The following is a 113714-nucleotide window of genomic DNA, read 5'->3' as shown; positions in this document are numbered from 1 at the left end:
CGGGTTCACTTCCAGCACTTCGCCGTCCAGCGGCATGTACACGCCGCTGGCGGCCTTTACCGATTCCACGGTGGCGGCTTCGGCGCCTTTGTCGTAGGACTGCAGCTCAGGCAATTGAACGAAAACCACGTCGCCCAGGGCGTTCTGGGCGAAAGCGGTAATGCCGACCGTGACGCTGCCGTCAGCTTCGGTGCGCAGCCATTCGTGATCTTCAGTAAAACGCAACTCGCTCATGGAAACTCCTAAGGGGCCAGACTCGTCTGGTGGACGCGATTGAATGCTTGGGCGATGCCCTGGTTATGGAGGACTACATAGCAAGAACGCGGCCAACGTTGTTTTTGTCGTTCTTAATCAATGATTTAGCGGGTTTTGACGCAGGCTGAAATTCAATCGCTGTAGCGAAATCGATACGGCGTATGTCAAGGATAAAAGCCGAGGTGGATCAAAGCCTTGCACAGCCGTGATCGGAGAGGGGTGTAGCGATATCGTTCCGCTGTAGCGCTTTCAGTACAGGTGGAGGTCGTTTTTGGCGCGGTTTTCAGATTGGCCGCTAACCCTGTGGGAGCGAGCCTGCTCGCGAAGGCGTAGTGTCAGGCAATATTGAAGTGACTGACCCACCGTATTCGCGAGCAGGCTCGCTCCCACAGTTGTTCGGGGTTAGGGCTCAAGCCTTGCCCGGAATCCCGTACTTGCGCAACCGATGGGCAATCGCCGTATGGGAGGTTTGCAGGCGGGTCGCGAGTTGCCGGGTCGAGGGATAGCTGACGTAGAGCTTTTCCAGCAGGGTTTTCTCGAATTCGTCCATGGCCTGCTCCAGGCTGTCGACGTCATGGTCGCTCTGACGGGCCACCGAGGTACCGGCGATGTCGAGGTCGCCAATGTCCACCAGGCTGCTTTCGCAGATCGCCGCGGCACGGAAGATCACGTTCTGCAATTGCCGCACGTTGCCCGGCCAGCGATTGCCCAGCAGCGCCGGGTAAGTGCCCGGCGCCAGGCGACAGATCGGGCGCTGGATCTGCGCGCAAGCCTGCTGCATGAAGTAGCGGGCCAGCAGCAGAATGTCCTGGCCGCGTTCGCGTAACGGCGGCACTTCAACGTTGAGGACGTTGAGGCGATAGAACAGGTCTTCGCGGAACAGGCCTTCGCTGACCATTTTTTCCAGGTCGCGGTGGGTCGCGCTGAGAATCCGTACGTTGACCTTGACCTCGCGATCACCGCCGACCCGGCGGAAACTGCCGTCGTTGAGGAAACGCAGCAATTTGGCCTGCAGATACGGCGACATCTCGCCGATCTCATCGAGAAACACCGTGCCCTGGTTGGCCAGTTCCATCAGCCCGGGCTTGCCACCTCGTTGCGCGCCGGTGAATGCGCCGGGGGCGTAGCCGAACAGTTCACTTTCGGCGAGGTTCTCCGGTAATGCCGCGCAGTTCAATGCCAGAAACGGTGCGCTGTGCCGGGCGCTGATGGCGTGGCAGGCACGGGCCACCAGCTCCTTGCCGGTGCCGGTTTCGCCCTGGATCAGCAGCGGCGCATCAAGGGCCGCCACCCGCTGGGCGCGCGCCTTGAGGGTGCGGATCACCGGGGACTCGCCGAGCAATGCATCGAAACCTTCGGCATGGTCATGGTGCAGCGCGGACAGACGCTCGCCGATGCGGTTCGGTTGGTACAGGGTCAGCAGGGCGCCGGCATCGGTGATCGGTGTGGCGTCGAGCAACAAGGTCTGGCCGTTGACGGTGATTTCCCGCAGCGGCAGGCGAAAGCCGTGTTCGAGCAGGGCGTCGAGCAAGGCCGGGTCGGCAAACAGCTCGGCCACGCTTTCGCCGTCGGGTTCGCGGCCGTACAGGGCGATCAAGGCCGGGTTGGCCAGCAGCACCTTGCCGTCGCTGTCCAGCGCCAGCACCGGATCGGTCATGGCGGCAAGCAATGCGTCGAGCTGCAAGTGCCGGCGCTGGCCGGGCAGGATGTCGACCACCGTCACCGCTTGCACGCCGCGCACGCTGAACAGGGCATCACGCAGTTCCTCGAGGACTTGCGGGCTCAGGGTCGGGGCGTCGATGTAGACATTGGGCGGGACCATTTCCACCGCATCCAGGTTCAGATTGCGCCCGCCGAGCAGGGCCAGGACTTCCTGGGTGATACCGACGCGGTCGATGAAGCTGACGTGGATACGCATGGGGCGGTTTCGGGTTCTGCAGTGCGGAGGGTGGCAAGTATGCCTTGGGGCGGGCTAATGGTGAAATCCTGCGCGGATTTCGGGGACTGCATCAATCCAATGTAGGAGCGAGCTTGCTCGCGATGGTCGTCAACGATAACGCGGGAAGTCTGGCTCCCCGCGGCGTTCTCGGGCTCATCGCGAGCATGCTCGCTCCTGCAGTTGGGGGGATTACTCGAAGTTCTCGAGATCTATCGGGTCGCCGGATTTCATGTTCAGCTGTTTGCGTATGTCTTCGAACATCAGGTCGTAGTGCTTGTGTGTCGAGCCGATCTGACTATGGGTCTTCGGAATACCGTACTTCTCGGCGATTTTCGTCACGTTGCTGGCGAAGTTGTAGGCCTCCTCCTTGGGCAGAAAGAAGGGCTCTGACATGACCTTGCCCTGAATGCTGCCATGCATGGTGAACTGGATGCCTTTTTCACCTTTGGCATTCTTGCTGACTTCATAGTCGAGGTGCACGTTGTAGCTGACATCGTCCGGTGTCAGCGCATGACGCTCGATGTGCAAGTGACCTGGCTCAAACTGTGCCATGGGCGTCTCTCCTTACAAGTAGGTAATGCCAGGTGTTGCCGTGCTGATGCGCGTGCCGGCCGTGCCCTGGACGATCGCTTCGATATCCGCGAGTGAGCCGATCACCGCGACCTTTCCAGTATGGCGTGCGAATTCGCAGGCTGCCTGCACCTTCGGTCCCATGGAGCCGGCGGCGAAGCCAAGTTTTTCCATTTCGTCGGGATGCGCCTGGGCGATGGCTTTCTGCGTGGGTTTGCCAAAGTCGATGAAAGCGCCGTTGACGTCAGTGGCGATCACCAGCAGATCGGCTTCAAGCTGTTCGGCCAGCAGCGCCGAGCACAGGTCCTTGTCGATGACCGCTTCGACGCCTTCGAGTTTGCCGGGCGAGGTATACATGGTCGGAATACCGCCACCACCGGCACAGATCACGATGCTGCTTTTTTCCAGCAGCCATTTGATCGGACGGATTTCGAAGATGCGCTTGGGTTTCGGGCTGGCGACCACGCGGCGGTATTTGTCGCCGTCCGGGGCAATGGCCCAGCCTTTTTCGGCGGCGAGTTTTTCCGCATCGGCCTTGCTGTAGACCGGGCCGATGGGTTTGGTCGGGTTTTTGAAGGCCGGGTCGTTGGCGTCGACTTCGACCTGGGTCAACAGGGTCGCGAAGGGGACCTCGAAGTCCAGCAGGTTGCCCAGTTCCTGTTCGATGATGTAGCCGATCATGCCTTCGGTTTCGGCGCCGAGCACGTCCAGCGGGTAAGGGGTGACAGAGGTATAGGCCGCCGCTTGCAAAGACAGCAGGCCGACCTGGGGGCCATTGCCGTGGGCGATGACCAGTTGATTGCCGGGATGAATCTTGGCGATCTGTTCGGTGGCGATCCGGATGTTGGCGCGCTGGTTGTCAGCGGTCATGGGTTCGCCCCGGCGGAGCAGGGCATTACCGCCCAGAGCAACGACGATACGCATGGTGCAGTCCTTCTAAAAGAGAAGTCACAATCAACCCGGTCCTTTGTGGGAGCGAGCCTGCTCGCGAAGGCGTCGTGTCAGTCAACATCAATGCTGAATGTCAGACCGCATTCGCGAGCAGGCTCGCTCCCACAGTGACCGGCGTTGGTCTTACAAGTCAGCCAGCGTCGACACCAGAATCGCCTTGATGGTGTGCATGCGGTTTTCCGCTTGCTCGAAGGCGATGCAGGCCGGCGACTCGAACACGTCATCGGTCACTTCGATGCCGTTCTTCAAGTGCGGGTACTGCTCGGCAATCTGCTTGCCGATCTTGGTGTCGCTGTTGTGGAACGCCGGCAGGCAGTGCATGAACTTGGTGCGCGGGTTGCCGGTGGCTTTCATCAGCTCGGCATTGACCTGATACGGCAGCAGTTGCTGGATGCGTTCGGCCCAGGCTTCAACCGGCTCGCCCATCGACACCCAGACGTCGGTGTGGATGAAGTCCACGCCCTTGACGGCGGCTTTCGGGTCTTCGGTGAGGGTGATGCGCGCGCCGCTTTCTTCCCCGTATTGTTTGCAGCGAGCCACCAGGTCGTCCGCCGGCCACAGGGCTTTTGGCGCGCAGATGCGCACGTCCATGCCCAGCTTGGCGCCGATCAGCAGCAGCGAGTTGCCCATGTTGTTGCGCGCATCGCCGAGGTAGGCGTAGCTGATCTCGTGGACGGGCTTGTCGGCGTGCTCACGCATGGTCAGCACGTCGGCGATCATTTGCGTCGGGTGATACTCGTCGGTGAGGCCGTTGAACACCGGCACACCGGCGTATTTGGCGAGCTCCTCGACGATTTCCTGCTTGAAGCCACGGTACTCGATGGCGTCGTACATGCGCCCGAGCACTCGGGCGGTGTCCTTCATGCTTTCCTTGTGACCGATCTGCGAGGAGTTCGGGTCGATGTAGGTGACATTGGCGCCCTGGTCATAGGCAGCGACTTCGAACGCACAGCGGGTGCGGGTCGAGGTCTTTTCGAAGATCAGCGCGATGTTGTTGCCCTTGAGATGCTGCTGTTCGGTGCCGGTGTACTTGGCACGCTTGAGGTCGCGGGACAGGTCGAGCAGGTAGCGCAATTCGCGAGGGGTATGGTGTTCCAGGCTCAGCAGATTGCGGTTATGGATATTGAACGCCATTTTGGATCTCCTAAGGTGAACAGGTTAGTAGTCAATCGGATCGCGGATGATCGGGCAGGTCATGCAATGGCCGCCGCCCCGTCCCCGGCCGAGTTCGCCGGCGCTGATGGTGATCACTTCCACGCCGGCCTTGCGCAGCAGGGTATTGGTGTAGGTATTGCGGTCGTAGCCGATGACCACGCCGGGCTCCACGGCCACCACGTTGTTGCCGTCGTCCCATTGCTCGCGTTCGGCGGCGAAGCTGTTGCCGCCGGTCTCCACCACACGCAGGGCCTTGAGGTTGAGGGCCTGGGCCACGGTGTCGAGGAAGTTGGTTTCTTCACGGCGGATGTCGATGCCGCCCGCTTTGCTTTCATCGGGACGCAGGGTGAAGGCGACGATCTGGTTCACCACTTCCGGGAAGATCGTGACGAGGTCGCGATCGCAGAAGCTGAACACCGTGTCCAGGTGCATCGCCGCGCGGGATTTCGGCAGGCCGGCGACGATCACTTTCTCGACGGCCTTGTTCTTGAACAGGTTCACCGCCAGTTGGGCAATGGCCTGGCGCGACGAGCGTTCGCCCATGCCGATCAACACCACGCCATTACCAATTGGCATCACATCACCGCCCTCAAGGGTGGAGTTGCCATGGTCCTTGTCCGGGTCGCCGTACCAGATCTGGAAGTCGGCGTTGGTGAACTCGGGGTGGAATTTGTAGATGGCGGTGGCCAGCAAGGTTTCCTGGCGGCGCGCCGGCCAATACATCGGGTTGAGGGTCACGCCTCCGTAGATCCAGCAGGTGGTGTCGCGGGTGAACTGGGTGTTGGGCAGCGGCGGCAGGATGAAGCTGGAGTTGCCGAGGAAGTCGCGGAACATCTCGATGGCCTTGCCACCGAAACTGGTGGGCAAGTCATCGCCTGAAACGCCGCCGATCAGGAACTCGGCGATCTTGCGCGGCTCAAGGCTACGCAACCACGAGCTGGTTTCGTTGATCAGGCCCAGGCCCACCGAGTTGGCGGTGATCTTGCGTTCCAGGATCCAGTCCAGGGCTTCGGGAATGGCGACGATGTCGGTCAGCAGGTTGTGCATTTCCAGCACATCAATGTTGCGTTCGCGCATCTTGGTGACGAAGTCGAAGTGGTCGCGCTTGGCCTGGGCCACCCACAGCACATCATCGAACAGCAGTTCATCGCAGTTGTTCGGGGTCAGCCGCTGATGGGCAAGTCCCGGGGAGCAAACCATGACTTTGCGCAGTTTTCCGGCTTCGGAATGGACGCCGTACTTAACTTTTTCCTTGGTCATTACAGTGATCCTCCAGATGACAAAACAGGGTTGTGCTTCCAACAGCGGAAGCTAAAGGGTCAGGAAGCCGTCGTAGAGTCCGTAGGCCGCTACCACGGCGCCCACGACCACCGCAGCGAAAATCAGCTTCTCGACGTTGGTGAAAACCGGTTTGTTGATTTCCAGCTTGGCCTTGGCGAACAGGATCACGCCGGGGGCGTAGAGCAAGGCGGACAGCAGCAGGTATTTGATGCCGCCGGCGTACAGCAACCAGATCGCGTAGATCAGGGCCACCGCGCCGATGACCAGATCCTTCTGCCGTTCGCCCGGCGCGCCTTCGTAGCTTTCGCCACGCACCGCCAACAGCAAGGCATAGGCCGCCGACCACAGGTAGGGCACCAGAATCATCGAGGTGGCGAGGTAGATCAGCGACAGGTAGGTGCTGGCCGAGAACAGTGTGATGATCAGGAAAATCTGCACCATGGCGTTGGTCAGCCACAGGGCGTTGACCGGTACATGGTTGGCGTTTTCCTTGCGCAAGAACTCCGGCATGGTGTGGTCTTTGGCGGCGGCGAACATGATCTCCGCGCACAGCAGTACCCACGACAGCAACGCCCCCAGCAACGAGATGATCAAACCGACGCTGATCAGCACCGCGCCCCAGTGACCGACCACGTGTTCCAGTACGGCGGCCATTGACGGGTTCTGCAGTTTGGCCAGTTCCGGCTGGGTCATGATCCCCAGCGACAGCACGTTGACCAGGACCAAAAACAGCAGCACGGTGACGAAGCCGATCACGGTGGCTTTACCCACATCGCTGCGTTTTTCCGCCCGGGCCGAGAAGATGCTCGCGCCTTCGATGCCGATGAACACCCACACGGTGACCAGCATCATTTTGCGCACCTGGTCCATCACGCTGCCCAGGTCCGGGTTCTTCAGGCCCCAGATGTCGGCGGTGAAGATGTCCAGCTTGAAGGCGAACAGCGCAATCAGCATGAACAGCAGCAGCGGCACTATCTTGGCGACGGTGGTCACCAGGTTGATGAACGCGGCTTCCTTGATGCCTCGCAGGACCAGGAAGTGTACGGCCCAGAGCAGCACCGAGGCGCCGATCACGGCAGCGGGGGTATTCCCCTCCCCAAATAGCGGAAAGAAGTAGCCGAGGGTGCTGAACAGCAACACGAAATAACCGACGTTGCCCAGCCAGGCACTGATCCAGTACCCCCAGGCGGACGAGAAGCCCATGTAGTCGCCGAAACCGGCCTTGGCGTAGGCGTAGACCCCACCGTCCAGGTCGGGTTTGCGGTTGGCCAGGGTCTGGAACACGAACGCCAGGGTGAGCATGCCGACGGCGGTGATCGCCCAACCGATCAGAATGGCGCCGACATCCGCACTGGCAGCCATGTTTTGTGGCAAGGAAAATATACCGCCACCAATCATTGAACCTACGACTAACGCAACCAGCGCGCCGAGTTTCAGTTTTCCGGGTGCTTCAGACATTGCATGACTCCAATGCAGGAGAAGAGAGGCAGCAGACTAATTCCGTTGCCTGTTCAATCAGCTGACTTAGATCATTAAATGAGAGCGTTCCCAGATTCTTGGCGGAGTGCCATCATCTTTAGTGTTCCTGCCTGTAATGCTTGTCCTAGAGCCTTTATCTGATTATCAAAAGCATATTTAGAATTTGTTTCGAATTATGACGCTAGTTGGTTTTTCAGGAACTGCAAGTTTTATTCGTGCATTTTTTGTACAGAATTGATTTATTAAAAAATCGTATAAAACAAATGATTATATCGACGCCAAAACAGCCGATTTGTGCAAGTAAAAATCCGTTTGTTGGCGTTATTCAATAAACGTTATTACTCTTCAGCAGTTTGGTTGAAGCCCGTTATGTGACGATCCCGCGGCAGGTGTCGCCCCCCCCCCCAAAGAAATGGAGATGCAATGATGTCGCAATCACCGAACAAGCTTCGCCTGAGCGCGTTGATCGCGTTGGTGGTGGGTTCGATGATCGGTGGCGGGATTTTTTCCCTGCCGCAAAACATGGCCGCCAAGGCCGATGCGGGAGCGATCCTGATCGGTTGGGCAATCACCGCCGTCGGCATGCTCACCCTGGCGTTCGTGTTCCAGACCCTGGCCAATCGCAAGCCGGATCTGGACTCCGGGGTCTACGCCTATGCCAAGGCCGGCTTCGGCGACTACATGGGCTTTTCTTCGGCGTGGGGGTACTGGATCAGCGCCTGGCTGGGCAACGTCGGCTACTTCGTATTGCTGTTCAGCACCCTGGGGTATTTCTTTCCGGTCTTTGGCGAAGGCAACACACCGATTGCGATCGCCTGCGCTTCGCTGCTGCTCTGGACCGTGCACTTTGTAGTGATGCGCGGGATCAAGGAGGCCGCGTTCATCAATCAGGTGACCACCGTGGCCAAGATCGTGCCGCTGATCATGTTCATCGTGATCGCCGCCGTGGCCTTCAAGGCGGACATCTTTACCCTCGATATCTGGGGCCGCAACAATCCGGAGTTTGGCAGCGTGATGGACCAGGTCCGGCACATGATGCTGGTCACCGTGTTCGTGTTTATCGGGATCGAGGGGGCCAGTGTCTATTCGGCCCGGGCGGAGAAACGTACCGATGTCGGTCGCGCAACGGTGATCGGCTTCATTGGCGTGTTGGCGCTACTGGTGCTGGTGAACGTGCTGTCGCTGGGGATCATGACCCAGCCTGAGCTGGCGAAACTGCAGAACCCCTCGTTGGCGGCGGTGCTGGAACACATCGTCGGTCCCTGGGGTGCGTTGCTGATCAGCGTCGGCCTGGCGATCTCGTTGTTGGGTGCCTTGTTGTCCTGGGCACTGTTGTGCGCCGAAATCCTGTTCGCCACGGCGAAAGACAAGACCATGCCGGCATTCCTGACCAGGGAAAACGCCAACCATGTGCCGGTCAATGCGATGTGGATGACCAACGTGATGATCCAGCTGTTTCTGCTGATTACGCTGTTTTCCGCCGGTACCTACACCAGCCTGATTTATCTGGCGTCTTCCATGATTCTGGTGCCGTACCTGTGGTCGGCGGCCTATGCGGTGTTGTTGTGCGTGCGCGGTGAGACCTACCAGCAGGCATCGGGTGAGCGGAGCAAGGACCTGCTCATTGGCGTCATCGCCTTGAGTTACGCGGTGTGGTTGCTGTACGCCGGTGGCCTGAAGTATTTGCTGCTGTCGGCGTTACTGTATGCGCCGGGCGTGATCCTGTTTGCCAAGGCACGGCGTGAGCAGGGCATGCCATTGTTCACGGTCATCGAGAAAGGCATTTTCACCGCTGTCATCGGGGGCGCCGGGCTGGCGGCTTATGGGTTGTATAGCGGGGTGCTGAGTCTTTGAAGGTGTTGCTGGCGTATCAACCACCCTATGACTGGCCGGCAATGCTGGGTTTTTTTTCGGCGCGGGCGATTGCGGGGCTGGAAACGGTTGCCGACGGTGTTTACTCGCGCGGCATCGAACTGAACGGTACGCACGGTACCTTTTCCATCCGGCCTGTTACGCATGATGCCCTTGAGCTGACGCTGGATTTTCCCGACCCGAACGCCGTGCCCGACATCGTCGCAAGCGTGCGCCGGATGTTCGATCTCGACGCGGATCTCGCCACGATCCATCGGCATTTGACAACGGTTGATCCACTGATGGCCCGGTTGATTGCCCAGCGCCCCGGGCTGCGTGTGCCGGGGGCGTGGGACGGGCTGGAGCTGGCGATCCGCGCAGTGCTGGGGCAGCAGATTACGGTGACGGCGGCGATCCGCCTGGCGGGGAAACTGGTGGCGCAATATGGCGCAGCGCTGAGTGAACCGTTGCCAGGATTGAGCCACGTGTTCCCCACGGCTGATGTGTTGGCGGGGGCCGATCTGGCTGCGTTGGGCATGCCGAAAAGCCGGGGCCGGACGTTGTCGGGTGTGGCTCAGGCACTACTCGATGATCCGCGACTGTTCGAGCCAGGTCGCGAGGGGGGCGTAGCGCGGTTGCTGGCGTTGCACGGGATTGGTGACTGGACGGCGCAATACATTGCCCTGCGGCAGTTGCGGGAGATGGATGGGTTTCCCAATGGCGACGTGGGGTTGATCAATGCGTTGGCGGCGCTGGAGGGGGGGGCGGTGACGGCCAGGCAGTTGCTATTGCGGGCTGAAGCATGGCGGCCTTATCGAGGGTATGCGGCGCAGCTGCTGTGGACTTCGTTGAGTCGCCCTGATTGATCGGGAGCTGGTTTGGTGTTGTCCCCACTGGCGCCATCGCGAGCAGGCTCGCTCCTACAGGGTACCGCGTTCAAATGCAGGAGCGAGCCTGCTCGCGATGGCTATCTGAAAGTCACCACCACTGTGCGCGATGCGAACCCAGTTTCGTTGCCGGTAGTGCCCACTGCAACGGCGTCCCGGTTATCTTCAATGGTGCGTGTAACCGATGTGCCGGCCCCCACGGCGTCTGCTCCACCCTCAACCCCTGATCCTGCTCATCTTCCGCACGTAACGCTTCACTGCTCCCAGGTCCATGCTCGATCAACAACTTCGCCGTACGCGCCAACGACAACCGCGCCGAGCCCCCCGTACCGTCGCTCAATCGCTGCGCCAACAACCTGATCGCACTGGCCGCCATCAAGTACCCGGTGGCGTGATCGAGGGCCTGCACCGGCAATGGCGTCGGCTTGTCCGCCTGCTTCCAGCGCATGCCCGCTTCGGCAATGCCACTGCTCATCTGCACCAGGCTGTCGAAGCCCCGGCGGTTTTGCCAGGGGCCACTCCAGCCATAGGCGTTCAGGCAAACATCAATCAGGTCCGGGTTCAGTTGCCGGCGCTGATTCGTGCCAAAGCCAAGTCGCTGCAGCGCATCGGCACGATAGCCATGGAGCAGAATGTCAGTGTCCTTGAGCAGGCATTCGAATACGCCGCGGTCGGACCTGTCGTTCAGATCAAGACGTGCGCAACGTTTTCCCAAAGTGACTTCCGGCACCACCCCCGGCTCGTTCCAGGTGGGCGGATCGATGCGCAAGACATCGGCGCCAAGGCCTGCCAGGAAGCGACTGGCGATGGGACCGGCCAGTACCCGGGTCAAGTCCAGCACCTTGATGCCGGCCAGTGGTCGAGCGTCGGAACCTGTCCACGGTTTGCGGCTCTGGCCTGGGTTGTTGGCAAATAGAATCAAGGGCTCGGCATTGACTGCCTGTCCCTGAGGATGGGACTGCCATTGATCCCGGGTGCACATTTGGGCGGCACAACCACCGGCATCGACCACCGCCTGTTCCAGATCGCTTTTCGCCCATTGCACCACTTTGCCGGCCATCGCTGCACGGTCGGCACAGGCACCGAGCACGCTTTCGGCAGCGGCGCGGTGATGCGGCGCGTTGGTGTGCAGGCGAATCCAGCCATCGCGGGTGGCGTAGTCACCGGCCACCGGGTCCCACAGCGGTGGAACGCTCCAGCCGATCGGACGAATCGAGGTGGCGAACCAGAAGGACGCCAGGCGTCGGTCAACTTCAAGGTCTGGCAGGCGTCCGGTTTCCTGGTGCAGCAGTTCGCTGGTGGCCTGGCCGGCGGCAGCAATGCTGGAGCAGGCCAGATCAGTGATGGCAAACGCCGAGAGCAGGGCACCGCTGGATGTGAATGGAATCGGGGTGTGGGGCAAACCGAGTGCGGCTTGAATGGACGTGAGCAGATCAGTCATCGAAGGGCCTCCGGAGCGAGAGACCGAGCATAGATCAAAAAACTCGCAGGCCGAATGAAATCCTTGTGGGAGCGAGCCTGCTCGCGAAGGCGGTGTATGGGCTGCCGTCTTCGCGAGCAGGCTCGCTCCCACAGGGGGGATGTGGCGATTGTTTAAACGCGGAACTGATCCATCAACTTCATCTGGTGGGTGGTCAGGGTGTTGAGCTGGCTGCTGATCTGCGCCGATTCGGTGGCCTGGCCGGTCAGGGTTTCGGTGACGGTGCGGATCGCCGAGACGTTGCGGTTGACCTCTTCGGCCACGGCGCTTTGCTGTTCGGCGGCGCTGGCGATTTGCAGGTTCATGTCGCTGATCACGGTGACCGCGTCGCTGATCTTGCTCAAGGCCTGGACCGCCTGCTGGATCTGCCCGGCATTGCTGTGGGCCTGGGTCTGGCTTGAATGCATGGTGGCGACCACGCCGCGAGTGCCGGACTGGATGCGTTCGATCACCAGGCGAATTTCTTCCACCGAATCCTGGGTACGTTTGGCCAGGTTGCGCACTTCATCGGCCACCACCGCAAAGCCGCGCCCGCTCTCGCCAGCGCGGGCGGCTTCAATCGCCGCATTGAGGGCCAGCAGGTTGGTTTGCTCGGCGATGCTGCGAATCACCTCCAGCACCGAACCGATCTGTTCGCTGTTGACCGCGAGGGCTTCGACTTCGGTCACGGCCTTGCTGACTTCGTCGGCCAGCTGATTGATATCGCGGGTGCTGCGCTCGATGATCGACATGCCATCGCGGGCCGACTGGTCGGCACCCTTGGCGGCATTGGCCGCGTTCGAGGCGCTGTTGGCGACATCGTGGGCGGTGGCACTCATCTCGTTGGACGCCGTGGCGACCTGGTCGATTTCGCGGAACTGCACCTGCATGCCTTCGCTGGTCTGGCGGGCAATCTCCGACGACTGATCGGCCGTGCCGCGGGCGTCGGTGATGCTTTGCTTGATCTGCGCGATGGTCGGTTGCAGCTTGTCGAGGAAGCGATTGAACCAGCTCACCAGTTCGCCCAGTTCGTCCTGCTTGCTGTAGTGCAGGCGCTGAGTCAGGTCGCCATCGCCGCTGGCAATCGCCTTGAGCATCTTGGCCACGCTATCGATCGGCCGGGTCACGCCGGATGCGGTGAGCCACATCAGCAACAGGCCGAGCACACCGGTGATCACCGCCACCGACAAGGCCTTGATCGTGCCGCTTTGCTGGGCATCGTCGAGTACTGCCTGCAGCTTCACCGAGTCGGCCAGCAGCACTTGTCTGGGCAGGTCGATCACCACGGCCCAGGCCTTGGCATCGGCAATCGGGCTGACCGGATACACCGCACGGATCAGGTCACCCTGCTGGATAATCTTCGGTGCACCGCTGCCGAGCAATTGCAGGATGTCCTTGCCATCCGCCCCCAGGGCGTCGCCGATGCTCTTGCCGACTTTTGTCGCGTCGACGCTGTAGGCCGCCATCACGCCGGTGCCCGAGACGATCAGCATGTGCCCGGCGTTGTTGAACAGTTCGCGCTGGGAATCGACCGCTGCCGCTTGCAGGGCGTCCAGGGCGATATCGACACCGACCACGCCGATGGACTTGCCATCCACCAGCAGCGGTACGGAAATGGTGGTCATCAACACTTCCTTGCCGCCGACCGTATCGGCGTACGGATCGAGCAGGCAGGTGCGCTTGCTGTCCCGCGGGCAGGTGTACCAGACGTTGTACGGTGTGCCACTGAGGTTCAGGGTGGTTTTGGTCATGTCCTCTTCGACCATGATCGTGTTCAGCGACTCACCCCCGGCGCGGCTCCAGTACGTGGCGAAACGCCCGGTTTCGTTGGATTGACGGACGGCGTCGCCGATGAACTCGCTGTCCTTGCCGTCCAGGCCGTTGGGTTCGAACGCCAGCCAGATGCCCAGCACTTTGCCGTTGCGCTCGAAGGCGGTTTTCAGGCTCTGGTTCAACTCTTCACGCAGGGCGCCGGGCTCAAGCGAACGCTTGGCGGCCAGATTGCGCATGTCCTTGATCTGATCCGCCAGGGCCGTGACCACCGTCAGGGTTTCACCGAATGTCTTCTGCATCCGCACCGCTTGCTCAGCGGCTTTGGCCTGGAGCAGGTCCTGCACGCTGGCGGTGAGCATTCTGCTGCTGGAATCATTGACCAGGTCATCGTTCTGATTGGTCTGGTAAATGTTCATGCCCACTATCAAGGCGACTACACCCAGCAGGCACAGACCGGACAGCAGGACAATTTTCAGGCGGATGGACACTGAGTCGAACATAGGGCGAACTCGCGAATGGATGAAGTGTTGGCTGTGGGCCGTTGCGGCTCACTCGCTAAGTCCTTTTAGCGCCGATCAATGCACATCGGCGTGGTGAAGAGGTTACATGAGGGGCAACCCGACGAACGGTATTGGTTGAACGTTTGCGCAGAAAAATGTGCCGAAAAGCGCTTTAAAACGAGGAAAAATCGCGGAATTGTTCAGCAGGGTTCTGGCACTGATTCCGGCCGTGACCAGATCCACAGATTGCCCAGCCCCATCCCGGCAATCGCCAGGTAGACCGGCCAGCCGTGATCGAGCATCACCAGCATCAGGCCGGCACATAACAGCATGCTGACAGTGGCGCTGATTTTTGCCCGGCGCGCGATGATCTTGCCGTTGCGCCAGTTCTGGAGGATGGGGCCGAACAGCCGGTGGTTTTCCAGCCAGGCACTCAGGCGCGGCGAACTGCGGGTCGCGGCCCAGGCGGCGAGCAGGATGAACTCGGTGGTGGGCAGGCCGGGAATGACGATGGCGATCAGGCCAATACCCAGGCTGACATAGGCCAGCAGGCCGAAGAGGAGGCGGGAGAGTCTGGAGGAGGCAGGCATGGGCTCAAGGCAACATGTGGGGCTGATCGAAATCTTACAGGCTTGCTTCGTTCCTTGTGGGAGCGAGCCTGCTCGCGATAGCGGAGTATCAGTCGACATTATTGCTGTCTGGAATACCGTCATCGCGAGCAGGCTCGCTCCCACAGGGTCGGAGGTGTGTCAGGCGATTTCCGGAGCGGTAGCGTAAGCCCGCTCCAGCAACACCGTAAAACGGTTGAACGCGTCGATGGCGCCTTTTTCCACTTCGGCTTCTTCCCGGGCGCTGAATTCCAGGCCGTCCAGGGTCTTGACGAAGCTCTTCCAGCCTTCAGCGCGGCCGCCGGCCGGTTCGCCGAGGTGGCGGGCGCCGAAGGATTCGCTCAGGCCAAGGCCCACGGCGCGCTTGATCAGGAAGGCTGCGCCGAGCTTCGAGCCTTCGGAGACGAAAATCCAGCCCAGGGCTTGGGCTTTGGTCGGGTTCTTCAGGGCGCCGGCAACAGGCGCCGGCACGTCGGTGTCCAGGTCCGCCAGGTCCGCCCTGGCCGCATCGGCACGGCAGCGGGCCGGCAGGTCCGGGACGATGGCGGTCAGTTCGGCATCGTTGTACAGCGACACCAGTTCCGACTGGAACAGGTACTGCGCCACCACGAAGCGGGCGAAACTGGCCTGGGTTTCAAACGGGGAGTGGGCCTTGACCAGGGCATCGAGCTTGCTGTGCGGCTCGTTGGTGATCTGGTTCAAGCGCTGGGAACGCAGGCTGGCGCGTTGCTCGGTGTCTTGGGTAGTCATGGCAATTCCTTGGGGAAAAAGTGGCGCTTGGTAACGAGACGAACAGGCAGGCGCCTGACAGTAAAAAATCTTCGCCAGACGGCCCGATCAACCGTCCGGCGGGATGACCGGATCAGATATCCCAGATCAAATTGACTGCGAAGTTGCGACCCGGCTGGGTCAGGCGGTCGAGGTTGGCCGGCTGGGTTACCGACGCTTCGCCGACGCTGTCAAAACCGCGCACGTCATCCCACAGCCAGTATTTCTTGTCGGTCAGGTTGTAGACGCCGCCACTGACGGTCACGTCGTCGGTCACCTTGTAGAACGCGCTCAGGTCCAGAATGCCGAAGCCCGGGGTCTTGAACTGGGTGCTGGTGCCGTCCGGGGTCTTGAAGCTGGCGCTGTCGACGCGGTCTTTTTTCTTCACCAGGGTCCAGCTGAGCAAGCCGCCGTAGGTATCCTGGTCGTAACCGAGGCCGAATACGCCGGTCAGCGGGTTGACGCTGTTGAGCGGCTCGCCGCTGTCGTCGTTGCGACCGTAGGCATAAGCCACCGAGCCACGGGTGTAGAGGCCTTGCGGTGCGCCGAAAGCGTCGAGGTTCAGGCGGCCCTTGACCTCGGCGCCCTTGATGGTGGCGTGCTTGATGTTGTTGCTCTGGAAGGTGGTCTCGGTATAGCCCGGAGTGATGGCGTTTTCGTCAATGAAGTCACGGTATTTGTTGTAGAACACGGTCACGTCAAACGAGCCTTGCTCGAAGTTGCCGCGCAAACCCGTCTCGTAGCCTTTGCTCTTTTCCGGTTCGAGGTTCGGATTAGGCGCGACCTGATAGCCGCCGGCGAGGTTTTCGAAACGACCATACAAGGCCTTGGCGGTCGGGGTACGGAAGCCTTCGGCATATTGGCCATACCAGGTGTAGTGGTCGTTGAAGCTGTAGGTGGTGCCGAATTTTGGCGACAGGCGATGCCAGGTCTTGGTCTCGTCGCTCACCGTGCCGTTGCCGCTCTGGTCAGCGGTGGCCAGGAACTCTTCGGTGATGTGCGGCTTGAGCTCGGTGTAGTCATAGCGCGCACCGGGCAGGAAGGTCCAGTTACCCCAGCTGATCAGGTCCTGGGCGAACAGGCTGTAGCTGGTGACGGTCGGGTCCGGGAAGTCACTGGCGGGTGTCAGCGTGTCGGCGGCACTGGGGGCGCCGATGACCCGGCAGGATCCGGCCACGGTCAGGCAGGTGCCGGTACCGGTACGCAGGCCGGTGATTTTGTCCTGCTTGATGGTGGTGCCATAGGTGACGAGGTGGTCGGTGTCGGCGACGGCAAACGACTTGTCAGCCTGGGCATCGAATACCCATTGGCGGTCCTTGTAGGTGGTATCGCGGTTACGCAGTACTGTTCGTGACGGTGCGTAGATTTCCTCGGTGCTCTGGTCGGTCTTGGCAATCTGGTAGTTCAGCGTCCACTTGATGTTGTCGGCCAGTGCGCTGTCCAGACCGAAGTTGTGTTCCAGGCCAAAGCGTTCGCGGGTGATCGTGTCGTTGCCGGTACGGGACTTGTAGAAGCCGAAACCGCGCCCGGCATTGAACGGGCCGCCCACTGCGCTCAATTGATTGGTATCGCGGTCGTCCTTGTAGTGCTCGTAGGTCAGGCCAAAACGCGCGTCGTCTGCGTAATCCCAGCCCAGTTTGGCCAGCACGTTGGTGGTGCGCACATCCTCGGGGTTGGCTGCAGTGCGATTCAGGCCAGTGCCGCCGGTTTCTCCAAAGGACTCTGTCTCATGACCGTTGCGCTGACTGAGATGCAGCAGGCCATCGAACTCACCGGTTCGGCCGGCGACGGTGCCGGAAGTCAGCCAGCTGTCGTCGGCGGAGCTATAGCCGGTTTTCAGGCGTGCACCGACATCCTTGCCCGGTTTGATGATGTCGTCCGGGTCCAGCGTGTAGTAGCTGACCGCACCGCCAATGGCGTTGCTGCCGTACAGGACAGAGGCCGGGCCCCGGAGGATTTCCACTCGCTTGACGATTTCCGGGTCGACATAGTTGCGGTTGGTCTGGGCGTAAGGGCCGTTGAAGAAACCGTCGGGCACCTGCACGCCATCGATCTGGGTCAGCACGCGGTCGCCATCGATGCCGCGAATGTTGTAGCCCGTGATGCCGGCGCGTTGGCCCGAGCCACCGACCGAAACACCGGGTTCGTAGCGCACCAGTTCCTTGATGGTATTGACGTTGTTACGGTCAAGATCTTCGCGGGTGTAGACAGAGACCGTGCTCGGAACGCTGTTCACATCCTGTTCGTTTCGGGTGGCGCTGATGGTCACCTGATCCAGATTCAGGGCGCTTGTATTGCTGCGCTTTTCCAGGACGATGCTGTTGTTGCCCAGTTTGCGATAGCTCAGGTTGGTCCCCACCAACAGGCGATCCAGGGCTTTCTCCGGCGACAGCGAACCTCGGACGCCCGGCGAGGCCACACCTTGCGCCAGCTCCGACGACACGCCGACCTGCCAGCCCGTCACGGCGGTAAAGGCATTGAGTGCCGATACCAGGGACTGCTGGGGAATGGCGAACGCGTAGTCGCCCATTTTGCGGGTCGACTGCTCGGTGGCGGTGGCAGCCATGAGCGGTGCAGCACCGGCCATCAGGATGGCCGCAGTCAGCAGCGACAGCACGCGGGAGGGTGAAGAGGCTGGGCGGGTAAGGCGAGAGGACATCGATAGCGCTCCGAGTCGCACGAATCGTTATAGGTGCTGATTGGCATGGTTAGATGCGAATCAATTGCATTGGCTATAACGAGACGTACGGGGTTTGGCTATCGAGTAAAAATAATTCTCATTCAGTTCAGAATGACCAGCGTCGGGAATTCCTGCAGCCGTGCCGAGGTGATGTGGGCCAGGGAGCGAACCACGTCCAGCGGCTGGTCGAGACGGTAATTGCCGGTTACCGCAACGTCAGCCAGTTGTTCGTTGGTGTTGATGATCCATCCAGGATAGTAGCGACGCAGTTCCGCCAGCACTTGGCTCAGCGGACAGTTTTCGAACACCAGCCGGCCCTGGACCCACGCCAGGTCGGTGGCGGCGTCGAGTTTGAGCGGTCGGTCGAAACCATTGGGCCCGATGCGGATGCTCTCGCCAGCCGACAGCCGAACCCGCGCATCGTCGCGGGTGGCCTGCAGGTCGACGTCGCCACGTTGCACCCGAACCTGTGCCACGCCATCGAGGTAACGCACCGCAAACGCGGTATCGCGCACACTGGCCTTGACCGGGCCGGCGTCGATTACCAGCGGTTGAACGCGATTGGCCGGCACCTCGAAGAACGCCTCCCCCTGATACAGGCGTGCCACGCGTTGTTGATCGTTGATCGTGCTGGAAAACGCCGAGTTGGTATTGAGCAGGACTTTCGAACCGTCCTCCAGTTGCAGACGCTGACGTTCACCGACCACGGTCAAGTGATCAGCCTGCAGGCGCATCGGCAGATTGCTGAAACTGAAGAGGCCGAGGATCAGCACAGCGGCGGTGGCCAACGGTTTCCAGTGCGGGCGCAGGCGCGACAGGACGGTCACGGTCGGCGGCCGGGCGGCCAGGCTTTGTGCGCATTGCGTCACCAGCGGGCCGTCCCAGATCGCCTGTGCCCTGGCGAACGCTTCGGCATGCAGCGGATCGGCAGCGAGCCAGTACTTGAACTGTCGTGTCTGCTCCTCGTTCGGACTGCCCAATATGATCAGCCAGTCCAGCGCCTGGTCCATCGCGCTTGCGGGGTCCTGCGTCAGGGAGGGCGGAGGGGAGCGGTGGGTGTCCGTCACGGTGTTTCCTCGGCAATGTCTGGGCACTGCTGTTTTTTATAGTGAGGCTTGAAAGAGGCGCCAGGGTAGCAAAGCCCTGTGGATTCAGTCGCCGTTTGACCGCTCGGCGACACCGATGCAGATTGCCATGATCAGCTTCAGCTCCTTTTGCACAGTGCTCAACGACACATCGAGCTGCTCGGCGATTTCCTGGTAGCTGTGCCCGTGCAGGCGGCTGAGGATGAAAATCCGCTGTTGGCGGGCGCTGAGTTCACTGAGGCTCACATTCAGGCGCTCCAGCAATTGTTCGGCATGGGCGGCGTCTTCGGCGCTGCTGGTGGGGGCGGCGACGCTGTGCATCACCTCCTGCGGCACGTCGTCGACCATGGTGCGCGAATGGATGCGCCGCGCACGCAAATGGTCCAGCGCCAGATTGCGCGCCGTCTGGAAGACAAAGGGCTCAAGATGATCGATGGCCCGTTCGCTCAAGGCATGGGTCACCCGCAGGTAGGTTTCCTGCAGGAGGTCTTCAGCGGTGCTGTGATTGCTGACCATCCGCTCCAGCGTGCGCAGCAGGGAGGTGCGCTGGGTGAGGAAAACGTAGTTGAAGCGCGACTGACTCACGGGAGGACCTGATCCATTTCGAGTGAATGATAATGCTTATCATCTACTAGAATGGTCAAGTACTGATTTGTTCAGGTTCAAGTGCGACCCTGCAAATAGCTCGCGTAATCGGGTATTCGATGGGTGTGTGCCTGATCCATCAGCGGGCTGCTGATCAGGTAGTCGGCGCTGCATTCGTTGCAGGCCACCGGGATATTCCATACTGCCGCGACCCGCAGCAACGCCTTGATATCCGGGTCGTGGGGCTGGGGTTCGAACGGGTCCCAGAAAAACACCAGCATATCGACCCGCTGCTCGGCGATTTGCGCACCGAGCTGTTGGTCGCCACCCAGTGGCCCGCTGATCATGCTTTGCACCGGCAGGTCGAGGCGTTGCTGCAACAGCAACCCCGTGGTGCCGGTGGCAACCAGATCATGCCGGGCCAGCTTGTCCTTTTGCCGTTCGGCCCAGTCCAGCAAGAACACCTTGCAGTGGTCATGGGCGACCAGGGCAATGCGCTTGCGCGCCGCCAGGGTCTTTTGCGTAAAGCTGATGCCGATCATCGATGGCTACTCCAGAAATGACACACAACCTGTAGGAGCGAGCTTGCTCGCGATGGACTGTAGAGCACCGCGGGGCAACAGGTTCCCCGCGTTATCGTTCACGACCATCGCGAGCAGGCTCGCTCCTACAAGAACGGGGGGGCTACCTATTCGGCGTTGCACAGCGCCAGGCAGTTATCGAGCATGCGGTTGGAGAAACCCCACTCGTTGTCATACCACGCCAGTACCTTGAGCAACTTGCCGCTGGATTTGGTGTGGTTGGCGTCGAAGATCGACGACAGCGGGTTGTGGTTGAAGTCGCTGGAGACCAGCGGCAGGGTGTTGTAGCCAAGGATCTTCGAGTGCTGGCTGGCTTCTTTCATCAGCGCATTGACTTCATCGGCCGATGCTTCGCGCTTGAGTTGCACCGTCAGGTCAACCAGCGACACATTGATCACCGGTACACGCACCGACATGCCGGTCAGTTTGCCCGCCAGTTCCGGCAGCACCAGGCCGACGGCTTCGGCGGCACCGGTCTTGCTCGGGATCATGTTCTGGGTGGCCGAACGGGCGCGGTACGGATCGACGTGATAGACGTCGGTCAGGTGCTGGTCGTTGGTATAGGCGTGAATGGTGGTCATCAAGCCACTTTCGATACCCAGTTCGCGATGCAGCACCTGGGCCACCGGTGCCAGGCAGTTGGTGGTGCACGACGCGTTGGAAATGATCTGGTGCGATTGACGCAGAATGTCGTGGTTCACCCCGTAGACCACAGTGGCGTCGGCGCCTTTGGCCGGTGCAGAGATAATGACTTTGCGCGCGCCCGCCGTAATATGCGCGGCGGCTTTGGCCCGGTCGGTGAACAGACCGGTGCATTCGAACACCACATCAATCTTTTCCGCGGCCCAGGGCAGGTCGGCCGGGTTGCGGATGGCGCTGACCGAAATGCGGTCGCCGTTGACCGTCAGGCTCTCCTGGTCGTGCTGAACATCGGCATCGAATGTGCCGTGAACGGTGTCGTACTTGAGTAGATGAGCATTGATCGCGCTGTCGCCCAAATCGTTGATGGCGACAATCTGCAGATCCTGACGGTAGCCCTGGGTATAGAGTGCGCGCAGGACATTACGGCCGATGCGGCCAAAACCATTGATTGCGATTCGAAGAGTCATATTGCGGCGCTACCGTCGTTTTGTTGTTGGAATTACAAGATTATTCGCAAAAAAATAGAAAACAAGCCTTTTTAATGGCAATATTTTGTTCAATCTACAACGAGTGACCTGAATCAACTGGTCCGAATGGTCAAATAAACCGTCTGTCATCCCATCGACACCGGCCTTTGATCAGCATAGACAATCAGGTCGCCACATCCGTTAGCCTGGAGTTCTACACATGCATCCCCGCGTCCTTGAGGTCACTGAACGGCTTATCGCCCGCAGCCGCGCCACGCGTGAGGCCTACCTTGCATTGATCCGCGGTGCGGCCAGCGACGGTCCGATGCGCGGCAAGCTGCAATGCGCCAACTTCGCCCATGGCGTGGCCGGTTGCGGCAGCGAAGACAAGAACAGCCTGCGGATGATGAACTCCGCGAATATCGCGATAGTTTCGTCATATAACGACATGCTCTCGGCGCACCAGCCGTACGAAGTCTTCCCGGAGATGATCAAAAAGGCCCTGCGCGAAATCGGCTCCGTCGGCCAGTTCGCCGGTGGCACGCCGGCCATGTGCGATGGCGTGACCCAGGGCGAGCCGGGCATGGAGTTGAGCCTGCCGAGTCGCGAAGTGATCGCGTTGTCCACGGCCGTAGCGCTGTCCCACAACATGTTCGACGGCGCGCTGCTGCTGGGCATCTGCGACAAGATCGTGCCGGGCCTGATGATGGGCGCGCTGCGCTTCGGCCATCTGCCGATGATCTTCGTGCCGGGCGGGCCGATGGTGTCGGGCATTTCCAACAAGCAGAAAGCCGATGTGCGGCAGAAGTACGCCGAGGGCAAGGCCACCCGCGAAGAGCTGCTGGAATCGGAAATGAAGTCCTACCACAGCCCTGGCACCTGCACTTTTTACGGCACTGCCAACACTAACCAGTTGCTGATGGAAGTCATGGGCCTGCACCTGCCGGGCGCGTCCTTCGTCAACCCGAACACGCCGTTGCGCGATGCCTTGACCCGCGAGGCCGCGCACCAGGTCACGCGCCTGACCAAGCAGAACGGCGACTTCATGCCGATCGGCGAAATCGTCGACGAGCGTTCGCTGGTCAACTCCATCGTGGCGCTGCACGCCACGGGCGGCTCGACCAACCACACCTTGCACATGCCGGCCATCGCCATGGCGGCGGGCATTCAATTGACCTGGCAGGACATGGCCGACCTCTCCGAAGTCGTGCCGACCCTGAGCCACGTCTACCCGAACGGCAAAGCCGACATCAACCACTTCCAGGCCGCGGGCGGCATGTCGTTCCTGATCCGTGAACTGCTGGAAGCCGGGTTGCTCCACGAAAACGTCAACACCGTGCTGGGCCACGGCCTGAGCCGCTACACCCAGGAGCCGTTCCTCGACAACGGCAAGCTGGTGTGGCGCGAAGGCGTGACCGACAGCCTCGATGAAAGCATCCTGCGTCCGGTTGCCCGCGCATTTTCGCCGGAAGGTGGCCTGCGGGTGATGGAAGGCAACCTGGGTCGCGGTGTGATGAAAGTCTCGGCCGTCGCCGTGGAAAACCAGATCGTCGAAGCGCCAGCCATGGTGTTCCAGGATCAGCAGGACCTGGCCGATGCCTTCAAGGCCGGTTTGCTGGAGAAGGATTTTGTCGCGGTGATGCGCTTCCAGGGCCCGCGCTCCAATGGCATGCCGGAGCTGCACAAGATGACCCCGTTCCTCGGTGTATTGCAGGACCGCGGCTTCAAGGTGGCGCTGGTGACCGACGGGCGCATGTCCGGCGCGTCGGGGAAAATTCCGGCGGCTATTCATGTCAGCCCCGAAGCCTATGTGGGCGGCGCTTTGGCGCGGGTGCAAGAGGGCGATATCATCCGCGTCGATGGCGTCAAAGGCACCCTGGAGCTTAAGGTGGACGCCGAAGAATTCGCAGCGCGCACGCCGGCCAAGGGCCTGTTGGGCAACAACATCGGCACCGGTCGCGAACTGTTTGGTTTCATGCGCATGGCCTTCAGCTCGGCGGAGCAGGGCGCCAGCGCCTTCACTTCTGCCCTGGAGACGCTTAATTGAAACTGGCTTTGGTCGGTGACATCGGTGGGACCAACGCACGTTTCGCGTTGTGGAAAAACCAGCAACTGGAATCGGTCCAGGTGCTGGCAACGGCAGATTTCCCAAGCCCCGAAGAGGCCATCAGCCTCTACCTCAATGGCCTGGGGCTGGCTCCGGGGGCGATCGGTTCGGTGTGCCTGTCGGTGGCGGGTCCCGTCAGCGGCGACGAATTCAAGTTCACCAACAATCACTGGCGCCTGAGCCGCAAGGGTTTTTGCCAGACCTTGCAGGTCGAGCAACTGTTGCTGGTCAACGACTTCTCGGCCATGGCCCTGGGCATGACCCGTTTGCAGCCCGGCGAATTTCGCGTGGTCTGCGAAGGCACGCCGGAGCCGTTGCGCCCGGCGGTGGTGATTGGCCCGGGCACTGGCCTGGGCGTCGGCACCTTGCTCGATTTGGGTGAGGGCCGGTTCGCCGCGTTGCCGGGGGAGGGTGGTCACGTCGACCTGCCACTGAGCAGCCCGCGTGAAACCCAGCTCTGGCAGCACATCTTCAACGAGATCGGCCACGTCAGCGCTGAAACCGCGTTGAGCGGCGGCGGCTTGCCGCGCGTCTACCGGGCGATCTGCGCGGTGGACGGGCACACGCCGGTGCTCGACACGCCGGAAGCCATCACTGCTGCCGGGCTGGCGGGCGACCCGATCGCCGTGGAAGTGCTGGAACAGTTCTGCTGCTGGCTCGGTCGCGTGGCCGGCAACAACGTGCTGACCACTGGTGGACGGGCTGGCGTGTACATCGTTGGTGGGGTGATTCCACGCTTTGCCGACTTCTTCCTCCAGAGCGGTTTCGCCCGGTGTTTCGCCGACAAGGGGTGCATGAGCGACTACTTCAAGGGGATTCCGGTGTGGCTGGTGACGGCGCCGTATTCGGGGTTGGTTGGCGCGGGTGTGGCGCTGGAACAATCCATTCCAGCCTGAATGCAATCACCTGTAGGAGCGAGCCTGCTCGCGATGGACGTCAACGATAACGCGTGCTTTCCGAATGCACGCGGTGCTCTGAAGTCCATCGCGAGCAAGCTCGCTCCTACAGTTGTTTCTGTGGTGTTTGTAAGTTGAGTGCTTAAGGCATAATCCGCCCAATTCCAACAACAAGGACGCCTTCCCGTGAGCTCAGTCAACAAGTCGATTTTGTTGGTCGATGACGATCAAGAGATACGCGAGTTGCTGGACACCTACCTGACCCGTGCCGGTTTCCAGGTGCGTACCACGCCCGATGGCGCCGGTTTTCGCCAGGCGCTGAACGAGGCGCCGAGCGATCTGGTGATCCTTGATGTGATGCTGCCCGACGAAGACGGCTTCAGCCTGTGCCGCTGGATTCGCCAGCATCCACGCCAGGCGCAGGTGCCGATCATCATGCTCACCGCCAGCTCCGACGAGGCCGACCGCGTCATCGGCCTGGAACTGGGCGCCGACGATTATCTGGGCAAGCCGTTCAGCCCGCGGGAATTGCAGGCGCGGATCAAGGCGTTGCTGCGCCGCGCGCAGTTCGGTCAGGAACGTAACGGCGGCGAGGTACTGGCCTTCGATGACTGGCGTCTGGACATGGTCAGCCATCGCTTGTTTCACATCGATGGCGAAGAGGTGATTCTCTCGGGCGCCGACTTCGCACTGCTCAAACTGTTCCTCGATCACCCGCAGGAAATCCTCGACCGCGACACCATCGGCAATGCCACCCGTGGACGCGACCTGATGCCCCTCGACCGCATTGTCGACATGGCGGTCAGCCGCTTGCGCCAGCGTCTGCGCGACACCGAAAAACCACCACGGCTGATCCGTACCGTGCGCGGCAGTGGCTACCAATTGGCAGCCACTGTGGTTGCCAGCAATGGCCACTGAGCTGTTTCGCAAGCTCGCGGCCAAGGTCCCGATGCCGCGTTCGCTGCTCGGGCGGATGTTGCTGCTGACCTTGCTGGCCGTGTTGTTCGCCCAGACGTTATCGAGCGTGATCTGGGTGTCGCAACTGCGCGCCACTCAGCTCGAAGGCCTGATCACCAGCGCCCGCAGCCTGGCCCATTCGATGACGGCCAGTGTCAGTTATTTCCGTTCGTTGCCGGTGGCGTTTCGGCCCCTGGTGCTCGATCAGTTGCGCAGCATGGGTGGCACCCGGTTCGTGGTGACGCTCAACGACAAGCCTCTGGGCATGGAAGTGCTGCCCATCACCCCGCGTAAAGAGGCGGTGCTCAAAGCCGTGGACGAGGTGCTGCGCCAGTCCCTCGGCCAGGACACCGACATCTCGGTGACCTTCGTCAGCCCGGAAGACCTGCGCATTTTCAATGGCGGCCTGAAACTCGATGAGTTGCCGCGTTCCTGGGCGCACTATGCGCTGACGCTGGAACCGGTGAATCCGCCGGTGCTGGTCACGCAGATCCAGATGGCACCGGGCGAATGGCTGTACATCGCCTCGCTGTTGCCCGAGCCCTACACCAGCCTTGAAGAACAGGGCCTGCCGGCGCAGCAGGTGTGGTTCATTGTCCTGACCAGCGGCTTTTTGCTGTTGTTCATCGGCTTGCTGGTGCACTGGCAGAGTCGGCCGCTCAAGCGCCTGGCGCGGGCGGCGCGGGACTTGTCACTGGGCGCCGATGTCGAGCCGGTGGCCGAGGGTGGCGGCAGTGAAGTGGTGGAAGTCGGCCGTGCCTTCAACACCATGCGCGAGCGCATCAGCCGTTACCTGACCGAGCGCAGCCAGTTGTTCAGCGCGATTTCCCACGACCTTCGCACACCGATCACCCGCCTGCGACTGCGGGTCGAATTGCTCGAAGACGAAACACTGCAAACCAAGTTCGGTCGTGACCTGGATGAGCTGGAGCTGCTGGTCAAAGGTGCGCTGCAATGTGTGAAAGACACCGACATCCACGAAAATATCGAGCCGGTGGACCTCAATCACGTGCTCGACTGTCTGGTTGAACCGTACCTGGCGCCCAATGGCAACGGCCGCGTGACCCAGCAGGGGCGGGCGCTGGCGGCGTATCCGGGTAAGCCGCTGGCGCTCAAGCGCTGCATCGGCAACCTGATCGACAATGCGTTGAAGTACGGGCAGAACGCGCACTTGCACATCGATGACGATGACAGTGCGTTCATCCTGCATGTCGATGATGAAGGGCCGGGCGTACCGGAGCAGCGGCTGGAGCAGGTGTTCGAGCCGCACTTCCGCCTGGCCGGGCAGCAGCAGGGTTATGGGTTGGGGCTGGGGATTGCCCGCAACATTGCCCATAGTCATGGTGGTGAGGTCAGCTTGCAGAATTTACGTGAAGGCGGGTTGCGGGTGACTTTGCAGCTGCCGCGCAGTGCTGATTAGTTAAACCGCGTTATCGTTCTTCGCGAGCAGGCTCGCTCCCACAAAGATTCAGGTGATCCTGTGGGAGCGAGCCTGCTCGCGAAGGCGGCAGAACATTCAACATTGTCCTCAAGGCAATTGTCACAAACCGGTGACATAACCCACCCCCTTCGTTACAAGCCTGCCTTCGTCCGTTGTTTATGCTGCCCAGCAGTCATAACAACAAAAAAGGTACGTCATGAACACCTTCCAACCTGCCTTCAGCAGTTGGCTGAATGCACCTGCCCATCAGCATTGGCTCACCGCCGAAGGCTTGCGTTTGCTGGCATTTGCCAAGGCTTCGAGGCTTCCTGAAGGCTTCGGCAACCTCGATGAAAAAGGTCGGCTCCCGGCCGATGCACAAGCCTGGACCATGAACACTGCGCGCATGACCCACAGCTTCGCCATGGCCCATATCCAGGGGCTGCCCGGCTTTGCCGAGCTGGTCGATCACGGTGTCGCGGCACTGCGCGGGCCACTGCGGGATGCGCTTCACGGCGGCTGGTTCGCGGCTGCCGAACATCGCGACGGCAACACCGGCAAGAATGCCTATCTGCATGCTTTCGTCGCGCTGGCCGCCAGTTCCGCAGTGGTCGCACAGCGTCCCGGTGCGCAGGCCTTGCTCGATGATGCCATCGACATCATCGACACGTACTTCTGGAGTGAAGAGGAGGGCGCCATGCGCGAATCCTTCAATCGCGACTGGAGCGAGGAGGAAGCCTATCGCGGCGCCAACAGCAACATGCACGCCACCGAGGCCTTCCTCGCTCTGGCCGATGTCACTGATGGCAACCGTTGGCTGAGCCGTGCCCAACGGATTGTCGAGCGGGTGATCCATGGTCATGCCGCTGCCAATAATTATCTGGTGATCGAACATTTCGATCGCACCTGGCAGCCATTGCGCGACTACAACCGCGACAATCCGGCCGACGGTTTCCGCCCCTACGGCACCACCCCGGGCCACGGTTTCGAGTGGGCGCGGCTGTTGCTGCACCTCGAAGCTTCGCGGGTCAGAGCGGGGATGCTCACACCGGGCTGGCTGCTCACCGACGCGCAAAAACTCTTCGAGCACAACTGCCGTCATGGCTGGGACGTCGATGGTGCGCCGGGGATCGTCTACACCCTGGACTGGGACAACAAAGCGGTGGTCCGCCATCGCCTGCACTGGACCCATTGCGAAGCCAGTGCCGCCGCCAGTGCGCTACTCAAGCGCACCTTTGAAGCGCAATACGAACGCTGGTACCGACTGTTCTGGGAATTCTGTGACAGTCATTTCATCGACCGCGAAGGCGGCAGCTGGCATCACGAACTCGACCCGCAAAACCGCCCGAGTGCCGATATCTGGCCCGGCAAGCCGGACCTTTACCACGCCTGGCAAGCCGTGCTGATTCCGCGCCTGGCGCTGGCGCCAAGCATGGCCACGGCGCTGGCGCAGTTGTCCCAGAGCGGTTCTATGTAACCATGCGGTGACATTCGCGCATCCCTTCGTTACCTGCGAGGGGATATCCCCTGTTTAGAATCTTATGCAGCGCAAGCAACAGACTTGCATGCATAACAACAAGAAAGGTGCTCCTAGATGAATGCGATTTCTCGCCTCGCTACTGTCATTTCTCTCGCTTCCCTGTCTGCGCTCCCCCTCAGTGTCCTCGCTGCCGAATCCAAAGGTTCCGTTGAAGTCGTTCACTGGTGGACTTCCGGTGGTGAAAAGGCAGCGGTCGATGTCCTGAAGGCTCAAGTCGAAAAAGACGGCTTCACCTGGAAGGACGGCGCAGTCGCCGGTGGCGGCGGTTCCACGGCCATGACCGTGCTCAAGAGTCGTGCCGTAGCCGGCAACCCGCCGGGCGTTGCCCAGATCAAAGGCCCGGATATCCAGGAATGGGGCAGCACTGGCCTGCTCAGCACCGACGCGTTGAAAGACGTTTCCAAGTCGGAAAACTGGGATGGCCTGTTGTCGAAGAAAGTCTCCGACACCGTGAAGTTCGAAGGTGACTACGTCGCCGTGCCGGTGAACATCCACCGCGTCAACTGGCTGTGGATCAATCCGGAAGTGTTCAAGAAAGCCGGGATCGAAAAAGCCCCGACTACCCTCGAAGAATTCTATGCCGCCGGCGACAAGCTCAAGGCCGCCGGCTTCATCGCGCTCGCCCACGGCGGTCAACCTTGGCAGGACAGCACCGTGTTTGAAGACGTGGTGCTCTCGGTCATGGGGGCCGACGGTTACAAGAAAGCCCTGGTGGATCTCGATCAGAAAACCCTGTCGGGCGCTGATATGACCAAGGCCTTCACCGAGTTGAAAAAAGTCACCACCTACATGGACCCGAACCGCGCCGGTCGTGACTGGAACATCGCGGCCGCCGACGTCATCAATGGCAAGGCCGGCATGCAGATGATGGGTGACTGGGCGAAAAGCGAGTGGACCGCCGCGAAGAAAATCGCCGGCAAGGACTACCAGTGCGTAGCGTTCCCGGGCACCGAAAAAGCCTTCACCTACAACATCGACTCCCTGGCGGTGTTCAAGCTCAAGGCCGATCGCAAGGGTGACATCGCTGCCCAGCAAGACCTGGCCAAGGTCGCATTGGGTACCGACTTCCAGAAAGTCTTCAGCATGAACAAGGGTTCGATCCCGGTGCGTAACGACATGCTGAACGAAATGGACAAGCTCGGCTTCGACGAGTGTGCCCAGAAATCGGCGAAGGACTTCATTGCGGACGACAAGACCGGCGGCCTGCAACCGAGCATGGCGCACAACATGGCCACCTCCCTGGCCGTGCAGGGCGCGATCTTCGACGTGGTCACCAACTTCATGAACGACAAGGACGCTGACCCGGCCAAGGCCAGCGCCCAACTGGCTTCTGCTGTCAAAGCGGCCCAGTAATTCGCAATCGCCGCAGGAGAATCCTGCGGCAAACCCCTGAGAGAGCTCCGCCCCATTGTAGGAGCGAGCTTGCTCGCGATGGACTACCAGACACCGCGCTAATCCAGACAGGACTCGGTGTTCTTGATTCTATCGCGAGCAAGCTCGCTCCTACAGGGGGGAACTCTGTCCGGATTTCACTTCTCCACCTGGATTATCCCGATGAGCTCTGTGGCGGTTTTCAGCAAAGCCTCACCGTTCGATGCGCTGCAGCGCTGGTTACCCAAGTTGGTACTCGCGCCGAGCATGCTGATCGTGCTGGTTGGCTTCTACGGTTACATCATCTGGACGTTCATTCTGTCCTTCACCAACTCCAGCTTCATGCCGAGCTACAAGTGGGTCGGCCTGCAGCAATACATGCGTCTGATGGACAATGACCGCTGGTGGGTCGCGAGCAAGAACCTCGCGGTGTTCGGTGGCATGTTCATCGGCATCAGCCTGGTGCTGGGCGTGTTCCTCGCCGTGCTGCTGGACCAGCGCATTCGCAAGGAAGGCTTCATCCGCACCATCTACCTGTACCCGATGGCGCTGTCGATGATCGTCACCGGTACCGCGTGGAAATGGCTGCTCAACCCAGGCCTGGGTCTGGACAAGATGCTGCGTGACTGGGGCTGGGAAGGCTTCCGTCTGGACTGGCTGGTGGATCAGGATCGCGTCGTTTACTGCCTGGTGATCGCCGCCGTGTGGCAAGCCTCCGGGTTTGTCATGGCGATGTTCCTCGCCGGCCTGCGCGGTGTCGATCAATCGATCATCCGTGCCGCGCAAGTCGACGGGGCGAGCCTGCCGACCATCTACCTGAAGATCGTACTGCCGAGCCTGCGCCCGGTGTTCTTCAGTGCCTTCATGATTCTGGCGCACATCGCGATCAAGAGCTTCGACCTGGTCGCGGCGATGACTGCGGGTGGCCCGGGTTACTCCTCCGACCTGCCGGCGATGTTCATGTATTCCTTCACCTTCAGCCGTGGCCAGATGGGCATCGGTTCGGCCAGCGCCATGCTGATGCTCGGCGCCGTGCTGACCATCCTCGTGCCGTACCTGTACTCCGAGCTGCGAGGCAAACGTCATGACTGATCCATTCGCAAAGCGCGGCCTCAGCTTCAGCCGAGTCGCCATTTACGCCACCCTGTTGCTGGCCGCGGCGGTCTATTTGATCCCGCTGGTGGTGATGCTGCTGACCAGCTTCAAATCCCCGGAAGACATCCGCACCGGCAATCTGCTGAGCTGGCCGACCGTGATTGACGGCATCGGCTGGATCAAGGCCTGGGACGTGGTCGGCGGCTACTTCTGGAACTCGGTGAAAATCACCGTGCCGGCGGTGCTGATCTCCACCTTCGTCGGCGCCATGAACGGTTACGTGCTGTCGATGTGGCGCTTCCGTGGTTCACAACTGTTCTTCGGCCTGTTGCTGTTCGGCTGCTTCCTGCCATTCCAGACTGTGCTGCTGCCGGCCTCGTTCACCCTCGGCAAGTTCGGCCTGGCCAACACCACCTCGGGCCTGGTGCTGGTGCACGTGGTCTACGGCCTGGCGTTCACCACGCTGTTCTTCCGCAACTACTACGTGAGCATTCCGGATGCGCTGGTCAAGGCCGCGCGGCTCGATGGCGCAGGCTTCTTCACGATCTTCTGGAAGATCCTGCTGCCGATGTCGATCCCGATCGTGATGGTCTGCCTGATCTGGCAGTTCACCCAGATCTGGAATGACTTCCTGTTCGGCGTGGTCTTCGCCAGTGGCGATGCCCAGCCAATTACCGTGGCCCTGAACAACCTGGTCAACACCAGCACCGGGGTCAAGGAATACAACGTTGATATGGCCGCCGCGATGATCGCCGGGCTGCCGACACTGCTGGTCTACATATTCGCTGGCAAGTATTTCCTGCGTGGGCTGACGTCCGGCGCGGTCAAGGGGTAGAAACATGGCAACTCTCGAATTACGCAACGTCAACAAGACCTACGGCGCCGGTTTGCCGGACACCCTGAAAAACATCGAACTGAAGATCGATGACGGGGAATTCCTGATCCTGGTCGGCCCGTCGGGCTGCGGCAAATCCACCTTGATGAACTGCATCGCGGGCCTTGAAACCATCAGCGGCGGCGCGATCCTGGTGGATGACGCCGACATCAGTGGCATGAGCCCCAAGGATCGCGACATCGCCATGGTGTTCCAGTCCTACGCGCTATACCCGACCATGAGCGTGCGGGACAACATCGCCTTCGGCCTGAAGATCCGCAAAATGCCGACCGCGGAAATCGACGAAGAAGTCGCTCGGGTTTCCAAGCTGTTGCAGATTGAGCACCTGCTTAGCCGCAAGCCCGGCCAACTCTCCGGTGGCCAGCAACAGCGTGTGGCGATGGGCCGTGCCCTGGCGCGGCGGCCGAAGATTTATCTGTTCGACGAACCGCTGTCCAACCTCGACGCCAAGCTGCGGGTCGAGATGCGCACCGAAATGAAACTGATGCACCAGCGCCTGAAGACCACCACGGTCTACGTGACCCACGACCAGATCGAGGCCATGACCCTGGGTGACAAGGTTGCGGTGATGAAGGACGGGATCATCCAGCAGTTCGGTACGCCGAAGGACATCTACAACAACCCGGCCAATCTGTTCGTGGCGAGCTTCATCGGTTCGCCGCCGATGAACTTCATCCCGCTGCGCCTGCAACGCAAGGACGGTCGTCTGCTGGCGCTGCTCGACAGCGGCCAGGCCCGTTGCGAATTGCCGCTGGGCATGCAGGACGCCGGTCTTGAAGACCGCGAAGTGATCCTCGGCATGCGCCCCGAGCAGATCGTTCTGGCCAATGGCGAAGCGAACGGTTTGCCGACCATTCGTGCCGAAGTCCAGGTCACCGAACCGACTGGTCCCGACACCCTGGTCTTCGTCAATCTCAACGACACCAAGGTCTGCTGCCGCATGGCACCGGACGTGGCGCCGGCGGTGGGCGAGACGCTGAACCTGCAATTCGATCCGGCGAAAGTGCTGCTGTTTGATGCCAAGACTGGTGAGCGTTTGGGCGTCGCTGGCGTAGCGAAAACCGAATCACATGCTGACAACGTCGCACAGTTCAAAGGCCGTTGAAGATCAAATCTGTAGGAGCGAGCCAGCTCGCGATGGACGTCAACGATGACACTGGAAACCTGACACCCCACGGTGTTCTCAGGATTCTCGCGAGCAAGCTCGCTCCTACAGGTGGGGGACATGTGGCGGGTGGAGACATCCGTCGCAACTGATGTAACCGCGTTAAAGAAGAAAAGTTAATAACAATAAAACGAGGAAGTAGGGATGAAGATGAAGAACAAGGCCCGGTTGCTCTGCCAAGTGTCAGCAGCGGCAGCACTGGTTCTGGCCGGCAATGCGATGGCCGCTGAAGCGTTCAGCTCCGACTCCAAATGGATGACGGGCGATTGGGGTGGCGAGCGAACCAAACTGATCGAGCAGGGCATCGACATCAAGATGGATTACGTCGGTGAAGTCGGCGCCAACCTGCATGGCGGTTTCAACGATGACAAGACCGCGCGCTACGCCGACCAGTTCGGCCTGGGCGCTGCGCTGGACCTGCAGAAACTGCTGGGCTGGGACAACACCCAGGCCAAGATCCAGCTCACCAACCGTAACGGTGAGAACATCTCCAACGACCGTATCGGCGATCCGCGTGCCGGCACCCTGAGCTCCTCCCAGGAAGTCTTCGGGCGTGGCCACATGGTGCGTCTGACCCAGTTGTGGATCCAGCATCAGTTCCTCGACAACAAACTGGACGTCAAGGCCGGTTACTTCGGTGAAGGTGAAGACTTCAACACCTTCCCGTGCGAATTCCAGAACCTGGCGTTCTGCGGATCCCAGGTGGGTAACTGGGCCACCAACATCTGGTACAACTGGCCGGTGATGCAAGCGGCGATCCGCGTCAAGTACAACATCAATGATGAGCTGTACGCCCAGATCGGCGCGTACAACCAGAACACCTCGCAACTGGAGCACGGTAACGGCTTCAAGCTCAGCGGCAGCGGTACCAATGGCACCGTCCTGCCAATCGAACTGGTCTGGTCGCCGAAGGTCAACAACCTGCCGGGTGAATACCGTGTCGGTTACTACAAAAGTACCTCCGATGCCGACGACGTTCTCAAAGACGACAACGGTCAGGACGCAGCGACCAGCGGCAATCCATTGCGCGTCCACGATAGCAAGCACGGCTACTGGTTCGTCGCGCAACAGCAACTGACCAGCCACAACGGCGACGCCTCTCGCGGTCTGAACATCGCGGCCAACGCCACCTTCCACGACAAGGACACCAACTTCATCGACAACTACCAGTCGCTGATGTTTGTGTACAAGGGCCCGTTCGACGCGCGTCCGAAGGATGACGTGGGCATCGGTTTCGCCCGTATCCATGTCAATGATGACGTGAAGAAAAACGCCGAGCTGACCAACGCGGCCAACGGTGTTTCGGACTTCGACAATCCGCTGTTCTCGCCCATTCGTGAAACCGAATACAACTACGAGATCAACTACGGCTTCCACGTGACCAACTGGCTGACTGTACGTCCCAACCTGCAATACGTCACGCACCCGGGTGGTGTGGATGAAGTCGACAACGCGCTGGTGGCCGGCCTGAAAATTCAGTCGGTGTTCTAACGCTGTTGCGATAAGCTTCTCTCCATGTGCGCATATTTGCGGACAGCCATGGCTGTCCGCTTTTTTTTGCGGGCCGCGCACCCCGGTGACAGATGATTTTCAGGACCGTGGCACATGCTTGAGCATCCGCTACAACGCTTCTTCAAATCCTTGCGCGAGCGTCCGGTGTTCGCGTGGGAGCGCTATCAGATGCGCGACGTGCTGGTGATCGATCATCCGCTGTGTCAGGCGGTGTTCAGCCGTCAGGGCGCGCAGTTGTTGCACTTCCAGCCCAAGGGCCAGAAACCCTGGCTGTGGTGCGCGGCGAAGTGGCCGCAGGTCGGTGCCATTCGCGGTGGCGTGCCGGTGTGTTGGCCGTGGTATGGCCGGCATCCGAGCGAAAACGCCTGGCCGTCCCATGGCTGGGCGCGGTTGCTCGACTGGAAGCTGCTCGACAGCGACAGTGACGACGATGGCGTGCGGTTGCACTGGCAACTGAAGTTGTGCGACTGGCAGGTGGATCTGCACGCGCACTTGGGCGAGCGCATGGAGTTGCGCCTGAGCACCGAGCATCAGGACGACATGCCGTGCCAGTTGAGCCAGGCTTTGCACGCTTACTGGCGTATTGGCGATGTCAGCGAGATAGCGCTGTCTGGGCTTGAGGGGGCGCAGGGTTATGACCAGTTGAGCCGACAGGTTTGTCAGCAGGAAGGCGAGTTGCGCGTGGACGGCGGTTGTCAGCGCGTGTTCCAGCATGAGGGCGAATTGCAGCTCAACGACCATGCCTGGCAGCGGGCGCTGCGCATCGACACTGGCGAAACGGCCGACACCGTGGTCTGGCATCCCGGTTCACGTCCGTTGCTCGGCGTGACCTGGAACGAGATATCCGAATTCGTTTGCGTAGAGGCCGCAAGCGGCGGTACCGACAGCCTGTGCCTGAAGCCAGGGGAGCGGGCGCATTTGAGTTTGCAGGCGCGGGTGGGGGCTTAGATCAGCATTTGCGGTGATGCAACTGGCCCTTTCGCGAGCAGGCTCGCTCCCACAGGGGATTGGTTTTGAACACAAATGCCGTGTTCACTGAAGATCCCATGTGAGAGCGAGCCTGCTCGCGAAGAGGCCGGATCATTCAGCCAGGAAGTATCTGGCCTCAGTTGAACTCATCACCCACCGGATACCGGCTGGCATTCAAGCTCTCCTTGATCTTGCGCAAGTGCGGCTGGAAATCCACGCCCCGACGCAAGGTCATGCCGGTGGCGAGCACGTCCAGCACGGTCAGCTGGATGATCCGCGAGGTCATCGGCATGTAGATGTCGGTGTCCTCCGGCAGAGGAATGTTCAGGCTCAGGGTGCTGGCCTTGGCCAGCGGCGAGTTTTCGGCGGTCAGGCCCAGCACCGATGCGCCGTTTTCCCGGGCGATGCGCGCGACTTCCACCAGTTCGCGGGTGCGACCGGTATAGGAAATGATCACGAACAGCTCGCCGGTGTGGGCCACCGAGGCAATCATGCGCTGCATCAGCACGTCCGCGTGGGCCGTGACGGCGAGGTTGAAACGGAAGAACTTGTGCTGTGCATCCAGCGCCACGGGAGCTGAAGCGCCGAGGCCGAAGAAGTGGATCTGCCGGGCCTGGATCAACAGGTCGACGGCGCGGCTGATCAGGTTCGGGTCCAGGGCCTGGCAAGCGCTGTCCAGCGAGGCGATGGCGCTGCCGAAGATCTTCTGGGTATAGGCTTCCGGATTGTCGTCGGCTTCCACCGCGCGGCTGACGTACGCGGCGCCACTGGCCAGGCTCTGGGCCAGTTGCAGTTTGAGCTCGGGGTAGCCGCTGACGCCGAACGAACGGCAGAAACGGTTGACCGTCGGTTCGCTGACCGAAGCCGCTTGGGCGAGGGCGGCGATGCTGAACCGGGTGGCCTGCTGTGGATTGAGCAGGATCACCTCGGCGACTTTGCGCTCGGCCTTGTTCAGCTCTTCAAGGCGATTCTGGATTTGTTCCAGTAAATTTCGCACGCGGTCCATATGGGATTCCTTGATTCACCGGCACCGATAAGCGCGCGGCTAATGCAAAAAGGGCCTTTGGTGAGGCCCGTAACGGTGGCCTATCCTACTGATGGCTCCGACCGACCACCACTCGGAATCTGTATTTTGCGAAAATGTTGTGGTTATTACTACATTTTCCCTTGAGTGATGCCTTGAAAAAAGGTATTTGTAGCTTAACTTGATAAAAGAACAAACATCATGCTCTCGATTACGGTTGAACCGTGCACCTTTGCCTTGTTCGGCGCCCTGGGCGATCTGGCCTTGCGCAAGCTGTTTCCTGCCCTCTATCAACTCGACGGCGCCGGCCTGCTGCACGAGGACACGCGTATTATCGCGCTGGCCCGTGAGTCTGGCAGCGAACAGGAACACCTGTCGTTCATTGCCTCCGAGCTGCGCCGCTATGTCGGTGCCAAAGAGCTGGACGAAGCCGTGGTCGAACGTTTCCTGGCGCGCCTGAGCTACCTGCACGTCGACTTTCTCAATCCCGACGATTATGTGGCCCTGGCCGATGCCGCCGGTACCGCGCAGCGAGTCATCGCCTACTTTGCGACCCCGGCCGCCGTCTACGGCGCGATTTGCGAGAACCTGGCCAAGGTCGGCCTGGCGCAAAACACCCGTGTGGTGCTGGAAAAACCCATCGGTTCGGACCTGGAATCCTCGCGCAAGGTCAACGACGCCGTGGCGCAGTTCTTCCCGGAGAACCGCACCTACCGCATCGACCACTACCTGGGCAAAGAGACCGTCCAGAACCTGATCGCCCTGCGTTTCGCCAACAGCCTGTTCGAAACCCAGTGGAACCAGAACTATATTTCCCACGTGGAAATCACCGTGGCCGAGAAGGTCGGTATCGAAGGCCGCTGGGGTTACTTCGACAAGGCCGGCCAGCTGCGCGACATGATCCAGAACCACCTGTTGCAACTGCTCTGCCTGATCGCCATGGACCCACCGGCCGACCTGTCCGCCGACAGCATCCGTGACGAGAAGGTCAAGGTGCTCAAGGCCCTGGCGCCGATCAGCCCGGAAGGCCTGACCACTCAAGTGGTGCGCGGCCAGTACATCGCCGGCTACAGCGAAGGCAAGGCGGTACCGGGGTACCTGGAAGAACCCAATTCCAACACCCAGAGCGACACCGAAACCTTCGTCGCCCTGCGTGCCGACATCCGCAACTGGCGCTGGGCCGGCGTGCCGTTTTACCTGCGTACCGGCAAGCGCATGCCGCAGAAGCTGTCGCAGATCGTCATCCACTTCAAGGAACCGTCGCACTACATCTTCGCTCCCGAGCAGCGCCTGCAAATCAGCAACAAGCTGATTATCCGCCTGCAGCCGGACGAAGGCATTTCCTTGCGCGTGATGACCAAGGACCAAGGCCTGGACAAAGGCATGCAGCTGCGCAGCGGTCCGTTGCAGCTGAATTTTTCCGACACCTGGAGCAGCGCACGGATTCCCGATGCCTACGAGCGGTTGTTGCTGGAAGTGATGCGCGGCAATCAGAACCTGTTTGTCCGTAAAGATGAAATCGAAGCCGCGTGGAAGTGGTGTGACCAGTTGATCGCCGGGTGGAAAAAATCCGGCGATGCGCCCAAGCCGTACGCGGCCGGGTCCTGGGGGCCGATGAGCTCCATTGCTCTTATCACGCGGGACGGGAGGTCATGGTATGGCGATATCTGATTTGAAACTGCCGCAGGGCGTCAGCGCCCATGCGTTCAAGAGCCCGGTGCTGCTGGCCGAAAGCCTGGCACTGAAAGTGGCCAAACAATTGAGCGATGCAATCGACGCCCAGGGTACAGCGACGCTGGTGGTGTCCGGTGGCCGCAGCCCGGTGGCGTTTTTCCAGCACCTGGCCAAGCAGGCGCTGGACTGGTCCAACGTGGTGGTCAGCCTGGCCGACGAGCGCTGGGTGCCGGTGGAGCACGCCGACAGTAACGCTGGTTTGCTCAAGAAGTACCTGTTGCAAGGCCCGGCGGCCAAGGCGCAGTTCCTGAGCCTGTACAGCGCCAGTGCCAACCTTGAACAGGCGGCCGAGCAGGCCGACCGCTTGCTGTCCGAGTTGCCGGTGATCGACGTGCTGATCCTCGGCATGGGCGATGACGGCCACACTGCGTCGCTGTTCCCCGACAGCCCGAACCTGGCCGAGGCCTTGAAAGTCGACGGCACACGTCGTTGCTGGCCGATGCTGGCGCCGACCGTGCCGCGTCAGCGCCTGACCATGAGTCGCGCGCTGCTGGCTTCGGCCAAACACAAGATTCTGTCGATTTCCGGTCAGTCCAAGCTGACCACCCTGAGTTTCGCGCTGGCCGGTGACGATGTCGCCGAAATGCCGGTGCGCGCATTTCTGCAACCCACGTTAGAGATTTACTGGTGCCCATGAGCCAAGGAACAGCCGCTATGACAAATCCATCCCCGACCGTTTCCATGGCGGATAAAGTTGCCCTGATCGACAGCCTCTGCGCGAAAGCGCGGATCCTGCCGGTGATCACCATCGCCCGCGAGCAGGACGTTCTGCCGTTGGCCGACGCGCTCGCGGCCGGTGGCCTGACGGCCCTGGAAGTGACCCTGCGTTCGCAGTTCGGCCTCAAGGCCATCCAGATTCTGCGCGAGCAGCGTCCGGAGCTGGTGACCGGTGCCGGCACCGTGCTCGATCGCCAGATGCTGGCGGCCGCCGAAGCCGCGGGCTCGCAATTCATCGTCACGCCGGGCATCACCCGCGACCTGCTGGAAGCCAGCGTCGCCAGCCCGATTCCACTGTTGCCAGGCATCAGCAATGCCTCGGGCATCATGGAAGGCTACGGTCTGGGTTATCGCCGATTCAAGTTGTTCCCGGCCGAAGTCAGCGGTGGCGTCGCAGCCATCAAGGCTTTGGGCGGCCCGTTCGGCGAAGTGAAATTCTGCCCGACCGGCGGCGTCGGCCCGGCCAATATCAAGAGCTACATGGCGTTGAAAAACGTCATGTGCGTGGGCGGTAGCTGGATGCTTGATCCGGAATGGATCAAGAACGGCGACTGGGCCCGCATTCAGGAATGCACCGCCGAGGCCTTGGCGCTGCTGGACTGATCGCTTCACCCGACACCTCGTTGTGTGTTCTACGGCTTTACGGTGCGCTTGGTCGGTGCACCGTTTTTTTTTGCCCGCGAAAACGTGCGGCAATCAACACCTCTGTAGGAGCGAGCTCGCTCGCGAAAAACCTCCAGGCACCGCTGGCTACCGGGTTCCCGCATCATCGTTCACGACCATCGTCGGAACGCCGCCCGGAGCCAGCTCGCTCCTGCAAGGGCATCGTGCGATACATAGTTACCGCATGCCGGAAATCGCCAGGCATTAACCTGCGTTCATCTTATGGAAGAGAGAATGTCATGGACGCTACCCCCTCAGTTGCACCCGCAGCACCGGTCTGCCTGTTGTCCCCCGAACAGATTGCCGGCCCTTATTTCCGCAACCCGAAACTGATCCGCAGGAACATCAGCGAAGGCGCCGAAGGCGTACCGTTGGTACTGCGCCTGACCATCGTCGATGCCATGACCGGTGCGCCGGTCCCCGATGCGCTGGTGGACATCTGGCACTGCAATGCTCGCGGTGCCTATTCGGGCTGGAGCAGGATCAACCCGGATGTCGAGGTCGATAACGGTGACATTGGCGCAGTCCCGCGAACCGATGACGATACCTACCTGCGCGGCGGGCAATTCACCGACAAGGCGGGCATCGTGCGCTTCACCACGATCTATCCGGGTTTTTACGCCGGCCGCGCTTTGCACATTCACGTCGCCGTGCGCATCACAGCCGGCAACAACTATTTGCAAGAACGGCACGTCGCCTGGGTCGGGCAGCTTTACCTGCCCGAGGTGGCCTCTCGCCCGGTGCTCAATAGCCGCCCGTACAGCGGCCGAAGCGTGCCGGTACTGGCCAACGATCAGGACTTTTTCTATACAACCATGGGCGGTGAAGAATCTACCCTGAGCGTGCACACCTTGGGGCGGGACTCGGCTGAAGATGGATACTTCGGGAAGATGACCATCGGCATCGACACGCTCGCCGTGTCGACACGGATCAAGCCCGAGGACTTTGACAAGTACACCGTCTGACGTCAGGCCAGCTCCGTCAGTGCCCTGGCGAGCACATCCATGTCTGCCGCCGTGGTGGTGAGCCCCGGTGTTATGCGGATGCACGGACCGCATGCCGCACCACTGCGGGTCACGGTGAACAGGTTGTATTCATTGAGCAGGCGCTGGACCATGACTTGCTGGTCCGCATGCCGGGTAAAGCGCATCGAGGTGATGCCGCAATACAGGCGCGAGTCATCCGGGGTCAGGACCTCGACTCCCGGCAACTGCCGCGCTGCACCGACCCAGCGATTGCGCAGATAATTGAGCCGCGCACCCTTGGCCGCGGCCCCCCCCATCGCCCAATGCTCTTCGAGCACCAGCGGCAAGGTCAGCAGCGCCGGGATGTTGGGGGTGCTGTACGAGGTTCGGGCGCGGATATCAGTAGGCGGAAAATGCATCTCGCCCATGTCCGGGTCGATGTCGGCCAGGCGTTCGGGGGCGATGTAGATAAAGCCGAGCGTCAGCGGGGCGCCGATCCACTTGTGCAGGTTGTATCCGGCGAAGGCGATGCCCAGTTCGCTCAGGTCAAATTCGAGTTGGCCGAGGGCATGGGCCCCGTCGAGGATGACGTCGACACCATGTTCCTTCGCCGCGGCTGCAATCGCCTGCACCGGCATCACCAGCCCCGTGCGATGGGTGACGTGGGTCAGGGCCATCAGCTTCAGCCGCGGATGCCGTGCGAAGGCGTCCCGATATCCATTGAGCAGGCTGTCGAAGGTGGCCGGGTGCGCGTGTTCGATCTCGATCACTTCGACACCACGATTGCGTGCCAGCCAGCGCATGGCGCCTTTGACCGTGTCGTATTCCAGATCGCAAACCAGTACCTGATCGCCGGGCTGCAGCCGGTTGTAGTTGCGGATCAGCGACTGCAAGCCTTCCGACGCGTTACGGGTCAGGGCGATGCTGTCGGCGGGTGCGCCTGCCAACCTGGCCAGTTGCGCGCGGATCTTCAGGCTGTCGCCCTGTTCGAAGCGCTGGCGCACGTAGAGCGAATTGCCGCGATTGATGAGCTCGATGTTGCGCTGGTATTCCTCGACCACCGTGCGCGACATGCGACCGAAGTAACCGTTCTCCAGGTTGAGCGGGCCGGGTTCGACATCGTAGCGGTCGGCAAAGGTTTGCCAGAAGGCTTCATCACGGGCGCGGCGGGTGTTGTCGGGCATGGGCTACTCGGTAGGTGATTCAGTGGCGCGGGGCCGGTTTGCCGTGTTTGGCGCGTAGCGGTTCGAGCAGGTCCGACAAGCCGTTGTGATCGATTTCCTGCATCAGGGCCAGCAGGCCGCCCAACTCGCCGTGAGGAAATCCCTCCCGGGCGAACCAGTTCAGGTAAGGACCGGGCAGGTCGGCAATGATTCGACCCTTGTACTTGCCGAAGGGCATTTCGCGGGTGATCAGCAGTTCGAGCTTTTCAGGATTCATCGGTCGGTCGTCTTGATTCAGTCAGTCTGGAAAATACAGGCATTCTGCATGCAGGCCAATTGACAGATCATGCAAATAAAACGGATACAGATATCTGAATAGTAGATAAGTGCTTGAAAAATAACGAATAAATAAACAGTTCCAGGCTGGCATGCAGGGTGCACCACTCATTGCATCTTTCATCAACCGCGAGGAACTGAAAAATGACCGACATGAATAAAGAAGCGATTTGCGTACTCAACGACCTGATTGAAACCAGCAAGGACGGTCAGGCCGGGTTCAAGACTTGCGCTGAAGACATCAAGCACCCTGAACTCAGGAACCTGTTCATCGCGCGTTCGGCCGATTGCGCTACGGCTGCTACGGAACTGCAGTCTGCCGTGCGTTCGATGGGGGGCGATCCAGAAACCTCCACCAGTGTCAGCGGTGATTTGCACCGTCGCTGGGTCGACGTGAAGTCGATGTTCACCGGCAAGGGCGAAGAGGCCGTACTCAATGAAGCCGAGCGTGGTGAAGACCATGCGTTGAAGGCTTACCGGGACGCGATGGAGAAAATCGACAAGCACAACCTGGTGGGCATTCGTGACCTGGTTGAGCGCCAGTACCATGGCGTGCAGCGCAATCACGATCAGGTCAAGGCCTTGCGTAACCAGGCGCGTGCCCGCTCATAAGCCAAACCGGAAGAACCTGTGGGAGCGAGCCTGCTCGCGAAGGCGGCGTGTCAGTCACTATCAATGGTGACTGTCAGACCGCTTTCGCGAGCAGGCTCGCTCCCACAGTGTTTTTAACCAGTCGATCAACCGATGCTGATGGCTGGCAGGGTGGTCAAGGTCACGCTCTGCTGCTTGCGTGGCGCGAGGATTTCCGCCTCGCCGTCCACCACCAGCTCATCGCGCTGGTTGAACACGCGAGTGGCAATGCGCACGCGAAATTTCGGCAGCTTTTCCAGAATTTCCAGGCGCACGGTCAGGGTGTCGCCGATCTTCACCGGTTTCTGAAAGCTCATTGTCTGGCCGATGTAGATAGTCCCCGGCCCAGGCAACTCGCAGGCAACCGCCGCGCTGATCAAGGCGCCGCTGAACATGCCGTGGGCGATGCGCTCCTTGAACATGGTGCTGGCGGCGTATTCGGCATCCAGGTGCACCGGGTTGTGATCGCCGGACATCGCGGCGAACAACTGGATGTCGCGCTCTTCGACGGTCTTGCTGAAGCTGGCGGTCTGGCCGATTTCGAGGGCTTCGTATGGAGTGTTGGTAACCTGGGTCATCTGTCTCAATTCCTGTGACGAATTAAAAAATTCACAAAAAAACTATTCGGATCGGTGCGGCCGAGGCGTGCTCAAGGCCTGTGCGATCCAGTTCAGCACATCGGCGATGATTTCATCGCGGTTGCTCTCGTTGAACAGTTCGTGCCGTGCCTGCGGGTAAACGGTCAGTTGCAGGTGCCGGCTGCCGGCCGCCCGCAGTGCGTCGGCCAGATCCTTGAGACGTTTGCCTTCGCTCACCGGATCACATTCACCGCCAATCACCAGCAACGGCAGGCCCGGGTCGATCTGTGCGAGATTGGACGCTTTGCTGATTTGCTGCAAGCCACCGAGCAAGTCGATCCACAGTTGATTGGTGCAACGGAAGCCGCAGAGCGGGTCGTTGACGTACAGATCGACCTGCGCCGGATCACGGCTGAGCCAGTCGAACGGCGTGCGCGCCGGTTTGAACTTGTTGTTGAACGAGCCGAACGACAGCCATTCGATCAATGCGCTGCGTCCTTTGCCGCCCTGGCGCAGGCGTTCGAAACGGGCGATTTGCCGTGCCGCGCGATAAAGCGCCACAGGCTGGAAGTTCGAGCCGCTGAGGATCGCCCCGTGCAGGCTGGCACTGTGGTGCAGCAGATAAGCCTGGGCAACGTAGCTGCCCATGCTGTGACCGAGCAATACGATCGGTACGCCAGGATGCTGCTGACCGATGTGCTGGTTGAGGCAGGCCAGGTCGCTCACGACCTTGGACCAGCCATTGTCATCGGCGAAATGCCCGAGTGTCCCGTTTTCGGCAGTTTTGCCATGTCCACGCAGATCCGGCGCGTACACGCCATAGCCCTGATCGCAGAGCTTTTGCGCCAGGGGTCCATAACGACCACTGTGTTCGGCCATGCCGTGGGCCAGCAGAATCATTGCCTTGAGGCTGCCCTCGGGTAGCCACTGGTTGACGAAGAGGCGGCTGTGGTCGCTCGTGGTCAGCCAGAAAGTGTCATGGATCATGGCGGTTCCTTTGCATGAGGCTGCCGGGTCGTAAACAGCTCGTTGCAGTTTATAGCGCATCCTTGGTCGGGCGTCTGATCAGCTTGCACCACGGCAAGAAGATTCATGGGATCAATGACGGCGGTGGGCATATTTGCCTGCTACGTCATAACTGCTAGTGTCCGTGAAGCTCCGCTTTTTGCATTTTTTTTGAAAAATGACAGAACAGTGGCCCCGGATAGATTCAGGTAAAGAGGACAAGAACAATGCAACCTGATTTCTGGAATGACAAACGCCCGGCCGGTGTACCCCTGGATATCGATCTGGGAGCCTACAAGTCGGTGATCGAGGTGTTCGAGCGTTCCTGCAAGAAGTTTGCTGACCGCCCGGCGTTCAGCAACATGGGTGTGACCCTGACCTACGCGGAGCTGGAACGCCAAAGTGCGGCCTTCGCCGGTTATCTGCAAGCCCACACCGACCTGGTGGCGGGGGACCGCATCGCGGTGCAGATGCCCAACGTCCTGCATTACCCGATTGCCGTGTTCGGGGCCTTGCGCGCCGGGTTGATCGTGGTCAACACCAACCCGTTGTACACCGCGCGGGAAATGCGTCACCAGTTCAAGGACTCCGGTGCCCGGGCGCTGGTGTACCTGAACGTGTTCGGCCAGAAAGTCCAGGAAGTGCTCCCCGACACCGATATCCAGTACCTGATCGAAGCGAAGATGGGCGACCTGATGCCCACCGCCAAGGGTTGGCTGGTCAACACGATGGTGAGCAAGGTCAAGAAGATGGTCCCGGACTATTCCTTGCCCCAGGCCGTTTCTTTCAAGAGCGCATTGCGCATGGGTCGTGGCCTGGGTATCAAGCCGCTGAACGTCGGTCTCGATGACATCGCCGTGCTGCAATACACCGGCGGCACCACGGGCCTGGCCAAGGGCGCGATGCTGAGCCACGGCAACCTGGTGGCGAACATGCAACAGGCACGGGCCTGTCTGGGACAGTTCGGCCGCGACGGGCAACCGCTGTTGCGCGAAGGGCAGGAGGTCATGATCGCGCCGCTGCCGCTGTACCACATCTATGCCTTCACGGCGAACTGCATGTGCATGATGGTGACGGGCAACCACAACGTGCTGATCACCAACCCACGTGACATCGGCGGCTTCATCAAGGAACTGAAGAACTGGCGGTTCTCGGCGCTGCTGGGGCTCAACACGCTGTTCGTCGCGCTGATGGATCACCCGGACTTCAAGACCCTGGACTTCTCCAGCCTCAAGCTCACCAACTCCGGCGGCACTGCGCTGGTCAAGGCGACAGCCGAGCGTTGGGAGCAACTGACCGGTTGCCGCATCACCGAAGGTTACGGCCTGACCGAAACTTCGCCGGTGGCTTGTACCAACCCGTATGGCGACCAGTCGCGGATCGGTACGGTCGGCCTGCCGGTGCCGGGCACTGCGCTGAAAGTCATCAGCGATGACGGCGTCGAACAACCTTTGGGCGAGCGTGGCGAGCTGTGCATCAAGGGCCCGCAGATCATGAAAGGCTACTGGCAGAAACCTGAGGCCACGGCCGAAGTGCTGGATGCCGAAGGCTGGTTCAAGTCCGGTGATATCGCGGTGATCGACCCGGACGGTTTCGTGCGTATCGTCGATCGCAAGAAGGACATGATCATTGTCTCGGGTTTCAACGTGTACCCCAACGAGATCGAAGACGTGGTGATGGCACACCCGAACGTCGCCAACTGTGCGGTCATCGGTGTGCCCGACGAGCGGTCGGGGGAGGCGGTGAAGCTGTTCGTGGTGGCCCGTGAAGCGGGCGTCAGCCTTGAAGAGCTGAAGGCTTACTGCAAAGAGAACTTCACGGCGTACAAGGTACCCAAGCACATCGTGCTGCGCGAGTCGCTGCCGATGACGCCGGTGGGCAAGATCCTGCGGCGGGAGTTGCGTGATATCGCCTGATCGGTGAGTGGCCGCACTTCGCTTAAACCTGTAGGAGCGAGCTTGCTCGCGATGGACGTCAACGATAACGCGCGCTGTCTGAATGAACGCGTTGCCCGGGCGTTTTTCGCGAGCAAGCTCGCTCCTACAGTTTTAGCGTTAAAGTCCCGGTTTACGGGGCTTTTAGGGGGTTATAGGTTTTTTGCTCTAAAATGACCGCTTGTCATTCTTGAGTCACTTTTGTGACCGTAGAGGCCGCTTTTGGCTCTAGTCGACCCTTTGCAAAGCTGCTACTCTCGGCGCGCTTTGTGACTTCTCGGCCTTCTATCAGCCAGATTCACCAATGGCCAAACACCAATAATAATCGCATCAAATGCGGTGCTGAATTCGCGTTGCTGAGGAGTGGGCTTCCATGATCGAAGACTTTTGGAAGGATAAGTACCCAGCCGGGATTGCTGCCGACATCAATCCCGACGAGTACCCGAATATTCAGGCAGTGTTGAAGCAATCCTGCCAACGCTTCGCCAACAAGCCGGCGTTCAGCAACCTGGGCAAGACGCTCACCTACGGTGAACTGTACGAATTGTCCGGTGCGTTTGCCGCTTACCTGCAACAGCATACCGACTTGCAGCCCGGCGATCGAATCGCCGTGCAACTGCCCAACGTGTTGCAGTACCCGGTTGCCGTCTTCGGTGCCATCCGCGCCGGACTGATCGTGGTCAACACCAACCCGCTGTACACCGCGCGGGAAATGGAACACCAATTCAACGACTCCGGTGCCAAGGCCCTGGTCTGCCTGGCCAACATGGCGCATCTGGCTGAAACCGTGGTGCCGAAAACCGGCGTCAAGCACGTGATCGTCACCGAAGTCGCCGACCTGCTGCCGCCGCTCAAGCGGCTGCTGGTCAACAGCGTCATCAAGTACGTGAAGAAGATGGTGCCGGCCTATCACTTGCCAAAAGCGGTCAAGTTCAACGACGTGCTGAGCAAAGGCCAGGGCCAGCCAGTGGCGGAAGCCAACCCGGCCAGCAGCGATGTCGCAGTGCTGCAATACACCGGCGGCACCACCGGCGTGGCCAAGGGCGCGATGCTGACCCACCGCAACCTGGTGGCGAACATGCTGCAGTGCAAGGCGCTGATGGGTTCCAACCTCAATGAAGGTTGCGAGATCCTGATCACGCCGCTGCCGCTGTACCACATCTATGCGTTCACCTTTCACTGCATGGCAATGATGCTGGCGGGCAACCACAACATCCTGATCAGCAACCCGCGCGACCTGCCGGCGATGGTCAAGGAACTGTCGAAGTGGAAGTTCAGCGGCTTTGTCGGCTTGAACACACTGTTCGTGGCCCTGTGCAACAACGAAGGTTTCCGCAAGCTGGACTTCTCCGCGCTGAAAGTGACCTTGTCGGGCGGCATGGCCCTGCAACTGGCCGCGGCCGAACGCTGGAAAGCGGTGACCGGTTGCGGCATCTGCGAAGGCTACGGCATGACCGAAACCAGCCCCGTGGCGACGGTGAACCCGATCCAGCACGTCCAGGTTGGCACCATTGGAATTCCGGTGCCGTCGACCCTGTGCAAAGTCATCAACGATGCGGGTGTCGAGCAGCCGCTGGGCGAAATCGGCGAACTGTGCGTGAAGGGGCCGCAAGTCATGAAGGGGTACTGGCAGCGCCAGGAAGCCACCGACGAGATCCTCGACAGCGAAGGCTGGTTGAAGACTGGTGACATCGCGCTGATCCAGCCCGATGGCTACATGCGCATTGTCGATCGCAAGAAAGACATGATCCTGGTTTCCGGTTTCAACGTGTACCCGAACGAGCTCGAAGACGTGCTGGCCACCCTGCCGGGCGTGCTGCAATGCGCGGCCATCGGCGTGCCGGACGAAAAATCGGGCGAGGCGATCAAGATTTTCATCGTTGCCAAGCCGGGCGTGACCCTGACCAAGGAACAGGTGATGGAGCACATGCGCGCCAACGTCACCGGCTACAAGGTCCCGCGCTCCGTGGAGTTCCGCGATGCACTGCCGACCACCAACGTCGGCAAGATCCTGCGTCGTGAATTGCGCGATGAAGAGCTGAAGAAGATCAACGCGAAGAAAGCCACCGCGTAATCAACAAAAAGCCCCGCAAATGCGGGGCTTTTTTTGCGTGCCTGACAGGTCAATGGCACCTTTCAGACCGCTTTCGCGAGCAGGCTCGCTCCCACAATTTTGACCGTATGCAATCATCTGTGGGAGCGAGCCTGCTCGCGAAGCTTTTGCCTTTATTGGCGAAACGGCGCGAAGTTGACGTTGGTGCCCGCCGGGCGCATGTCCTGCAGGAAGGAGTCCTTGTCGGCGCTCAGTTCCAGGCTCAATGCCGCCTTGCGCTTGCCTTCATTGCGCACCACCAGGCCTTCGAGCTTCTCGCGCAGGAACACGGTCGGCACTTTCAGGTGCAGCAGCTCGTCGGTGTCCGGCGTGTGCATCAGCAGGTGAATCCACTCGTACTGACCCACGGCCAGGCGCGATACCGGGATGTCGAACCACCAGATATTGCGGTTGCGGTTCAATTCGGTGAAGTGGCAGTTGTTGACGCCAAGCACAGCACCGCCGAGTTCCTGGTTTCTGCGGGCAATGGCCTGCTTTTTATCGAGTTTCATAACGTTCCTACGGGATTGGATCTTCAGCGCCATGGCCTGAATGTGTTGCGCATTCTCAAGGGTTGGCCGGCAAACATAAAGCGCAACCTGCACTGAACGATGAAATGTCGTGGTGCAAATAAATGAAACTCCCTGCAAAAGCCCCCGGTCAACCTTATGAAACGACCTTTCCTCGCATTGAAATGCCGTTAATAAAAGAAGAAGCGGCCATCCCCGGATGGCCATTTTTGTGGCAGCCTGAACTTGCACGCTGAATTTGTTTCAAAGTCGCCAACTGGGCTACCTTGGTGAAGGAAACGGCCCCCAGAGTCGCCACGACTTCAACCCAAATGCGAAAGCGGCGAATGGAGACGCTAATGATTTTTCCGGACATGAGAGGCTTACCCCTGCACCGTGTGATGATGCGCACGGTCACCGAGTTCATCGCCGACGAGATGTCGACCTATGCCTCGGCGCTGGCCTATCAAATGTTGTTTTCGCTGTTTCCGTTCATCCTGTTCCTGATTGCCCTGATCGGCTTCCTGCATCTGCCCGACTTCTTCTCCTGGCTGCGCCTGCAATCGGAACTCGTGCTGCCGCCCCAGGCACTGGAGCAGGTCAACCCGGTGATCGACCAGCTTCAGCAATCCAAGGGTGGCTTGCTCTCGGTGGGTATTGTAATTGCTCTATATACCGCTTCCGCTGGCGTGCGGCTGATGATGAGTGCGATGAACGCTGCCTACGACGTGGTCGAAGGGCGCCCGCTGTGGAAACGCTTTCCGTTGTCGATCATCTACACCGTCGGCATTGCCGGCATGCTGCTGATCGCCGCCGCGCTGATGGTGCTCGGGCCGCAGGTGATGGAGTGGATCGCCGCGCAGGTCGGCCTTGAATACTTTATCGTCACGCTCTGGACCATCGCGCGCTGGCCGGTGATCGTGATTCTGCTGATGGTCGCGGTGGCGTTGATCTACTACGTCATGCCCGACGTCAAACAGGAGTTTCGCTTCATCACCCCAGGCTCGGTGCTGGCGGTGGTCGTGTGGATCATCGCCTCCCTGGGCTTCGGCTTGTACGTCAAGGAGTTCGCCAACTACAACGCCATGTATGGCAGTATCGGTGCGATCATTGTGCTATTGCTGTACTTCTACATTTCCGCCGCGGTGCTGCTGCTGGGCGCGGAGATGAATGCGGTGATCGAACACATGTCGCGAGAGGGCAAGGACCCTGGCGAAAAAGTCGCTGGCGAGCATGGTCCCGTCCATGAGGAAAAACACCACGTATCGGGCCTGGGGCGCGATCACTCACACAAACCGACCATTGATGAAACCTGATCATGATTCGTGAAATTCTGAAAATGGGCGACGAGCGCCTGCTGCGCATTGCCCCGCCAGTACCGGCCGAGATGTTCGACAGCCCCGAGCTGTGGCAACTGATCGATGACATGTTCCAGACCATGGAAAGTGTGGGAGGCGTTGGCCTGGCGGCTCCGCAGATCGGTGTCGACCTGCAGCTGGTGATCTTTGGTTTCGAGCACAGCGAGCGTTATCCGGATGCCGAGGCCGTGCCGCAGACGATCCTGATCAACCCGTTGATTACACCGCTGAGCCCGACCCTGGAAGAGGGTTACGAAGGCTGTTTATCCGTACCGGGCCTGCGCGGCGCGGTGCAGCGTTACCAGCAGATTCGCTACGAAGGCGTCGACCCCAAGGGCGAGCCCATCGTGCGCATTGCCTCGGGGTTTCACGCACGGGTGGTGCAGCATGAATGCGATCACCTGATCGGCCGCCTGTACCCGTCGCGCATCACCGACTTCAGCAAGTTTGGCTTCACCGAGGTGATGTTCCCGGACCTGGACCCCAACGCCGACGACTGATGCGACGCAGAACCCTGTAGGAGCGAGCTTGCTCGCGATGGTGTGTCAGTCGACACCACTTAACCTGACACTCCATCGCGAGCAAGCTCGCTCCTACAGGGCTCCATCCCCATCGCAATCATCGGCTTGCTGCGCGCATACCGGCTCAAGCGTTCAACCATTGCGTAAGGCATCGGCGGATCGAAAGTAAAGCCGCGACGCTCATAAAACCCCCGCAAATCCGGATGACAGAACAGCCACACCGGCAGTTCGCAATCCTTCACCGCGGCCGCGATCAACCCGGCGGCAAGCCCTTGTTCGCGACACTGCGGATCGACAAACAACCCGGTCAGCCAATGCCCACCGGACACCGGACGCAAACACAGCGCGGCAACGATTCCGTCACGCCGGGCCACCCACAACTGCGCGTCGCGCACGGCTTTCATCGACGACTGGTGAGCGCGGTAGAACTTGTTCATCAATGGCCATAACGGCTCGTCGAGCAAGGTGTATTGGGTGTCGGACATGGTTTTGGATAGTCGGTAGGCAAAGCGGGCGATTATAAAAGAACACACGCGCCGGGATAGGTGTATACCTGATTTCACATCCCCACGAGTGGAGTACGCATCATGTCCAAAGGTATGGATTCAAAGAAAGCGGCGAAAAAGAAACCAGTGAAAACCGCCATTGAAAAGCGTGCGGACAAGAAAGCCAAAAAGGTCGGCGTGTTCGGTCACTGATCCGGCGTTGATTGATCGCTCCCATGCAACATGGGAGCGATCCTCCTGAAAATAATCTGCAAGATTTGCCAAGGCCATTGCACAGAGAGGGATTGGTCCCGATCTGAGCAACGCCATGCCCCATTACTTCGATAGCGCCCACCAAGAAGAAATCGAAACCCTGCGTCGACGCTTCACCGCTCGCACCGAATGGCCGACCTGGCTGCTGTTGATCGGCGTGTATGGCGGCTGGTTGGGCATCGTGCTCAACAGCCATCGGCTGGGTTTGTGGTGGAGCACGCTGTTGCTGATCCCCTTGCTGGTGCTGTGGTTGTCCGTGCAACACGAACTGCTGCACGGTCATCCCACGCGCTGGGTAACCCTGAACAAAATCCTTGGCTACGCGCCATTTGCCGTTTGGTATCCGTACACCTTGTACCGCGATAGCCATTTGCTGCATCACCGCGACGAGGACCTGACGATCCCCGGTCGCGATCCGGAAAGCCGTTACCTGAGCGCCGAGCAGTGGCAGGGCAGTTCACGGCGGGTGCGCAGCCTGCACTGGCTGAACAAGACCGTGCTCGGCCGCTTTGCCGTTGGCGCGCCGTTGGCCTTGCTGACGCTGGCCCGCGAAGAACTGCAGCGCCTGAGGGCAGGTGAGCTCCAGGCCTGGCTGATGTGGCTGAGTCACGGCGCGATGACCGGGTTGATGCTGTTGTTTATTACAAGTTTCAGCGTACTGCCGGTTTGGCATTACCTGTTTTTGATCAGCGTGCCGGCGCTGTCGATCGCCATGATTCGCTCCTACTATGAACATCGACCTCAGGCGGCACCGGAGCAACGAACCGTACTCAATGAAGCCGCCTGGCCGTGGCGCTGGTTGTTCCTGAACCTCAATTTCCACCTGGTGCATCACGAGTTGCCGGGGTTGCCCTGGTACGACTTGCCCCACGCCTACCGGGCCCGCCGCGAGCAGTGGTTGGCGCGCAGTGGCGGGTTTCTGGTGCAGGGCTATGGGCAGTTGTGGCGTGAACATGGCGTGAAGGCCATCGACAGCCCGAGGCATCCGTTTCACTGATCTTTGAATCGCCATTGATCTACTGTGGGAGCGAGCCTGCTCGCGAAAGCGGTGTGACAGATTGCATTGATGTCGATTGACACGACGCCTTCGCGAGCAGGCTCGCTCCCACAGGGGATATGCGTTGCATGAGGAAGTTTCGATGACCCACCACATCGCCGAACTACAGATGTACACCGCCCCCGACCCCATCCACCAGGCCAACGAACGCTGGCTGGCGCGCATCCTCGAGCACTTGGGCGAAACCCGCCGTGATGCCGAGGGCCTGACACTGCCGGAGCTATGGCTGTCGCCACACCTGCTGCTCACACAAACCTGCGGCTATCCGCTGATGACGGCATTGCGCGGCAAAGTCCGGGTGCTGGGGCGCCCTCGTTATGAACTGCCGGACAGCCGTGGTGGCAATCATTGCAGCCTGATTCTGGGGCGCATCGAAGATGCACAGCGAACCCTGGCGGACTTCCGCGACAGCCGAGGCGTGATCAATGGCGTGGACTCCAACAGCGGCATGAATCTGCTGCGCCAGCGATTGGCGCCGTTGCAGCGTGACGGGCGGTTTTTTGCGCAGGTCGGCATCAGCGGCAGCCATCGCGAAAGCCTGCGCTGGGTGCGCGAAGACCTTGCCGATCTGGCAGCCATCGACAGCGTGACCTTTGCCTATCTGGCGCGCCACGCCGCCGAAGAAGTGGCCGGTTTGCGTGTTATCGCTCGCAGTGCCTTCAGCCCGACGTTGCCCTACATCACCTCAACCACCGTCAGCGATCAGCAGGCTCAAGCGCTATTGCAGGCGATGAATCAAGCGTTGCGTGAATTACCTGACGTCGCCGAAATCCTCGGCTTGCCTGAGGTGTTGCCGGCCAGCGAAAGCGACTATCAGGTGGTGCTCGACTATCAGCGGGAAGCCGAGGCGTTGGGGTATGGGGTTTTGCGCTAGCGGTCCATCGGCCATTTATTTTTAATTCCATACGTGAATATAAAAATAAGTTTTAAGTATTATTAATGAATAAGGCTCCTTGTTAGGATTCGCCACACCGGACCACCGGACATTCAGCGACCCCTAACCCAGGAGCCCCTATGTCCGGCGCCGATATTCTTCATCGCAAACACGTGGACGGACTGTTCCGCGCTCACTACCACTGGCTCTGCACACGCCTGCGCCAGTCTCTGAACGATGCCGCCGCTGTCGAAGACATTGCCGGCGAAACCTTCGTGCAACTGCTCGAAGCCCCTGGCCTGACGGCAATCCGTGAACCCCGTGCCTTGCTCACCACCATCGCCCGGCGCCTGCTCTATCAGCGTTGGCGTCGAGGTGATCTGGAGCGCCGGTATCTCCAGCAACTGCAACTGGCCGGGCCGATCCACGCCGAATCGCCGGAAGAGCTGGCTCAGTGGTCCCAGACCCTGGCCCGTGTCGAGCGCAGTCTTCAGCGGCTGCCCGGCAAAGTGCGCTCGACCTTCCTGCTGTCGCGGATCGACGGCCTGACCTATCCGCAAATTGCCGCAGCGCTGGGCATCTCGCTGCGTTCGGTCAGCGACTACATGACCCGCTCCCAGGCCCTGTGCGACCGGCACAGCGCCAATCAATCCCTGAACCGTCCACTCCAGAACAAGAGGTCCGCATGAGATCGATCAAAACCCTGCTCGGCAGTTCGCTGCTGGCCCTGAGCCTGTTGTCCAACCCGGCCTCGGCCACGGAAAAAGCCGCACCCATTCACTTCGGCGACATCACCTGGGAAAGCGGCAGCCTGATCACCGAAATCCTGCGCCTGATCGTTGAAAAAGGTTACGGCTATCCGACCGACACGCTGCCGGGCAGCACCGTCAGCCTTGAAGCGGCGCTGGCCAAAAACGATATCCAGGTCATCGGTGAAGAGTGGGCCGGACGCAGCCCGGCCTGGGTCAAGGCTGCCGGGGAGGGCAAGGTGTTCGGCCTCGGCGATACGGTCAAGGGCGCCACCGAAGGTTGGTGGGTGCCGGAGTACGTGATCAAGGGCGACCCCGAGCGCGGCATCAAGCCGTTGGCCCCGGAGCTGAAATCCGTTGCCGATCTGGCGAAGTACAAGGACGTGTTCCGCGACCCCGAAGACCCCAGTCGCGGGCGCTTTCTCAACAGCCCGACCGGCTGGACCTCGGAAATCGTCAACAGCCAGAAACTCAAGGCGTACGACCTGACCGCCAGCTACGTCAACTTCCGTACGGGGTCCGGTGCCGCACTGGATGCCGAGGTGGCGTCGTCGATCCGCCGTGGCAAACCGGTACTGTTCTACTACTGGTCGCCGACCCCGCTGCTGGGGCGTTTCAAGCTGGTGAAACTCGACGAACCGCCATTCGACATCGAGGCTTGGAAAACCCTGGCCGACGCCAACAACCCGAACCCCAAAGGCACACGCTCGATGCCCGCCAGCCTGGCCATCGGCGTATCGGCACCGTTCAAGGCGCAGTACCCGGATCTGGTGACGTTCTTTGAAAGGGTCGACCTGCCGATTGATCTGTTGAACCAGACCCTGGGCCAGATGAGTGAAAAGCGCCAGAAACCTCGTGAAGTCGCCGAAGCGTTTTTGCGTGAACAGCCGCAGGTGTGGAAGGGCTGGGTGCCGGGGGAGGTGGCGACCAGGGTGAGTGCCAGCTTGTAGTTTTTTTGGTATCCGCAAGGTTGTCATCGCGAGCAATCCCCCCTCCGACAAGCCGCTGAACCGATTTTGTCCCCAATAGTGGCCGACTAGTGGCCTTGCAAGCCCAAGGTTGCTGTCTATGATCAGGTGTAACTAACTGTGTCGACCGTCGTGAGGCGGTCGATGTCTGGTCGCAAGAGTGCGCAATCGAAGGCACCGACACTTGATGACAGGGAGCTGTCCGCTAAATGGAAATTGTTTTGAATCTGTTAGGGCTGGCCCGCGTGCGGGCTATCAAGAGAAGGATGTCTTGATGGGCGAGTCGCTATAAGGACCCTCCGATTGATCATCATTTATCACCTGACTAGTCCTTCTTTCTGGAGGGATGCGTGTGCCTGTTCCACGGAACGTAGTGGTGGATTTGAAAGACCTGCAACTTTCATCAATCAAAAAAACGCGCGGAAGGTGATACAACCATGTTCAACCTACATCACAAGGCTGACCTGCTGGAAATCGAACGATTCAGCTGTGCGCTGACTGAGGCCAATGCCAAGTTGGCGGCGATCAGTCGTTCGATGGCGATGATTGAATTCACCCCGGACGGCATCGTCATCGACGCCAACGAAAACTTTTGCAGTGCCATGGGTTACAGCGCCGAAGAAGTGCGCGGCAAACATCACCGGGTCTTTTGTGAAGAGCAGTATTACCGCAGCGATGACTACACCAGGTTATGGCGCGATCTGGCGCGGGGCGAGCCGCTGAGCGGGACCTTCTTGCGCTTGCACAAAAGCGGCCGGGAGATCTGGCTCGATGCCAGCTACATGCCGGTGCTGGGCCCTGATCGGCAAGTCAAGAGCGTGATCAAGGTCGCCACCGACATCACCGCCCGGATCAACAAAGAGCACGAAAACGAAAGCCGGCTCTCTGCAATCGGCCGCTCCATGGCTGTGATCGAATTCACACCAGAAGGCAAGGTCATCACCGCCAACGAAAACTTCCTGAAAACCATGCAGTATTCGCTCAGCGAAGTGGTGGGGCAGCATCACAGCCTGTTCTGCCACCGTGCCGAAGCCGAGTCCCAGAATTACCGTAATTTCTGGGCGTCACTCAACCGCGGCGAATACCACTCCCACCGTTTCGAGCGCCGAAACAAACAGGGGCAGACCATATTCCTCGAAGCGTCCTACAACCCGTTGTTCGACGCCAAGGGGCGGCTGTACAAAGTGGTCAAGTTTGCCAGCGACATCACCAACCAGATGACCACCCTGCAAACCGCCGCTGAATCGGCCCACAGCACCTCGGTGCAAAACGACGTCTGTGCCCGCAAGGGGTCCGAGGTGGTGCAGCAGACGGTGCAGATCATCCAGCACATATCCCGGGACCTGAACGAAGCGGCACTGAGTATCGATGCCGTGAGCAAACAGTCCGACATCATCGGCACCATCGTGCAGACCATCCGCGGCATTGCCGATCAGACCAACCTGCTGGCGCTCAACGCGGCGATTGAAGCGGCGCGGGCCGGTGAGCACGGGCGCGGGTTTGCGGTGGTGGCCGATGAAGTGCGCAGCCTCGCGGCGCGCACCAGTCAGGCGACGCTGGAGATTGTCGAGGTGGTGCGCAAGAACCACGATTTGTCGCTCAGTGCGGTCTCAAGCATGCAATCGAGCCTGAGTCGAACCGGCCTGGGCGTGGAATTGGCGAACGAGGCGGGGGAAGTGATCCTGGAAATCCAGCAGGGCTCGCGGCATGTGGTGGATGCGATCAGTCAGTTCAACTCGACGTTGCAATTGAACTGATCGCGGCAACTGCGACGGCCGACAACGATTACGCGTGTTTTCTGGCTGAACGCGGCGCTCTTGCATCCATCGCGAGCGATTACATGTGTTTCCTGGCTGAACGCGGCGCTCTTGGGTCCATCGCGAGCGAGCTCGCTCCTACAAAAAAAGCGCTGAGCCACTGTAGGAGCGAGCTTGCTCGCGATGGTCGATAACGATTACGCGTGTTTCCTGGCTAAACGCAGCGCTCTTGGGTCCATCGCGAGCAACCTGCGGCCATTCAGGGCAAGCCGTTGCAGCAATGCTTGAGGAACCCGCGGTGTTGCGCCAGGCGTTTGAAATACTCATCGACAGCGGGGTAGTCGGGACGCTCGATCGGGGTCATCAGCCAGCGATTGACCGACAGGCCGATGACGATGTCGGCCAGGGTAAACTGCGGCCCGGAGACATAGGCCTTGGTGGTCGCGAGTTGATGTTCGAGGATGCCCATCTTCTGGTTCCAGCCGCGGATGCCGACTTCAAGGCCATGCGGGTCCTGGAATTCCGGGTCCTTGCGCACCAGTGCCATGAACGGGTATCGCCAGGACGGGTTGAGCTCGGTGGCTTGCCAGTCCATCCACTGTTCCACCCGGGCGCGTGCCGCCGGTTCAGTGGGCAGCAACTCGCTGTGATGGTGGTGGTGTTTGCCGACCAGGTAACGGCAGATGGTATTGGATTCCCACAGCACACCGGCGTCGTCGATGATCACCGGCACCTGGGCGTTGGGGTTATACCTGAGAAACTCGGGGCTGTGGGTGGACGCGAAGCCACTACCCCAGTCCTCGCGTTCGTAGGTTATGCCCAGTTCTTCGCAGGTCCACAGGACTTTTCTGACGTTGATGGACGAGGCTTTGCCGAGAATCTTCAGGGTGTGTTCCATTTGAGCAGCTCCATCGCGAATGGCGTGTCTGTAATTGTAGGAGTGGTCTGAAGGAAAGGGGTTTCAGAGAATTTCCGCAGGCAGTGGTTTCTTGCAGAATTGCCTACGACTACGCCAGAATCCGCCGACTTGTGCGCCTGGTATCCGGACTCTATCGTTCCGTGTCGCTGCAAATTCAGCGATCGGGTTTCGCAGCCCGGGTATCTCTAGACGCATAGCGTCCACCGTTCGTGATCGAATTACGTTATGGCGGCTGTGCGTGGGAGACCTTCGGGTCTACCGGGTTCTAGAGTCCCGGTCTGCGACCCGCGTACAGCTGCCACCCCTTCGTATCGCAGCGAATCGTGGCAGCTCCATCACTCTAGGAGCATTGCCATGTTCAAACCCACACCCAACCCCCCACGCAATCCCAGCCCCATGTTCTCCATCTCGCCTGGCATCAATAACGAAACGCTGTTGGCACACGCCTGCGAATCACTGGCCTCGGCGAGCGTCATGACCAATGACTTTGCTGCGTTTCTGGAAGGCGGTCAGCGCAACACGGCGCTGGCGATTGCACAGATCATCATGCTGGCCGAACTGGCGGTGAATCGCGTACTGGATAACCTTGATCCGCAGGATTGAATGCTGACTTGCAGCCAATCATTCCCACGCGCTGCGCGGGAGTGATCAAGGGCCGTCTCAGGTACTCTCGCGCACCTTCAACTCAAACCCCATGTCCTGCACCGGCTTGGCCACGCTATTGCCGGCCATCAGCGTGAGCATCTGCTCCGCGGCACGGCGGCCGATGGCCTCGCGCGGGGTGTTGATGCTGCTCAGGCGCGGGACCATGTGTTCGGACATGGGCAGGTCGTTGAAGCCGAGAATCGCCACCTGCTCGGGAATCCTGATGCCATTGCGCATGGCTTCAAGCAAGGCGCCCTGGGCCAGGTCGTCGTTGCCGAAGAAGATCGCATCGACATCGGGATGACTGGCGAGCAGTTGCAGGAACAGTTCCCCGCCCAAGCCGACCGAAGACGAGCGCGGCGTCAGCACTTCCAGGTCCGGGTCATACAAGCCGGCTTTTTGCAGGGCTTTGCGGAAGCCTTCGCCGCGCAGCAAGGTGCGTTGGTCCAGTTGTGCGCCGATGTAGGCCAGACGCTTGCGACCGCGAGACAGCAAGTGTTCGGCCGCCGTTTCGCCGGCCGCCAGTTGCGAGAAACCAACGCAATTGAGCCCGGCCGCACTGTCCAGTTCCATCATGTACACGCAAGGAATGTTGCTGGCTTCGATCATGCGCCGTGAACTTTCGGTGCGGTCGAAACCCGTCAGCAACAAGCCACGCGGCTGATAGGCCATGTAATTGCGCAGCAGGTTTTCTTCTTCATCGCGCGAATAGTGGAAGTTGCCGATCAGCACTTCGAAGCCCTTGGGCCGCAGGACCTGATGAATGGCTTCCAAGGTGTCGATGAACAACAGGTTGGACAGCGACGGCACCAACACCACCACCGAATGGCTCTGGGCCGAGGCCAGGGCGCGGGCGGCAGGGTTGACGACGTAGTTGAGTTCGAGCGCCGCTTTCTGCACTTTTTCCACCAGTTCGGTGGCCACGGTGCTGACGCCACGCAGGGCGCGGGAGGCGGTAATCGGGCTGACGCCGGCCAGTCGGGCAACTTCGTTCAGGGTAGGGCGGCCAGTGGTACGGGTATTTTTATCGTTCTTGGTTGTGTTCATCGACGGCTTGCCAAACAAAATTCAAGGCACTAAGGTAGCGCTGTCTCGATGCAGCTGCAAATGCGTGAGCGGGGGTTCGCCTGATCCTCGCTTTTTGGCGTTGAGACTTAACCTGCTGCAACCCACAAAATGACAAGAAAGGCGTCGGCAACTCCTGCTTTTGGTCTAGTGTCATAACTGGCAAAGGTAGCGCTGTCTGCGCGCTGAGGTGTTACATGAATCATCCCATCACCGCCCTGGTCATCATGGGCGTTGCCGGTTGCGGCAAGACGTGCGTCAGCGAGGCCCTGTGCCAACTGAGCGGCGCCACTGCCATTGAAGGCGACTCTTTCCACCCTGCCGCCAACATCGAAAAGATGAGCGCGGGCATCCCCCTGAACGACGAAGACCGCGCCGGCTGGCTCGACAGCCTGTGCGATGAGTTGCGCCGTGTCGACGCCATGGGCCAGCGCCCGGTGCTGACCTGTTCGGCGCTCAAACACATCTATCGCGAACGTCTGCGCAGTGCCTTGCCGGGCCTGGGTTTCGTGTTTCTTGAACTGACCCCCGAGGTGGCCGCCGACCGTGTGTCCCATCGGCCGGGCCACTTCATGCCGTCGACCCTGATCGCCAGCCAGTTCGCCACCCTCGAATCGCCCGTCGGCGAGCCGTTGACCCTGGCGCTGGATGCTTCGACCCACAGCGTCGAGCAACTGGCCGCCCAGGCTCATGTCTGGTGGCAGGCGAACGGCCTGAAGCAGGCGGTATGAGCGTGCTTGTAAAGACAGCGCTGTCCTCGCGGCTTCTGATTAACCCGCTTTAATAACAACAACAACCAGGAGACACCCCCAATGTTTGGCATGTCCCACGAGACGTTCCTGCTGCTCGATGCAGTGGTCACGGTGATCGGGCTTATTGTCCTGATCACCAAGTTCAAGCTTCACCCGTTCATTGCCCTGACCATTGCTGCCGCTTTCCTCGGGCTCACCTCCGGCATGCCGATCGGTACCATCATCAAGGCGTTCCAGGACGGCTTCGGTGGCGTACTCGGTTTTGTCGGCATCATCCTCGCGCTGGGCACGATGCTCGGCAAAATGATGGCCGAATCGGGCGGTGCGGATCAGATTGCGCAGACATTGATCCGTGCCTTCGGCAAGGACAAGGTGCAGTGGGCGATGATGTTCGCTGCGTTCCTGGTCGGCATCCCGCTGTTCTTCGAAATCGGCTTCGTGTTGCTGATTCCGTTGGTGTTCATCGTGGCCCGCCGCACCGGCGTGTCGATCATCAAGATCGGCATCCCGCTGCTGGCCGGTCTGTCGGCGGTACACGGCCTGGTGCCACCGCACCCGGGTCCGTTGCTGGCCATCGGCGTGTTCGGTGCCGACATCGGCAAGACCATTCTGTACGGCCTGATCGTGGCGCTGCCGACCGCCATCATTGCCGGTCCGATCTTCGGTACCTTCATTGCCAAGCACATCCCCGGCCATCCGAATCAGGAGCTGGTGGATCAACTGGCGCGCGAGTCGGATTCCGCCGATCTGCCGAGCTTCGGCATCACCCTGGTCACCGTGCTGTCGCCGGTGTTCCTGATGCTGCTCAAAACCTTTGCCGACGTCGTGCTGCCGGACGGCAACTTCTTCCGCACCTTCATGGATCTGATCGGTCACCCGATCTCGGCGCTGCTGCTGGCGTTGCTGCTGTCGCTGTACACCTTCGGCCACAAGCAGGGCATCGGTTCGCAACAGATCCTGAAATGGCTGGATGCGAGCCTGGCGCCGACCGCCGCGATCATCCTGATCATCGGTGCCGGTGGTGGCTTCAAGCAGATGCTGGTCACCAGCGGCGTGGGTGACGTGATCGGCCACATGGCGGTGGCGGCGCAAATCTCGCCGATCCTGCTGGCCTGGCTGGTGGCGGCGGTGATTCGTATCGCCACCGGTTCGGCAACTGTGGCGACCATTACCGGCGCTGGCATCGTGGTGCCGGTGGTGGGGATGATGCCGGGTGTGAACCGTGAACTGCTGGTGCTGGCCACCGGTGCCGGTTCGTTGATCCTGTCTCACGTCAACGACGCCGGCTTCTGGCTGGTCAAGCAGTACTTCAACATGACCGTGGCGGAAACCTTCAAGACCTGGACCGCGATGGAAACCATCCTGTCGGTGGTGGGCCTGGGCTTTATCCTGTTGTTGTCGTTGTTCGTCTAAACGTCACCGCAACACCCAATGTGGGAGCGAGCCTGCTCGCGAAAGCAGACTTACATTCAACATCTTCATTGAATGTTATGTCCTCTTCGCGAGCAGGCTCGCTCCCACAGTGTTTTGTGCAGGGTGTCAGGATTTGGTTACTAGCCCATCCGTCCGGAACATCCCGCGAATCCCGCGTACGGCCTGACGAATCCGGTCCTGGTTTTCAATCAGCGCAAAGCGCACGTGATCATCGCCGTATTCGCCAAACCCGACGCCCGGCGAGACGCATACCTTGGCCTCGGCCAGCAGTTTCTTGGCGAATTCCAGCGAGCCCAGGTGCGCATAGGCCTCGGGAATCTTCGCCCAGACGTACATCGAGGCTTTCGGGTTTTCGACCATCCAGCCCAGCTCATGCAGGCCCTTGACCAGCACGTTGCGTCGCTGCCGATATTGCTCGGCGATGTCGCGCACGCATTGCTGATCGCCTTCGAGCGCGGCAATCGCCGCCACTTGCAGCGGGGTGAAGGTGCCGTAGTCGTGGTAGCTCTTGATCCGCGCCAGGGCGTTGACCAGTTCCGGGTTGCCAACCATGAAACCGATGCGCCAGCCGGCCATGTTGTAGCTCTTGGACAGGGTGAAAAACTCCACGGCAATGTCCTTGGCCCCCGGCACCTGCATGATCGACGGGGCTTTCCAGCCGTCGTAGACGATGTCGGCGTAGGCCAGGTCATGCACCACCAGCACGTCGTACTGCTTGGCGAGGGCGATCACCCGCTCGAAGAAATCCAGCTCCACGCACTGGGCGGTCGGGTTGGACGGGAAACCGAGGATCATCATCTTCGGCTTCGGGATCGAGCCGCGAATGGCCCGTTCCAGTTCGGCGAAGAAATCCACGCCCGGCACCAGCGGCACCGAACGCACCTGGGCGCCGGCAATCACGGCACCGTAGATGTGGATCGGGTAGCTCGGGTTCGGCACCAGCACGGTGTCGCCCTGGTCCAGGGTCGCCAGCATCAGATGCGCCAGGCCTTCCTTGGAACCGATGGTGACGATGGCTTCGCTTTCCGGGTCGATGTCGACCTCGTAGCGATCCTTGTACCAGTTGGAGATCGCCCGGCGCAGACGCGGAATGCCCTTGGAGGTGGAGTAACCATGGGTGTCTTCGCGCTGGGCGACGGTGACCAGTTTTTCGACGATGTGCGGCGGGGTGGCGCCGTCGGGGTTGCCCATGCTCAAGTCGATGATGTCTTCGCCACGACGACGGGCGGCCATCTTCAGCTCGGCAGTGATGTTGAAAACGTAAGGGGGGAGTCGATCGATGCGCGCAAAGCGGCGCGGCGAACCTTGTTCGGCCATTGTTGCCTCGGATAACGTAAGCGCCCGGAACCGTCCGAGCGACGCTGGTCACTGCGGTGACCTGTGGCGGAATGTACGGGCAGCTGTGGCAGACTGTCCAGCCTCAATGTGAACAAATTTTTCCGAAGGAATTGGGTCGATGGAATTTTCCAGTGGCTTCCTGCTGAGCCTCTCGCTGTGCCTGGATATCGGCGTGGCCAACATCGCGATGATCACCCTGGCCATGCAGCGCGGCTATTTCCAGGGCTTTGCGCTGGGCCTCGGCACCTGCGTCGGCGACCTGATCTACGCCGTATTGGCACTGGCCGGCATGACCGTGTTGCTGCAGTACGAAAGCGTGCGCTGGGTGTTGTGGATCGGTGGCTCGGCGCTGCTGGTGTACTTCGCGGCGAAGATGATCTATTCGGCGATTCACCACGAGGCGTTGCTGGCCGAGACGGCGGAGGTCGGGAACAACTCCCACCGCAAGGAATTCTTGCGTGGGATTTTTCTCGCCATGTCCTCGCCCAGCGCCATTCTCTGGTTCGCGGCCGTTGGCGGCACCCTGATCGCCCGTTCCGGTGGCGGTGGCCCGCTCAGTTCGGCACTGTTTCTCGGCGGCTTCCTCTGTGCCGGGCTGCTGTGGTCGGCAGGTTTGTGCTTCGCCGCGAGCCATGGCGGCAAGTTGCTGGGCGACAAGCTGCTGCGCTACTCCTATATGGCATCGGCGGCGATCTTCTGCTATTTCGCGGTCTACGTGATTCTATCTGGCTATAACGAGTTCGTCGGTGCCGCCGCCGTCGAGCAGCTGCACGCGCTGTGACTGGGCGAATCGGGTTTGGCTTCTATACTCCCAGCCGAACCCATTTTCATGCGTCAGGAGTCGAGCCATGGATGAGCAAACACGCGTTGAAGTGACGGAACCACGCTTCGAACACGGACACTTCCTGCTGATTGCAGGGCTGGGCGGACGATTTACCCAGCAAACCACCCAGGACATTCCTGCACTCTGGGAAAAATTCACTCCCCACATCGGCAATGTTCCGGGACAGAAGGGCGAAGTCACCTACGGCGTCTGCTGCAATTTCGATGGCAAGGGCGGCTTCGATTACATCGCTGGCGTCGAGATCAGCAAACTCGACGATTTGCCGGATACCTATCGCTGGGTGGAAGTTCAGCCGCAGCAGTACGTGGTGTTCGAGCACAAGGGGCCGCTGGACACCCTGCCGCAAACCTTTCAGTACATCCATGGTACGTGGCTGCCGCAATCCGGCCGTGAACTGCTGGCGGCCCCGGAGTTCGAGCGCTACAGCGAAGACTTCAACCCAAAGCTCAACACCGGCAAGCTGGAAATCTGGTTGCCGATCAAGGCATGACACCTGCATTGGGAGGCGGATCAGCCGATTCGTCTCTCGATGTCCCTCGGCGGCTGATTTATGATCGCCAGTCTTTCCCACGCTGATCCCGAGCTGCCATGAACACCGTCATCCGCAACGTCACCCCCGCCGATCTTGACCGCTGCTTTGCCATCGAAACCCTCGCCTATGAAGGTGACGAAGCCGCAACCCGCGAAAAGATCGCCACCCGCATCGCCACCTGGCCCGAGGGTTTTATCGTCGCTGAGGTGGACGGGGCCGTGGCCGGTTTCATCAATTCCGGGGCGGCGTTTCAGGTGGAAATGTCGGACGAGGCGTTCAAGGAACTGATCGGCCACGACCCGGCCGGGCCGCACGTGGTGATCATGTCAGTGGTGGTGCACCCGGATTATCAGGGGCAAGGCCTGGCCAAACGGCTGATGGGCGAGTTCATCGAGCGCATGCGTGCGCTGGGCAAGGTCAGCATCAACCTGATGTGCAAGGAACGGCACATTCCGTTGTACGCCGGGTTCGGTTTTGCCTACATCAAACCCTCGGCGTCCGACCATGGCGGCATGGCGTGGCATGAGATGGTGCTCAAGCTCTGAACCGACGTGGAACCCCTGTAGGAGCGAGCCTGCTCGCGATGGAGTGTCAGTCGACACCACTTATGCTGACACACCTTCGCGAGCAGGCTCGCTCCTACAGGGGGCAGTGTTGTGTCAGTAATGTCTGTACAAAACTAACGCGCAGTCAAAACACCAACCCCATCCGCCGTTCATAGCCGATCCGGCCCTTGTACGCCTCGCCGCTGTCGACAAAGCCAAACCTGGCGTACAGGGCGATGGCCGCCTCGTTGTCGGCATCCACCGACAGCTCCAGTCCCTTGATTTCCGGCCAGGCCAGGCGCGCCGCCTCGGGCAGCGCCTGCAGGCAGGCCTTGCCGTAGCCTTTGCCCTGCGCGCGTTGATCGACTTGCAGTGCATGCAAGGTGGCGCTGTGTTCATCGGCCCAGGCCGGCAACACCGGCGGGCGCTTGAGCAGCAGGAACGCGACGGGCACACCCTCGGCCAGCAGGGCGAAGCCCTTGACGCCGGGGCCGGGCCGAGAGAGCAGGGTGTGCAGGGCACCGTGGATATCACCGGAGAATCTGATTTGCTCCGGGTGCACTTCGATGGCCTCGACCTGTTGGCGTTGCAGCGCGTTCAGGCTTTCATAAGGCACGAGTCGAGCTGTCACGGGATTGTCCTTTTTCCTACATGAATGAACCTCGGATTCTAGCGAGTCTGATTGTTTGGATTATTTTTATTTCACCTGTCGATTTGCCGGATCGCCGGACGACTAAGGGTGTCTTCACTTAATAAAAACCACGGAGAACCACCATGAACTCGCAAACCCAGATCCAGAACCTGATCGAAACCTATCGTCAGGCCGTGATGGCCAAGGACGTGGATAAAGTCATGACCCTGTATGCCGACGACATCGTCTCCTTCGACGCGGTCAAGGCCCTGCAATTCAAAGGCAAACCGGCGTATCGCGCGCATTGGGAGGATTGCATGAAGATGTGCCCCGGCCCGCACATTTTCGAATTCCACGACATCCGCATCGAGGCGTCCCAGGAGATCGCCTTCGCCCATTGGCTGGCCCACTGCGGCGGTACCAACGACAAGGGCGAAACCCAGGCCTGCTGGATGCGCGGCAGTGCGTGCTATCGCCAGGAAGACGGGCTGTGGCAGATTGTCCACGAACATTGGTCGGCACCGTTCGACATGGCCAGCGGCGCGGCGCTGTTCGACCTCAAGCCCTGATCGTCGGGAAGCCGCGCCGGAATGCCAACCAGCGGCCATAGTTGATCGTTCGATAAGGAGAGCGTGATGAAGTACTTATGCCTGGTCTACAGCGATGAGCATCTACTGCATTCGCTACCGGAAAGCCCCAAGGACGCAGAGTGCATGGCCTATGCCGAATCGATCCAGGGCAGCGGGCGGATGGTCGCCGCCGAGGCGCTGGAATCGGTGCAGACCGCCACCACGGTGCGCATGCGCAACGGCAAGCTGTCGATCACCGACGGTCCGTTCGCAGAAACCAAGGAGCAACTGGCCGGCTTCTACCTGATCGATGCCAGGGACCTCAACGAAGCCATTCAGGTCGCCGGCAACATTCCGGCGGCCCGGGTTGGCAGTGTCGAAGTGCGCCCCGTTCGGCAGTTGAATCCTTAAGATGCCGGGGCTGCCGGTTCAGGCCCAGGTCGAGCGGGTCTATCGCGAAGACTCGCGGCGGATTCTCGCGACCCTGATTCGCTTGCTGGGGGATTTCGACCTCGCCGAAGAAGCCTTGCACGAGGCGTTTTTCATCGCGGTCGAACGCTGGCAGCGTGATGGCGTGCCAGACAATCCGCGGGCCTGGCTGGTGTCCACCGGGCGTTTCAAGGCCATCGATGCCTTGCGCCGGCGTGCGCGTTTTGCTGCGTCGCAGCCGCTGTTGATCGCGCAACTGGAGGCGCTGGAACAGGCCGACTGGAGTGGTGAAGACGTGGAAGACGATCGCCTGCGGCTGATCTTCACTTGCTGCCACCCGGCCCTCGCGGCGGACGCGCAAGTGCCGCTGACGCTGCGGGAAGTCTGTGACCTGACCACGGAAGAAATCGCCCGGGCCTTTCTCTCGGCCCCGGCCACCATCGCCCAGCGCATCGTGCGCGCCAAGGCGAAGATCCGCGACGCGAAAATCCCTTATCAAGTGCCGACGCTGGCCGAGTTGCCCGAGCGACTGGACAGCGTATTGCGGGTGATTTACCTGGTGTTCAACGAGGGCTACTCGGCGTCCGTCGGGGCCGAACTGATTCGCGAGGATTTGACCCGCGAGGCGATCCGTCTCGGCCGGTTACTGGTGCAATTGTTGCCGGAGCCGGAGGTGATGGGCTTGCTGGCATTGATGCTGTTGCACGAGTCGCGCCGCACGGCCAGAACCTCGGCGAGCGGCGAGCTGATTGTGCTGGATGAGCAGGACCGTTCGCGGTGGGACACCGGGTTGATCACTGAAGGCTGCGCGTTGATCGAACAGGCATTGAGCATGGGGCGATTCGGACCCTATTGCCTGCAAGCGGCCATCGCGGCGGTGCATGCCGAAGCGCCGACGGCGGGGGAAACCGATTGGCCGCAGATTGTCGGCCTGTATGACGTGCTGCTGCGGGCAGTGCCTTCGCCGGTGATCGAGTTGAATCGGGCGGTGGCGATTTCGAAGCGCGATGGGCCACTGGCGGGGCTGATGTTGGTGGAGGCCATTCTGGAGCGCGGAGAGCTGCTCGACTACCACCTGGCGTATTCGGCGCGGGCGGAGTTTTGTCGGCAACTGGGCCGCAAGCCAGAGGCGCGGGCGGCGTGGGAGCGGGCGCTGGCGTTGACCCGGCAAGAGCCGGAGCGGCGGTTTATCGAAGGGCGGCTCAGGGCGTTGGATTGATGTGATATTGGCTGACCTCTTCGCGAGCAGGCTCGCTCCCACACTTGACTCGGTCTAAATGTGGGAGCGAGCCTGCTCGCGAAGGGCGCGCCACTATTCCAGCATCTTGCCCAACAACCAGCTCCCCGCCGGCCCCGGCGGATTCAGCCGCGACCACAACGCATCCACCGACACCGTTTTCGGCCAACCGCGCACCACCAGTTCCTGTAACGAACCTGGCCCGAACCGCTCGACCAGCCAGCGGGGCAGGGGTGCCCAACCAAATCCGCCCTGGGCCATTTCCAGCAGCATCAGGTAACTCGGTGCCGACCAGACCCGACCCTTCGCCCGGCTTTCATAGGGATTGATGATGGTGGCCAGGCGCAGCTCGCGGTGCTGCTGCAGTGCGTCCTGATCGACAGGGTCCAGCCTTGCCAAGGGGTGTGCCGGGGACACGAACAAGGCGATTTCCGTGCGTTCGTCCACCGTCGAACTGACCAGGTCCGGCGGGTAGCTGTCCTGCATTTCGGCGAAGGCAATCTGCGCCCGGCCGCTTTGCACCAGGGACACAAGGTCAGCGCATTCGGCGATCAGGCATTCGAGTTCCAGGTCGGGGTAACGCTGTTCGAAGGCACTGAGTGACGCTTCGAAGCGGTCCGATTGATAGGTATCGGACAGCGCCACCGTCAGCTTCGCTTCCACCCCTTGGGACAGTTGGCTGGCGGTCATTTCCAGGCGACTGGTGGCGGCCAGGATGTCCTCGGCCCGTTGCAGCATGACGTGCCCGGCCGGGGTCAGTCCGGGCTTGCGGCTGCTGCGGTCGAACAGCGTCAGGTTCAAGTCGATTTCCAGGCTGGCCACCGCTGCGCTGATGGTCGACTGACTGCGGCCCAGCTTGCGCGCTGCCGCGGAGAACGAGCCTTGGGTCGCGGCTTCGACAAACGCCAGCAACACTTCGTGAGAAGCCATGAACTATCGCCTTGATCGATGGTTATTGGTTATGAAGTATCGGTGTGATGACAGATCATGGCAACCACAGTCACTCAAGGGAGTACGGCCATGAGCGCCAACAAGTCCATTACTGAACGTATTTTCCAGGCCATCGGTTTCGAACTGCTGGCGATCCTGATCTGTACCCCGTTGCTGGCCTGGATCATGAAGAAGCCGATGCTGGAAATGGGCGTGGTCACCCTCCTCATCGCTGCGCTGGCCCTTGCCTGGAACGTGGTCTTCAACGGCATGTTCGACCGGGTGCTCAAGCGTTTCGCCATCGTGCACAACGCCTGGGTCCGGGTGGTGCATGCGCTGCTGTTCGAAGGCGGGCTGGTCGCCCTGGGCGTGCCGCTGATTGCCTGGTGGCTGAATGTCAGTCTGTGGCAGGCGTTCTTGCTGGATATCGGCGTGCTGTTGTTCTTCCTGCCGTACACCTACGTTTATCATTGGGTGTATGACGTGGTTCGCGAGCGGATGGTGATGACTCGCGAGGTTTGCTGAGTAGCTTTTGAACCAGGCTTATGTAGCGAGGGAGCAAACTCCCTCGCTACAGGGCGTTTTACAAAAACATCCCCCCCGACGCCTCGATGCGCTGGCCGTTGATCCACTGGCTACCCGGTGCCAACAGCAGCGCAATCGCGGCGCCGATGTCATCCGGCAAACCGGCGCGACCCAGGGCGGTGTTGTTCGCCACCAGCGTGTTCAGCTCAGGGTTGTCGCGCACGGCGCCACCGCTGAAATCCGTTTCTATCGCCCCCGGTGCCAGGATGTTTACCGCGATATTGCGCGCGCCGAGTTCCTTGGCCTGGTAGCGGGTCAGCACTTCCATCGCGCCTTTCATCGCCGCGTAGGCGCTGTGCCCCGGCAGGCTGAAGCGGGCCAGGCCGCTGGAAATGTTGACGATACGGCCACCGTCATTGAGCAACGGCAACAGCGTCTGCGTGAGGAAAAACGGCCCCTTGAAGTGGATGTTCACCAACAGGTCGAACTGTTCGACGGTGGTGTCGACGAAGTTGGCGTGCAGGCCGATCCCGGCGTTGTTGACCAGAAAATCGAAACGCTCGCGTTCGAAGTGGCTGTGCAGGACCTTCGCCACTTCGCTGCCGAAGGCGTCGAACTGCTCACTGCGGGCAACGTCCAGTTGCAGCATGACGGCGCGACCGCCGAGGCTTTCGATCTCGGCCACCAGTGCCTGTGCCTCATCGGCGCGGCTGTTGTAGGTGCCGATGATGTCGATGCCCTGGGCGACCAGATGCAGGGCTGCGTTTTTACCGAGGCCGCGGCTGGCGCCGGTGATCAATGCGATTTTACGGTTCATGGGACTTCCTCAGGGGCAGTGGGCGGTTGATGTGAGGAAGTTTATTTATCCGCTTGGTGGTGATAAACAGAGTGAAACCGGAATCACTGGTCGGATAATCCGAACAATAAAAGAGCAGGCCGATGAACAAACTGGAACTGTTGCGCACCTTTGTCCGTGTCAGCGAGATGTCGAGTTTCACCCTGGCCGGCGAAAGCCTGGGCCTGCCGCGCTCAACGGTGTCCGAGCATGTACAGGCCCTGGAGGCCTTGCTCGGCACCCGCCTGCTGCAACGCACCACACGCAAGGTGCAGGCGACCCAGGATGGCCTGGTGTTGTACGAGCGCAGCAAGGACCTGTTGTCGCACATGGACGAAATCGAGGGATTGTTTCGCCAGGACGAGGCGTCGCTGGTCGGGCGTATTCGCATCGACCTGCCGAACATTCTCGCGCGCCGGGTGGTGATGCCGCGCTTGCCGCAGTTCATGGCGCGGCACCCGCTGCTGGAACTGGAAATCAGCAGCACCGACCGCCGGGTCGATCTGCTCGCCGAAGGCTTCGATTGCGTGCTGCGCATCGGCGCCCAACCGGATCAGTCGGTGGTGGCGCGACACCTGTGTGACTTCAGCATGGTCAACTGCGCCAGCCCCGCGTATGTGCAGCGCTATGGCGTGCCCGAGCGGCTGGAAGACCTGGCGCAGCATCGGCTGGTGCACTACGTCGGCGTACTGGGTGGGCGTTCGGAAGGGTTTGTGTACGTCGACAAGGGGCAGGTGCAGCGAGTGCCGATGGCCGGCAGTGTCACGGTCAACAGCACCGATGCCTACGAGGCCGCCTGCCTGGGTGGTTTCGGCCTGATTCAGGCGCCGAAGATGGGCATGCACGCCTACCTGCAAAGCGGTGAATTGGTCGAGGTGTTGCCGCAGTTCAATGCGCCGTCCATGGAGGCGTCGTTGCTCTATGCCCGGCAGCGGCATTTGCCGTTGCGGGTCAGGGTGTTCATGGACTGGTTGGGGGAGGTGATTCGCTCGGTGGCCTGATACGAGTCCCAGTGGGAGAGGGCAGGCCCACTCCCACTGGATATTGCGGTGTTTAAAAGAGTTGAGTGAACAACCAGTACAGGCTGCCCGACAGCAGGATTGCCGCCGGCAAGGTCAGCACCCAGGCCATCAGCAGGTTGCGGATGGTCTTCATCTGCAAACCGCCACCGTTGGCGACCATGGTCCCGGCCACGCCCGAGGACAGCACGTGAGTGGTCGACACCGGCAGGCCGAACATGTCGGCGGCGCCGATGGTCAGCATCGCCACGGTTTCTGCCGAGGCGCCCTGGGCGTAGGTCAGGTGGGTCTTGCCGATTTTCTCGCCGACGGTCACCACGATGCGCTTCCAGCCGACCATGGTGCCCAGGCCCAGGGCGATGGCCACGGCGATTTTCACCCACAACGGAATGAACCGTGTGGCGTTGTCGATCTGTTGCTTGAACAGTTGCAGCTTGCCGCTGGTGTCGGCGTCGAAATTGCCGACCTTGTTCTTGTCCATCAGGCGAATGGTTTCGCTGCTCAAATACATGTCGTTACGCACGTTGCCCACGGCCTCGGCCGGGACTTTCGACAGCGAGCCATAACTTTTCACTTGGGCGCCGATGCTGCCGGTCAGCGCCGCCAGCGCCGGCACCAATTGCGGGGTCGCCTGCTTCGAACGCACGTATTCGGACAGCACCGGACGCGGGTCGGCGGGTGCTGGCAGCGGCGCAGCTTTCACCAGCGCTTGCTGGGTGACTTCGGCGACCGCGGCGAACTGCAGCGCTTGATCCGCCGGCATGGTGCGGTTCAAGGCGTACGCCATTGGCAGCGTGCCGACCAGGATCAGCATGATCAGGCCCATGCCTTTTTGGCCGTCGTTCGAACCGTGGGCAAACGACACGCCGGTGCAGGTCATGATCAGCAGGCCGCGAATCCACCATGGCGGCGGGGTCTGGCCCTTTGGTTCCTTGTACAGCGCACGATTCTTGACGAACGCGCGCAGGGCCAACAACAGCAGCGCGGCGCAGCCGAAGCCGACCAACGGCGAGAGCAGCAACGCGTAACCGATCTTGGTGGCCTGGGCCCAGTCCACACCGCTGGTGCCGTCGCGGCCGTGCATCAAGGCATTGGCCACGCCGACCCCGATGATCGAACCGATCAGGGTGTGCGACGACGACGCCGGCAACCCCAGCCACCAGGTGCCGAGGTTCCACAGGATCGCGGCGATCAGCAGGGCGAAGATCATTGCGAATCCGGCGGACGAGCCGACTTGCAGGATCAGCTCCACCGGCAGCAGGGCGATGATGCCGAACGCCACCGCGCCGCTGGACAGCAGCACCCCGAGGAAGTTGAAGAAACCGGACCAGACCACCGCCACGTTGGGCGGCAGCGAGTGGGTGTAAATCACCGTGGCGACCGCGTTGGCGGTGTCGTGGAAGCCGTTGACGAACTCGAAGCCCAGGGCGATCAGCAGCGCCACGCCAAGCAGCAGGAACGGCGTCCAGGTGGTCACCACCGTGCCGAGTTCGCTCATGTCGCGCATCAGGCTGTAGGCAGTAAACAACAAGCCGATGGCCAGCACGGCAACAAATACCACGATGGTGATCAGGCTGGGTTTTTTGTCGAATTGCAGTCTGGCGCTACTGGCGGGTGTCGGGGCGGCGGTGAAGGAGGGCGTAGCCATCACGGACATTCCTGAGGAGGGAAGGAGTATTCGCGATAATCGTTGTCAATTGTTACGGGGAGACTGCTCTGGGTCAGTATTTGGCTTTTTTTGCAGAACCGCTGATCCGAAGTCGAGCGCGGAAACCAATGTGGGAGCGAGCCTGCTCGCGAAAGCGGACTGGCATTCAACATCTTTATTGAATGTTTCGCCCTCTTCGCGAGCAGGCTCGCTCCCACAGAGTTGCAGGGATGTTCAATAATCCTGCTGCTTGCGAAACGCCCAGCGCCCGGCGATCACGGTAAAAGTCGCGACCAGCGCCACGAGAATCCAGAAACCTTCCGGGTCACCGGCCAGCGGAATGCCGCCGACGTTCATGCCGAAGAAACCGGCGATGATGTTGATCGGCAGCGCGAGTACCGTGACCACCGTCAGGGTGAACAGCGTGCGGTTGGTCTGTTCGTTGATGTTGGCGGCGATCTCTTCCTGCAACAGTTTGATCCGCTCACCCAGCGCGGTGAGGTCGTTGATGATCAGCGCAAACTCCTCGGTGGATTTACGCAATTCCTTCACGTCTTCCTTCTGCAGCCATTGCGGCGGACGGTTGAGCAGGCGCAGCAACGAGCCTGGCTCCAGCGCCAGCAGCCGTTGCAACCGCACCAGTACCCGGCGATTGGCGCCCAGCTCGGCGCGGTTGGTCGACAGCCGCGAGGAGAGCAATTCGTCTTCGATCTGATCCACGCTCTGGCTGGTCTTGCGCACGATCTGGGTCAGCACTTCACCCTGGTCACGCAGCAGATGCACCAGCAGTTCCAGTGGGGAGCGAAAGCATTCCCGGGCCTTCACCGACGAGCGCAATTTGTCCACCGAGTGCAACGGTTGCAGGCGGGCGCTGATGATCAGCCGGCTGCGGGCGCACGCCCACAGGGTCGAGACATCCGACGACACCATGTTGCTGAGGTTGAACACCACGTCGTTGACCACCGCCAGCAACGCGGAGTCGACATGCTCGATGCGCGTCGAACGCGAGCCTTCGTGCAGCGCTTCGAAAAACTCCTCGGGCAGTTCCAGATGACTCTTCATCCAGCGCTCGCACGCAGCATGGGCGAGGTTGAGGTGCAGCCACAGAAATTGCTCGTCGCTTTCCGGTTGTTGCAGGTACTGCAAGGCCTCGGCGGAGTTGATTTCCCGGCCGGCCTCACCGGGGCGAAAACTGAAACCGTAGAGCAGGCCGAACAGATCCGTGTCGCGATGGCTTTGGTCGATGCTGTGGTTCATGAGGACTCGCAAGGGGAGGCGCCTGTCACGTGTTTTACAGGTTCACTTGAGCGGCATCATCGCAAGCCGGGATGACGTTTTTGTGACAGGAAAATAACGTAAACGATTGCCCTACCGGCGGTCGGAATATTCTCAAGAACCGCTCTGGCACGCCGATCACGCTTGGGTTAAGTTGCGCGCCCCCGGCCATTGGCCGTGATCGCAGACAGGGATGTCCGGACACCTTTCACGCCTTTGCGGGGCGTGCCTCATTCCTGTCATGAGTACCATCCGATGCTTTTGCAAAAATCCCTGAGAGCGCAAATTCTCGCCCTGTTGAGTGGCAGCCTGCTGGCGATGCTGTTGATCGCCCTGGCGTGCTTTCACTTCCTGTCCAGCGGCGTGCAGAGCTACGCCAATCTGATCGAAGGCCCGCTGCATACTTCGCAATTGATCGATGAAGCCAACCTGCAATTCAAGGTGCAGGTGCAGGAATGGAAAAACGTCCTGTTGCGCGGCAAGCAACCGGCGGACCTGAGCAAATACTGGGGGCAATTCGAAGAACGTCAGCGCGATGTGCAAAACATCCTTGGCGAACTGGCCGGGCAGAAGGGTATCGACCCTCAACTCAAGCGCCGCATCGAGCGCTTGCGTGACGAACATCGTCAGTTGGGCGCGGCCTATCAGAAGGGCCGGGACGCGTTCGTTGCCGCAGGCGGCGACCCGACGGCGGGCGACACGGCGGTCAAGGGCGTGGACCGTGCCACCAGCGACCAGATGAGTGAACTGGTCAGCGAGTTGCGCAAGCAGGGCGCCGAGCAATCGACCCTGATCAGCGCCAGTGCCGATCGCACGGTGTTGCTGGGGCTTGTCGTGATGCTGGTGTCGGGGCTGCTGATCGGCTTGCTGAGCCTGTGGCTGGTCAACCGCAACCTGGTCGAGCCGATCCGCAAACTGATCGAATACGTGGCGCAGCTCAGCCAGGGGCGTGTTGCCGAGCGCGTGGCCAGCACCCGTCAGGACGAGTTGGGCAAACTGGCGATGGCCGCCAACACCCTGCGCGATTTCCTCGCCGACACCTTCAGCCGCTTGCAGCGCAGCGCGTCGGACCTGGACAGCGCCAGCGGCGAGTTGAATTCGATTGCCACCGTGATGGCGGGCGGCACCAACGAGCAGTTCAACCGTACCGATCAGGTGGCCACGGCGATGAACGAAATGTCCGCCACCGCACAGGAAGTTGCCCGGCATGCCGCCGAGGCGGCGCGGGCCGCTGACGATGCCGACCAGTCCGCCCAGCAGGGCGAAAAAGTCATGCAGGGCACCATCCGCACCATCACCCGGATGCGCGGTGAAATCGCCAACACCGCCACGGTCATCCGCCAACTGGAAACCGACAGTGGGCGCATCGGCAAGGTCCTGGAGGTGATTCGCGGCATCGCCGAACAGACCAACCTGCTGGCGCTCAACGCGGCGATCGAAGCGGCCCGCGCCGGTGAGGCCGGACGCGGCTTCGCGGTGGTGGCCGATGAAGTGCGCAGCCTGGCCCAACGTACGGCGGCGTCGATCATCGAGATCAACCAGATCATCCAGACCGTGCAGACCGGTGCGGTGGAAGCGGCCCAGGCAATTGAAAGCGGTCAGTCACGCAGCGAAGAAAGCGTGCAGCAAGTGACCGAGGCCGGCGCCATGCTCGAACGCATCACCCTGGCCGTGGAAGCCATCCGCGACATGAACCGCCAGATTGCCACGGCCGCCGAAGAACAAACCTCGGTGGCCGAAGACATCTCGCGCAACCTCACCGAGATCACCAGCATCGCCAGCACCAACCTGGACAACGTGCAGCGCACTGAAGCGGCCAGCAACAACCTGCACGGTTTGTCGGGGCAGTTGAACGAGGTGACGGCGCGCCTGAGCGCCTGAATCCTGAACACAAAAAAGCCGCACGATTTCTCAATCGTGCGGCTTTTGTGCGTTTCGGGATCAGGTGTCCTGTTTGTTTTTCAGGACCTTGCCGTTGGAGGCATCGATGTCTACATCCCACTCGACGTTCTTGGCGTCACGCAGTTCGATTTCGTACTCGTAACCGTTGAAGTGGTTGTCCAGTTCGGTTTTGGTGATCGTTGCACCCGGGTGCAGTTCCAGCGCGATCTTGTTCAGGTCTTCCAGCGGCTTGATCTTGCCGTCCTTGACCAGTTGCGGGATCTCATCGACCCGCACATCGGCCTGGGCCAGGCCCGCGGTGAGGGTCAGGGTTGCAGCGGTCAACAAAACAGTCAGGGTCTTCATGGGATTCTTTCCTTGGGCGATCCGTTCAAGTGAGATCAGGTTAGCGTGAGCAACTTAATCCACCCTTAAAACCCGCTACATGTCCTGCATCAATCCCTGTAGGAGCGAGCCTGCTCGCGAAGCAGGCACCTCGGTGCCGTGACAGGCAAGGATCAATACCCGTTGCTCTTCAACACTTGATCGACACTCGCCGCCGGACGTTTATAAAACTTCAACAACTCACTGGCGCGGTTGGTGAAAATGCCGTCGACCCCGGCGTCCATGACTTTCTGGTAGTCCACCGCCTCGTCGATGGTGTAGACGTGCACCAGCAGGCCCTGACTGTGGGTGTACTGGTTCATCCACGGTTGCACCAGGTCCGAATAGCTCTGGTCGCCACCCTCGGTCAGTGCGGCGGACGGTCCGGTGCCGATGGCGCCCTGGGCCTTGGCGTAGTCGACCCACTGCTGGAATTCGGCTTTGTCCTTCGGTTCCTGTGTGGCGTAGTAAGTGGCTTTGTCCTTTGTGCCGGACTCGGCAAATGTCACTTTGGACTTGGGCTCGATACTGCCTTCACCCACCCACAGCAGCAGGATCTTCGGCACCGCCGGCATTTCCTTTTGCAGCAGTTCGAGGCTGCTCTTCTCAAAGGTCTGCAGGACCACTTTGCCTTTACCCTGGCCGACTGCCAGTTCGCTTTTCGCCAGTTTCGAACCTGTCGGGCTCAGCCAGCCGCGGTCCTGAAGTTTTTCCTTGAGGTCGTGTTCGATGCCGGGAAACTGTTTCGGCTCCTTGGTCTCGATGTACAGGCCGGGCTTGTGCAGGGCATTGCCCTCGGCGATGTCGATGATTTCATCAAGGGTCAGGATCTTCAGGCCGGCGAAGGCCGGGCGCGCACGATCCGGGTAGGCGGCGTTGAACCAGCTGCCCGCATCCAGGGTTTTCAGCTCGGCCATGGTGAACGCAGTGGCCGGGCTGTCCTTGCGCTCGGGGAATTTGCTGGCGACATCGGTGGTGCGTTGCAGGTTGTTGTCGTGCAGGGCAAACAGCACGCCATCCTTGCTGCGTTGCAGATCCATTTCCAGGTAGTCGGCGCCCAGGTCGCGGGCAGCCTTGTAGGCGGCGGCAGTGGATTCCGGTGCATCGAAAGACGCGCCACGGTGGGCGATCACCGCTGGATGTGGAATCCCCAAACGGGTTGCCAGCGCCGTCGGGCCAGGTTCGCTGGTGGCCTGTGCCTGGCCGAAGCCGAGCAACAGGCTCAATAACAGGGCGCTTTTAGTAAAGGGTGCAGGCATGGTCGAGATCCTTTCGCAATGAGGGGGCGGTTCCTTTTAACAACTGATCATTGCATGCGCTATCGCGAGACCGACACAAACCTGTTCAACGCAGCACTTTTCAGCGCATTTGTGCGCTTCTTTGCAGTAATCTTGACCTCGGCCATTTCCCCGGCAGAGGGAAACCCATGCACCTGCCTTGCGTGTAAACCATTGATCAGCGGTCCGTTGCGACCTTATGTGAGGTTTACCATGCGCATCACTTCCCAGCTCATCTGCCAGGCTGCCGACCAACTCAAGGGCTTTGTCGGCCTCAATCGCAAGACCGGGCACTACATCGTGCGCTTCAGCGAAGACTCGTTCGGCATGGACGTGGCGGACGACGGCATCATCCCCACCAGCGAGTTCGTCTGGGTCGCGGGCCCCGGGCAGGCCATGACGCTCAAGCGCGAATTGATTCAGTTGCTGCTGGAGCAGCACATCGATGAGCGGATCAACATTACCGAGCCGTTGCGGGTGTACATGAACCGGCGGGACGTGCCGGAGATTTTGGCGGTTCGCAGCCTGGTGCAGGGCTGAGTTTTTGCGGTGACTTGACTGGCCCTTTCGCGAGCAGGCTCGCTCCCACAGGTTTTTGTGGTGGGAACATGTCTTGCGTACACCCAAGATCCCTGTGGGAGCGAGCCTGCTCGCGAAGACGGCCTCAAGCACACCACATCATTTACAGACTGAACTCGTACGCCCGCTCAACCCGACACACCCGCGTATGACACCGCGCATACCAGGTCGAGCGCCCACGTTCGCGAATCGCACTGTGCTCCGGATGATGCTTCCACGCCAGAATGTCCGCTTCACTGGCCCAGTACGACACGGTTATGCCCAACCCATCCTCGCCCCGAGCCGACTCCACCCCGAGAAACCCCGGCTGTTCACGGGCCAGTTCCAGCATCCGTGCGGCCGCTTCGGCGTAACCCAGGTCGCCCTCAGTGCGTACCGAGGTGAAGATCACCGCGTAATAAGGTGTTGCTGGCGTATCGGCGATCATGAAGGCTGCCTTGCACAGGCTGCGACAAAGGCAGCAATCAGCGGCGGCAGGACGCCCTTGAGCGCCGCCCGCTCGGGCTGGAACAAGGTCGCGACAAAGAACGGGTGGCCGCTGAGTTCGACCGCCCGCAGGCCTTGTTGCGAATCGTGGCCGACGGCGTGAAGTTCACGTTTGAGCAGCTCCCCTTCGAACTGTGGATTCACGCCATAGCGACAACGATAGCCTTCACGAATCTGGGCGCTTTCGTACGCTTGGGCGATCAGCGAGCCTTCATGTAAGTGAATGGTATCGACCGCTTCCACCAGCGCGCACGTCAGCGGCGTCAGCAGCGCCCGTGTTGCATCGGGCGCCGTCTCGCCGTGTTCGGCATCCGACCAGCCCAGCACATTGCGCGCATATTCCAGCACCGCGTGTTGAAAACCACCGCAGGTGCCGAGGAACGGTCGCCGTTGTTCGCGGGCAAAACGGATTGCTTGCAATGCGCCGTCCATGTTGCGGTACGGGCTGGCCGGTACACACCAGAAACCGTCGAAGGTGTGCAGCGGTGTCCCGGTGTGGATTTCATCGGTGGCCAGCCATTGCCATTGCAGGTCCAGGCTGGTGTGCGCGGCGGCCCTTTCGAGCGCAATGGGTATGGCCTGGTGGGCGGTGACCTGTGGGTCGTGGTCGCCGATCAGGGCGATGCGAATCGGGCGGGTTTCCATGGATGGCCTCTGCACTTGTTGATACCTGGTGTGCACTATAGATTGGCGCTCACGCACTCAATATTGGCGTTTTCCCAAGTGATCAATGCAGCGACGCACTATCGACTGGACTACCCGGACCTGGCCCTGATCCTTGCGCTGGTACGCGGCGGCTCTCTGGCCCGGGCTGCGCAGCTGTTGAAGGTGGATGTCTCGACGGTGTTCCGAGCGGTTCGCCGGCTGGAGGCTGCACTGGGGCAGCAACTCTTTGAAAAGAGCCGCGCCGGCTACCTGCCCACCACCCTGGCGCGGTCCCTGTCTGAACAGGCCGAGCGCGCCGAGCAGGCGCTGGAGGCGGCGCGCATCGGTGTGGAGCAGGGCGGTGAAGTGATCAGCGGCATCGTGCGCCTGACCTGTACCGATTCGGTCCTGCAAGGTTTGCTGTTGCCGGCGCTGGCGCAGTTCATGCCGAACTATCCGGCGTTGACGCTCGAACTCAGCACGTCCAATGATTTTGCCAACCTCAGCCGTCGGGATGCCGATATCGCCCTGCGCCTGACCCGCTCGCCACCGGAGCACCTGATAGGACGGCGGCTGGCGGACATTTCCTACCGCGTGTGCGCCAGCGAGTGGTACCTGCAATCGGCCAACACCGCAAACCTGGCCTCATTGACCTGGATCGCCCCGGACGACTTCCTGCCTGACCACCCGACCGTTACCTGGCGTCGCCAGGCCTTGCCGGGCGTAACGCCGGGTTATCGCTGCAATAGCATGCTGTCGGTGACCGAGCTGGTCAGGGCGGGGCTGGGCGTTGCGGCCTTGCCGGACTTTTTGATCGGCGACGGGTTACAGCCGCTGGGCGAGCCGTTGCGCGGATACGACACCGCACTGTGGCTGCTGACCCGTCCCGACTGCCGGGCCTTGCGCTCGGTGGTCACATTGTTCGACGAGTTGGGGCGGGCGCTGAAACTGCCGTGAAGCCGTTCAGGCTTTTGGCTCATCCTGGCGCACGAAGTGTTGATGCATTTCGCTGGTCAGGTTTTCGATGCGCTCGGTGAGGGCCTTGGTCATCTCCGTGAGGCGGGTGTTCTGCTCAAGCAGTTCCAACAGTTGTGCGGTGTTCTTCGCGGCTTCGGCCTGCCGTTCGCTGTTGGCGATTGCCAGCGCTTCGCGATGCTGTGCATCGGCATCGGTTTGGGCTTTGTCCCGCGCGGCCTGACGAGTCTGGGCCAACAGGATCAATGGCGCGGCATAGGCCGATTGCAGGCTGAAAGCCAGATTGAGCAGGATGAACGGGTACGCATCGAAGTGGGTGAAACCGGACAGGTTGAGGCACACCCAGGCCACCACGATCAGCGTTTGTGCGCCAAGAAAGGTCGGGGTGCCAAAAAAACGGGCAAAGGCTTCGGCGCGCAGGGCAAACTTGTCATTGCCAAAGGTCGGCGCCAAGTGGGCATGGGGGCGATGGAAACGCAGGTGATCGACGGCGGCGGTTGCGTGGTTCGTGGTGGTCATGATGCTCTCTGTTTGGCGCTGGGACTGAGGCTCACTATAGCTCCAGCGTCATTCAGGCAGTGCAATCGCCTGCTATTGCATCATACGGCCGACGTTTGCAGGCAGGTGTTGCCGGTGTTGACACTGACCTTGTTGCGCCCGGTGTTCTTTGCGGTGTACAGGGCCTTGTCAGCGTCATCGAGCCAGGCCGTTGCATCGGTAAACGCCGCTTGGTAGGCCGACAGGCCGATACTCAGGCTGACCCGCAGTTCGGGCACTTCCCGATGCCGATAGTCCTGCAACACTTTGCGCAAACGCTCCATCACTTCCATGGCCTGAGTCAGCGGCATGTTGGGCAGAATCACGCAAAACTCGTCACCGCCATAGCGACCGGCCAGATCACCTTCGCGCAGGTTGCATTTGAGCTCGATGCTCAACTGGCGCAGTACCGAGTCACCAATGATATGACCGTAGGTGTCATTGATGGCCTTGAAATGGTCGATGTCGATCAGTGCGATACAGGCTTGCTCCTGACGCTGGCTGCATTCGCGAAACCTGAGTTGCAGCAAGTCCTTCCAGGCACCGTGGTTCAAGAGCCCGGTCAAACTGTCGGTGCGGCTCAAGGCGCTGAGCGTACGTTTATGCTCTGACAACTTGATCGTCAACCGGTAGCAGACCATGCCCAACACCAACGGGTAGAGCGTCAGCATCGGCAAGCACGCCCACACCTGCAATTGCGTGGTCGACAGGGTGTATGCCGCGCCAAACAGCGACCAGGAAATCATGATCCCCGCCGCTTGGCTCAGGCTGCCCAACAGGAACATCCGTTGGCCACCGGCGGCGACGTTGTTCATCGCCATCATCGCCAGAATGGTCACGGTGCAAAGCGGATTGAACTGAAACGTCGCGACCCAGAAACCACCGCACAGCGAATCGTAAAGCAGATTGCGGCCTTCGGCCTTGTAGGGAAAAGCCGAGCGACTCGACAGTTGATAAGCGAGGTGCGGCCAGACAAAACCATTGAGCGCCAGCACAACCCAGACCCAGACTGGCAGGTGCAACGGATACAGCGCGGCGGCCACACTGAAGCTGCCGATGCCCAAGCCGATGGCTCGAGGCATGTAGATGCGTCTGGCGAATGACAAACCCTTGCCGTGTTGTTTATCCATAGTTCCGTGCGCCAGATTCATTCTGAAATACTTTATAACATGGAGCTCAGAATTACCGTTCATTGGTAAAACGGCGCACATTGTCATTTATTCCAGCCGGAATCATCAGCGTACTTCGAAGCCATTCGATTGCGGCAGGTGCTGCAAGCCGCTGATCTAGAGCTGGTAACAGGCCAGGAACATGTCCAGCGCGGATTCGGCCACCCGGTGTTGTTCTTCGGGTGGCAAGCCTGGCTTGCCCATGGAAATCTGCGGCCAGAATGCAAAAGACTTGAGCAGGCCATGGATTTGCTGAGCGGCGAATTCGGGGGCCACGGCCTTCAATCGGCCGTCCGCCTGGGCGGCTCGAATCCATACCGTCAGTCCCTCTTCGCGCTCGCCCATGCGGGCCACCATGTCCTGCGCACGCTCCGGGGAATGAATCGTTGCCGCAATGGCGACCCGTGCCAGGTCGAGCAGATTGTCGTCGCCCAGAATCTGCAGTTTGGCCATCAGCAACGCGCGCAGTTGATCGCGCAGCGGCAGGTCGGGACGGTAGGACGTTTCCTGTTCTGCCGTCACCCGGATCCATAATTGATTGAGGATCTCGGCGAACAACTCTTCCTTGCTGGGGAAGTGGTTGTACACCGTGCGCTTCGACACGCCGGCAGTGGCCGCAATCTTGTCCATGCTGGTGATCTCGAAACCGTTGTCACGGAATTCGTTGATCGCGGCGTGAATGATCGCTTGGCGTTTTCGGTCGGTGAGGCGCTGTGGAGCTGTCATAAGTACGCTTCGGCAGGAAAAAGGGGAGAATTACACTCGGTAGTTTACTTGTCATCGACTTTGATGCAACCTAGAAACTACACTGTGCAGTGTAATGTTTTGTTAATCCTGCCCAGTAAAAAATAGAAAGTCCGGCTGATGCGTGCGTGCCTTGGCCATTTATCGTCCCAAAGCGGAAAATCGCGTTGTGCGCGGTTTTTCTGGAGTCATTCAGACATGGCCAATTCAAACTCCCCGGCGGACAACGCCTCCACACCTGAAGCGTCCCGACAGGCTCAAGGGCAGTATCAAAACTTCACACCGATTCAACGTTTAGGCTTTGGCAAAACCATGGGCATCCTGTGGAACGCGCTGTTCCACAAACCGCAAAACACCCGCCCGAGCGCGCCCGTCCCGGTGCAAGCCTTGACTCAAGCCGCACTGATCGCCGCGCCCAACCACAGCGTCTATCGCCTGGGCCACTCCACCGTGTTGCTCAAGCTGCGCGACAAGTTCTGGATCACCGACCCGGTCTTCGCCGAGCGCGCCTCGCCCGTGCAATGGGCCGGCCCCAAGCGTTTTCACCAGCCACCGATCAGCCTGGAACAATTGCCACCGATTGAAGCGGTGATCCTGTCCCACGACCACTACGACCACCTGGATCATCAGGCGGTGTTGAAGCTCGCGGACAAGACCAAACACTTCCTGACCCCGCTGGGCGTAGGCGATACGCTGATCAAGTGGGGCATCGACACCAGCAAAGTCCGCCAACTGGATTGGTGGCAAGGCACGGAAGTCGATGGCATCCAGTTCATCGCCACCCCGTCGCAGCACTTCTCCGGCCGTGGCCTGTTCGACAGCAACAGCACCCTCTGGGCCTCGTGGGTGATGGTCGACGGCGACACACGCATCTTCTTCAGCGGCGACAGCGGCTACTTCGACGGCTTCAAACGCATCGGCGAACAGTACGGCCCGTTTGACCTGACCCTGATGGAAACCGGCGCCTACAACGTCGACTGGCCACACGTGCACATGCAACCGGAACAAACCCTGCAAGCCCACATCGACCTCAAGGGCCGCTGGTTACTGCCGATCCACAACGGCACGTTCGACCTGTCGATGCACGCCTGGTACGAACCCTTCGACCGCATCCTGGCCCTGGCCTGGGAACGCAACGTATCGATCACCACACCGCAGATGGGCGAGGCGTTCAACTTGATGCATCCGCAGCGCGGTGGGGCGTGGTGGCTGGCGGTGGAAGGGGAGAGTGATCGGGTGGTGGCGCAGAACGCGTAGAGTGATTGGTTGAATTATAGACCTCAGCTAAATACCACTTCAATTCGGCCCTCTTTGCGTGAGCGCGGGGTCGACTTGACTACGATTTGCACATCACGCCCGAGAAGTAACAGGCATTCCATCATCTTGGCCTCACTGATCCCACGAAATTTACCGCGTAACATTTCAGATAGCTTGGGCTGTGACAGACCTAAAATTTCAGACGCCTGAACCTGGGTCAAATGACGAGCCTTGATGATTTCGCCAATTTTTGCGGCCAACTGGGATTTGACTCGCATTTCATTGGCGTTTGGTGTCCCGAGGTCTTCGTAGACGTTGCCGCTGCCTTCTTCGATTTCAATCATGTTCTGATCCTTTTGCGTGTTCCTGTGCCGCTTGAAGTCTCTTCCTGATCAAATCGATGTCGTGCTGCGCGGTTTTGATTCCCGTGGTCGACTTTTTCTGAAAACAGTGCAGAACATAAACAGCATTGCCAAAACGAACGGTATAAACGGCGCGATAGGTGTTCGTATCGAAGTCCTCAATCAACTCAAGGATTCCGGCGCCACCAAAGCCTTTCAGTGGTTTTGCATCTGGGTGCTTCTTGTTGCTTTGGGCCAGATCAAGAGCGTGGCCAAAAACGTCCTGTACATCTGCAGGCATCTGCTTGAGGTCTTTTTTGCTGCTGCTAACCCACAGGAGTGGCTTCCTTGTACTCATGTGAAAATATACCTAAATGGGAATAATCGTCAATCGATGAGTTGGCTCACTCCACCATCGCGAAATCTGCCCGCCCAACCGGATTCGGCGTCGACCCTTTCACATTCATCCCTCGACCCGGCGCAAACCCCGGGAAGAACACCAACCCTTCGGCTTCAAGCCGATAGGCCAGCGCCAGGCGCGTGACGTCCAGCACTTCCTGGCGCGCCTCGAAACGTTGAATGGCCTCCACCGAAACCCGGGACTCCCGCGACAGCTCTTGCACACTCCAGCCCAGCATCGCTCGGGCTTGGGCGCAGTGGGCCGGGGTGAATTGGAAGAGGGCGATACGTTCCAGGGTGATCTTCATCGCTTGAGAGGCCATGGTGTTCTCCGGGCTCGAGAGTGTCAGTTCAAAATATACTGTGTTTTTGTACAGTTGTTTTGAGCCCGGATCAAACGCATTTTTTGATTTGTCTTTTCAGGCAGACGAACGGCGCTGCCTTTACTTGCCCGCCAACCCCGGCGCCTCTCGCACGATAAAGTGATCCAGATTCTCGATGTTGGCGCTGAACACCCCGAACGTCTGCTCGGGGTTTTTCTTGCTCGGCACCTGCTTCAGTTCCGGCGTCACCCCATAAAAGAAGCAGTACAACTCCTGCCCGCTCTCGATGGCGTGCTTGATCTCTTCCAGGAACGCCTTGCGCTTGCGGTAGCTGTCGATCAGCTTTTTGCTCAGGTAGACATTGACCGAGTAAGGCTTCTTCTCGAACCAGACCTTCTTCTCGAAATCGATGCGCAAACTCTGGGTGTAGTCCTTGATCTCCTTGACCTTGCCCCAGTAGATCAGCCCCTTGTTGTCTTGCAGGTATTCGATCTTCTTGAAAAACGAGCCGTAGGGCGCGGTGTGCTCGCCAATCTTCAGCGGCACGCGCTTGAGCAAATCCTTGTCGTCGAAGTTCGACACAAAACACTCCACCGGATGGGCGAAGATGCTGGTCTTGTCCGGTGCCGATTCCCTGCCCGGTTGCTCGACGTTGCCTGGCGCCGAAGGCGTCAGCGAGTCATCCCGCACCTCATCCGCCGCGACCTTTGGAGTGATCGGTTTGCGCACATACTCGCGCCTGGTCAGTAACAATTCTGATGGGAAATGCTCCTCGCGACTGTCATCCGTTTCCGCATCCTCCACACCCGACGCCGGCGTCTTCAGGCTCGCATAAGGACACCCCTCGACATGCCGCGTACTCGGCAGGTTCTTGAAATGCGGCGTGCGCACGTAATTCACATTCTTCGCGTTGAAGGTGCCCAGCTCATTGCTCGCATCGAGCGCCAAACGGCAGGCATCGTTGGGGCACTGGAAATGCTCCCTGGCCGAATCGAACGCCATCGTCTCGTCGAAATTCAGATCCCGAACGTCGTAGATCGACAACTTGTCGTTGAGGCTGAGGCAGTAGGCGAGGTCGAATTTCATGTCGGGTTCCAGGTCCTTTATACGACCAGCTTCCAGTGCTGGCGCATTCGAAGCAATAGCTACACTGAGATCACTTCAACATCGCCGGGCCTGCACAGTCCATCAAAGAGGGCGGTTTCATGAGCCATTCAGATGTTTCGCCGCCCCTCCCGGAGCCGGGCCGGATAACACGCCGGGATGAACAGACCGGCTGGCGCCGCTGGCTACCGGGCCTGGGCATGCTGCGCGAATACCAACCGGCATGGTTGCGTTATGACATCGTGGCCGGCCTGGTGCTGACCACGATGCTGGTGCCGGTCGGTATCGCTTATGCGGTGGCGTCGGGCGTGCCCGGTATTTATGGCCTGTACGCGACCATCGTTCCGCTGCTGTTCTATGCCTTGTTCGGCCCCAGCCGGATTCTGGTGATGGGGCCGGATTCCTCCCTGGTGGCCGTTATCCTTGCGGTCATCATTCCACTCTCCGGCGGCGACCCGCAGCGAGCCGTCGCCCTGGCAGGGATGATGGCGATCGTCTCGGGAGCGGTGTGTATCCTGGCCGGTATCGCGCGCTTGGGTTTTATCACCGAGCTGCTGTCCAAGCCGATCCGCTACGGCTATATGAACGGCATCGCACTGACCGTCTTGATCAGCCAACTGCCCAAGCTGTTCGGCTTTTCGATTGAGTCTGGCGGTCCGTTGAGTAGCCTGTGGGCCATCGCCTCGGCGGTGATGGAGGGAAAGGTCAACTGGACCACCTTCACGGTCGGCGGACTCACCCTGGCAGTGATCCTGCTGCTCAAAAGAAAGCCGCAATTGCCGGGCATCCTGATCGCCGTGGCAGGCGCGACGGTCGCCGTGGGTGTATTCGACCTTGCGACCCGCGCCGGTGTGTCGGTCCTCGGTTCGCTCCCGCAAGGTTTGCCCGGCTTCGCCATCCCTTGGATCACCCGCGCCGATATCGTCCCGGTCCTGATCGGCGGCTGCGCCGTCGCACTGGTCTCGTTCGCCGACACCAGCGTGCTGTCCCGTGTCTACGCGGCGCGGACCCGTACCTACGTCAACCCGAACCAGGAAATGGTGGGCCTCGGCATCGCCAACCTGGCGGCTGGGTTTTTTCAGGGATTCCCGATCAGCAGCAGTTCGTCACGGACGCCCGTGGCCGAGGCCGCTGGTGCCAAAACCCAAATGACCGGCGTCGTCGGCGCACTTGCGGTGGCTTTGCTGCTGGTGGTGGCGCCGGACCTGCTGCAACACCTGCCATCCAGTGCACTGGCGGCGGTCGTGATCGCCTCGGCCATTGGCCTGATCGAGATCAGCGACCTGCGCCGGATCTATCGCATCCAGCGCTGGGAATGCTGGCTGTCGATTGTCTGCACGGTCGGCGTGGCCGTGTTCGGCGCGATCGAGGGCATCGGCCTGGCCATCGTGATTGCGATCATTGAATTCCTCTGGGATGCCTGGCGCCCGTATTCCGCGGTATTGGGCCGCGCCGACGGGGTCAAGGGCTACCACGACATCACACGCTATCCCGACGCACACCTGATACCTGGCCTGGTCCTGTTCCGCTGGGATGCGCCCTTGTTTTTCGCCAACGCCGAGCTGTTCAACGACCGAGTGCTGGACGCCGTGGCTGCATCGCCCACCCCCGTGCGCTGGCTGGTGGTCGCCGCCGAGCCGGTCACCAGCGTCGACGTGACCTCCGCCGACATGCTGGCCGAACTGGACGACACCCTGCACGCGGCGGGTATCGAGTTGTGCATTGCCGAGATGAAAGACCCGGTCAAGGACAAACTCAAGCGCTTCGGGCTGTTTGCGCGGCTGGGGGAGACGGCTTTTTTTCCCACGATCGGGACTGCTGTTGACAGCTATGTGGCGAACTATCAGGTGGATGACAGGGAGCGGAAAGATGAAGGGAGCGGATTGTCGTGAAACCCGCGAGATCGAAATAGAGACTTCACATCAAGGAGCGAACTATGCCGAACAACTGGCCAGCCGGGATTGAGCACGTCGTCGTGCTGATGATGGAAAACCGTTCGTTCGACCATTTGCTGGGGGACTACACAAGCATCAATCCCGCGTGTGACGGTATCAACCGCAAGGCGCCCAGCACCAACCCGCTGAAGCTGGCCAACGGCAGTTCGACGGTGATCACCCAGGCATCGGAGTTCCCGGAAAACTACAGCCTGTGGGCGCCGCCGCCCCCTCTGCCTCCGGCGCTGCCGCCGGGCAACAGTGAGGGTTTCGACCTTGGCCACGAGTTCGTCAACGTGGAGAAGCAACTGGGCGTCTCCTTCAAGACCAGCCCGGCTAACCCTACGCTCGCCGGTTTTGCCCAGGACGCCTACGACAAGGCCCGCACCGACCTGAAGGTGTACAAAACCTGGTCGCAATCCATGGCCCAACGGGCGATGAACTACATCCCGTTCGGCGCCACGCCAGCGCAGGATACGTTGCCGGCCATCCAGGGACTGGCGCGCAATTTCACCGTGTGTGATCGCTGGTTTTCCTCAGTCCCGGGCCCCACCTGGCCGAACCGTTTTTTTGCCATGCTCGGCAGTTGCAATGGTCACTTGCTGATGCCCTCCACGGGCACGGTGCTGGCCGGCATCAAAAGCCTGATCGCACAGTTCGGCGGCGAGAGTATTTTTTCGCTGCTGCGCAACAACGGCCACGACGCGCGGATTTATTCCGATGGCGCGATCCCGCTGGCGGCGCTGGTCAAGGGTGGTTTGCAGCACCTGAGCATCGACGACTTCAAGTCGGACGTCGCCGGTGACAGGCTCCCCGAACTGTCCTGGATCGAGCCGAGCTATGGCCTGCTCAACGGCAAGCTCGGGCCCAATGTGTCGCATCATCCACCTGAAGACCTGCGCTTTGGCGATCAGTTTGTCGGTGAGATATTCAACGCCTTGTCGGCCAATACCGCTGTCTGGAACAAAACCCTGTTCGTGCTGCTGTACGACGAGCATGGCGGCTTCCATGACCACGTGGTGCCGCCGACTTGCGTGGCGACCGGTTCAACGGTCGATGTTGAGTGGAAAAATCCATTCACCCGCCTCGGCGTTCGGGTTCCGGCGATCCTGGCTTCGCCGTGGCTCAAGCCGGGCTTGATTCCCTGGACGGGCGATGTCCAGGCGCAGCATTACGATCACACCAGCCTGCTGGCGTTTCTTTGCGATCACTTCAAATTGCCGCGCAGTGCCCTCGGCCCACGGGTGATCGCCGCGCAGCACTTCGGCAACGCGCCTATCTGGCGCGCTGCACCGGGCGTAACGGCTGCACCGACATTGGCAGCCACCGTGGTGCCCAGTCGCGTCGGGTTGCCATTGATCGAGTCCGAACTGGCGACCCAGAGTCGGCAGGTGGTGGACAGCGCCACCGGTTACCTCGACGGCCTCGACCCAGAGCAGATCTGGAAGAGCAGCGCGCAATGGGTCAGCGGTTTTCTCGGCAACCGCAGCCGCGCCTTGGCTGATCCGGCTCAGGCCGCGCTCACGCCTGCCGCGCCCAGTGCCGACAGCCTGGAGGCGAAACTGCGGCGCTTGCAGGATTTGATGGTCACCGCCCAAGGGCAAGCCGTTCGCCCCGTTGCAATGCCTGCCAGCAAAGCCTTGCTCGAGCCGGGAGCGGAAATCGCGCCAACACGGCTGCGCGTCCTGTGCCTGCCGGGTGTCGGCTACACGCCAGCCGGCCAGGGGCAGGGCGGCATCGATGCGAACTGGCAGGACCAATGGCGCACATTGATCCGCACTCAACTGGCACAGAACGGTCGCCCCATCGATGACCAGGACATCGACTTCCTGTCCTTCGACGAGCAACTCAAGGACGGACCGGACTTAGCCCAGATCACCCGAGGCCTGGCGATGCTGAGCGCCGACGCCAGGGGCAAGGCCGACGAGAACTTCGGCAGTTGGGGCCTGCCGGTCAACCAGATGTTGCGCACCACTGTTGGCGCCATCGTGCAATGGATCGAAGACGCCGAGTTGCGTACTGAGCTGACTCAATACTTGTTGGCGAAGATCGAGGCATTCAATCCACAGATCATCTTCGCCCAAGGCCTGGGCAGCCTGATCGGCTACGACGCCCTGCGCCGCTCGGTGGCAAAAAAAGGTTCGGCTCTCAAGCGCATCGATGGCCGAGTGTTCGTCAGCTTCGGCTCACCGATCGCACTGCCGCTGGTGATGCGCGAAGTGTGGGGCGGGCGGGTGCTGCGCCTGAGCGAAAACGGCCGAGGCATCCGCCGCTGGTTCCACCTTCACAACCTCAACGACGGCTTGCTGACCCGGCCGATCACCTCGCCGGATTCCGCACGGGTCGACCTGCAAACCGAATTCAGCGTGCCGCTGCGCGATGACCTGCTCGACCTCAATCACGCCGCCCAGGCCTACTTGTCCTCACCCACCAGCCAGACCGGCCTGTGGCCGCAACTGGCCCGCGATGTGGTGGCCGCACGCGCACTGGAAGTACCGGCGTTCCTGTCCCGCAGCGGCCAACGCAAACGCCGCGCCCTGGTGGTCGGCATCAACGACTACCTCGACCCGGGCGCACGCCTCGAGGGCTGCATCAACGACACCTACCTGATCAGCCGCATGCTCCAGGAAAGCGGCTACGACGCCGGCGACATCCGATTGCTGCACGACGCCCGAGCGACCCGGGCCAACTTCGTCGAGCGCCTCGAATGGCTGGTGGAAGGCGCCCGCGCCGGCGACGAGCGCGTGTTGTTCTACTCCGGCCACGGCACCCAACTGCCGGTCTACAGCGGCAGCGGCGAAGCCGACTGCATGGACGAAACCCTGGTGCTCCACGACTTCGACTGGGACGACGAAAGCACCCACTTCACCGACAAACTGTTCCGCCAGTTCTACAGCCATCTGCCTTTCGACCCGGACGGCCACGGCGCCAAACTCACCGTCATGTTCGACTGCTGCTACGCCGGAGGCATGACCCGCGGCAACGGCCGCGTGCGCGGCATCACCCCACCCAGCGACATCCGCCACCGCATGCTGCGCTGGGACCCCTACGCCGGCGACTGGGACCGCCGCGTCTACGCCACCGACGCCGACCGCCGCGACTTCAGCGAACAAAACAACAACACCCGCGGCCTCACCCGCACCCGCACCACCCAAGGCGCCGCCACCGGCCTGCGCCCCGAGAAAAAAGCCCAGCTGCTGCGCCAAGGCAAACTCTACGGTCACCACGGGCCTTACATGCCGCTGATGCTCTATGCCGCACGGGAGAACGAAAAGGCTAATGAGTATGAGGTGGGCTCCAACAGCTATGGGGCGTTCACTTATGCCCTGGTTGAGCAGTTGCGCAAATTGCATCAGGAGGATGCGACGTTGGGGTTTGATCAGTTGATTGAACGGGTGGGGAGTGTGTTGAGTGCCAGGTCGTTGGGGCAGACGCCGGAGATTGTTGGGCCGAGTGGGGTTAGGGCGGCGGTGTGTCCTTGGCGGATTAGTGGATTGGGGAGGTGATCTCGTAACCGCAATCACAGCCAAGGAAAAGGCCGCAGGATAATCCTGCGGCCCTGATAACACCGACGTTTCCAAGCCAGGCGCTGTACCCCCTGTGGGAGCGAGCCTGCTCGCGAAGGCGCCAGTGAATTTGACGCATAAACAAAATCAGTAACCGGAATCCCGAGTGGAGTTCGTCCCGCAGAACGTCTGCTTGATAACCAGCGGTCGAATGCTTCCAATCTCCGCAGCAGATCTACCTATCCGTACTGCTTTACCCGTGATGGCAATGTAGTTACCGTTGTAGGATTAATCTCCTACGGCTGTAGCCTGTTTCCATGGTCGGGTTTTGGTTCCTATAACTCCTACCGACTTTGATCGAGCCGCCGCCACGCGATGCCCCTTTTTTGCTCACGTAGCCAAGGAAAGCGACTCGATGACCTCGCCTGCACTCAACCAGATCTTGTTTGGCCCTCCCGGTACTGGGAAGACTTTCGCCACTGTCGAGGCGGCGCTAGAAATCCTTGCTCCTGAGTTTCTTCAATCCAACAAAGAAAATCGGGCTGCGCTGAAGAAGCGCTTCGATGAGTTAGCCGCAGATGGATATGTCGAGTTCGTCACGTTTCATCAAAGCTTCAGCTACGAAGATTTCGTTGAAGGCCTGCGCGCGGAAAGCGGAGGCGACGGGCAATTGCGATATGACGTTGTTGATGGTGTGTTCAAAAGATTATGTACCACTGCCAAAGTGACCCAACAAGCGCCCGCAACGGTAGTGAGCCATGGTGTTCTATTTACTAAGGGTGAAACCTTTGGTTCGGGATATGTTGTCGCAAGTTCATCAGCCGAGTTACTAAACTTGGTTAAACCAAACGGTAAAGAGTTGCCGGTTAGTATGAACATGCTTAGCACGCTTGCTGAATATGTGCGGGCAGGACGTTTAACGGTCGCAGATATTCGCAACAAGCAGGTTTTTGACAAAGTGCCAGAGACCATGCTGGAGCCGTTTCTCATCAATGGCTACAACAATATTTTGCCGCTTTTGGTCGCGCGCATATTGGATGTGCGATCCAACGACGCAGAGGTTGAGCCGAAAACTCAATCTTGCAATCCTCATGTACTCATCATCGACGAAATTAATCGCGGCAATATTTCTCGGATTTTCGGTGAACTGATCACGCTAATCGAACCGTCCAAGCGTGCCGGGGCTGACGAGGCTTTGAAAGTGACGCTGCCGTATTCGAAGAAGCATTTCAGTGTACCAAACAATGTCTATCTCATTGGGACGATGAACACTGCTGATCGCTCGTTGGCTGGTTTAGATATCGCTTTACGTCGCCGTTTCACTTTCCGCGAAATGCTGCCTAAGCCTGAGTTGTTGGAAGATATAGTCGTAAATGAGCTCAATATCGCCAAACTCCTGAGAGTGATGAATCAGCGAATCGAAATGCTGCTAGATCGAGATCATTGTCTGGGACACGCTTATTTTATGCCGCTAGAAAGCGACCGTACGCTGGAGCGATTGGGACAGGTCTTTCGTGAGTAAGTTCTCCCGCTGCTGCAAGAGTACTTTTTTGAAGATTGGCAGCGGATTCAGTGGGTGCTCAACGATCATCGTAAAGCCGCTGAGAATTGCTTTATCGAACAGCCACCATTCAATCCAAATTCGTTGTTTGGCGATTCAGTGGTGCTCAGTAACCAAAATAACCAATGGGTGATCAATGAAGAGGCCTTTGCTCGGATCGAGTCCTATTGGGGAATCATTGATCATCAAGCTGTATTTCCAAAGCTACAAGACGCTATCGAAGCTGAAAAAGGCGATATCCAGGTTCGTCAGCTTGAAAGTGGTTCAATTGAAGTTTTACAGGCCGGGAAAATCGTTCGCCCCTCGAAGCCTTTACTGCGTGAACTGGCGGTAGAGCATGGCCTGACAACTCACCATTCAAGTGGTCGTGAGTTCAATACTCGTCAACTTGGCGCAGCAGTTATTCGAGCATTGAAAGACGTGACGGCATGAAACCCATCGTCACGGTTCGCGAATACGCAAGGCTGACGACAGATAACGTCGCCATGCCGACGTTAGATCTTGCTCAGGTGTCAGTTTCAGCCTTTGACTGGTTGTGCAGCTTAAGTGCTTTCTTCAGCAAGGCTGGGGCAGGGTTGGTCCAGCTCGAAAACCGTTGTTTGCTCAAACTCGACAACTACGTCGGCGTATTGGAAACACCTTGCGGTACGCGTCTTGAGATTCTTCCCAAGCATTTCGAGCGCGAGGACTGCATCAAGCAGAGCAGAGCGTTGCTGAGGCGGATGATTCAAGCTTCCCTAGATTTGCCCACCCGTGAGGTCGGTGCGACGGATCTTCAAAGTTTCGATGCGCCGTTGAGCGAATGGGTCATGGGCCGATTCTTATTGGCTCTGGATCACTTGATCAAACGAGGCCTACGTTTTGATTACCAGCGAGTGGAGGAGGAGCAGCGCTTTCTGCGTGGCCAGTTGGATGTGGTCAAGCAAATGCGGCAGCCACCTGGTCGTCAGCATCATTTTCAGATACGACACGACATCTTTTTGCCCAACCGACCAGAAAATCGCTTACTAAAATTCGCGTTAGATCATGTCTGCAAAACCACCAAAGAGCCTCTCAACTGGCGACTAGCTCACGAACTAAGAAGTGTGTTGTTAGAGGTGCCTACAAGCCGCAACGTGCATCAGGATTTCAAACTGTGGAGTAACGAGCGACTGATGGCGCACTACGTACCGGTGAAACCATGGTGCGAGCTGATCATCAATCAACAGATGCCTTTAGCTGTCGCCGGGGATTGGCACGGCATGAGCCTGTTATTCCCTATGGAAAAGCTATTTGAGCGTTATGTAGCTGCGAGCCTAAATAGGGATTTGCTGCACGATGCGCGACTGCTCACCCAAACCGGCGGGGAACACCTGTGTAAGCATAGGGATGAAAACTTCTTTCAGTTGCGGCCGGACCTGATGATCCGCCATCAGCAGAAAAGCTGGGTGCTCGACACAAAGTGGAAGCGGCTGAGTTCATCGGGAGGGGATAAAAATTACGGTTTGAAGCAATCCGACTTTTATCAGTTGTTCGCTTATGGTCATAAATACCTAGCGGGGGATGGAGAGTTGGTGCTGATCTACCCTAGGCGAGCTGCGTTTGATGCTCCATTGCAGGTGTTCGAGTTCACACCGCAACTCAAGCTCTGGGTGCTGCCATTTGATTTGGAGCAGGGCATTTTGATAGGTGGGCCTGAGGGATTGCCGCTGCAATCTCAGTGGTCACAGACGGCCAGTGGTTAGTCGATTGGACGTTTGGCGGGCCAAATCTATATAGGGTGCGGAAGGTTGCACCCTTTTTGCGACAGCCTGTTAAAACAGAAAAAACTGCGAAACCTTCCGCCACCAAGACGTCTGCTGCTGGCCCAGCAGTAAACAGGGCATATCCCGCAACCGTATCCACGGCTCATCCTGCCAATGCAGCAAGCTCAACGACATCTCCGGCCAATCTAACAAACTCAGCATCGGCCGATCCGAATTGTCCGACTGCTCCGCGTCACGTAAGGCCGGCACCACTTGATGGGTGATCCACTCACGCAGCAACCGATTTCCAGGCGCGTAGTGATACACCAACAGTGCATACACGCCGGATTCACTGAGCATCAACTGTTTTTCCGGTTGCCGGTAATATTCAATCCACAATGTCCGGTGCTGGTCCTTGTCTAGCTTGTTGACCATACGCTCACTTAGATGGAAACCCATCAAGCGGCCGATATCACGGGCGCAGAACCAAGGCTGGTTTTCAAGGAGGAGGGCGTGTAGAGGGAGGTTGTGGCGAGTGAAAATTGTCGAAATGTACGGATCAGATATGACTGATCTTTGAGGTGCCGCAGAGCGGTGGTGCGTGTCGGCTGGCATTTCCATTACCCCTACGTATGAAGTTGATGAGGGCCGAACCCGACGTAGAGGATCTAAGAAACCCCAACAAGCTATCCTTTCGGACACAGGAATACGCATTTATAGCTGATGACAGCATGCGGTCTGTGTGGCGAAGTTAGCTTCTACGTTGGGCGTTTCTTAGGCACCTGCGATAGATCTTAGAGTCGCTTTGAATGGTCTTCAATGCGGAAGGAGCTGGAGTTTCCGTAGGAGTTTTAACGATTGCTGAAGCTGCAAGTAAGAGTTTTCCTACCCCACAAAAAAGCCCCGATTAGATCGGGGCTTTCAAATGTTCGATTTGTCGACTCAAGCCGTCAAATCGCGGCTAGCTTAGGAATCAATCCCAGCTCAAAGCCCCACCAGTCTGATACTCAATAACCCGAGTCTCAAAGAAGTTCTTCTCTTTCTTCAAGTCCATGATCTCGCTCATCCAAGGGAACGGGTTAGTGGTCCCTGGGTACTCTTCCTTCAAACCAATCTGCGACAAACGACGGTTAGCGATGAACTTGAGGTAGTCCTCCATCATCGCCGCGTTCATGCCCAACACCCCACGAGGCATGGTGTCGCGAGCGTATTCGATTTCCAGCTGAGTGCCTTGCAGGATCATCTGCGAAGCTTCTTCCTTCATCTCGGCATCCCACAGATGCGGGTTTTCGATTTTGATCTGGTTGATCACGTCGATGCCGAAGTTCAGGTGCATGGATTCGTCGCGCAGGATGTATTGGAACTGCTCGGCGACGCCGGTCATTTTGTTGCGGCGGCCCATGGAGAGGATCTGGGTGAAGCCGCAGTAGAAGAAGATGCCTTCCAGGACGCAGTAGTAGGCGATCAGGTTGCGCAGCAGTTCTTTATCGGTTTCGACGGTGCCGGTTTCGAACTTCGGATCGGAGATCGAGCGGGTGTATTTCAGGCCCCAGGTGGCTTTTTTCGCGACCGATGGGATCTCGTGGTACATGTTGAAGATTTCGCCTTCATCCATGGCCAGCGATTCGATGCAGTACTGGTAGGCGTGGGTGTGGATCGCTTCTTCGAAAGCCTGGCGCAGGATGTACTGGCGGCATTCCGGGTTGGTGATCAGGCGGTACACGGCCAGGACCAGGTTGTTGGCAACCAGGGAGTCGGCGGTGGAGAAGAAGCCGAGGTTGCGCATTACGATGCGGCGCTCGTCGTCGGTCAGGCCTTCCGGGTTTTTCCAGAGGGCGATGTCGGCGGTCATGTTGACTTCTTGCGGCATCCAGTGGTTTGCGCAGCCGTCCAGGTACTTCTGCCAGGCCCAGTCGTACTTGAAGGGTACGAGCTGGTTGAGGTCGGCGCGGCAGTTGATCATGCGCTTTTCGTCAACGGCGACACGGGCGGAGGCGCCTTCGAGTTCGGCGAGGCCTTCGGCGACGTCGAGGGAATCCAGGGCGGCCTTGGCGCGGGCAACGGCGGCGGAGTCAGCGGCGGTCACGGCACGGGCTTCCAGGGCGGCGGCACCGCCAGCGCTGTCGAGACGGTCCATGTTGGCTTCGGCGGCGTGGCCGGCGTTGGCGCTCTTGACTGCTACTTCCGTGTCTTCTTTGTCGAATTCGTCCCAGCTCAGCATGACGTGTCGTCTCCTGCGTGAGGGCCAGTGTGCCCGTGTGAAATTGGATAGGTCGGTTTTTCACACGGCCTTACTGGCCGCGTTGGATCTAAAGGAATCGTTTTTTGCAGCAGCTATACGCAGGCATCAAACAGAATTTTGTACGGGGTTCCGAGAGCCACTGATGGGCGCAGCAAGCGTTGGTCGCTTGTGCGGGGCTTCAGACTGGCTTTTCATCCCTGTAAGGGAATATTGCAGGCCCGTTTAACCCCCGCATTATAGGGAAGTTTTGCGTGCTGTGGTGCGACGAAATGGCCCACGGATCGGTCGACGGTGACCGTTTTTCGGTCGGAGCGAGGGTTTACAGGGCTTTGAAGGATGTTGGCGGGGGAAGATTTTTTTTCCTGATTTTTTGCCCTGGATTATTTTTGCTCAAGAAATAACCAAAAAAGGCTTTTTTCACTACATCTTGTGTTTCGCTGGGGTTTTCTCAGGCTCCAGACACAACTAAGCCCGACCGAAGTCGGGCCATGAAGTCGCGCTGGCGGCTCAGCTCAGGCGGGCGGCACCGACGTGATCGGCACCATCGGCGGCGAGGCGGGCGGCACCGGTGTGATCAGCGCCGTCGGAGGCGAGTTTGCCGGCGCCAACGTGGTCTGCGCCATCGGCTGCGAAGGACGCTGAACCGGTGTGGTCGTAACCGTCGGAAGCGACAGCCGCTTCGCTGGTGTATGCAGCCGAGCCGGTGCGGTCGTAACCATCGGCAGCGAAGGTGTTGGCAGCCAGCACGGAGAGGGTCAGGGCGAGGATCAGTTGGGTTTTCATGGTCAGTGCTCCAGATTCTTGGGCGTCGTTTGTCTTGGGTTGCAATTGATACTACGCCGATTATTTCGATTAAAAAGCGCAAATAAATGCTAAAAATAATCGAATTAATCGATCATTAAGGTTCGGCGCTTCATCTGCCTGATCGTGGCGGGTGGGTCGAACCTTTTCGGGGGAGGGGTGAAGCAGGGGTCAGCCGTTAGAGCAACCGTTGCCCATCGCGCTGTAACGCAGGATATGCCGTTGGCCGTTGGAATCTTCGTATTCCATTTTCATTGGCACAACTTCACAAACATTCGGGGCTTCGCTCATGGAGATCACTTTGGCGATGTCCAGGTTCATCGAGTAAGTGTATTCCTCAATGGGCGGTTGTTGCTGCGCGACATCAGCCGGGACCTCGCCTGCCATGGCACTTGCGCACACGCTGCTGAGGGCCAGAACCAATAAAGCTTTCATTTGAGTTTTACCTTTCTAAGGTCGAGTGGGTTCACGCAACCTTTTTGGGGTTGCGTGTGCAGCTGAACTACTGGGTTTGGGTTAACTGCCTTCGTGGGGGCTGTAACTTGGTTAACTCAGGTTGCCGGGTTGGCGTGGCAGATTTTAGGGGGGGCGGATACGTTCATATAGACGTGGTTTTGATAAACACCTTTGACAGATCCTGTAACAATCCCCGAATAACCTCTTCTCTTCTGTAGGAGCGAGCTTGCTCGCGATGAACCTGAGGGCTCCGTGGGGTGTCAGGCTGGTCGCGTTATCGTTGACGACCATCGCGAGCAGGGCTCGCTCCTACAGGGAACTGTGTGCGGAGTAGAGCTATTCACGACATTTTGTAGGGGCTTGTTACTACCATCGTCGAATGGTTCTATAGGCCCGGCCCGGGCTACAACAGGGTCATACAAAAACAACTATTCCACCGAGGTAAGAAAGATGAGTGCGGCTTCCCTGTATCCCGTTCGTCCCGAGGTTCTGGCCAATACGCTGACCGACGAGGCGACCTACAAGGCCATGTACCAGCAGTCAGTCGTCAACCCGGACGGCTTCTGGCGCGAGCAAGCCAAGCGCCTCGACTGGATCAAGCCTTTCACCACGGTGAAGCAGACTTCCTTCGACGATCACCATGTCGACATCAAATGGTTCGCCGACGGCACCCTGAACGTTTCCTACAACTGCCTGGACCGTCATCTGGCCGAGCGTGGTGATCAGGTCGCGATCATCTGGGAAGGTGATGACCCTTCCGAAAGCCGCAACATCACCTACCGCGAACTGCACGAGCAAGTCTGCAAGTTCGCCAACGCCCTGCGTGGCCAGGACGTGCACCGCGGTGACGTGGTGACTATCTATATGCCGATGATCCCCGAAGCCGTGGTCGCCATGCTGGCCTGTACCCGGATCGGCGCGATTCACTCGGTGGTGTTCGGTGGGTTCTCGCCGGAAGCCCTGGCCGGTCGCATCATCGACTGCCGCTCGAAAGTGGTGATCACGGCCGACGAAGGCATTCGTGCCGGCAAGAAGATCCCGCTCAAGGCCAACGTCGACGACGCGCTGACCAACCCGGAAACCAGCAGCATCCAGAAAGTCATCGTGTGCAAGCGCACCGGTGGCGACATCAAGTGGAACCAGCATCGCGACATCTGGTTCGAGGACCTGATGAAAGTGGCCGGCACCGTTTGCGCGCCGAAAGAGATGGGCGCCGAAGAGGCGCTGTTCATCCTGTACACCTCCGGCTCCACCGGCAAGCCGAAGGGCGTGCAGCACACCACCGGCGGTTACCTGCTGTACGCAGCCATGACCCACGAGCGCGTGTTCGACTATCGTCCGGGTGAAATCTACTGGTGCACCGCCGACGTCGGCTGGGTCACCGGCCACAGTTATATCGTCTACGGCCCGCTGGCCAATGGCGCGACCACGCTGCTGTTCGAAGGCGTGCCGAACTACCCGGACATCACCCGGGTGGCGAAGATCGTCGACAAGCACAAGGTCAACATCCTCTACACCGCACCGACCGCGATCCGCGCCATGATGGCCTCGGGCACCGCGGCTGTGGAAGGCGCTGATGGCAGCAGCCTGCGCCTGCTGGGTTCGGTCGGCGAGCCGATCAACCCGGAAGCCTGGGACTGGTACTACAAGAACGTCGGCAAGTCCCGTTGCCCGATCGTCGATACCTGGTGGCAGACCGAAACCGGCGGCAACATGATGAGCCCGCTGCCGGGCGCTCACGCCCTGAAGCCGGGTTCGGCGGCGCGTCCGTTCTTCGGCGTGGTGCCGGCGCTGGTGGACAACCTGGGCAACATCGTCGAAGGCGAGGCCGAGGGTAACCTGGTGATTCTCGACTCGTGGCCAGGCCAGGCGCGGACGCTGTATGGCGACCATGACCGCTTTGTCGACACCTACTTCAAGACGTTCCGCGGCATGTATTTCACCGGTGACGGCGCCCGTCGCGATGCCGATGGTTACTACTGGATCACCGGTCGCGTGGACGACGTGCTCAACGTGTCCGGCCACCGCATGGGCACCGCCGAGATCGAAAGCGCGATGGTCGCCCACCCGAAAGTCGCCGAAGCGGCGGTGGTCGGTGTGCCGCACGACATCAAGGGGCAGGGCATTTATGTGTATGTCACCCTGAAAAATGGCGAAGAGCCGAGCGAGCAACTGCGCCTGGAGCTGAAAAACTGGGTGCGTAAAGAGATTGGTCCGATTGCTTCGCCGGATGTCATCCAGTGGGCGCCGGGTCTGCCGAAAACCCGTTCGGGCAAGATCATGCGCCGGATTCTGCGCAAGATTGCCACGGCTGAGTATGAGGGGTTGGGGGATATTTCGACCCTGGCGGATCCGGGTGTGGTGCAGCATTTGATCGATACGCACAAGACGATGAATGTTGCTTAAGTAGCGGTTCTGAGTCACTGAAAGCCCCGCCTGGTGTTGCGCCAGGCGGGTTTTTTTTATTCTTCGGGTTTTGTGTTGGTTGGGCGGGCCCCTTCGCGAGCAGGCTCGCTCCCACAGGGATTCGCGGTGTAAACGCGATCCTAGTCACATCACAAAACCATTGTGGGAGCGAGCCTGCTCGCGAAGGCGGCTTATCAGGCGCTACAGCAACATCTACCAATAAATATCGGTTTCCTCTGTCGGCATTTTCCTACTGTTACCCGCGATCATTCAGGTTACTGAATGTGTAACCGCATCGCGCCAGTACGGGGCATTGGGAAACGCCAAGCCCGGTATCAGGGCCTCAAAACCACCGATGAAAAATAAGACCTTACGCTGCGCTTGCCGGATTAGAAGGGTTTGCCAATAATAGGCCCGCAATTTGCAATATAGATCGGTTCAATATCTTTTGCCTTTGCATGATTTTGCAGGGCTGTCAACGTGCCAAAACGGCATTCTCGGTGCTTCTGTAATTAGTTGTCGCATTGAAGAAATATCGGCTTCGGGCCTGTCGTTAGAATGCCGATCACTCGCTCGTCGTTGCCCGTGTTGAAAACTCGCACGCGCAATGTAGGACGCAGCAACGCTTTCCGGTTCCACTCATTCGCATATTGGGCTGTCGCTCACTCTGCCGTTTTAGCCCTTTACCGATGGAGTCCCAAGATGAAGAAACTCGTGCTGCTTGGCGCCCTGGCACTGTCCGTGCTGTCCCTGCCAACTTTCGCCGATGAAAAGCCTCTGAAAATCGGTATTGAAGCGGCTTACCCTCCGTTCGCATCGAAAGCGCCGGACGGCAGCATCGTGGGTTTCGACTACGACATCGGCAACGCTCTGTGCGAAGAGATGAAGGTCAAGTGCGTGTGGGTCGAGCAAGAGTTCGACGGCCTGATCCCGGCGCTGAAAGTGCGCAAGATCGACGCGATCCTGTCGTCCATGTCGATCACTGAAGATCGCAAGAAGTCCGTGGACTTCACCAACAAGTACTACAACACCCCGGCTCGCCTGGTCATGAAGGCCGGCACTCAGGTCAGCGAAGGCCTGACCGAGCTCAAGGGCAAGAACATCGGCGTGCAGCGTGGTTCGATCCACGAGCGTTTCGCCCGCGAAGTCCTGGCCCCGCTGGGTGCCGAGATCAAGCCATACGGTTCGCAGAACGAAATTTACCTCGACGTGGCCGCCGGCCGCCTCGACGGCACCGTGGCAGACGCTACGCTGCTGGATGACGGTTTCCTGAAAACCGACGCCGGTAAAGGCTTCGCGTTCGTCGGCCCGGCGTTCACCGACGTCAAATACTTCGGCGACGGCGTAGGTATCGCGGTTCGCAAGGGCGACAAGGCTGAGCTGGACAAGCTCAACGCCGCCATCGCGTCGATTCGCGAGAACGGCAAGTACAAGCAAATCCAGGACAAGTACTTCGCCTTCGATATCTACGGCAAGTAACACGTCCAAGCGGCAAGTCCGAAATGGCGCAAGCAACAGGATCTCTGAGGTTTGCGCCATTTTTTCATCCCAACTTTCGAGGACCTGAATCATGTTGAAAGGCTACGGGGCTGTCATCCTCGATGGCGTTTGGCTGACGCTTCAGCTCGCCTTGTCGTCCATGGCCCTGGCCATTGTTCTGGGTCTGATCGGCGTGGCACTGCGTCTTTCGCCAGTGCGCTGGCTGGCCTGGCTGGGCGACCTGTATTCCACGGTGATCCGCGGTATTCCCGACCTGGTGCTGATCCTGCTGATTTTCTATGGCGGCCAGGACCTGCTCAACCGCGTCGCGCCGATGCTTGGCTATGACGAGTACATCGACCTGAACCCGTTGGCGGCCGGTATCGGCACCCTGGGCTTCATCTTCGGTGCGTACCTGTCGGAAACCTTCCGTGGCGCCTTCATGGCGATCCCCAAGGGGCAGGCCGAAGCGGGCATGGCCTACGGCATGAGCAGTTTCCAGGTGTTCTTCCGGGTGTTGGTGCCGCAGATGATTCGTCTGGCGATCCCGGGTTTCACCAACAACTGGCTGGTGTTGACCAAGGCTACCGCGCTGATTTCGGTGGTGGGGCTGCAAGACATGATGTTCAAGGCCAAGCAGGCGGCCGATGCCACCCGCGAACCTTTCACCTTCTTCCTCGCAGTGGCGGCGTTGTACCTGGTGATCACCAGTGTCTCGTTGCTGGCATTGCGTCACCTTGAGAAGCGCTACTCGGTAGGCGTAAGGGCGGCTGATCTATGATCTTCGACTACAACGTCATTTGGGAGGCATTACCGCTGTACCTCGGCGGCCTGCTGACCACCCTCAAACTGCTCGCGCTGTCGCTGTTCTTCGGCCTGCTGTGCGCATTGCCGCTGGGCCTGATGCGCGTCTCGAAGAACGCTGTCGTCAACATGTCGGCGTGGCTCTACACCTACGTGATCCGCGGCACGCCGATGCTGGTGCAGCTGTTTTTGATCTACTACGGACTGGCGCAGTTCGAAGCGGTGCGTGAAAGCTTCCTCTGGCCGTGGCTGTCCAGCGCAACCTTCTGTGCGTGCCTGGCGTTCGCGATCAACACCAGCGCCTACACCGCCGAAATCATCGCCGGCAGCCTGCGTGCCACGCCGAACGGTGAGATCGAAGCGGCCAAGGCCATGGGCATGTCGCGGGTCAAGATGTACAAGCGCATCCTGCTGCCGTCGGCCCTGCGCCGCGCGCTGCCGCAGTACAGCAACGAAGTGATCATGATGCTGCAGACCACCAGTCTGGCGTCCATCGTGACCCTTATCGATATCACCGGTGCCGCGCGCACGGTCAATGCCCAGTTCTACCTGCCGTTCGAGGCGTACATCACCGCCGGCGTGTTCTACCTGTGCCTGACCTTCATTCTGGTGAAGCTGTTCAAGATGGCCGAGCGCCGCTGGCTGGGTTACCTGGCCCCGCGGAAGCACTGACATGGAACGCATCGATCATGCTTTGCCGTGGAGCCACCTGGGCAGCGAACGCCGGATCTCGGTGTTCCGCTTCGGCAGCGGCGAGCGCAAGGCCTACATCCAGGCCAGCCTCCACGCCGATGAACTGCCGGGCATGCGCACCGCGTTCGAGCTGAAAAAGCGTCTGGCCGAACTCGAAGCGCAAGGCTTGCTCAACGGTGTGATCGAACTGGTGCCGGTGGCCAATCCACTGGGCCTCGGTCAACTGCTTCAGGGTAACCACCAAGGGCGTTTCGAGGCGGGCAGCGGCAAGAACTTCAACCGCGATTTCGTCGAGTTGAGTGCGCCGGTTGCGGCTGCGTTGGCAGAGAGCCTGGGTGATGATCCGCACGCCAACATTCGCCTGATCCGTCAGGCGATGGCCGATCATCTGGCCGCGTTGCCTGAGGCGAGCAGCCAGCTGCAAGGCATGCAGCATGTGCTGCTCAGCCACGCCTGCAGCGCCGATGTCGTGCTGGACCTGCATTGCGATGCCGAAGCGGCGCTGCACATGTATGCCTTGCCGCAGCACTGGCCGCAGTGGCGTTCGCTGGCTGCACACCTGAATGTGCGGGTCGGTCTGCTGGCGGAGGATTCCGGCGGCAGTTCGTTCGACGAAGCCTGTTCGTTGCCGTGGTTGCGTCTGTCGCGTCTGTTCCCGGATGCAAAGATTCCACTGGCCTGTCTGGCAACTACCATTGAATTAGGCGGGCAGGCCGACACCGGTCGCGCCCAAGCCTGCGCCCACGCCGAAGGCATTCTGGCGTTCCTCGCCGAGCAAGGCCTGATCGGTGGTGAATGGCCGAAACCTGCGCAAGAGTCTTGCGAGGGCATGCCGTTCGAAGGCACTGAATTGTTGTTGGCACCACACCCCGGTGTGGTGAGTTTCCTGCGTAAACCCGGTGAGTGGGTTGACGCGGGCGACGAGATTTTTGAAGTGATCGATCCGTTGGCGGATCGGGTCAGCACGGTGTGTGCTGGTACGTCCGGGGTGCTGTTTGCCATTGAACGGCTGCGTTATGCCCAACCCGGTTTCTGGCTGGCCAAGGTGGCGGGGCGCGAAGCGCTGCGTCACGGGCGCTTGCTCAACGACTGACTGACTGTTTTTGTGAGAACCGACCGCATGTACAAACTTGAAGTCCAAGACCTGCATAAACGCTATGGCAGTCACGAAGTGCTCAAGGGTGTGTCCCTGAAAGCGGCAGCCGGCGATGTGATCAGCATCATCGGCTCCAGTGGCTCCGGCAAAAGTACCTTCCTGCGTTGCATCAACCTGCTGGAGCAGCCGCACGCGGGCAAGATCCTGCTCAACAACGAAGAGTTGAAGCTGGTGGCGAACAAGGACGGCGCGCTGAAGGCCGCCGACCCGAAACAGCTGCAACGCATGCGTTCGCGCCTGTCGATGGTGTTCCAGCACTTCAACCTGTGGTCGCACATGACCGCGCTGGAAAACATCATGGAAGCGCCGGTGCACGTGCTGGGCGTATCCAAGGCTGAGGCCCGTGAAAAGGCCGAACACTACCTGAACAAGGTCGGCGTGGCGCACCGCAAGGACGCCTACCCGGGCCATATGTCCGGCGGCGAGCAGCAGCGCGTGGCGATTGCCCGTGCGCTGGCGATGGAGCCGGAAGTGATGTTGTTCGACGAACCGACCTCGGCGCTGGACCCGGAGCTGGTTGGCGACGTGTTGAAAGTCATGCAGGCCCTGGCCCAGGAAGGCCGGACCATGGTCGTGGTGACGCACGAAATGGGCTTCGCCCGTGAAGTGTCGAACCAGTTGGTGTTCCTGCACAAAGGTGTGGTCGAGGAGAGCGGCAACCCGCGTGAAGTGCTGGTGAACCCGCAATCCGAGCGTTTGCAGCAATTCCTTTCGGGTAGCCTGAAGTAATCAGAACTGCCGTTGTGCACCGCGATAGTGCATGCTTCGCAGTCTAAAGGCCGGCTCCGATCCCTGTGGGAGCGAGCCTGCTCTCGAATGCGGTGTGACATCCAACGTAGATGTCGACTGATCCACCGCTTTCGCGAGCAGGCTCGCTCCCACATTCAGATCCCGGCTGGTTTTTGAGATGTGTGTACATTTACGGGCTAGCATTGGCCCATGCCTTCATCACTGTTCTTCGCTTCGGATCGCTCACCCATGACTGCCCATCGAATTGGTTTCCTGATTTGGCCCAGCACTAAAGCACTGACGCTTGCGCTGGCTGAGGAGGCCTTGCGTGTTGCCCAGCGTGTGCATCCTGATGTGGTCTACGAACTGTCGTTTCTACATGCCGAAGCTCTGGCCGAACCGGCTACCGAAAACGCCTGGCAATTACCGGGCGAAGCGTGGACCGGCAAACTTGAAAACTTCCAGAAACTGTTCCTGCTCGCTGACGAGCCACCGACCGCACTGGCGCCGGCGCTCAGCAGTGCGCTCAAGCAATTGGTGCGTTCCGGTTGCGTGATCGGCGGTCTGTCGGCCGGTGTCTATCCGTTGGCGCAGCTTGGTTTGCTCGACGGTTATCGCGCAGCCGTACACTGGCGCTGGCAGGACGATTTCGCCGAGCGCTTCCCGAAAGTCATCGCCACCAGTCACCTGTTCGACTGGGATCGCGATCGCCTGACCGCGTGCGGCGGCATGTCGGTGCTCGATTTGCTGTTGGCGGTGCTGGCCCGTGATCACGGTGCGGAACTGGCTGGTGCGGTGTCGGAAGAGCTAGTGGTCGAGCGCATCCGCGAGGGTGGCGAGCGTCAGCGCATTCCGTTGCAGAACCGCCTCGGTTCCAGCCATCCGAAGCTCACGCAAGCCGTGCTGTTGATGGAAGCCAACATCGAAGAGCCGCTGACCACCGACGAAATCGCCCAGCACGTGTGCGTGTCCCGTCGGCAACTGGAGCGGATCTTCAAGCAATACCTCAACCGTGTGCCGAGCCAGTACTACCTGGAACTGCGCCTGAACAAGGCCCGGCAGATGTTGATGCAAACCAGCAAGTCGATCATCCAGATCGGCCTGTCCTGCGGCTTCTCCTCGGGGCCGCACTTCTCCAGCGCCTATCGCAATTTCTTCGGTGCCACGCCGCGGGAAGATCGCAACCAGCGGCGTAGCAGCAGTCCGTTCGAGTTGTCGTCGGTGCCGCCAGAACGCGGTTAACCCTCGGCTGACAAGGGTCATGGGTTTAGCACCCATGACCTGCTCGAGGGTTTAGTCAATTTCTATCTATATACATTGGCATCGTGCCAATCCTTGGGCGCTGAATAATGCCCAGGCAAATCCGTGCGCGATGATAAAGATGCAGCGCAGGGTCAGAGCGCGAGCAGGTTCGGCAAATCTAATCCTGGCAACCCTGCCGCTAACCTTGTCAGACAGTTAAACTGCGCCTTTGCGACCCTATATGTCGCATTGCCGTAAACCCGGGAAAATCCGGGGTTTGCGCTATAAGAAGTTGTCGCTTGGCGGCAAGGCCGGGCTGAAAACTGTCCTTACAATCCCCCCATCGCTCGCCAGTTTCAGGCGGGTGTTCCTCTTCAGGAGACTCCGATGTCCGTTGATCACGCTGCGGTAGAACGCGCCGATTTCGACCAGGTAATGGTTCCCAACTACGCGCCTGCCGCTTTCATTCCAGTGCGTGGCGCCGGTTCCCGCGTTTGGGACCAGTCCGGTCGCGAGCTGATCGACTTCGCCGGCGGGATTGCCGTTAACGTATTGGGCCACGCGCATCCGGCGCTGGTCGGTGCCTTGACTGAGCAGGCGAACAAGCTGTGGCACGTGTCCAACGTGTTCACCAACGAGCCGGCCTTGCGCCTGGCCCACAAGCTGGTCGATGCCACCTTTGCCGAGCGTGCCTTCTTCTGCAACTCCGGCGCCGAAGCCAACGAGGCCGCCTTCAAGCTGGCCCGTCGTGTCGGTTTCGACCGTTTCGGCAGCGAGAAGTACGAAATCATCGCCGCGCTCAACAGCTTTCACGGCCGTACCCTGTTCACCGTGAACGTCGGTGGCCAGTCGAAGTATTCCGATGGTTTCGGTCCGAAGATCACCGGCATCTCCCACGTGCCGTACAACGATCTGGCGGCCTTGAAAGCCGCCATTTCCGACAAGACCTGCGCTGTCGTACTGGAGCCGATCCAGGGTGAAAGCGGCGTGATCCCGGCTGAACTCGAGTACCTGCAAGGCGCCCGCGAACTCTGCACCGCACACAACGCGCTGCTGATCTTCGACGAAGTGCAGACCGGCATGGGCCGTACCGGCAAACTGTTTGCCTACCAGCATTACGGCGTGACCCCGGACATCCTGACCAGCGCCAAGAGCCTGGGCGGCGGTTTCCCGATCGCGGCGATGCTGACCACCGAAGACCTGGCCAAACACCTGGTCGTCGGCACCCACGGCACCACCTACGGCGGCAACCCGCTGGCGTGCGCTGTCGCGGGCGCTGTGATCGACGTGATCAACACCCCCGAGGTACTGGCTGGCGTCAACGCCAAGCACGACAAGTTCAAGGCGCGCCTGGAGCAGATCGGCGAGAAGTACGGCCTGTTCACCCAGGTTCGTGGCCTGGGCCTGTTGATCGGTTGTGTGCTGAGCGATGCCTGGAAAGGCAAGGCCAAGGACATCTTCAACGCCGCTGAAAAAGAAGGCCTGATGGTGCTGCAAGCCGGTCCGGACGTGGTGCGTTTCGCGCCAAGCCTGGTGGTTGAAGACGCGGACATCGACGAAGGCCTGGACCGCTTCGAACGTGCCGCGGCAAAACTGACGCAAGCCTGATAGACCCTTCGACGCCTGACCTTTCAGGCGTCGAACCGAATTTTTATGCCGGCCCCGCTTTTCTGTAGGAGCGAGCCTGCTCGCGATGGTGTGTCAGTCGACACCACGGTGCCTGACACACCATCGCGAGCAGGCTCGCTCCTACCCAAGTCTTCAAAAGGCCGGGCCGGCTTATTTTCCTCAAAGAGTTTAGAGAAAGGAGTGACACCATGCTGGTGATGCGCCCCGCGCAAATGGCTGATCTGGGCGAGGTACAGCGTCTGGCTGCGGACAGTCCGATTGGTGTCACTTCCTTGCCGGATGACGTTGAGCGCCTGAGCGACAAGATCGCGGCAAGCGAAGCCTCGTTCTCCGCCGAAGTGAGCTTCAACGGTGAGGAAAGCTATTTCTTCGTCCTCGAAGACACCGCCACCGGCAAGCTGGTCGGTTGCTCGGCCATCGTCGCGTCGGCCGGTTACTCCGAGCCGTTCTACAGCTTCCGCAACGAAACGTTCGTGCACGCTTCCCGCGAGCTGAAGATTCACAACAAGATCCACGTGCTCTCCCAGTGCCATGACCTGACCGGCAACAGCTTGCTGACCAGTTTCTACGTGCAGCGCGATCTGGTGGGTTCGCCGTGGTCGGAACTCAACTCCCGCGGTCGCCTGCTGTTCGTGGCCAGCCATCCGGAGCGTTTTGCCGATTCCGTGGTGACCGAGATCGTCGGTTACAGCGATGAAAACGGCGACTCGCCATTCTGGGACGCCATCGGCCGCAACTTTTTCGACCTCAACTACGCTGAAGCCGAGCGTCTGTGCGGCCTGAAGAGCCGTACGTTCCTCGCCGAACTGATGCCGCATTACCCGATCTACGTGCCCCTGTTGCCGGACTCCGCGCAGGAAGCGATGGGCCAGGTGCACCCGCGGGCGCAGATCACCTTCGACATCCTGATGCGCGAAGGCTTCGAGACCGATCACTACATCGACATCTTCGACGGCGGCCCGACCCTGCATGCCCGTGTCTCGGGGATCCGTTCGATCGCCCAGAGCCGTGTGGTGCCGGTGAAGATCGGCGAGCCGGTCAAAGGTGTCGGTCGCCAGTATCTGGTCGCCAATGCCCAGTTGCAGGACTACCGCGCCGTCATGCTCGAGCTTGACTACGCGCCGGGTAAACCGGTGAGCCTGGACCTGGAAGCGGCCGAAGCCCTGGGCGTCGGTGAAGGTGCCAGCGTGCGCCTGGTAGCGGTTTGACGCCTGCTCTGATCGCCAGAGAGTTTTGCCTAGAAAGCAGCGAAGTTTCACGGGTGGCGCAAGCGGCCCGTTTGAGGAGATAGCATGATCGTTCGTCCCGTACGCAGCAGCGATTTACCCGCTCTGATCGACCTGGCCCGCAGCACCGGCACCGGCCTGACTACCTTGCCGGCCAACGAAGAGCGTCTGGCCCATCGGGTCGGCTGGGCCGAGAAGACCTTTCGCGGCGAAGCCGGGCGGGCCGATGCGGACTACCTGTTCGTCCTCGAAGACGACAACGCTCGTGTGGTGGGCATTTCCGCCATCGCCGGCGCCGTCGGCCTGCGTGAGCCGTGGTACAACTTCCGGGTCGGTCTGACGGTTAGCGCTTCGCAAGAGCTGAAGATCTATCGTGAAATCCCGACGCTGTTCCTGGCCAACGACCTGACCGGCAACTCCGAGCTGTGCTCGCTGTTCCTGCATGCCGATTACCGCAGCGGCCTCAACGGGCGCATGTTGTCCAAGGCGCGGATGCTGTTTATCGCCGAATTCCCGCAACTGTTCGGCAACAAGATCATTGCCGAAATGCGCGGTGTTTCCGACGAAGCCGGACGTTCGCCGTTCTGGGAAAGCCTGGGCCGGCACTTCTTCAAGATGGAATTCAGCCAGGCCGACTACCTGACCGGCGTGGGCAACAAGGCGTTCATCGCCGAGCTGATGCCGAAATTCCCGCTGTACACCTGCTTCCTGTCGCCGGATGCGCGCAACGTCATCGGTCAGGTTCACCCGGACACCGAGCCGGCGCTGGCCATGCTCAAGAGCGAAGGTTTCAGCTACCAGGGCTACGTCGACATTTTCGACGCCGGCCCGGCCATCGAATGCGAAACCGGCAAGATCCGCGCCGTGCGTGACAGCCAGGCGCTGGTGCTGGCCGTTGGCACCCCGGGTGACGACGCCACGCCTTTCATCATTCACAACCGCAAGCGCGAAGACTGCCGCATCACTGCCGCTCCGGCACGTCTGGCCGCCGGTACTTTGGTGGTCGACCCGCTGACCGCCAAACGTCTTCAACTCAACGCTGGCGATCAAGTGCGCGCCGTGGCGTTGTCCGCAGCTCGGGAGTCGAAATAATGAAGTCGCTTTACATCGCAGGTGAATGGCTGGCCGGTCAGGGCGAAGCCTTCGAGTCGCTGAACCCGGTGACCCAGCAGGTGCTGTGGTCCGGCGTCGGTGCCACCGCCGCTCAGGTCGAGTCGGCTGTGCAGGCGGCGCGTCAGGCGTTCCCGGGCTGGGCGCGACGCACCCTGGAAGAACGTATCTCGGTGCTGGAGGCCTTTGCCGCTGCGCTGAAGAATCACGCTGACGAATTGGCCCGCACCATCGGTGAAGAAACCGGCAAGCCTTTGTGGGAAGCGGCGACCGAAGTGACCAGCATGGTCAACAAGATCGCCATCTCGGTGCAGAGCTACCGCGAGCGTACCGGCGAGAAGAGCGGCCCGCTGGGCGACGCCACCGCTGTGCTGCGCCACAAACCCCACGGTGTGGTGGCGGTGTTTGGTCCTTACAACTTCCCGGGCCACTTGCCGAACGGCCACATCGTGCCGGCATTGCTGGCCGGTAACAGCGTGCTGTTCAAGCCGAGCGAGCTGACGCCGAAAGTGGCCGAACTGACGGTCAAGTGCTGGATCGAAGCCGGTCTGCCGGCCGGCGTATTGAACCTGCTGCAAGGCGCTCGCGAAACCGGCATCGCGCTGGCGGCGAACCCGGGTATCGACGGTCTGTTCTTCACCGGTTCCAGCCGTACCGGCAATCACCTGCACCAGCAGTTTGCCGGTCGTCCGGACAAGATCCTGGCGCTGGAAATGGGCGGTAACAACCCGCTGGTGGTCGATCAGGTCGCCGACCTCGATGCCGCGGTGTACACCATCATTCAGTCGGCGTTCATCTCCGCCGGCCAGCGCTGCACCTGTGCCCGCCGCCTGCTGGTGCCGCAGGGCGCCTGGGGCGACTCGCTGCTGGCGCGCCTGGTGGCGGTCAGCGCGACGATTGAAGTCGGTGCCTTCGATCAGCAACCGGCGCCGTTCATGGGCTCGGTGGTCTCTCTCGGCGCTGCGAAAGCACTGATGGATGCACAGGAACACCTGCTGGCCAATGGTGCCGTGGCACTGCTGGAAATGACCCAGCCACAGGCTCGGTCGGCCCTGCTGACCCCGGGTATTCTGGACGTGACCGCTGTCGCCGACCGTCCTGACGAAGAGCTGTTCGGCCCTTTGCTGCAAGTGATCCGCTACGCTGATTTTGAAGGGGCGATCGCTGAAGCCAACGACACCGCCTACGGTCTGGCCGCCGGTCTGCTGTCGGATTCCGAAGCACGTTACCAGCAGTTCTGGCTGGAAAGCCGCGCCGGTATCGTCAACTGGAACAAACAACTGACCGGCGCGGCAAGCAGTGCGCCATTCGGCGGCGTCGGCGCCTCGGGCAACCATCGCGCCAGTGCCTATTACGCGGCAGATTACTGCGCGTACCCGGTGGCCTCGCTGGAAACGCCGAGCCTGGTGTTGCCGGCGGCCCTCACGCCTGGCGTGAAGATGGCTTAGCGCCTATTCGCGAGCAGGCTCGCTCCCACAGGTATTGCGTAATCCTTGTGGGAGCGAGCCTGCTCGCGAAAGCCGCGACCCGGTCTTACTGAACAGTTACTGAAGCCTATAACAACAGATTCTCGTGGAGCCTCGCTGATGAAATCCTATGAAGTCAATTTTGACGGTCTAGTGGGGCCGACCCATAACTACGGCGGCCTGTCCTACGGCAACGTCGCGTCCCAGAGCAACAGCCAGCAGTCCTCCAACCCCAAGGAAGCGGCTCTGCAAGGCCTGGCAAAAATGAAAGCGCTGATGGAAATGGGTTTCCAGCAGGGCGTACTGGCACCGCAAGAGCGCCCGGATGTGGCCGCACTGCGTCGCCTGGGCTTCGGCGGCACCGACGCTGAAGTGATCGAACGCGCTGCCAAAGACGCGATGCCGCTGCTGGTGGCCAGTTGCTCGGCCTCGAGCATGTGGGTGGCCAACGCCGCCACCGTCAGCCCGAGCGCTGACACCGCTGATGGCCGCGTGCATTTCACCGCCGCCAACCTCAACTGCAAATATCACCGCAGCATCGAACACCCGACCACCAGCCGCGTGCTGGGGGCGATGTTCGCTGACCAGAAACACTTCGCCCACCACGCCGCCTTGCCGGCCGTGGCGCAATTCGGTGACGAAGGTGCGGCCAACCACACGCGTTTCTGCCGTGAGTACGGCGCAGCCGGCGTTGAGTTCTTCGTGTTCGGCCGCAGCGCGTTCGATACGCGCTACCCGGCTCCGCAGAAGTACCCTGCACGCCAGACCCTCGAAGCGTCACAGGCTGTTGCCCGCCTGCACGGCTTGAGCGATGACGGCGTGGTCTACGCGCAGCAGAACCCATCGGTGATCGATCAGGGTGTGTTCCACAACGACGTGATCGCCGTCGGCAACGGTGAAGTGCTGTTCTATCACGAGGATGCGTTCCTCGAGACTGAGCAGATGCTGGCCGAATTGCAGAGCAAACTCGCCAAAGTCGGTGGGAAATTTCAGTCTGTCTGCGTACCGCGTTCCGCGGTAACAGTGGAAGACGCGGTTCGTTCCTACCTGTTCAATAGCCAGCTGCTGTCACGTCCTGACGGTTCCATGCTGTTGATCGTGCCGGAAGAATGCCGTGGCAACGAGCGCGTCTGGCAGTACTTGCAGGGTTTGACCAGCTCCGGCGGCCTGATCCGCGAAGTGAAAGTCTTCGATCTCAAGCAGAGCATGCAGAACGGCGGTGGCCCGGCTTGCCTGCGGTTGCGTGTCGCACTCAACGAAACCGAACTGGCGGCCGTCAACCCAGGGGTTATCATGACGGCACCGTTGTACGGCACTCTGACCGAATGGGTCGAAAAGCATTACCGCGACCGCATGACCGAAAACGATCTGGCGGACCCGCATTTGCTGCTTGAGTGCCGGACGGCACTGGATGAACTGACGCAAATCCTTAAACTGGGCGC

104 protein-coding genes and 3 pseudogenes (2 of these 107 running past the window's edge) are annotated in these 113714 nt (G+C 60.1%); 59 read left to right on the top strand and 48 right to left on the bottom strand.

Annotated elements, in window-relative coordinates; all coding sequences use genetic code 11:
• The 7 genes from gcvH to arcD (ACEN8E_RS23485) form a co-directional block, all read right to left on the bottom strand.
• A protein-coding gene (gene gcvH, locus ACEN8E_RS23515; RefSeq protein ID WP_007996035.1) for a glycine cleavage system protein GcvH crosses the window boundary here: on the bottom strand, positions 1-234 show its 5' portion. The gene continues 150 nt to the left of window position 1, outside the view; 234 of the gene's 384 nt are visible here — the first part of the coding sequence; it begins with the start codon at positions 232-234; its stop codon lies off the left edge, out of view.
• Positions 235-664: 430 nt separating this feature from the next.
• Positions 665-2173 carry a transcriptional regulator GcsR gene (gene gcsR / locus ACEN8E_RS23510; protein ID WP_495590068.1) on the bottom strand — a complete coding sequence of 503 codons (1509 nt, stop codon included), beginning with the start codon at positions 2171-2173 and terminating at the stop codon, positions 665-667.
• A gap of 210 nt (positions 2174-2383) precedes the next feature.
• Positions 2384-2746, bottom strand: coding sequence for a DUF5064 family protein (locus ACEN8E_RS23505; protein WP_495590067.1), 363 nt, complete (start codon positions 2744-2746; stop codon positions 2384-2386).
• 12 nt (positions 2747-2758) lie between these two features.
• Positions 2759-3688, bottom strand: coding sequence for a carbamate kinase (gene arcC, locus ACEN8E_RS23500; RefSeq protein WP_495590066.1), 930 nt, complete (start codon positions 3686-3688; stop codon positions 2759-2761).
• 150 nt (positions 3689-3838) lie between these two features.
• Positions 3839-4849, bottom strand: coding sequence for an ornithine carbamoyltransferase (locus ACEN8E_RS23495; protein WP_495590065.1), 1011 nt, complete (start codon positions 4847-4849; stop codon positions 3839-3841).
• 24 nt (positions 4850-4873) lie between these two features.
• Positions 4874-6130, bottom strand: a complete 1257-nt coding sequence (gene arcA / locus ACEN8E_RS23490; RefSeq protein WP_495590064.1) for an arginine deiminase — start codon at positions 6128-6130, stop codon at positions 4874-4876.
• A 51-nt stretch (positions 6131-6181) separates the two neighbouring features.
• A complete protein-coding gene (gene arcD, locus ACEN8E_RS23485; protein ID WP_495590063.1) occupies positions 6182-7609 on the bottom strand; it encodes an arginine-ornithine antiporter in 1428 nt (475 codons plus the stop codon).
• Positions 7610-8056: 447 nt separating this feature from the next.
• Between arcD (ACEN8E_RS23485) and arcD (ACEN8E_RS23480) the strand changes: the two genes are divergently transcribed.
• Together arcD (ACEN8E_RS23480) and ACEN8E_RS23475 are read left to right on the top strand one after the other, a co-directional pair.
• On the top strand, positions 8057-9484 hold the full coding sequence (gene arcD, locus ACEN8E_RS23480) for an arginine-ornithine antiporter (protein WP_495593382.1): 1428 nt from the start codon (positions 8057-8059) through the stop codon (positions 9482-9484).
• The gene (locus tag ACEN8E_RS23475) at positions 9481-10347 is read left to right on the top strand and encodes a DNA-3-methyladenine glycosylase family protein (RefSeq protein ID WP_495590062.1); all 867 of its coding nucleotides are present in this window, start codon (positions 9481-9483) and stop codon (positions 10345-10347) included. Before arcD (ACEN8E_RS23480) ends, ACEN8E_RS23475 begins: the two co-directional genes overlap by 4 nt.
• A 112-nt stretch (positions 10348-10459) precedes the next feature.
• On the opposite strand, the gene ACEN8E_RS23470 is transcribed toward ACEN8E_RS23475, so the two are convergent.
• From ACEN8E_RS23470 to gap, 10 genes and pseudogenes are all read right to left on the bottom strand, one after another.
• Positions 10460-11809: a CoA transferase gene (locus ACEN8E_RS23470; protein WP_495590061.1), complete on the bottom strand. Its 1350-nt coding sequence runs from the start codon at positions 11807-11809 to the stop codon at positions 10460-10462.
• Between the two features lie 152 nt (positions 11810-11961).
• Entirely contained in the window at positions 11962-12717 is a 756-nt protein-coding gene (locus tag ACEN8E_RS23465; RefSeq protein ID WP_376739137.1) for a methyl-accepting chemotaxis protein, read from the bottom strand.
• A 102-nt stretch (positions 12718-12819) separates the two neighbouring features.
• Positions 12820-13836: pseudogene (locus ACEN8E_RS23460) on the bottom strand (methyl-accepting chemotaxis protein); the annotation flags it as partial.
• 464 nt (positions 13837-14300) lie between these two features.
• Positions 14301-14690, bottom strand: a complete 390-nt coding sequence (locus ACEN8E_RS23455) for a YbaN family protein (protein WP_495590060.1) — start codon at positions 14688-14690, stop codon at positions 14301-14303.
• A gap of 159 nt (positions 14691-14849) precedes the next feature.
• Positions 14850-15458, bottom strand: coding sequence for a biliverdin-producing heme oxygenase (locus ACEN8E_RS23450; RefSeq protein WP_495590059.1), 609 nt, complete (start codon positions 15456-15458; stop codon positions 14850-14852).
• 112 nt (positions 15459-15570) lie between these two features.
• Positions 15571-18135 carry a TonB-dependent receptor gene (locus ACEN8E_RS23445; RefSeq protein WP_495590058.1) on the bottom strand — a complete coding sequence of 855 codons (2565 nt, stop codon included), beginning with the start codon at positions 18133-18135 and terminating at the stop codon, positions 15571-15573.
• Between the two features lie 122 nt (positions 18136-18257).
• Positions 18258-19223 (bottom strand): FecR family protein, encoded by a 966-nt coding sequence (locus tag ACEN8E_RS23440; protein WP_495590057.1) that lies wholly within the window; start codon positions 19221-19223, stop codon positions 18258-18260.
• Positions 19224-19307: 84 nt separating this feature from the next.
• Positions 19308-19826 carry an RNA polymerase sigma factor gene (locus ACEN8E_RS23435; RefSeq protein ID WP_495590056.1) on the bottom strand — a complete coding sequence of 173 codons (519 nt, stop codon included), beginning with the start codon at positions 19824-19826 and terminating at the stop codon, positions 19308-19310.
• A 77-nt stretch (positions 19827-19903) separates the two neighbouring features.
• Positions 19904-20368, bottom strand: a complete 465-nt coding sequence (locus ACEN8E_RS23430; protein ID WP_495590055.1) for a methylglyoxal synthase — start codon at positions 20366-20368, stop codon at positions 19904-19906.
• Between the two features lie 146 nt (positions 20369-20514).
• The gene (gap, locus tag ACEN8E_RS23425; protein ID WP_007974423.1) at positions 20515-21516 is read right to left on the bottom strand and encodes a type I glyceraldehyde-3-phosphate dehydrogenase; all 1002 of its coding nucleotides are present in this window, start codon (positions 21514-21516) and stop codon (positions 20515-20517) included.
• A gap of 220 nt (positions 21517-21736) precedes the next feature.
• On the opposite strand from gap, the gene edd reads away from it, so the two are divergent.
• The 11 genes from edd to ACEN8E_RS23370 all read left to right on the top strand — a co-directional run bounded on the left by edd (position 21737) and on the right by ACEN8E_RS23370 (position 35422).
• Positions 21737-23563, top strand: a complete 1827-nt coding sequence (gene edd / locus ACEN8E_RS23420; protein WP_495590054.1) for a phosphogluconate dehydratase — start codon at positions 21737-21739, stop codon at positions 23561-23563.
• Positions 23560-24519, top strand: a complete 960-nt coding sequence (locus tag ACEN8E_RS23415; RefSeq protein WP_495590053.1) for a glucokinase — start codon at positions 23560-23562, stop codon at positions 24517-24519. The genes edd and ACEN8E_RS23415 overlap by 4 nt, the downstream gene beginning before the upstream one ends.
• A 186-nt stretch (positions 24520-24705) precedes the next feature.
• Complete coding sequence (locus tag ACEN8E_RS23410; RefSeq protein ID WP_008019251.1) at positions 24706-25437, top strand: response regulator; 732 nt, start codon at positions 24706-24708, stop codon at positions 25435-25437.
• 31 nt (positions 25438-25468) lie between these two features.
• Positions 25469-26896 (top strand): ATP-binding protein, encoded by a 1428-nt coding sequence (locus ACEN8E_RS23405; RefSeq protein ID WP_495593381.1) that lies wholly within the window; start codon positions 25469-25471, stop codon positions 26894-26896.
• Positions 26897-27113: 217 nt separating this feature from the next.
• Complete coding sequence (locus tag ACEN8E_RS23400; RefSeq protein ID WP_495590052.1) at positions 27114-28373, top strand: D-mannose isomerase; 1260 nt, start codon at positions 27114-27116, stop codon at positions 28371-28373.
• 117 nt (positions 28374-28490) lie between these two features.
• Positions 28491-29789, top strand: a complete 1299-nt coding sequence (locus ACEN8E_RS23395) for an ABC transporter substrate-binding protein (RefSeq protein ID WP_495590051.1) — start codon at positions 28491-28493, stop codon at positions 29787-29789.
• 201 nt (positions 29790-29990) lie between these two features.
• Positions 29991-30899, top strand: coding sequence for a carbohydrate ABC transporter permease (locus ACEN8E_RS23390; RefSeq protein WP_110661155.1), 909 nt, complete (start codon positions 29991-29993; stop codon positions 30897-30899).
• Positions 30892-31737: a carbohydrate ABC transporter permease gene (locus tag ACEN8E_RS23385; protein ID WP_495590050.1), complete on the top strand. Its 846-nt coding sequence runs from the start codon at positions 30892-30894 to the stop codon at positions 31735-31737. The genes ACEN8E_RS23390 and ACEN8E_RS23385 overlap by 8 nt, the downstream gene beginning before the upstream one ends.
• 4 nt (positions 31738-31741) lie before the next feature.
• On the top strand, positions 31742-32902 hold the full coding sequence (locus tag ACEN8E_RS23380; RefSeq protein WP_495590049.1) for an ABC transporter ATP-binding protein: 1161 nt from the start codon (positions 31742-31744) through the stop codon (positions 32900-32902).
• A 204-nt stretch (positions 32903-33106) separates the two neighbouring features.
• Positions 33107-34453 (top strand): carbohydrate porin, encoded by a 1347-nt coding sequence (locus ACEN8E_RS23375; protein WP_495590048.1) that lies wholly within the window; start codon positions 33107-33109, stop codon positions 34451-34453.
• 114 nt (positions 34454-34567) lie between these two features.
• A complete protein-coding gene (locus ACEN8E_RS23370; protein WP_495590047.1) occupies positions 34568-35422 on the top strand; it encodes a D-hexose-6-phosphate mutarotase in 855 nt (284 codons plus the stop codon).
• A 157-nt stretch (positions 35423-35579) separates the two neighbouring features.
• On the opposite strand, the gene ACEN8E_RS23365 is transcribed toward ACEN8E_RS23370, so the two are convergent.
• Positions 35580-36440, bottom strand: coding sequence for a MurR/RpiR family transcriptional regulator (locus ACEN8E_RS23365; protein ID WP_170948639.1), 861 nt, complete (start codon positions 36438-36440; stop codon positions 35580-35582).
• Between the two features lie 228 nt (positions 36441-36668).
• On the opposite strand from ACEN8E_RS23365, the gene zwf reads away from it, so the two are divergent.
• The 4 genes from zwf (at position 36669) to ACEN8E_RS23345 (ending at position 40546) form a co-directional block, all read left to right on the top strand.
• On the top strand, positions 36669-38138 hold the full coding sequence (gene zwf, locus ACEN8E_RS23360; protein ID WP_495590046.1) for a glucose-6-phosphate dehydrogenase: 1470 nt from the start codon (positions 36669-36671) through the stop codon (positions 38136-38138).
• Positions 38125-38838, top strand: a complete 714-nt coding sequence (gene pgl / locus ACEN8E_RS23355; protein ID WP_495590045.1) for a 6-phosphogluconolactonase — start codon at positions 38125-38127, stop codon at positions 38836-38838. Before zwf ends, pgl begins: the two co-directional genes overlap by 14 nt.
• A gap of 17 nt (positions 38839-38855) precedes the next feature.
• A complete protein-coding gene (locus tag ACEN8E_RS23350) occupies positions 38856-39521 on the top strand; it encodes a bifunctional 4-hydroxy-2-oxoglutarate aldolase/2-dehydro-3-deoxy-phosphogluconate aldolase (protein ID WP_104449181.1) in 666 nt (221 codons plus the stop codon).
• 299 nt (positions 39522-39820) lie between these two features.
• Entirely contained in the window at positions 39821-40546 is a 726-nt protein-coding gene (locus ACEN8E_RS23345) for an intradiol ring-cleavage dioxygenase (protein ID WP_495590044.1), read from the top strand.
• Between the two features lie 2 nt (positions 40547-40548).
• On the opposite strand, the gene ACEN8E_RS23340 is transcribed toward ACEN8E_RS23345, so the two are convergent.
• Positions 40549-41730 carry an aminotransferase class V-fold PLP-dependent enzyme gene (locus ACEN8E_RS23340; RefSeq protein WP_495590043.1) on the bottom strand — a complete coding sequence of 394 codons (1182 nt, stop codon included), beginning with the start codon at positions 41728-41730 and terminating at the stop codon, positions 40549-40551.
• A gap of 19 nt (positions 41731-41749) precedes the next feature.
• On the bottom strand, positions 41750-41986 hold the full coding sequence (locus ACEN8E_RS23335) for a DUF3820 family protein (protein WP_003227425.1): 237 nt from the start codon (positions 41984-41986) through the stop codon (positions 41750-41752).
• A gap of 203 nt (positions 41987-42189) precedes the next feature.
• Here ACEN8E_RS23335 and ACEN8E_RS23330 point away from each other — a divergent pair, with 203 nt between their 5' ends.
• A complete protein-coding gene (locus ACEN8E_RS23330; RefSeq protein ID WP_495590042.1) occupies positions 42190-42657 on the top strand; it encodes a ferritin-like domain-containing protein in 468 nt (155 codons plus the stop codon).
• Positions 42658-42782: 125 nt separating this feature from the next.
• On the opposite strand, the gene ACEN8E_RS23325 is transcribed toward ACEN8E_RS23330, so the two are convergent.
• Positions 42783-43253, bottom strand: a complete 471-nt coding sequence (locus ACEN8E_RS23325; RefSeq protein ID WP_495590041.1) for a MaoC family dehydratase — start codon at positions 43251-43253, stop codon at positions 42783-42785.
• A 42-nt stretch (positions 43254-43295) separates the two neighbouring features.
• Entirely contained in the window at positions 43296-44240 is a 945-nt protein-coding gene (locus ACEN8E_RS23320) for an alpha/beta hydrolase (protein WP_495590040.1), read from the bottom strand.
• A 245-nt stretch (positions 44241-44485) separates the two neighbouring features.
• On the opposite strand from ACEN8E_RS23320, the gene fadD2 reads away from it, so the two are divergent.
• Both fadD2 and fadD1 read left to right on the top strand, forming a co-directional pair.
• Complete coding sequence (gene fadD2, locus ACEN8E_RS23315; protein ID WP_495590039.1) at positions 44486-46174, top strand: long-chain-fatty-acid--CoA ligase FadD2; 1689 nt, start codon at positions 44486-44488, stop codon at positions 46172-46174.
• 391 nt (positions 46175-46565) lie between these two features.
• Positions 46566-48266, top strand: coding sequence for a long-chain-fatty-acid--CoA ligase FadD1 (gene fadD1, locus ACEN8E_RS23310; RefSeq protein ID WP_495590038.1), 1701 nt, complete (start codon positions 46566-46568; stop codon positions 48264-48266).
• Positions 48267-48418: 152 nt separating this feature from the next.
• Here the strand turns inward: fadD1 and ACEN8E_RS23305 are convergent, their stop codons facing one another.
• Positions 48419-48796, bottom strand: a complete 378-nt coding sequence (locus tag ACEN8E_RS23305) for a hypothetical protein (protein ID WP_008019269.1) — start codon at positions 48794-48796, stop codon at positions 48419-48421.
• 154 nt (positions 48797-48950) lie between these two features.
• Entirely contained in the window at positions 48951-49169 is a 219-nt protein-coding gene (locus ACEN8E_RS23300; RefSeq protein WP_495590037.1) for a hypothetical protein, read from the bottom strand.
• Here ACEN8E_RS23300 and ACEN8E_RS23295 point away from each other — a divergent pair.
• Together ACEN8E_RS23295 and def are read left to right on the top strand one after the other, a co-directional pair.
• Positions 49153-50109, top strand: coding sequence for a YihY/virulence factor BrkB family protein (locus tag ACEN8E_RS23295; RefSeq protein ID WP_007990353.1), 957 nt, complete (start codon positions 49153-49155; stop codon positions 50107-50109). The genes ACEN8E_RS23300 and ACEN8E_RS23295 overlap by 17 nt on opposite strands.
• A gap of 2 nt (positions 50110-50111) precedes the next feature.
• The gene (gene def / locus ACEN8E_RS23290) at positions 50112-50651 is read left to right on the top strand and encodes a peptide deformylase (RefSeq protein ID WP_495590036.1); all 540 of its coding nucleotides are present in this window, start codon (positions 50112-50114) and stop codon (positions 50649-50651) included.
• 59 nt (positions 50652-50710) lie between these two features.
• Here def and ACEN8E_RS23285 read toward each other — a convergent pair whose 3' ends face one another.
• On the bottom strand, positions 50711-51157 hold the full coding sequence (locus ACEN8E_RS23285) for a GNAT family N-acetyltransferase (RefSeq protein WP_495590035.1): 447 nt from the start codon (positions 51155-51157) through the stop codon (positions 50711-50713).
• Between the two features lie 328 nt (positions 51158-51485).
• Here ACEN8E_RS23285 and ACEN8E_RS23280 point away from each other — a divergent pair, with 328 nt between their 5' ends.
• The 6 genes and pseudogenes from ACEN8E_RS23280 to ACEN8E_RS23255 all read left to right on the top strand — a co-directional run bounded on the left by ACEN8E_RS23280 (position 51486) and on the right by ACEN8E_RS23255 (position 56835).
• Positions 51486-52427: a fatty acid desaturase gene (locus ACEN8E_RS23280; protein WP_495590034.1), complete on the top strand. Its 942-nt coding sequence runs from the start codon at positions 51486-51488 to the stop codon at positions 52425-52427.
• Positions 52428-52569: 142 nt separating this feature from the next.
• Complete coding sequence (locus ACEN8E_RS23275; RefSeq protein WP_495590033.1) at positions 52570-53361, top strand: phosphate/phosphite/phosphonate ABC transporter substrate-binding protein; 792 nt, start codon at positions 52570-52572, stop codon at positions 53359-53361.
• Positions 53362-53501: 140 nt separating this feature from the next.
• Positions 53502-54050 carry a sigma-70 family RNA polymerase sigma factor gene (locus ACEN8E_RS23270; protein ID WP_495590032.1) on the top strand — a complete coding sequence of 183 codons (549 nt, stop codon included), beginning with the start codon at positions 53502-53504 and terminating at the stop codon, positions 54048-54050.
• Complete coding sequence (locus ACEN8E_RS23265) at positions 54047-55060, top strand: ABC transporter substrate-binding protein (RefSeq protein ID WP_495590031.1); 1014 nt, start codon at positions 54047-54049, stop codon at positions 55058-55060. The genes ACEN8E_RS23270 and ACEN8E_RS23265 overlap by 4 nt, the downstream gene beginning before the upstream one ends.
• 455 nt (positions 55061-55515) lie before the next feature.
• Positions 55516-56289, top strand: a pseudogene (locus ACEN8E_RS23260) (PAS domain-containing protein); the annotation flags it as partial.
• A gap of 6 nt (positions 56290-56295) precedes the next feature.
• A complete protein-coding gene (locus ACEN8E_RS23255; RefSeq protein ID WP_495593380.1) occupies positions 56296-56835 on the top strand; it encodes a methyl-accepting chemotaxis protein in 540 nt (179 codons plus the stop codon).
• Positions 56836-57094: 259 nt separating this feature from the next.
• On the opposite strand, the gene ACEN8E_RS23250 is transcribed toward ACEN8E_RS23255, so the two are convergent.
• On the bottom strand, positions 57095-57733 hold the full coding sequence (locus ACEN8E_RS23250; protein ID WP_495590030.1) for a glutathione S-transferase family protein: 639 nt from the start codon (positions 57731-57733) through the stop codon (positions 57095-57097).
• 375 nt (positions 57734-58108) lie between these two features.
• Here ACEN8E_RS23250 and ACEN8E_RS23245 point away from each other — a divergent pair, with 375 nt between their 5' ends.
• Positions 58109-58357 carry a DUF6124 family protein gene (locus ACEN8E_RS23245; protein WP_495590029.1) on the top strand — a complete coding sequence of 83 codons (249 nt, stop codon included), beginning with the start codon at positions 58109-58111 and terminating at the stop codon, positions 58355-58357.
• Positions 58358-58414: 57 nt separating this feature from the next.
• Here the strand turns inward: ACEN8E_RS23245 and gntR are convergent, their stop codons facing one another.
• A complete protein-coding gene (gene gntR / locus ACEN8E_RS23240) occupies positions 58415-59446 on the bottom strand; it encodes an HTH-type transcriptional regulator GntR (RefSeq protein WP_495590028.1) in 1032 nt (343 codons plus the stop codon).
• A 215-nt stretch (positions 59447-59661) separates the two neighbouring features.
• Between gntR and ACEN8E_RS23235 the strand changes: the two genes are divergently transcribed.
• Positions 59662-60195 (top strand): gluconokinase, encoded by a 534-nt coding sequence (locus ACEN8E_RS23235; protein ID WP_495590027.1) that lies wholly within the window; start codon positions 59662-59664, stop codon positions 60193-60195.
• 81 nt (positions 60196-60276) lie between these two features.
• Positions 60277-61629 (top strand): GntP family permease, encoded by a 1353-nt coding sequence (locus tag ACEN8E_RS23230; RefSeq protein ID WP_429365628.1) that lies wholly within the window; start codon positions 60277-60279, stop codon positions 61627-61629.
• 126 nt (positions 61630-61755) lie between these two features.
• On the opposite strand, the gene alaC is transcribed toward ACEN8E_RS23230, so the two are convergent.
• The gene (gene alaC, locus ACEN8E_RS23225) at positions 61756-62967 is read right to left on the bottom strand and encodes an alanine transaminase (RefSeq protein ID WP_495590026.1); all 1212 of its coding nucleotides are present in this window, start codon (positions 62965-62967) and stop codon (positions 61756-61758) included.
• Positions 62968-63106: 139 nt separating this feature from the next.
• Between alaC and ACEN8E_RS23220 the strand changes: the two genes are divergently transcribed.
• From ACEN8E_RS23220 to ACEN8E_RS23210, 3 genes are all read left to right on the top strand, one after another.
• Positions 63107-63769: a LysE family translocator gene (locus tag ACEN8E_RS23220; RefSeq protein ID WP_413427327.1), complete on the top strand. Its 663-nt coding sequence runs from the start codon at positions 63107-63109 to the stop codon at positions 63767-63769.
• Positions 63770-63836: 67 nt separating this feature from the next.
• Positions 63837-64322 carry a GyrI-like domain-containing protein gene (locus ACEN8E_RS23215; protein WP_495590025.1) on the top strand — a complete coding sequence of 162 codons (486 nt, stop codon included), beginning with the start codon at positions 63837-63839 and terminating at the stop codon, positions 64320-64322.
• A gap of 98 nt (positions 64323-64420) precedes the next feature.
• On the top strand, positions 64421-64909 hold the full coding sequence (locus ACEN8E_RS23210; RefSeq protein ID WP_495590024.1) for a GNAT family N-acetyltransferase: 489 nt from the start codon (positions 64421-64423) through the stop codon (positions 64907-64909).
• Between the two features lie 145 nt (positions 64910-65054).
• On the opposite strand, the gene ACEN8E_RS23205 is transcribed toward ACEN8E_RS23210, so the two are convergent.
• Positions 65055-65540 (bottom strand): GNAT family N-acetyltransferase, encoded by a 486-nt coding sequence (locus ACEN8E_RS23205; RefSeq protein WP_008022849.1) that lies wholly within the window; start codon positions 65538-65540, stop codon positions 65055-65057.
• 143 nt (positions 65541-65683) lie between these two features.
• Here ACEN8E_RS23205 and ACEN8E_RS23200 point away from each other — a divergent pair, with 143 nt between their 5' ends.
• The 3 genes from ACEN8E_RS23200 (at position 65684) to ACEN8E_RS23190 (ending at position 67757) form a co-directional block, all read left to right on the top strand.
• Positions 65684-66109, top strand: a complete 426-nt coding sequence (locus ACEN8E_RS23200) for a YybH family protein (RefSeq protein ID WP_429365622.1) — start codon at positions 65684-65686, stop codon at positions 66107-66109.
• A 66-nt stretch (positions 66110-66175) separates the two neighbouring features.
• Positions 66176-66520, top strand: a complete 345-nt coding sequence (locus tag ACEN8E_RS23195) for a YciI family protein (RefSeq protein ID WP_495590023.1) — start codon at positions 66176-66178, stop codon at positions 66518-66520.
• 1 nt (position 66521) lies between these two features.
• Positions 66522-67757 carry an RNA polymerase sigma factor gene (locus ACEN8E_RS23190; RefSeq protein WP_495590022.1) on the top strand — a complete coding sequence of 412 codons (1236 nt, stop codon included), beginning with the start codon at positions 66522-66524 and terminating at the stop codon, positions 67755-67757.
• Positions 67758-67850: 93 nt separating this feature from the next.
• On the opposite strand, the gene ACEN8E_RS23185 is transcribed toward ACEN8E_RS23190, so the two are convergent.
• On the bottom strand, positions 67851-68705 hold the full coding sequence (locus ACEN8E_RS23185; protein ID WP_495590021.1) for a LysR family transcriptional regulator: 855 nt from the start codon (positions 68703-68705) through the stop codon (positions 67851-67853).
• Between the two features lie 90 nt (positions 68706-68795).
• Between ACEN8E_RS23185 and ACEN8E_RS23180 the strand changes: the two genes are divergently transcribed.
• Positions 68796-69230 carry a multidrug/biocide efflux PACE transporter gene (locus ACEN8E_RS23180; RefSeq protein WP_495590020.1) on the top strand — a complete coding sequence of 145 codons (435 nt, stop codon included), beginning with the start codon at positions 68796-68798 and terminating at the stop codon, positions 69228-69230.
• A 58-nt stretch (positions 69231-69288) separates the two neighbouring features.
• Here the strand turns inward: ACEN8E_RS23180 and ACEN8E_RS23175 are convergent, their stop codons facing one another.
• Positions 69289-70047: an SDR family NAD(P)-dependent oxidoreductase gene (locus ACEN8E_RS23175; RefSeq protein ID WP_495590019.1), complete on the bottom strand. Its 759-nt coding sequence runs from the start codon at positions 70045-70047 to the stop codon at positions 69289-69291.
• Between the two features lie 122 nt (positions 70048-70169).
• On the opposite strand from ACEN8E_RS23175, the gene ACEN8E_RS23170 reads away from it, so the two are divergent.
• Positions 70170-71066 (top strand): LysR family transcriptional regulator, encoded by an 897-nt coding sequence (locus ACEN8E_RS23170; protein WP_495590018.1) that lies wholly within the window; start codon positions 70170-70172, stop codon positions 71064-71066.
• A 52-nt stretch (positions 71067-71118) separates the two neighbouring features.
• Here ACEN8E_RS23170 and ACEN8E_RS23165 read toward each other — a convergent pair whose 3' ends face one another.
• Both ACEN8E_RS23165 and ACEN8E_RS23160 read right to left on the bottom strand, forming a co-directional pair.
• On the bottom strand, positions 71119-72732 hold the full coding sequence (locus ACEN8E_RS23165; protein ID WP_495590017.1) for an inorganic phosphate transporter: 1614 nt from the start codon (positions 72730-72732) through the stop codon (positions 71119-71121).
• Positions 72733-72966: 234 nt separating this feature from the next.
• Positions 72967-73989, bottom strand: a complete 1023-nt coding sequence (locus ACEN8E_RS23160) for a transporter (protein WP_495590016.1) — start codon at positions 73987-73989, stop codon at positions 72967-72969.
• 273 nt (positions 73990-74262) lie between these two features.
• On the opposite strand from ACEN8E_RS23160, the gene ACEN8E_RS23155 reads away from it, so the two are divergent.
• Positions 74263-75888 carry a methyl-accepting chemotaxis protein gene (locus tag ACEN8E_RS23155; RefSeq protein ID WP_495590015.1) on the top strand — a complete coding sequence of 542 codons (1626 nt, stop codon included), beginning with the start codon at positions 74263-74265 and terminating at the stop codon, positions 75886-75888.
• A 60-nt stretch (positions 75889-75948) separates the two neighbouring features.
• Here the strand turns inward: ACEN8E_RS23155 and ACEN8E_RS23150 are convergent, their stop codons facing one another.
• Positions 75949-76254: a PepSY domain-containing protein gene (locus ACEN8E_RS23150; RefSeq protein ID WP_429365611.1), complete on the bottom strand. Its 306-nt coding sequence runs from the start codon at positions 76252-76254 to the stop codon at positions 75949-75951.
• A 152-nt stretch (positions 76255-76406) separates the two neighbouring features.
• On the bottom strand, positions 76407-77531 hold the full coding sequence (locus ACEN8E_RS23145) for a glycerophosphodiester phosphodiesterase (RefSeq protein WP_495590014.1): 1125 nt from the start codon (positions 77529-77531) through the stop codon (positions 76407-76409).
• Between the two features lie 231 nt (positions 77532-77762).
• Here ACEN8E_RS23145 and ACEN8E_RS23140 point away from each other — a divergent pair, with 231 nt between their 5' ends.
• Entirely contained in the window at positions 77763-78089 is a 327-nt protein-coding gene (locus tag ACEN8E_RS23140) for a DUF2025 family protein (protein ID WP_495590013.1), read from the top strand.
• Between the two features lie 142 nt (positions 78090-78231).
• On the opposite strand, the gene ACEN8E_RS23135 is transcribed toward ACEN8E_RS23140, so the two are convergent.
• Complete coding sequence (locus tag ACEN8E_RS23135; protein ID WP_495590012.1) at positions 78232-78555, bottom strand: antibiotic biosynthesis monooxygenase family protein; 324 nt, start codon at positions 78553-78555, stop codon at positions 78232-78234.
• On the bottom strand, positions 78552-79259 hold the full coding sequence (locus ACEN8E_RS23130) for a CTP synthase C-terminal region-related (seleno)protein (protein ID WP_495590011.1): 708 nt from the start codon (positions 79257-79259) through the stop codon (positions 78552-78554). The genes ACEN8E_RS23135 and ACEN8E_RS23130 overlap by 4 nt, the downstream gene beginning before the upstream one ends.
• Positions 79260-79274: 15 nt before the next feature.
• Here ACEN8E_RS23130 and ACEN8E_RS23125 point away from each other — a divergent pair, with 15 nt between their 5' ends.
• Positions 79275-80216, top strand: coding sequence for a LysR family transcriptional regulator (locus ACEN8E_RS23125; RefSeq protein ID WP_495590010.1), 942 nt, complete (start codon positions 79275-79277; stop codon positions 80214-80216).
• A gap of 6 nt (positions 80217-80222) precedes the next feature.
• Here the strand turns inward: ACEN8E_RS23125 and ACEN8E_RS23120 are convergent, their stop codons facing one another.
• The 3 genes from ACEN8E_RS23120 to ACEN8E_RS23110 form a co-directional block, all read right to left on the bottom strand.
• The gene (locus ACEN8E_RS23120; protein ID WP_429365605.1) at positions 80223-80753 is read right to left on the bottom strand and encodes a DUF1003 domain-containing protein; all 531 of its coding nucleotides are present in this window, start codon (positions 80751-80753) and stop codon (positions 80223-80225) included.
• 80 nt (positions 80754-80833) lie between these two features.
• Positions 80834-81901, bottom strand: coding sequence for a diguanylate cyclase (locus ACEN8E_RS23115; RefSeq protein WP_495590009.1), 1068 nt, complete (start codon positions 81899-81901; stop codon positions 80834-80836).
• A gap of 156 nt (positions 81902-82057) precedes the next feature.
• Positions 82058-82666 (bottom strand): TetR/AcrR family transcriptional regulator, encoded by a 609-nt coding sequence (locus ACEN8E_RS23110; protein ID WP_495590008.1) that lies wholly within the window; start codon positions 82664-82666, stop codon positions 82058-82060.
• 216 nt (positions 82667-82882) lie between these two features.
• Here ACEN8E_RS23110 and ACEN8E_RS23105 point away from each other — a divergent pair, with 216 nt between their 5' ends.
• Positions 82883-83941 carry an MBL fold metallo-hydrolase gene (locus ACEN8E_RS23105; protein ID WP_495590007.1) on the top strand — a complete coding sequence of 353 codons (1059 nt, stop codon included), beginning with the start codon at positions 82883-82885 and terminating at the stop codon, positions 83939-83941.
• 23 nt (positions 83942-83964) lie between these two features.
• On the opposite strand, the gene ACEN8E_RS23100 is transcribed toward ACEN8E_RS23105, so the two are convergent.
• The 4 genes from ACEN8E_RS23100 to ACEN8E_RS23085 all read right to left on the bottom strand — a co-directional run bounded on the left by ACEN8E_RS23100 (position 83965) and on the right by ACEN8E_RS23085 (position 86090).
• The gene (locus ACEN8E_RS23100; RefSeq protein WP_495590006.1) at positions 83965-84285 is read right to left on the bottom strand and encodes a helix-turn-helix domain-containing protein; all 321 of its coding nucleotides are present in this window, start codon (positions 84283-84285) and stop codon (positions 83965-83967) included.
• Entirely contained in the window at positions 84278-84640 is a 363-nt protein-coding gene (locus ACEN8E_RS23095) for a type II toxin-antitoxin system RelE/ParE family toxin (RefSeq protein WP_495590005.1), read from the bottom strand. The genes ACEN8E_RS23100 and ACEN8E_RS23095 overlap by 8 nt, the downstream gene beginning before the upstream one ends.
• Positions 84641-84686: 46 nt before the next feature.
• Positions 84687-85004, bottom strand: a complete 318-nt coding sequence (locus tag ACEN8E_RS23090; RefSeq protein ID WP_495590004.1) for a helix-turn-helix domain-containing protein — start codon at positions 85002-85004, stop codon at positions 84687-84689.
• 120 nt (positions 85005-85124) lie between these two features.
• Positions 85125-86090: a hypothetical protein gene (locus tag ACEN8E_RS23085; protein ID WP_495590003.1), complete on the bottom strand. Its 966-nt coding sequence runs from the start codon at positions 86088-86090 to the stop codon at positions 85125-85127.
• A gap of 119 nt (positions 86091-86209) precedes the next feature.
• Here ACEN8E_RS23085 and ACEN8E_RS23080 point away from each other — a divergent pair, with 119 nt between their 5' ends.
• The 4 genes and pseudogenes from ACEN8E_RS23080 (at position 86210) to ACEN8E_RS23065 (ending at position 94833) form a co-directional block, all read left to right on the top strand.
• Positions 86210-88000: a SulP family inorganic anion transporter gene (locus ACEN8E_RS23080; protein WP_495590002.1), complete on the top strand. Its 1791-nt coding sequence runs from the start codon at positions 86210-86212 to the stop codon at positions 87998-88000.
• 44 nt (positions 88001-88044) lie between these two features.
• Positions 88045-91548: an alkaline phosphatase family protein gene (locus ACEN8E_RS23075; RefSeq protein WP_495590001.1), complete on the top strand. Its 3504-nt coding sequence runs from the start codon at positions 88045-88047 to the stop codon at positions 91546-91548.
• Positions 91549-91963: 415 nt separating this feature from the next.
• Positions 91964-93541: pseudogene (locus tag ACEN8E_RS23070) on the top strand (McrB family protein).
• Complete coding sequence (locus ACEN8E_RS23065; RefSeq protein WP_495590000.1) at positions 93538-94833, top strand: McrC family protein; 1296 nt, start codon at positions 93538-93540, stop codon at positions 94831-94833. The pseudogene ACEN8E_RS23070 and the gene ACEN8E_RS23065 overlap by 4 nt, the downstream one beginning before the upstream one ends.
• Before the next feature lie 69 nt (positions 94834-94902).
• Here ACEN8E_RS23065 and ACEN8E_RS23060 read toward each other — a convergent pair whose 3' ends face one another.
• The 4 genes from ACEN8E_RS23060 to ACEN8E_RS23045 all read right to left on the bottom strand — a co-directional run bounded on the left by ACEN8E_RS23060 (position 94903) and on the right by ACEN8E_RS23045 (position 98311).
• Entirely contained in the window at positions 94903-95448 is a 546-nt protein-coding gene (locus tag ACEN8E_RS23060; RefSeq protein ID WP_495593379.1) for a BRO-N domain-containing protein, read from the bottom strand.
• A gap of 358 nt (positions 95449-95806) precedes the next feature.
• A complete protein-coding gene (locus ACEN8E_RS23055) occupies positions 95807-97054 on the bottom strand; it encodes a ribonucleotide-diphosphate reductase subunit beta (RefSeq protein WP_008022799.1) in 1248 nt (415 codons plus the stop codon).
• Between the two features lie 528 nt (positions 97055-97582).
• Entirely contained in the window at positions 97583-97858 is a 276-nt protein-coding gene (locus ACEN8E_RS23050; RefSeq protein WP_495589999.1) for a hypothetical protein, read from the bottom strand.
• Positions 97859-98047: 189 nt separating this feature from the next.
• Positions 98048-98311: a DUF2790 domain-containing protein gene (locus tag ACEN8E_RS23045; RefSeq protein WP_495589998.1), complete on the bottom strand. Its 264-nt coding sequence runs from the start codon at positions 98309-98311 to the stop codon at positions 98048-98050.
• 471 nt (positions 98312-98782) lie between these two features.
• Here ACEN8E_RS23045 and acs point away from each other — a divergent pair, with 471 nt between their 5' ends.
• The 12 genes from acs to astB form a co-directional block, all read left to right on the top strand.
• On the top strand, positions 98783-100738 hold the full coding sequence (acs, locus tag ACEN8E_RS23040; protein ID WP_495589997.1) for an acetate--CoA ligase: 1956 nt from the start codon (positions 98783-98785) through the stop codon (positions 100736-100738).
• A 702-nt stretch (positions 100739-101440) separates the two neighbouring features.
• Positions 101441-102217, top strand: coding sequence for an ABC transporter substrate-binding protein (locus ACEN8E_RS23035; protein ID WP_008022793.1), 777 nt, complete (start codon positions 101441-101443; stop codon positions 102215-102217).
• Positions 102218-102308: 91 nt separating this feature from the next.
• Entirely contained in the window at positions 102309-102998 is a 690-nt protein-coding gene (locus ACEN8E_RS23030) for an ABC transporter permease (protein WP_095193266.1), read from the top strand.
• Complete coding sequence (locus ACEN8E_RS23025; protein WP_429367132.1) at positions 102995-103693, top strand: ABC transporter permease; 699 nt, start codon at positions 102995-102997, stop codon at positions 103691-103693. Before ACEN8E_RS23030 ends, ACEN8E_RS23025 begins: the two co-directional genes overlap by 4 nt.
• Position 103694: 1 nt before the next feature.
• Positions 103695-104807 carry a M14 family metallopeptidase gene (locus ACEN8E_RS23020; protein WP_495589996.1) on the top strand — a complete coding sequence of 371 codons (1113 nt, stop codon included), beginning with the start codon at positions 103695-103697 and terminating at the stop codon, positions 104805-104807.
• A gap of 27 nt (positions 104808-104834) precedes the next feature.
• Positions 104835-105599, top strand: a complete 765-nt coding sequence (locus ACEN8E_RS23015) for an ABC transporter ATP-binding protein (protein WP_007971015.1) — start codon at positions 104835-104837, stop codon at positions 105597-105599.
• 249 nt (positions 105600-105848) lie between these two features.
• Positions 105849-106841 carry a transcriptional regulator ArgR gene (gene argR, locus ACEN8E_RS23010; RefSeq protein WP_495589995.1) on the top strand — a complete coding sequence of 331 codons (993 nt, stop codon included), beginning with the start codon at positions 105849-105851 and terminating at the stop codon, positions 106839-106841.
• 387 nt (positions 106842-107228) lie between these two features.
• Positions 107229-108449, top strand: coding sequence for an aspartate aminotransferase family protein (locus tag ACEN8E_RS23005; RefSeq protein ID WP_495589994.1), 1221 nt, complete (start codon positions 107229-107231; stop codon positions 108447-108449).
• A gap of 209 nt (positions 108450-108658) precedes the next feature.
• Positions 108659-109678 carry an arginine/ornithine succinyltransferase subunit alpha gene (gene aruF, locus ACEN8E_RS23000; protein ID WP_495589993.1) on the top strand — a complete coding sequence of 340 codons (1020 nt, stop codon included), beginning with the start codon at positions 108659-108661 and terminating at the stop codon, positions 109676-109678.
• 84 nt (positions 109679-109762) lie between these two features.
• Complete coding sequence (astA, locus tag ACEN8E_RS22995) at positions 109763-110788, top strand: arginine N-succinyltransferase (RefSeq protein WP_495589992.1); 1026 nt, start codon at positions 109763-109765, stop codon at positions 110786-110788.
• Positions 110785-112254 (top strand): succinylglutamate-semialdehyde dehydrogenase, encoded by a 1470-nt coding sequence (astD, locus tag ACEN8E_RS22990; protein WP_495593378.1) that lies wholly within the window; start codon positions 110785-110787, stop codon positions 112252-112254. The genes astA and astD overlap by 4 nt, the downstream gene beginning before the upstream one ends.
• A 138-nt stretch (positions 112255-112392) precedes the next feature.
• Positions 112393-113714: the 5' portion of an N-succinylarginine dihydrolase gene (gene astB, locus ACEN8E_RS22985; RefSeq protein WP_495589991.1), read on the top strand. 25 nt of this gene lie beyond the right edge of the window; 1322 of the gene's 1347 nt are visible here — the first part of the coding sequence; its start codon is at positions 112393-112395; its stop codon lies off the right edge, out of view.

The organism is Pseudomonas sp. Pseusp9 (assembly GCF_059491265.1).
This window is presented reverse-complemented; position numbering and strand designations above follow the sequence as displayed.

Coding starts and splice junctions, on each gene's coding strand:
- gcsR (WP_495590068.1), bottom strand. CDS start 2,173: ATGCGTATCCACGTCAGCTTCATCGACCGCGTCGGTATCACCCAGGAA.
- ACEN8E_RS23505 (WP_495590067.1), bottom strand. CDS start 2,746: ATGGCACAGTTTGAGCCAGGTCACTTGCACATCGAGCGTCATGCGCTG.
- arcC (WP_495590066.1), bottom strand. CDS start 3,688: ATGCGTATCGTCGTTGCTCTGGGCGGTAATGCCCTGCTCCGCCGGGGC.
- ACEN8E_RS23495 (WP_495590065.1), bottom strand. CDS start 4,849: ATGGCGTTCAATATCCATAACCGCAATCTGCTGAGCCTGGAACACCAT.
- arcA (WP_495590064.1), bottom strand. CDS start 6,130: ATGACCAAGGAAAAAGTTAAGTACGGCGTCCATTCCGAAGCCGGAAAA.
- arcD (WP_495590063.1), bottom strand. CDS start 7,609: ATGTCTGAAGCACCCGGAAAACTGAAACTCGGCGCGCTGGTTGCGTTA.
- arcD (WP_495593382.1), top strand. CDS start 8,057: ATGTCGCAATCACCGAACAAGCTTCGCCTGAGCGCGTTGATCGCGTTG.
- ACEN8E_RS23470 (WP_495590061.1), bottom strand. CDS start 11,809: ATGACTGATCTGCTCACGTCCATTCAAGCCGCACTCGGTTTGCCCCAC.
- ACEN8E_RS23465 (WP_376739137.1), bottom strand. CDS start 12,717: ATGCAGGTGCAGTTCCGCGAAATCGACCAGGTCGCCACGGCGTCCAAC.
- ACEN8E_RS23455 (WP_495590060.1), bottom strand. CDS start 14,690: ATGCCTGCCTCCTCCAGACTCTCCCGCCTCCTCTTCGGCCTGCTGGCC.
- ACEN8E_RS23450 (WP_495590059.1), bottom strand. CDS start 15,458: ATGACTACCCAAGACACCGAGCAACGCGCCAGCCTGCGTTCCCAGCGC.
- ACEN8E_RS23445 (WP_495590058.1), bottom strand. CDS start 18,135: ATGTCCTCTCGCCTTACCCGCCCAGCCTCTTCACCCTCCCGCGTGCTG.
- ACEN8E_RS23430 (WP_495590055.1), bottom strand. CDS start 20,368: ATGATCGGCATCAGCTTTACGCAAAAGACCCTGGCGGCGCGCAAGCGC.
- gap (WP_007974423.1), bottom strand. CDS start 21,516: ATGACTCTTCGAATCGCAATCAATGGTTTTGGCCGCATCGGCCGTAAT.
- edd (WP_495590054.1), top strand. CDS start 21,737: ATGCATCCCCGCGTCCTTGAGGTCACTGAACGGCTTATCGCCCGCAGC.
- ACEN8E_RS23405 (WP_495593381.1), top strand. CDS start 25,469: ATGCCGCGTTCGCTGCTCGGGCGGATGTTGCTGCTGACCTTGCTGGCC.
- ACEN8E_RS23400 (WP_495590052.1), top strand. CDS start 27,114: ATGAACACCTTCCAACCTGCCTTCAGCAGTTGGCTGAATGCACCTGCC.
- ACEN8E_RS23395 (WP_495590051.1), top strand. CDS start 28,491: ATGAATGCGATTTCTCGCCTCGCTACTGTCATTTCTCTCGCTTCCCTG.
- ACEN8E_RS23390 (WP_110661155.1), top strand. CDS start 29,991: ATGAGCTCTGTGGCGGTTTTCAGCAAAGCCTCACCGTTCGATGCGCTG.
- ACEN8E_RS23385 (WP_495590050.1), top strand. CDS start 30,892: ATGACTGATCCATTCGCAAAGCGCGGCCTCAGCTTCAGCCGAGTCGCC.
- ACEN8E_RS23380 (WP_495590049.1), top strand. CDS start 31,742: ATGGCAACTCTCGAATTACGCAACGTCAACAAGACCTACGGCGCCGGT.
- ACEN8E_RS23375 (WP_495590048.1), top strand. CDS start 33,107: ATGAAGATGAAGAACAAGGCCCGGTTGCTCTGCCAAGTGTCAGCAGCG.
- ACEN8E_RS23370 (WP_495590047.1), top strand. CDS start 34,568: ATGCTTGAGCATCCGCTACAACGCTTCTTCAAATCCTTGCGCGAGCGT.
- zwf (WP_495590046.1), top strand. CDS start 36,669: ATGCTCTCGATTACGGTTGAACCGTGCACCTTTGCCTTGTTCGGCGCC.
- pgl (WP_495590045.1), top strand. CDS start 38,125: ATGGCGATATCTGATTTGAAACTGCCGCAGGGCGTCAGCGCCCATGCG.
- ACEN8E_RS23350 (WP_104449181.1), top strand. CDS start 38,856: ATGACAAATCCATCCCCGACCGTTTCCATGGCGGATAAAGTTGCCCTG.
- ACEN8E_RS23345 (WP_495590044.1), top strand. CDS start 39,821: ATGGACGCTACCCCCTCAGTTGCACCCGCAGCACCGGTCTGCCTGTTG.
- ACEN8E_RS23340 (WP_495590043.1), bottom strand. CDS start 41,730: ATGCCCGACAACACCCGCCGCGCCCGTGATGAAGCCTTCTGGCAAACC.
- ACEN8E_RS23335 (WP_003227425.1), bottom strand. CDS start 41,986: ATGAATCCTGAAAAGCTCGAACTGCTGATCACCCGCGAAATGCCCTTC.
- ACEN8E_RS23330 (WP_495590042.1), top strand. CDS start 42,190: ATGACCGACATGAATAAAGAAGCGATTTGCGTACTCAACGACCTGATT.
- ACEN8E_RS23325 (WP_495590041.1), bottom strand. CDS start 43,253: ATGACCCAGGTTACCAACACTCCATACGAAGCCCTCGAAATCGGCCAG.
- ACEN8E_RS23320 (WP_495590040.1), bottom strand. CDS start 44,240: ATGATCCATGACACTTTCTGGCTGACCACGAGCGACCACAGCCGCCTC.
- fadD2 (WP_495590039.1), top strand. CDS start 44,486: ATGCAACCTGATTTCTGGAATGACAAACGCCCGGCCGGTGTACCCCTG.
- fadD1 (WP_495590038.1), top strand. CDS start 46,566: ATGATCGAAGACTTTTGGAAGGATAAGTACCCAGCCGGGATTGCTGCC.
- ACEN8E_RS23305 (WP_008019269.1), bottom strand. CDS start 48,796: ATGAAACTCGATAAAAAGCAGGCCATTGCCCGCAGAAACCAGGAACTC.
- ACEN8E_RS23295 (WP_007990353.1), top strand. CDS start 49,153: ATGATTTTTCCGGACATGAGAGGCTTACCCCTGCACCGTGTGATGATG.
- ACEN8E_RS23300 (WP_495590037.1), bottom strand. CDS start 49,169: ATGTCCGGAAAAATCATTAGCGTCTCCATTCGCCGCTTTCGCATTTGG.
- def (WP_495590036.1), top strand. CDS start 50,112: ATGATTCGTGAAATTCTGAAAATGGGCGACGAGCGCCTGCTGCGCATT.
- ACEN8E_RS23285 (WP_495590035.1), bottom strand. CDS start 51,157: ATGTCCGACACCCAATACACCTTGCTCGACGAGCCGTTATGGCCATTG.
- ACEN8E_RS23280 (WP_495590034.1), top strand. CDS start 51,486: ATGCCCCATTACTTCGATAGCGCCCACCAAGAAGAAATCGAAACCCTG.
- ACEN8E_RS23275 (WP_495590033.1), top strand. CDS start 52,570: ATGACCCACCACATCGCCGAACTACAGATGTACACCGCCCCCGACCCC.
- ACEN8E_RS23270 (WP_495590032.1), top strand. CDS start 53,502: ATGTCCGGCGCCGATATTCTTCATCGCAAACACGTGGACGGACTGTTC.
- ACEN8E_RS23265 (WP_495590031.1), top strand. CDS start 54,047: ATGAGATCGATCAAAACCCTGCTCGGCAGTTCGCTGCTGGCCCTGAGC.
- ACEN8E_RS23255 (WP_495593380.1), top strand. CDS start 56,296: ATGACCACCCTGCAAACCGCCGCTGAATCGGCCCACAGCACCTCGGTG.
- ACEN8E_RS23250 (WP_495590030.1), bottom strand. CDS start 57,733: ATGGAACACACCCTGAAGATTCTCGGCAAAGCCTCGTCCATCAACGTC.
- ACEN8E_RS23245 (WP_495590029.1), top strand. CDS start 58,109: ATGTTCAAACCCACACCCAACCCCCCACGCAATCCCAGCCCCATGTTC.
- gntR (WP_495590028.1), bottom strand. CDS start 59,446: ATGAACACAACCAAGAACGATAAAAATACCCGTACCACTGGCCGCCCT.
- ACEN8E_RS23235 (WP_495590027.1), top strand. CDS start 59,662: ATGAATCATCCCATCACCGCCCTGGTCATCATGGGCGTTGCCGGTTGC.
- ACEN8E_RS23230 (WP_429365628.1), top strand. CDS start 60,277: ATGTTTGGCATGTCCCACGAGACGTTCCTGCTGCTCGATGCAGTGGTC.
- alaC (WP_495590026.1), bottom strand. CDS start 62,967: ATGGCCGAACAAGGTTCGCCGCGCCGCTTTGCGCGCATCGATCGACTC.
- ACEN8E_RS23220 (WP_413427327.1), top strand. CDS start 63,107: ATGGAATTTTCCAGTGGCTTCCTGCTGAGCCTCTCGCTGTGCCTGGAT.
- ACEN8E_RS23215 (WP_495590025.1), top strand. CDS start 63,837: ATGGATGAGCAAACACGCGTTGAAGTGACGGAACCACGCTTCGAACAC.
- ACEN8E_RS23210 (WP_495590024.1), top strand. CDS start 64,421: ATGAACACCGTCATCCGCAACGTCACCCCCGCCGATCTTGACCGCTGC.
- ACEN8E_RS23200 (WP_429365622.1), top strand. CDS start 65,684: ATGAACTCGCAAACCCAGATCCAGAACCTGATCGAAACCTATCGTCAG.
- ACEN8E_RS23195 (WP_495590023.1), top strand. CDS start 66,176: ATGAAGTACTTATGCCTGGTCTACAGCGATGAGCATCTACTGCATTCG.
- ACEN8E_RS23190 (WP_495590022.1), top strand. CDS start 66,522: ATGCCGGGGCTGCCGGTTCAGGCCCAGGTCGAGCGGGTCTATCGCGAA.
- ACEN8E_RS23185 (WP_495590021.1), bottom strand. CDS start 68,705: ATGGCTTCTCACGAAGTGTTGCTGGCGTTTGTCGAAGCCGCGACCCAA.
- ACEN8E_RS23180 (WP_495590020.1), top strand. CDS start 68,796: ATGAGCGCCAACAAGTCCATTACTGAACGTATTTTCCAGGCCATCGGT.
- ACEN8E_RS23175 (WP_495590019.1), bottom strand. CDS start 70,047: ATGAACCGTAAAATCGCATTGATCACCGGCGCCAGCCGCGGCCTCGGT.
- ACEN8E_RS23170 (WP_495590018.1), top strand. CDS start 70,170: ATGAACAAACTGGAACTGTTGCGCACCTTTGTCCGTGTCAGCGAGATG.
- ACEN8E_RS23165 (WP_495590017.1), bottom strand. CDS start 72,732: ATGGCTACGCCCTCCTTCACCGCCGCCCCGACACCCGCCAGTAGCGCC.
- ACEN8E_RS23160 (WP_495590016.1), bottom strand. CDS start 73,989: ATGAACCACAGCATCGACCAAAGCCATCGCGACACGGATCTGTTCGGC.
- ACEN8E_RS23155 (WP_495590015.1), top strand. CDS start 74,263: ATGCTTTTGCAAAAATCCCTGAGAGCGCAAATTCTCGCCCTGTTGAGT.
- ACEN8E_RS23150 (WP_429365611.1), bottom strand. CDS start 76,254: ATGAAGACCCTGACTGTTTTGTTGACCGCTGCAACCCTGACCCTCACC.
- ACEN8E_RS23145 (WP_495590014.1), bottom strand. CDS start 77,531: ATGCCTGCACCCTTTACTAAAAGCGCCCTGTTATTGAGCCTGTTGCTC.
- ACEN8E_RS23140 (WP_495590013.1), top strand. CDS start 77,763: ATGCGCATCACTTCCCAGCTCATCTGCCAGGCTGCCGACCAACTCAAG.
- ACEN8E_RS23135 (WP_495590012.1), bottom strand. CDS start 78,555: ATGATCGCCGATACGCCAGCAACACCTTATTACGCGGTGATCTTCACC.
- ACEN8E_RS23130 (WP_495590011.1), bottom strand. CDS start 79,259: ATGGAAACCCGCCCGATTCGCATCGCCCTGATCGGCGACCACGACCCA.
- ACEN8E_RS23120 (WP_429365605.1), bottom strand. CDS start 80,753: ATGACCACCACGAACCACGCAACCGCCGCCGTCGATCACCTGCGTTTC.
- ACEN8E_RS23115 (WP_495590009.1), bottom strand. CDS start 81,901: ATGGATAAACAACACGGCAAGGGTTTGTCATTCGCCAGACGCATCTAC.
- ACEN8E_RS23110 (WP_495590008.1), bottom strand. CDS start 82,666: ATGACAGCTCCACAGCGCCTCACCGACCGAAAACGCCAAGCGATCATT.
- ACEN8E_RS23105 (WP_495590007.1), top strand. CDS start 82,883: ATGGCCAATTCAAACTCCCCGGCGGACAACGCCTCCACACCTGAAGCG.
- ACEN8E_RS23100 (WP_495590006.1), bottom strand. CDS start 84,285: ATGATTGAAATCGAAGAAGGCAGCGGCAACGTCTACGAAGACCTCGGG.
- ACEN8E_RS23095 (WP_495590005.1), bottom strand. CDS start 84,640: ATGAGTACAAGGAAGCCACTCCTGTGGGTTAGCAGCAGCAAAAAAGAC.
- ACEN8E_RS23090 (WP_495590004.1), bottom strand. CDS start 85,004: ATGGCCTCTCAAGCGATGAAGATCACCCTGGAACGTATCGCCCTCTTC.
- ACEN8E_RS23085 (WP_495590003.1), bottom strand. CDS start 86,090: ATGAAATTCGACCTCGCCTACTGCCTCAGCCTCAACGACAAGTTGTCG.
- ACEN8E_RS23080 (WP_495590002.1), top strand. CDS start 86,210: ATGAGCCATTCAGATGTTTCGCCGCCCCTCCCGGAGCCGGGCCGGATA.
- ACEN8E_RS23075 (WP_495590001.1), top strand. CDS start 88,045: ATGCCGAACAACTGGCCAGCCGGGATTGAGCACGTCGTCGTGCTGATG.
- ACEN8E_RS23065 (WP_495590000.1), top strand. CDS start 93,538: ATGAAACCCATCGTCACGGTTCGCGAATACGCAAGGCTGACGACAGAT.
- ACEN8E_RS23060 (WP_495593379.1), bottom strand. CDS start 95,448: ATGCCAGCCGACACGCACCACCGCTCTGCGGCACCTCAAAGATCAGTC.
- ACEN8E_RS23055 (WP_008022799.1), bottom strand. CDS start 97,054: ATGCTGAGCTGGGACGAATTCGACAAAGAAGACACGGAAGTAGCAGTC.
- ACEN8E_RS23050 (WP_495589999.1), bottom strand. CDS start 97,858: ATGAAAACCCAACTGATCCTCGCCCTGACCCTCTCCGTGCTGGCTGCC.
- ACEN8E_RS23045 (WP_495589998.1), bottom strand. CDS start 98,311: ATGAAAGCTTTATTGGTTCTGGCCCTCAGCAGCGTGTGCGCAAGTGCC.
- acs (WP_495589997.1), top strand. CDS start 98,783: ATGAGTGCGGCTTCCCTGTATCCCGTTCGTCCCGAGGTTCTGGCCAAT.
- ACEN8E_RS23035 (WP_008022793.1), top strand. CDS start 101,441: ATGAAGAAACTCGTGCTGCTTGGCGCCCTGGCACTGTCCGTGCTGTCC.
- ACEN8E_RS23030 (WP_095193266.1), top strand. CDS start 102,309: ATGTTGAAAGGCTACGGGGCTGTCATCCTCGATGGCGTTTGGCTGACG.
- ACEN8E_RS23025 (WP_429367132.1), top strand. CDS start 102,995: ATGATCTTCGACTACAACGTCATTTGGGAGGCATTACCGCTGTACCTC.
- ACEN8E_RS23020 (WP_495589996.1), top strand. CDS start 103,695: ATGGAACGCATCGATCATGCTTTGCCGTGGAGCCACCTGGGCAGCGAA.
- ACEN8E_RS23015 (WP_007971015.1), top strand. CDS start 104,835: ATGTACAAACTTGAAGTCCAAGACCTGCATAAACGCTATGGCAGTCAC.
- argR (WP_495589995.1), top strand. CDS start 105,849: ATGACTGCCCATCGAATTGGTTTCCTGATTTGGCCCAGCACTAAAGCA.
- ACEN8E_RS23005 (WP_495589994.1), top strand. CDS start 107,229: ATGTCCGTTGATCACGCTGCGGTAGAACGCGCCGATTTCGACCAGGTA.
- aruF (WP_495589993.1), top strand. CDS start 108,659: ATGCTGGTGATGCGCCCCGCGCAAATGGCTGATCTGGGCGAGGTACAG.
- astA (WP_495589992.1), top strand. CDS start 109,763: ATGATCGTTCGTCCCGTACGCAGCAGCGATTTACCCGCTCTGATCGAC.